Origin of the sequence: Shewanella sp. MR-4 (genome assembly GCF_000014685.1) — a bacterium.
In the GTDB taxonomy this organism is placed as follows: Bacteria; Pseudomonadota; Gammaproteobacteria; order Enterobacterales; family Shewanellaceae; genus Shewanella.
In genome coordinates, this window is the sequence record NC_008321.1 from 3,236,789 (window position 1) to 3,352,131 (window position 115,343).

Here is a 115,343-nt window from a genome sequence, read left to right on the forward strand (position 1 = left end):
AACAAGCCACAGTCGCTATGCTCAAGGGGCGTTATATCGGCCGTACCGAACAAAAATACCAAGAAGCCATCGCATTTTATAATGAGGCGCTGACACGGATTAACGACAGTTATGATGTGGAATCCATGCTGCTAAAGCACACCATTCATGAACATTTAGGCGGATTGCACCTCGTCATCCGCCAAGATGTGCCCGCATTAATGCATTTTCATACCTACCGCGATATCGCCTACAAGCTTAGAAACGACTACCTTATCGCGGCGGCCGAATCGAAACTTGGGCATTATTACAATAAAAATCAACAACTCACTAAGTCATTGCAACACTATAGTGAAGCGATTCGCCTGTCTAATCGCTCCAATTATCCTTCGATGAAAACCCACCTGCAGCTGCAACTGGCGAAGGTCTATCGTGATTTAAAACAATGGGATGAAGCCTTAAAGAATGCCCATGAGGCTGCCGCAGGCTTTAAAAAACTGGGCAACGACACTTATTTATCAAGCTGTATGACGGTCATCGCCATGGTGTATGGTGAACAAGGTGATTGGAACCGCGCCATCGATTACTACCTGAATGCCCAGCAGCTCGACGCCAAACGCGGTAACTACATCGCGCAAGGGCTGAATTTTCACAATCTCGGCCAAGCCTATTCGCACTTACATGATGAGGCGAATGCCCTCAAATATTTGTTGATGGCGAATCAGATATTTCAAGAAAAACAAAGCCATCACTATTTAGTCTATAACGAACTGCTTATCGGTGAGATTGCCCAATCGAAGGAAGATTGGCCGTTAATGATGAACCACGCCGAAAATGCCCTAGCCTTAGCAAGTGATTTACAACTGCAGGACGAGCAAAAATCGGCGCTGACGCAAATCGCCCTGTCAGCGGAAAAGCTCCACGATCAAGCCAAAGTGATTAGCACGCAAAAGCGCATTATCGAATTGAGCGAAGCACTCGAAAGCACCGCAAAAGATCCATCGGTTTCCGCCTCAGTGCTGGCCGAGCAACAACTCAAACTCGAACTCAGTATGTTACAGGGCAAACTGAACGATGCAGTTGAAACCACTAAAAACACCAATAAATTACTCGCCTTTAGTGGCCTGATTACCCTAGTGCTATTAGTCGGGATCATCATCCTTATCAATCAGCGCCGTAAGCACAAACGCCAAAACGCCATGCTGCAACAGTTAAGCCTCGAAGAGCCTTTTACTCACCATCAGGGATATGCCGCGCTATTAAAGGATCTCGCCCAAAACCCAGCGAATGCGCCCACAACCGCCCTCGCCTTAATTGAATTTCGCGAGCATGTCAGTACCGACCTGCATCACGGCCAATATTTTGCCAATGCCATTACGCGCCAATTAACTGGCCATATCACTAATGCATTGTCGATGCCCGTCTATGTGATCCGTCAAGGCTTGTTTGCCGTAAGATTTACCGAGGCAGAAGAACCGCAGCGGGTGTTACAAACACTGAGGGCGCTGCTGGATACCAAAGGCATGGGCTATCATTTTAATTTAGGCTTTATCAGTTTGCCGTTATTAACCAAAGCAGAAATCAAAATTGCCCCTAAATTGCTGTTTGAAACCCTCCAAATGGCCCTCGCAGGCGCGCGCAGTTTAACCAATGACACTTGCCATTATGTGAGCCTAAGAGCTTTAGATTTTGTGCCACCGACACTCTTTGCCGATCCGCTGTTTTTGCATCTCGAAAAAGGGATTGAACGCGGCCTGATAAGAGTCGACACAGATGCAAACAAGGAAGACATTATTTGGCCCTGTTGGGAAAATAACCAAGATCGACATTTATTGGAAAATATTTGATCAATATCGACAATTAATCACTTTGGTATAGGGAAAGCAATTTGCACTCTACCGCCATTGTTATAACATTAGAAGCATACGAGATTGACCGCTAATCTGGACAGAGGACGTCATGCTTTTTAGCCCTACAGAGTTAGGAAAATACTCCGGATGAAGGATTCCAACGCGACAGTGACACAGCTGGCATTGCTTCAGCAAAAACTTCACTCGGCAAAATTGGCCCTCGATGAAGTAAACGAAGATAGGAATGCTAAGTTACAGACACTACTCCAATTTATTGGCCATTTAAGTCTTGCCTGCAAAGGGCAAAATTTAGAACTGGATAATAAACTTGCTAAACTTCGCCATAATTTAAATACCTTTGAGCGAGTCGATGAAGCATTGCCGGAGTTGGTTGATGTTGAACGTCTATTAAAGGGTCAGTACAACCATGTAATGGTGCAACTTGAAGAAAGCCGGACAGGGCTTGCACAGGTGGTCCGCCAGATCCAACGGGTTAACTCGGCGCCCGAAAAACTCAAAAAAGAAGTTAATTACTTTAAGCAGGATCTCTCAAAACCTTTCCACACAGTGTGGGAATATATCCCTAAAGTTAAACAAATCATCGGCTTCTACGATATTATCCTGCAACAACAGTTCAATGAGACGGAAAAGTTAGATGTCTTGCCAAAACACAGACAACTTGCCCATGAACTCGCGCAGATGATTTCGGAAATTGAATTTCGTAAAGATCAACGCGACCAAGTGCTCGTGATTAAAGAGCTGCTGGCATCGGAAGTCGAAATCGACACCTTGCTCGAAGCCTATCAAACCATTTTATCCCTATTGCTCGACAACATCGCCCGCGAAAAATCGGCCTCACAAGAGTTTTTATACGCGCTAAACGATGCCTTAGCCGCTGTGCGTGAAGTGGTGAGTGAATCCTACAATCACAACCAGCGCAGTTTTCAGCTAAAAACCCAGCTCAACCGTGAAATCAATTCGCGTGTGGATAATGTGGGTGAAGCCATTATCGACACCGATGATATTGTCGATCTCAAGGCGCAATTGACCGAACAGCTCAACTCAATCCGCTCCGCCCTCGCCCGCAAAGAAGCCTTAGAGCAGCGTGAACAAGCCTTACTGCGCAAATCGATGGAGACCATGCGCAAAGAGCTTAACGAGCTAAGTAATGAGGCCAACACCTATAAAGAGCGACTCTTCGAGCAACAAAAACTCAATCTATTGGACAGCCTAACCCAATTACCTAACCGTGCCGCCCTCGAAGAGCGCATGGAACTTGAGTATCGTAATTATCAGCGCCACAAAACCCCGCTATGGATTGCGGTGGCAGATATCGACCACTTTAAGAGTATCAATGACAGCTTTGGCCACAGCACGGGCGATAAAACCCTGCAGGTCATCGCCATGGCATTAAAGAACTCTCTACGGGATACCGAGTTTGTCGCCCGCTACGGCGGCGAAGAGTTTGTGCTCATCCTGCCAGATATTGGCGGAGGCGACATTGCTCAACTTTTAAACAGAGTCCGTGAAAAAGTAAAAAATATTCCATTTAAATTTAAAAATCAGAGAATTACAGTTACAGTATCTATAGGGGCTGCGCAGGTTATGGGGAACGAGCTCATACATGAAACCTTCGAGCGCGCCGATGCAGCACTCTACAAAGCAAAACATGAAAGCAGAGACAGGGTTGTGATTGACGTATAACAAAGTCCGCCTATACGTCGCTAGTTATCACTCCTGTCGAGACGAAGGAGTGATAAATGATAGTAAAAGTCAGCCCAAAGGGCAGCATGGATCAGCTTTCACAACTTGAAGTTGATCGCCTCAAAAAAAGCGCCAAGAGCGCCCTATATCAACTGTATCGTAACTGCTCACTCGCCGTACTCGCCGCAGGCCTCAAGACCGACAACTCTAAAGCGCTATTCGAGCAATATCAGAACTTCGATATCAATGTGCTTCAACGTGAACGTGGGGTTAAACTAGAGCTTATCAATCCCCCCGAGCAAGCCTTTGTCGACGGCCAAATTATCACAGGGATCCAAGAACACTTGTTTTCGGTGCTACGGGATATCCTTTATATCAGCGACAAGTACGACACCCTTAAACATATCAATCTCACCAACGCGAGCCACATTACTAACGTAGTGTTCGATATTTTGCGTAATGCCCGCGCCATTGCACCGATGAAAGACCCCAATGTGGTCGTCTGTTGGGGTGGTCACAGTATCAACGCTGTCGAATACCAATACACCCGTGAAGTGGGCTATCAACTTGGTCTAAGGGAATTAGATATTTGCACCGGCTGCGGCCCTGGCGCGATGGAAGGTCCGATGAAGGGCGCCGCCATTGGTCATGCAAAACAACGGATTAAAAACGCCCGTTATATTGGTCTCACTGAGCCCAGTATTATTGCCGCCGAGCCGCCTAACCAAATTGTTAACGAGCTGGTGATTTTACCCGATATCGAAAAACGCCTCGAAGCCTTTGTGCGTCTAGGCCACGGGATTATTATCTTCCCCGGCGGTGCGGGTACCGCCGAAGAGCTACTGTATATTTTGGGTATTTTGCTCAATAAAGAAAATCAAGAAACCCCCTTCCCACTGGTGCTGACTGGCCCAAGTGAGAGTGCGGACTATTTTATTAAAATTGATGAGTTTATCGCAGCCACCTTAGGGCAAGAGGCGCGGCAAAAATATCAAATCATCATAGACAATCCCGCAGAAGTCGCTCGAGTGATGAAACAAGGTATGGAACAAGTGAAAACCCATCGCCGCGCCACAGGTGATGCCTATCAATATCAATGGGGACTGAAGATAGAACCCGAGTTCCAACTACCGTTTATTCCAAGCCATGAAGTAATGGCAAACTTGGATTTGCATTTTCAATCGAATAAAGCGGAGCTAGCCGCCAATTTGCGCAAAGCGTTTTCGGGTATAGTGGCGGGTAATGTAAAATCAGACACTATCAAACAGATAGAACAATTAGGCCCCTTCCACATTAAAGGGGACCCACACTTGATGGAATTGATGGACAATTTGCTGGGGGCCTTTGTCGCCCAACATAGGATGAAACTGCCGGGGAGTGCTTATGTTCCCTGCTATCAAATAGTGAAGTAAACCAATAACCGCCAATGAATAAGTTTTTAATTATCGATGGTCTCAACTTAGTTCGCCGCATTTATGCGGCGATCCCAGATGAGAACGATATGGACAGTTTAACGGACCGCGTGAGCGTTGCCTGTACTAAACTGCTGCGCATTCACCACCCTACCCATGTCGCCATTGTCTGGGATGGTGATGAGATCTCTTGGCGTAAACAGCTTTACCCTGACTATAAAAAGGGCAGAAAACCTATGCCTGAGCCACTGGCCGCGGGCTTGTCAGCACTACAGGAACACCTTAAGAGCTTACCAATCCAATCGATTTATGCCGCCGCCGAGGCCGATGATGTTATTGCCACCCTTGCGATGAAAACCGCCAAGGCTCAAGGTGAAGCCGTTATCGTGTCGACGGACAAGGGCTTTAGTCAGCTCAATCATCCGCGGATCAGCCAGTGGGACCACTTTAATCAGCAATATTTAAATATCGCAGAACTAGAGCAAAAACTGGGGGTTGATCGCAACCAATTTCTTGATTTAATGGCACTTGCTGGAGATAGCGGCAATAAAATCCCCGGTATTGCAGGCATTGGCCCCAAATCGGCCGCCGAATTACTCAGAACCTTCAGAACCTTAGCAACACTGTTTTCCTCTCTATCCAATCTCGGTGCGAAACAAGCCAAGAAACTGGCCGAAGGGCGAGATATGGCTCGCCTAAGCTATAAATTGGCACAGCTACAAACCGATTTACCCTTGAACATCAACCTAAGGGATTTTAGGGTCAACGGCCCCGCCAATACGCAGCAGGCAGAATAATCTATGTTGTTAACACTAAGTTGCAATAAAGCCGTTTACCTTAAGCCATCAAAGGCGTATTTTATTGACTTGCCAGATAACACATTGGATATGCAAAGGGATTAGATTCAATGAAATCAAAAACTTCGGTCATTATTGGTAGCATATTTGCAGCCTATGTCGCCTTCGTTGCTGTTGTGGTGCTCGTATACGAACCCACTCCAGATGAAATGGATTGGGAAGACAGGCAAGTCTATAACAGCCAAAAATTAAATGAGTTAACACTCGGACAGGATATTTCTACCGTTAAGACTTTATTTGGCAAAGCCGACTTTTCAGAGGCGAAATCCATTAAGGATGGCCAGCTACAAGTGCTCTTTTATCGTACTCACCATGAAAAATCCGATGGCGTGACCACCAAAGAAGAATGCACCCCACTGATTTTTAAAGACGATAAACTTGTGGCCTGGGGTGATGATACCTATAAACAGTATCTCGAAGCTGGCACCGATATCGTTAACCGCACCGCCAAAGAAGCTGAAAGCTCAAGCAAAAATTGATTTGGTTCTGATATCGCCATCATCCCTAAGCTAAATATCCAAAGCTTATTAAGCTATCTCCCAAAATGGCGATGCAATATTAATTCATTGCCTTTGATGTTCTATAACTGCTTGAAAGCAATATGACTTTATCGTCAAGAGTGTAGGATGCATTGTCATTTTCCCCTGTGAGACCTCTTGTTATTTCACAAGAAGCATTCATGAAGGCCCTACTAAAACCTAGATGTTTTAGAAAGTCACAATTGCAACAATGACAATCTTTACAACCATTGAACTGTTCATCTGGCTAAAAGCTTTTTTGCCCCAAAGCGAGATAAGTTTGTCGTCAGGTGTGTAGGATGAATTGTCATTGTTTCCCCAGTGACACGCCGTGAATATGTCCCTATAGGCTCGACGGCGACATCCATGTCGCCAACGGTCACAGTTGCAACAATGACAATCTTTACGACCATTGAACTGTTCATTTGGCTAAAAGCTTTTGCCCCATTCCTTGTTTCGGCTCTTTAGCTCAACCGAAAATTCCCACACATGCAGCCATAAATATTCTTATCTATTTGCCTATGTTTGGCCTTACCAGAAATCGACTAACAATGTATAGGTATACAGTCGTATTTAAATTTAGGTATTTTTGTATGATTTTCAGACAAAATCAGTGCACACTTATTCCATCCGAAATAAATAAAACTCTATAAAATCAGGTGAATATAGTAACTGAATTTTAGTTAATAGGTTTGGAAAACGCGCATGCGCGTTTTTCCAGATGGTGTATTTGGCAGAAAGCTGATAAGTTCTTTGCATACAGATAGTTAACTGTGCGCGTTTTTACTGGTCCAACGAGGTAAACGCGCATGCGCACGAATAAAATGTTAGCACGAATAAATTTAAGCACTGATGAAAATAAATAAGGATTATTATGGTAGTACTAGGTATAAATTTGGTAAAGGATGGGCTTCGTTATTGCGTTTTAGAGGGGAATAAAAATGCCCCTAATATCGTCCATTATGAGAAAGTCCAAACAAATAATTTTCCAAATACACAACAGTTAATGAATTGGTATGAGACTACATTTCAAAATTTGATTACTAGATTTACACCGGAAACTATAGGAATAAAAGTATCATTAAATGCAAAAAAAGCTGAAATAGCACCATGGTATTACCCACTTGGGATTTTGCATAATTTATCCTATCGAAATCAAATAAATACTTTTGAGTTTGTTTCCGGTAATTTTACAGCTACAAAATTTGGTATGGATAAAACTGTAAATATTTATGATTACATAGATCAATATTTTGGAGTATTTCAACCTAAATGGGATAAAAATCAAAAATATGCTCTCCTATCTGCGTGGATGTTATTATGAGTGTAGGTCAAGTTGGAAAATATCAACTGTTACGACATTTAGGTAATGGCGCATTTGGAGATGTTTATTTAGCTCACGATCTTGCTCTAGATGCACAGAAAGCAATCAAAATACTTAATGCTCCAGATGCTGCTGATGTAATGAAGAAGCTAGAAGAAGCCCAGATTCTTCATAAATGCATGCATAAAAATATCGTACATATAAATGAAGCAAATGTTTATGATATAAATTCGTCTTCACACGTAATTATTGATATGGAATATTTACCGCTTGGTAGCTTTGAAGATGCCATCAAGAGCAATAGCGTTTCAATTCATACCACATTGCGGCTAATCGTTGATTGTTTGTTCGCTTTGGAACATGCTCATATAAACGGGATACTTCATCGGGATGTAAAACCAGCGAATATTATGCTTTGCGATTTCGGTGCAAAATTGTCTGATTTTGGTCTAGCTACTGTTTTAGGATTGCAGATGGCTGGCTCTCCACGAGGATATACGACCCATTTACCTCCAGAGTATTTTATAAGCCGTCGCACAACGGAACTAACAGATATTTTTGCTGTTGGTGTTACATTGTTTCGCGCTTGTAATTATGTCAGTGATTGGGAAAGTGCTGTCAGAAGTTTTATAAATCCGACAGCTCTTATTCATGCTGGTCAGCTCGTAAGCTCCATTGGGTTCGCTCCGTTTATTCCTATAAAACTCAAGAGAATCATTAATAAAGCTTGCTCACCAAATCCCAGTCAACGATACCAAAGCGCGGCAGAATTTCGACAAGCAATTGAAAAATTATCCCCAAAAATTGATTGGGTACCCGTTGGTCAAAATTCGTTTCAAGGTGTGAGCTGTGGTACTCAAATACCTTTCTCTATATCGCTTGTACCAACAAGGACTGCATTTAATGTTGAAGTGAAAAAGAATAACAGAAAGTTAGGGGGGGATTGCCAGTCATTTAATGATATTGATACTGCCAATAAATACATATTTAATTACGTATCATCGTCTTTGTTTGTGCGATGAATTCGTGCTAACAAGTCGAATCAATTGACAAAAATATATGTCACGAATTTTGGTTCCCAAAATATAGCGCCATATATTTTTGCAACTGTTCTCAGCGTTACCCATAGATTTTTTTATCTGAAACAAACGCGTTTGAGTTAAGGCTTTAACTCGAAAATGTCCCTAAGCATACTTCGTATTTCTTTAAAACTTACAGACTACGCTAATGCTAAACAGGTGAGCCATGGTGATTAGCGAGACGACCATCCGCCCCATGGCCGCTCTTTGGCATCCATGCCACCGCGGCATTCGTGAATCCATTCACATCAGACGGGGCGGTCGAGCATCCAAGGAAGGACTTGAACAACATCCCTGTTTAACGGCCTGTTCGCCATCCATGGCTCTCGTTCATAAGCTTAGAAATCCTAGATTTCTATTCACCGTGTCGTTGAGCAAATACCATGGTTCGCCCTTAAATATGGTCTGCATTCAATAACCAAGCAATGATATTCGTCTTCCAATATTTAACGCTCTTCTTGTCCCAAAGCATGCTTTGTATTTCTTTAAAACTTACAGACTACGCTAATGCTAAACAGGTGAGCCATGGTAATTCCAAGAGTACAAAAGGACTATTTCAATGAGCTAGCTCGCGCCCTTATTGTCATAAAAAAACGCCACCTTTCGGTGGCGTTTTTATAGATAAACCTAAACCAGAGAGTTACTCATCATCGGCTTTATATTCGACATAGGCTTCGCCTTGGCTTAGCCAGGCTGGCGCGGGTTTACCTTTAAGATAATGGTCGAAGTATTCCATCATCCGAATGCTGTAATCGAGCTTATTAGGGTATTTCTTCAGATGATGGGGTTCATCTTCATATTGTAAAAACACCACATCTTTACCCGCACGGCGCATCGCCAGGTACATTTCAACACCTTGCTCCCAAGGTACCGCATCGTCTTTATCGCCAAACATGATCATCAACGGCGTTTGAATGCGATCGGCATAGAATACCGGCGAGTTCTCAATATACTTTTGCGGCGCAGCGAAGAGGCTTTCACCTATGCGGCTTTGGCCGGTTTCGTATTGGAATTGGCGCGCAAGCCCTGTGCCATGGCGAATACCGCTGTAGGCGCTGGTCATGTTGGCCACTGGTGCACCCGCCACCGCGGCTTTAAACATCTTGGTTTGAGTGATGGCAAACGCCGTTTGATAACCGCTCCAAGAGTGTCCTTGTAAACCAATGGCGTTAGCATCGGCAACGCCCATATCGATAAGCTTTTGCACGCCCGAGGTCAGGGCTTGAACCGAACTGGCGCCGGGATAACCGATATCGAAACGAATATCCGGCAAGAATACCGCATAACCGTTATTCACATACCAAGCGAAGTTTGGTCTGTGGTTGACCTTCATTTGCGGGAAGGCATGTAGTCTGTCGGTCATAAAGCGATAGTAGTAAACCAGCACAGGATAACGCTCGCCCGCTTGATAGTTCGTCGGCTTAATCAACACGCCATCGAGCGGCTTGCCATCACCATTGGTCCAATGCACTAATTCGGCTTGGCTCCAATTAAAGGCTTGGCGCTGCTTATCTAAATCGGTTTGCTTCACGGCATTTTGTGGCGCTTGATAGCTTGCGGTGTATAAATCGGGGAACAGATCGAAGCGCTCCTTAGAAAACACTAAGGTATCCGCATCTTTACTGCGACCAAGCACAGTTAATTTATACTCGCCTTCCATCAAGGTCTTAACGCCCGCTTCGCCTAAGGTCGCTTGATAAAAACCATCGGCCTTAGTCTTGTCGCTGTAACCATGCAGCAGCACAGTGGCATTGTAAGCCAGTGTGGTTGGCTCATCGGGATTATCGACTAAACCTTCAACACGATATTGGATTTTTTGAGCGCGTCCCTGCCCCGCGGTTAAGGCAAATCCGCTTTTCGATGCGGTATTAAACTGCCATACATCGTATTTGTCGTAGACGAGGAAACCTGCATCGTCCTTAAGCCAAGGGCCAAAACCATAACCCGGTGCATTGGAAGGATAATCATGGTCCTCGTCGGCAAAACTCACCTTTAAAGACTTGGTCAGATTGGTACGACGCCCTTCGGCAATATCGTATAAATACACATTACCTTGCTGATAATAGGCTACATATTTACCGTCGCCCGATAAGCTAGGATCAGAATCGCTTGGCTGCTGGGTTAACAATGGTAACTTGCGGCCCGTGTTGATATCCACCAAGTAATAATCCTGATAAAAACCCGCCCAAGTGATCATCTTGCGATAGGGTAAGTCAGAGCTTGCCAGCATATAACGTTTATGCTGCGACAGAGTCACATCCGGCACCGTTTTATCGCCAAGCTGCACCACATTATTTGAGCCTAAATGCAGCACGGCTAAGTAAGTACGCTTTTGCTCTTTATCATATTGTTTGATTTCATGGGGTTTAATCCGCGGATCGTCCCCATGCCAAACCTTAAGTCCACGTAGGCCTGTAACTATCTCTTTGTCGTAAAGATCTTTTTCTTCAGCTATTTTCTTCAGGCTGAGCTGCTGGCTCACTTCAGGCACGCGGCCAAAGAAGAGTCGCTCACTGTCTAGGGAGAAGTTTAAACTGGCGTAACGGTTTAACGTCCACTCTTTGGTATTTGGCACAGGGCGAATTTTGCCCGAAGCGATATCGACTAGGCTTAGCTGATAGCTGCGGCCATAGGGTAATTCACTCGCATCCCCTTGAGTAAAGGCCAGCCAGCGACCATTTTTCGACAGTGAAACCGCACCGATTTGCTGAGTTTGAGATTCAAATGCCGTTGATTTTTTGTAGTCTTTCAAATCAATCAGTTGCAGTTGATGTTGTTTCGCCTCGATATCATTGACCGCAACGGCCAAGCGGCGACTGTCTTTATCAAACTGATAGGCGGTCACATGTTCCAGATCCACCCGCTGCGATGGTGAAGACAAATTCACTAAACTCAAACGACGGCCTTGGTCGAACTTATCGACCTTCACCTTCTCGGCTTTGGGCTTATAATCGGCGCCTTCGGTCTTCTCTTTGGCGTCTTTCTTAGCCTCTTCGTCGGCTTCAAACCAAATGGCTAAATGCGCGCCATCGTCGCTAAAGACAAATTCTTTTACCCGTTCAAATTTGGTTTGCGTGCCCGTTTCAGTGTCGAGCAGCACCATATCGGCCTTAAGCTTTTTCTTCGCTTTAGCATCGCTGGTTTCAACGGTGAGTAAACTGGGTTTAACCGCCATCGCTACATAACGGCCTGTGTGACTCACAATAGGATCCGAGCCACCTTCAATTTGGAATGCGTTACCTGTCTGTAGATTCTTAATCAAACCATGGCTATCGCCACGATCCGGTGCCACCTCCACCGCGAGCACTTGACCATTGTCAGCGATAACGGGTTTTTCGAGGGACTCAAACTTCATTATGTCGGTCAGGGTAAGCGGTTTAGTGCTGGTTTCTGCATGGGCATTGGGCAGTATTCCGAGGGATAAAAGCACTAGCGATGTGATAGGTAATAACTTCAATGTCTTCCTCTTTTATGTAGTTGTTAGACTAAAGTAGACTTTTTTAACCATTGGTCCTCCATCATCGTTATAACCCAGTATTTTTACAAGTTATACCCGATAAAAAATCGTGATATTGCTCACTATTTCCTGTGAAGTTTGACCAAAGACGGTTAAAATAATGGGGAGAAAAAACACCAAATTCATAGTCATGTTACCCGGCTAATCCCGGGTCGGACAATTGCAGTAACGACGAACCGTGGAAGGACTTCTCCATGTCAAAAAGAACGATAACCGTAATTCCAGGTGATGGAATTGGCCCAAGTATTATTGATTCAGCCTTAAAAATTCTTGATAAAGCAGGTTGTGATTTTGAATATGAATTTGCCGATGCCGGCTTAACTGCTCTCGAGAAGCAGGGTGAACTACTTCCGCAGCGTACTTTAGAACTGATCGAAAAAAACCGCATCACCCTGAAAGGCCCGCTGACGACACCAGTAGGCGAAGGCTTCACCTCTATCAACGTGACATTACGTAAGAAATTCGGCCTGTACGCTAACGTGCGTCCAGTGTTGTCTTTCAAAGGCACTCAAGCCCGTTATGAAAACATTGATATCATCACAGTGCGTGAAAACACCGAAGGCATGTACTCAGGCCACGGTCAAAAAGTGTCTGAAGACGGCACCACAGCTGAAGCGACCAGTATCGTCACTCGCCAAGGCGCTGAGCAGATCGCGACATTCGCCTACGAACTGGCCCGCAAAGAAAACCGTAAGAAAGTCACTATCGTGCATAAAGCAAACATCATGAAGTCAACTTCAGGCCTGTTCCTGAAAGTGGCCCGTGAAGTGAGCCAACGCTACCCAGACATCAAAACCGAAGAAATGATCGTCGATGCGACTTGCATGAAGCTAGTGATGAACCCAGAAAACTTCGACGTTATCGTGACCACCAACCTGTTTGGTGACATTCTGTCGGATCTGTGTGCTGGTTTAGTTGGCGGTTTAGGTATGGCACCCGGCGCCAACATTGGCCGTGATGCAGCGATTTTCGAAGCGGTTCATGGCAGCGCGCCAGATATCGCTGGTAAAAACCTCGCAAACCCAACCTCTGTGATCTTAGCCTCTATCCAAATGCTGGAATACTTAGGCATGGCTGATAAAGCCGACATGATCCGTAAAGCCGTATCGGCAGTGATTGAAGAAGGCGACCGTACGACTCGCGATTTAGGCGGCACCCACGGCACGACTGACTTCACTCAAGCGGTGCTTGACCGTCTGTCATAATCGCTCTGCGCGAAACAAAAAACGCACCTAGGGGTGCGTTTTTTTATGGCCGCTATATAGTGGGACAGCCAAACAAAAAGCCCCAAACATCACTTGGGGCTTCACTCACGAAAAGAACGGTAAAAAACCGCTGATTAGTTCCAAGCCTGGCTCGGTCTAATCCACAGGTGAACAGTCACTTCATCACGGTCATGGTATAAGTGCTTACACTGCAACTGGAATTCGTTGATGCCGTTTTCCTTGAGGATTTCCTGCATGGTATTCAAAATCGCCATCACTTCTTTATAACGGCTCTTCATCGGCAGTTTGAGGTTGAAAATCGCTTCTTTAAACCAGCCATTGATGGCCCAAGCTTCAATCAACTCAGCCACGCGCGCGGGTTTTTCAACCATGTCACAGACTAACCAATAAATGTTTTTGCGCTGTGGTTCGAAGCGGAAACCATCCTCGCGGAAATGTTTCACTTGTCCGGTTTCCATCAGCTTTTCGTTCATTGGGCCATTATCGACAGCAGAGACCATCATGCCACGACGCACCAGTTGATAAGTCCAACCGCCAGGACAAGCACCTAAGTCCACCGCATTCATGCCGCTGCGAACCCGTTCTTCCTGCTCTTCTTTAGGCACAAACTGCGCGAATGCTTCATCGAGTTTCAGGCTTGAGCGGCTCGGCGCATCGGCAGCCATTTTCAGGCGCGGGATCCCCATAAAATAGGGTGAGCTATTGTTACTGAAGGAATAACCTGCGTAGGCGCGACCTGGACCGATAAAACAGACGTGAATAATCGGACGCTTAGGATTTTCCTGTGCCAGTAAACTGCCGGATTTTTTCAAATGCTGGCGCAAAGGCACGGTAAACTTACGGCAAAATGCCGACAGCTCTTTCGCTTCGTTGGTGTCTGGAGTTTCAACCCTCAGCTCACCCGCTTTACTGACGTCACTGAGCGCCGCCACAATCGGGCTGACACGATCAGACTCGGGTAAATCCGCCAACAGTTCGCTTGCGGCAAACATCTGACGGGCAAAAATCAGTGAATCCAACGGCAATTGCTTCACTAAGGTATCGCCGCCGTCTTCTTCAAAACATTGATATACCACGTAGGCATCGTTGTTGTTGGCCTTAACAAAGCCACCCACATTGAGCTCGGCGGCTCGCTGTTGGATTTCTGCTGCGCATTCTTTCTCATAGCCTGCACGGCAAAATAAAAATAGGTTTTTCATGGAGATCCTTAAGAAATCCAAGCCATAAACATGGCCGACTATCGATTTGGGCGCCAGTATAGCAATTTCAATACACAAAAGCCCGATTTGCTATCGGGCTTTTGTGTGATTGGCAGGGAGAACCAATGGCGCAATGGCTACGCCATACGAGCATTATGACTCGTTACCATCCACCACTTTATGGCGCCATACAGCCGCGGCCAGCAATAACCAACCTAAGAGGAAACAGCCACCGCCCATCGGCGTGATAGGGCCAAACCATTTGCTACCGACCAGCGCCAAACCGTAAAGCGAGCCAGAAAACAGCACAATACCGGCCATAAACAGGTACGCCGCCCAATCCAGCAAACGTGAGGTTAACCACTGCCCAGCAAAGGCCACGGCAATCAGCGCAAAGGTATGATAGAAGTGATATTGCACCCCCAGATTAAACACCTCAATCAGCTCAGGCGGTGCGACAGCCTTGAGTCCATGGGCGCCAAAGGCGCCTAGCGCGACCGCAAAAAATCCGCTTACTGCGGCGAGTAACAACAATCCTTTACGCATTTTTACCTCCAAAAACCAATAGGCTTTACGACAGACGACGCTCAGGCTGTAACGCCTGAGCGCTTTAGGCCACATTAAGAATAAGCATTAGCCAATAAATTTTGCTGATAAATCAACAGCCAATGCAAGGTTAGCCGCTTCGGTCGTGCCTGACGACTTTCTTGGGACAAAACTATGATCCCCATCGGCTAAGTATTCAATTTGAATATCGCGCTTAAGCGGCCAGCTAGGGATTTGCATCTTACCGCCAAACTTATCCCGCTCCCCTTGCAGCACTAATACGGGCACTTGGCAGTCGTTTAGGGGTTCTAACCTAGGTTCACCGCCCTTAAGCGGAATAAAGGGATAACCTAAACAAATGACGCTGTCGATACGGCTCGCTTGCACACTATCGCAGGCCAATAAAGCCGCCATGCGTCCGCCCATGGATTTGCCCATCAAGACCACACGCTTAACCATAGGCTGAGCGTGCGCCACATCGAGCATCTCGCTAAAACGGGCAAGCAACTTTGGCGCTCTGTCAGGGGGGCGCTTTTTACCATCCACGGCATTGGCCTGCATGTAGGGAAAGTTAAAGCGCATCACTTGAAACCCCTTGGCGACAAGACCTGCGGCCATTTGGCACATAAAGTCGGAGTCTCGATTCGCTCCCGCGCCGTGGGCAAATAAAATCAAGGTTTCTGATGGCTCGCCTTCTAACACATAGGCGTTTGAAGCAACATCCTCGTTGACCAAAGGATTATCCGGGCAACAACTCACTGCGTGACTCCTCGGCAAACATATCTAACATCCACTCACGAAACGCGACCACTTTACCGAGCTCGGCATGATTCTGTTGGCAGACGAGGTAATAAGCATCTTTACTCACTAACACTTCTTGGAATGGGCACACCAGTCGCCCCGCCTTAATATCGGGGCGAGCGAGTACGCTATAACCCAAGGCCACACCTTGGCCGTGGGCCGCCGCCTGCAAAACGAGGGAGGAATGACTGAAAATCGGCCCTTGGTTGACGTTGATATCGTGAATGCCACATTGTCTAAACCAAGCCTGCCAATCGTGGCGGCTCATATCGTGCAGCAGGGTGTGGTATTTTAAATCTTCCGGCTTTGATAACGGCTTAGGGCCGTTTAACAGCATGGGCGAACATACAGGGATCAGCACTTCATTGCGGAGTTTATCGGCGCGCAGTCCCGGCCAATTGCCTAAACCATAATAAATGGCGACGTCGACATCGTCGGTTAAGGAGCTGGCCTCTGTGTCAACCGCTTTAATTCGTACGTCAATGTCGGGATTTTTTTCACTAAACTTCGACAGGCGCGGCACCAGCCACTGAATCGCAAAACTGGGCGACATACTCACGGTCAACGAACCAATGGCGCTACGTGCGAGCAGCCTGTCGGTCGCATCCGCCAGTTGAGTGAAGATATCTTTAATATCGAGAAAATAGCTCTGACCTTCTTCGGTCAGCAGCAGCGAACGATTCTTTCGGCGAAATAATTTTAATCCGAGAAAATCTTCCAGCGCCTTAATTTGGTGACTCACCGCAGCCTGAGTCACAAACAATTCTTCAGCCGCTCGAGTAAAGCTCAAATGCCGTGCGGCGGCCTCAAATGCTTTAACCGCATTCAGTGGTGGTAAGCGTCTTGACATAGTGATCTCTATCTCAATTTTTAATTAGTTTTTCTAATCCGTATTGTTACATTTAATCGTTTGTAAAGGCCAGCGTTTTTGATTAAATTTTGCGCCAACGAAACACATGAGTTGGACAATCTCGAACGGGTGATGGGAATGTCTGACAGCAATACTTTGTCAGCCCGGAGGCGACTATGTTCAATTTAAAATCTGCTTTTGCATTAGTGTTAGTCAGCGCACTCAGTGCCAATGTCAGCGCAAATGTTATCGATGCAGAAATTATCATCGACACCAGTGATTTACAGGCCAGCATCAATGCCGAACTGACTGCGACGATGGAAAAAATGCATCAAGAAGCGCTGCAGGATCCTACCTTATTGCTTGCCGATGAAGTGTTACCGGCCCAGCAAGTGGTGAAGACCGAATAAATTGCACTGCTGAGCAGTAAAATAAAAGCCGCATTCCAATGCGGCTTTTTTGTATTCGTTTACCTGCTTATTGGCGCATTAAGGCCCCAATTCATGCGCATTAAGGCCAAAATTGACGTTTGGCCTTCGCACGAGCATTACTGGTTATCGCTTAAGGGCGGTAGACCTTAACATTATGATAACCTTGCTCAATCAGGTATAGCGCCTGTAATTTACTCATCACACCACGCTCACAGTACAACAGGTAAGTCTTCTGCTTATCGAGATCGGCAAACTGAGTCGCTAATTTGAAGAAAGGAATGCGCTTGATTTCCACGCCTTCAATCTCTAGCGGCTTGTTCTCTTCTTCCTCTGGGGCGCGAATATCAATCACCACTTCATTGGTGTCGATAGCAACAACGGTTTCAGTTTCAGTGATACGCGTATTCATTTGTTCTGCTATCTCCCTGATATCAATGACCACGGCCTGCTCAACGATACGGTCAATCAAGTCCTCAGAGAATTTAGTCTCCTCGGCCTCAACCTTGGCCAGTACCGCCTTCACGGTTGGCTTTTGCGAAATCACGCCGCAATATTCAGGCATAGATTTAGCAAAATCTTCGGTACCGATACGGCGACATTCGTTGATGATGTCCTGCTTGTCCATGGCGATCAGCGGGCGCAGGATCAGCATATCGGTGCAGCGGTCAATGACGTTTAAATTGGTTAAAGTTTGGCTCGATACTTGGCCTAAACTCTCACCTGTCACAATCGCCTGAATGCCCATACGCTCGGCAATACGCGCCGCGGTGCGCATCATCATACGCTTGAGCACCACGCCCATTTGACCGTTGTCGATTTTCTCTAAAATCTCGGCCACCACAGGCTCGAACGGCACAGATACAAACTTCACCTTGTGGGATTCACCATAGGTTTTCCACAAATGGTAAGCGACTTGTTTCACGCCAATTTCATGCTGCGCACCGCCGAGGTTGAAGAAACAGTAATGGGTACGAGCGCCCTTCTTAATAAATTGGTAGCTCGACACGCCTGAGTCAAAACCGCCCGAAATCAAAGACAACACATCTTCCTGTGTCGCCATTGGGAAGCCGCCTAAGCCTTCGATACGCTTAGTCACCATATACAGTTTATCGCCCTCGATTTCGAGGTTAACTGTCACTTCTGGGTTCTTTAAACGCACGCCAATCGCATCGGTAAACTGGTTTAAACCACCACCGACATAACGCTCGACTTCGATAGAGTTAAAATCGTGGGAGCCAGTACGTTTGACGCGCACACAGAAGGTTTTACCGGCAATTTGGTCACGGTAAACGGGTAAGACTTGCTGGTAGATATCGTCGACTGAGGTAAAGCTGTATTCATCCACTTGCACCACATGGGCGATCCCAGGAATACAGGCTAAACGCTCACCAAAGGCCTGAGCTAATTCAGGTTTATCATTTGGCACCTTTACCCAAATACGGTCCCATTGACGTTGCACTTTGGCATCTTCATCAACTTTTTTGAGCACGTTACGGATGTTGGTTTCAAGCATTTTGGTGAAGCGCATGCGCACGGGCTTGCTCTTCATCATGATTTCTGGGTACAGCTTTACAATAAACTTCATGGGATTTCCGCGGGCAATTTTGTAAACAGCAAAATTGGTTAAAAGAATAATCGCCGGATTATAACAAACTCACGGCGATTGGCGCACCTGTTTCAACACTCGGGCTGCTCGTGGCGTGCGCTTATGCACAGTTGAACTTATAGTCAAAAAATCACAAATAAAAAAGCCGTGAGCAAGTCACGGCGTTTTTATCGAATCACAGGTTTGGATTAAGAGCTATTTACCTACTTGAATTTCTTCGGATTCTTTGGCTTTACCCTGTTCAATGGCAATCTCAACACGACGATTTCGTGCGCGGTTTTCAGGTGAGTCATTAGGCACGATTGGATTATTCGACGCCATACCGACCACTTTCATCCGCTTAGGATCGAAGCCCTTCACTTGCAGCAGCACATCTGCCACCGCCACAGCGCGTTTGCTGGAGAGATCCCAGTTCGAGCTATAAAGCTCATCGCTTATCTGCATATCATCGGTGTAACCCGATACCGTGATGATCCCCGGCACATCTTTTAGCAATTCACCGACCGAGCGCACCACGGGTTTAAATCGCGGCTGCAGGAAGCCAGATCCTGAGGCAAATGAGCCCTTCTCACGGATACGGATAATGATTTGCTGCCCAAGTGACTCAATTTCGATCGCCCCATCGGTGATCTCATTATTGAGTTCCTGTGCCATTTTCTTCACTTGCTGATTGATTTTATCCTGCGCCGCTGCGGCTTCGGCTTTTACCGCATCCGCCGTTTCTTGCGCCGTCGCCGAGGCTTCACCGCCCCGCTGCGAACCATTTTGCTGCTGCACACCACCCGCGCTATCGTCTTCGCCCGCTTGATAATCCAAAACGGGTTCAGTCATTTCATTGGTTTGTTGGTTAATGATTTCAATCGGCGTGGGATCGGGGCGGCCAGGACGAAACTCCAAAGCAATCACAGACGTCCCCTTAGGAATATCTTTGACTTCGACCTTATTTTGCACCCCGAAGGCATACTTCATCGAGCCTGCAATCTGCTTAAACTTCATCACGTCCATTTCGGAGAATGACAGCAGCAGCACGAAGAAACACATCAAGAGGGACATCAAATCGGCAAATGTTGCCAACCAGAGCGGCGCTCCGGGCGGTGGACAGTTGCACTTAGCCATGGGCTACTCTCCGTCCGTTGTATCGATTTTCCGCTGTTTTTCAGCAAGATAATTCTTTAAGAAACCTTCAATTACCCGTGGGTTTTGGCCATCTTGAATGGCTAATACCGCATCCATAATCAGGTTGCGGTTAAGCATTTCTTCACCCATGCGAAGGGTGAGTTTGTCGGCGATAGGAATCGCTACCATGTTAGCCACCACGGCGCCATACAATGTGGTTAACAAGGCAACCGCCATAGAGGGACCAATCGATTTTGGATCTGACATGTTGGATAACATGGCCACCAAGCCCACAAGGGTACCAATCATCCCCATAGCTGGGCCAACGTCACCAAAGGCCCTAAAAATGGCAATCCCATTGCGGTGGCGCTCTTCGGTGAGGGCAATGTCTTTTTCCAGTGCGGCACGCACCACTTCGCCATCGTGACCATCGACCAACATATCGACGGCTTTTTGCATAAAACTGTTGGAAATTTGCGCTTCTTCGAGGGCTAGGAATCCGCCTTTACGGGCGGCGTCCGCCATAGTCACGGACTGCTCGATAAGATCTTCAGGCTTATCAATCTTAAACATAAAGGCTTTGATGGCGATTTTTACCGCACCGAAAAACTGTTTCAGATTGAATTTCATCATGACGACGAAGAAAGAACCACCAAATACGATGAAGATAGAGGGCACGTCGATAAAAATTGCAATGCCGCCGCTGGTCATCATAGCCCAAAGGATAAAACCAAAGCCCCCGACTAGTCCTATAACTGTAGCTAAATCCACAACGGCTCCTCAATATTCGGTATAAACGACATGATACTGACTCTATTCGCAAAATAATACAAAATGTCATCCGCATAGGGATTACACTTTGTGTTTTAACCTGAGCCTTACTCTATGATGTCAAAGGATGATTATAAGCATAATGCTATTATTGTCATTTATCGGACAAGCACTAAGCAAGTTTAGCGACAATTTCTATTTTCTGAAAAAAATTCAGCAACAAAGCGTGCTATTGAGCAAATATCCGTCGACTGAATTTGACCCTTGAGTCGCCCTGATATACCTTGTGTCCGCTCTTTCAAAGGAATTATTAACGTGGCGAAGAAACCCGAAAATCTCAGTTTTGAAGAATCCCTTGGTGAACTCGAGCGCATCGTTGCCGAATTAGAACAGGGCGATGTCTCTCTGGATGATGCGTTAAAACAATTTGAACGTGGCATCAATCTGGTGCGTAACAGCCAAGCAAAACTCGAGCAAGCTCAGCAAAAAGTGGCCATTTTACTCAAGCAGGATGAAAATGCGCCCCTCTCTCCCTATGCCGTTGAGGGCGAATAAGCGTGTTAGTCAATGCAATAAAAGAATATCAACTACGGGTTGATGACCAATTAAAACAACGTTTCAGCACACTCGAAGACACTGCGCCACAATTAAAGGCCGCCATGAGCCACGGCGCACTGTTAGGTGGCAAGCGTATTCGTCCCTTTTTGGTTTACAGTGTGGGGCAAATGTTTGGCGTGCCGCTCGAAAAGCTCGATGCCTGCGCCGCCGCCATTGAATGTATTCATGCTTATTCGTTAATCCATGACGATTTACCCGCCATGGACGATGACGACCTTCGTCGTGGTCAGCCCACAGTGCATATCGCCTTCGATGAGGCGACCGCCATCCTTGCTGGGGATGCTCTGCAAACCTTAGCCTTTGAAATTGTTACCGAAGCAGTAACTGGGATCAGCAGCGAGCAACATATCGCTATGGTGAGAGCGCTGGCCAAAGCCTCGGGTTACCGTGGTATGTGTGGCGGCCAAGCGATTGACTTAGCCTCAACCGATAAGCTCATTGACCTTAAGGCCCTAACTCAACTCCACAATATGAAAACGGGCGCCCTTATCAGCTGCGCCGTTGAGTTAGCCTTGATTGCCGCTAATGCGCCAAAAGATGAATATCAGACTATGATAGAATTTGCCCATGCGGTAGGACTTGCCTTCCAAGTGCAAGACGATATTCTGGACATCATTGCCACCACGGAAGAACTCGGCAAACCCCAAGGCTCAGACGCCGAGTCCAATAAGAGTACTTTTCCGCAACTACTTGGACTGCAAGGCGCCAAAGATACCGCCGCGCAACTGATCCAAGAGGCACTATCAGCGCTGGCTAAATTGCCATACAATAGCCAGTTAATCGCAGACTTCGCCCGCTATATCATTGAGCGAAGAATATAATAAGAGACGAAGTATCTCGCTATGAGTTTGGACATTTCACAGTTTCCCGTGTTGGCTCAGGCCAACACTCCTAATGAACTCCGCCAGCTTCCTCAGGCCCTGTTACCTCAATTGGCCGATGAGTTGCGGGAGTTTCTTCTTAAGTCCGTTGGCATGTCCAGCGGACATTTTGCCTCTGGACTCGGCACAGTCGAACTGACTGTTGCCCTGCATTATGTCTATAACACCCCGTTTGATCGTTTGATTTGGGACGTTGGCCACCAAGCCTATCCCCATAAAATCCTCACCGGTCGCCGCGACAGAATGCACACCATTAGGCAAAAGAACGGTTTACACCCTTTCCCTTGGCGGGAAGAAAGTGAATACGACACCTTTAGCGTCGGACACTCCGGAACATCCATCAGTGCCGCATTAGCCATGGCCGTTGCCGCCGAAAAAGAACAGGCTGGACGCAAAGTGGTCGCCGTCATTGGCGATGGCGCCATGACGGGCGGTATGGTGTTCGAGGCCATGAATCACGCGGGTGATTTGCACAACGATATGCTGATGGTGCTGAACGATAACGAAATGTCGATTTCAGAAAACGTCGGCGCGCTCAACAATCACTTAGCGCAGTTGATGTCGGGCCGCCTCTACACCACGATTCGTGAAAGCAGTAAGAAAGTGCTCAAGGGCATGCCGGTCATCAAAGAGATGGCCAAGCGCACCGAAGAACACCTTAAAGGCATGGTTGTACCTGGCACTCTGTTTGAAGAGTTAGGCTTTAACTATATCGGCCCGATCGATGGCCACGATGTCGATGCCTTAGTGGAAACCCTGCGTAATATGCGCTCTCTAAAGGGACCACAAGTGCTACACATCATGACCAAAAAAGGTCGTGGTTATGAACCGGCCGAAAAAGATCCTATCGGTTGGCACGCAGTACCTAAATTTGACCCGTCACAGTTTAAGAAGCCAGCCACTAAGCCGGGCCTGCCGACCTTCTCCCAAGTGTTTGGCAAATGGTTATGTGATATTGCCGAACAGGACGAAAAAGTCTTAGGCATTACCCCTGCCATGCGTGAAGGTTCTGGCATGGTGGAGTTTTCGCAGCGCTTCCCGAAACAATATTTCGATGCCGCCATTGCCGAGCAACATGCAGTGACCCTAGGGGCCGGATTTGCCTGTGAAGGCTTTAAGCCCGTGGTCGCCATTTACTCGACCTTCCTGCAACGGGGTTATGATCAACTGATCCACGATGTGGCACTGCAGCGCTTGCCTGTATTGTTCGCCATTGACCGTGGCGGTATCGTCGGTGCCGACGGCCCAACTCACCAAGGGGCATTCGATTTAAGCTTTATGCGCTGCATCCCGAATATGGTGATCATGGCGCCATCGGATGAAAATGAATGTCGCCAAATGCTCTATACCGGTTATTGCTATGATGCAGGTCCGAGCGCGGTGCGTTATCCAAGGGGCAGCGCCACTGGCGCGACTCAGGTAGAAGCCATGACGGCGCTGCCAATCGGTAAAGGCGTGATTAAGCGTTTAGGTAAACGTATCGCCATGCTGAACTTTGGTACCACCTTAGCCGCCGCCTTAACCGCCGCAGAAAGCTTAGACGCCACCGTCGTCGATATGCGCTTTGTGAAGCCATTAGATGTGGATTTGGTTAAAGAGATGGCGCAAACCCACGATGTGCTCGTGACAGTGGAAGAAAACGCCATTATGGGCGGCGCGGGCTCTGGTGTATTAGAACTGCTGCAAAAGCTTAAAATGCCCAAACCTGTGCTGCAAATCGGCCTACCCGATGAGTTTATTAAACATGGCTCTCCAGAAGAAGTGACCCATGATTTGCAACTCGATGCCGAAGGTATGTTAGCGCAAATTAATGCCTTTCTTGCCGATTGAGTGTTGATGGGAGCTTAGCTCCCAGCAATACTGCAAACGTGATAAACCACGATTAACGGCAAATAGAAAAGCAACAGACAAATAAAAAGGACTGCATCGGCAGTCCTTTTTATTAGTTAACGCTTAACGCTCAGCGCGTTAACTTAGGCTTCAATGTTGATTTCTTGGCTAGGGCCGCCCTGTGACACCATGACCATGGCTGGACGCAGTAAACGGCTGTTTAGCTCATAACCCTTTTGCATCACTAACATCACGGTATTGGCAGGGAATTCAGCACTTGGCTGCATACCAATAGCTTGATGTTGGTCAGGGTTGAAGGCTTGACCCTGTGGATCGATAGGTTTTACCCCAAACTTAGCCACGGCGGTTAACAAGCTCTTTTGCGTGAGCTCAACACCTTCGTAAATCGCCTTGGTGGTTTCATCCTGCGGATTGGTGCCTTGCAGTGCACGTTCCATATTGTCTAACACTGGCAGTAATTCGTTGGCGAATTTTTCCAATGCAAATTTGTTAGCCTTTTCCACATCCATCGCCGCGCGACGACGAATGTTGTCTACTTCAGCAGCAGCACGGATAACTGAATCTTTTTGCTCTTCAACTTTCGCCAAAGCGTCAGCGAGTAACTGTTCCAGCTCTTCAATACGGAAATTGGCTTGGGTAAGCTCGTCAATCAGACTCGCTTCTTCGGTAGAAACTTCAGACTCTACACCCTCTTGGATCAGATCCTGTTCTGCTTTAATCGACTCGTTGCTCATTTTCACTCCAGCTAAAAATGCTTTGTTTCTAAATACTCTGGGCATATTATGGGGATCAATTTTGACGTTTCAAGGCCTAAGGCCAGATCTAGCATAAATATGACCACAAAGTTCCACACCATTGGCCTGATTGGCAAGCCACACCACCCAGGGACAAATCAAACCCTCAAACGTCTGCACCACTGGCTGACTGTGCAAGGGTATGAAGTTCTCGTGGAAGAGCGTGTTGCCAGCGAGTTGGGAACCCATATAGTGGCGGTCGATTTATTAGAGATTGGCGCACGCTGCGATTTAGCCATAGTCGTGGGTGGTGATGGCAATATGCTCGGTGCCGCTAGAGTGCTGGCACGCTTCGATGTGGGCGTGATAGGTGTTAACCGTGGCAATCTCGGTTTTTTAACGGATTTACCGCCCGATGCCTTTGAAGAAGCCCTCGCCAAAGTGCTGGATGGGGAATTTGATACCGAACACCGCTTTTTACTCGAGGCCGAGGTCTATCGCCATGGCATGTTAAAAGCGAGCAATACCGCCGTCAATGAAGCGGTACTCCATCCGGGTAAAATCGCCCATATGATTGAGTTTGAAGTCTATATAGACAACCAATTCATGTACAGTCAGCGCGCGGATGGCATGATAGTCTCAACGCCAACAGGTTCTACCGCCTATGCCTTATCTGCGGGCGGTGCAATCCTCACACCCAATTTACAGGCATTAATCCTAGTGCCTATGTTTCCGCATACCTTGTCGTGCCGCCCCATTGTGGTCGATGCCTGCAGCACCATTAAGATGGTCGTTTCCCCTGAAAATGGCGAAAACTTAGAGGTAAGTTGCGATGGCCACGTACATTTAGCCGTATTGCCAGGCGATGAAATCATAGTGCGCCGCAGCTCTGAGCAACTCAGGCTTATTCATCCTAAAGGCCATAATTACTTCCATGTGTTACGGAGTAAACTCGGCTGGGGCAGTAAATTGTTTTAAGGTCTCCAGATTGAGGCCCATCCAACTCGAGCAAGGCTTCCAGGGTAAATCGCAAAAGATAATGGTTAACAGCTGTTGTTAACAGAATGGAGAGCTACAGCTGCATAGCTGTAAATGGCTTTGTTAACCGTTATTAAATTTCAGATTAAAACAAATTTCATTAAGTGACATTCATCACGCGAAATTTAGCCATCACTAAAACTTGATCTCGATCTCATTATTCCCAGCGGAATAAACTTCAATAAAAACCCATTTATTCATCACGTTACCATAATCAATTCGACAGAGTGATTTTCTAAGCAATACAAAAATGGGAGATGAGTCACATCTTAATATTGTCTTAAAAATCCATTAAACGCTCATTAATGAAATAAATGGATCAGTTAATTGCAATACTGATAGCTAATTTAGCGAATATATCGATTTTTATAACTTAAAAGAATAAATGTTAGATAAATGGCCAGATAAAGAAATATACAACACCAGCTTCGAGTGACATAGATCACAGTTAGGAAAATCCTATGAGAGAAGCCTCCCGCAGCACTGTAAATTAGCATTTTATACAGCAGTCAAAATGATCTAGATCATATTAGTTAAGCCCCGAATAGCGTCTAGTACACACCACAGAATGTTGTGACTCTCTGCATTGGCAGTGAAAACTGCTGAATTATCCGTCAGAGGGACAGACAGAAAAACACTAGTAAGATCCAAATATAAATAATAAAACAGACCACTTTATGTAGAGGCAAGCATGACAATACTTCAACTCCTCGCCAGCTTGACGCCAGTGATCAGTGTAATGATCTTTCTCGTATTACTGAGAATGCCCGCGTCCAAAGCTATGCCTATATCCATGATAGTCACGGCGCTCGCCGCCGTGTTTATTTGGCAGATGGACACTACCCTGTTAGCCGCATCGGTTCTCGAAGGCCTACTGTCAGCCATCACGCCATTAAGCATCATCTTCGGTGCGGTATTCCTACTCAACACCCTGAAATACTCAGGAGCGATGGATACCATCCGCGCGGGCTTCACTAACATCAGTGCCGATGCCCGTGTCCAAGTGATTATTATCTGTTGGTTATTCGGTGCCTTTATCGAAGGTAGTGCAGGCTTTGGTACCCCGGCTGCGATTGGTGCCCCTCTGCTGGTATTACTGGGGGTTCCACCCGTTGCCGCCGCCGTTGTGGCATTGATTGCCGACTCGGCCAGCGTGTCATTCGGTGCTATCGGTTTACCTGTGCTGTTTGGTATGGAACAAGGCTTAACTCAAGGTGGTGTGAGCATGGCTGCGGCACAAATTGCCGAGCATGGCGGTACTTACCCTGATTTTGCCCAGTTCATTGCAATGCATATGATCACTATCGACTTAATCACTGGTACCTTAATTCCACTGGTGATGGTATCGATTCTGACAGGCTTTTTCGGCCGTAATAAATCCTTTAAAGAAGGTCTAGCCATTTGGAAGTTTGCGATTTTCGCAGGTCTTGCCTTTACCGTGCCCGCTTGGATCATCAACTATGTTGCAGGCCCTGAATTCCCATCAGTGATCGGTTCATTGGTAGGCATGGCCTTAGTGATCCCCGTTGCCCGTAAGGGTTACTTACTGCCTAAAACCCCTTGGAATGACTTTGCCGAAAATGATAATCAGGAAGAAGGCGCTAAAATTGAGACGACCACTAAGTTCTCACAAATCGCCGCTTGGACTCCCTATATCATCATGGCTGCACTGTTAGTGTTATCACGCACAGTTGCCCCACTCAAAGCCTGGTTATCGAGTTTCAACATTAGCTGGACCGGCCTGATGGGCACTGAACTTAAAGCGAGCTTTGCAACACTTTATGCCCCTGGCGCCTTCTTCGTGGCCGTGTGTATCTTAGGTTTCTTCCTGTTCAAGATGAAAAGCCCTGCGATTAAGCAATCTATCGGCGTGTCATGCAAGTCGATGTTACCGACTATCATCTCATTAGGCGCATCCGTGCCTATGGTGAAAATCTTCTTAAACTCTGGTGCAAACGGTGCGGGCCTCGCGTCTATGCCTGTTGCCTTAGCCGACATGCTGGCCCATTCGATGGGCGCAGTGTGGGCATGGATGGCACCGATTGTGGGGATCTTCGGCGCCTTCCTTTCAGGTTCTGCGACCTTCTCCAACATGATGTTCTCCGGCCTGCAATACAGTGTTGCCGACAACATTGGCATGAACCACGCGCTAGTATTAGCACTGCAAGGTATAGGTGCTAACGCGGGTAATATGATGTGTGTAATGAACGTGGTGGCAGCGGCTACCGTTGTGGGTATGGCAGGTAGAGAATCTGAAATCATCCGTAAAACCATGCCTGTGGCGATTGGTTATGCGCTACTAGCTGGCACTATCGCAACTCTGTGGGGTGGCTTCTAAGCCAAATGAAACCTAAGGCCGCGCTGGCGGCCTTAGTCATTTTTAGCGTTGAGAGAGTAACTTATGTCTATTAATTATGACGCTGTTTATAAAGAGCTTATTCAACAACTCGGCGAATCTGCCGTCTCAAATGACCCTGTGCGCCGCTTTGCCTGGTCAACGGATGCCAGTTATTTCCGTATCGTACCTGAAATCGTGGTCCACGCAGATAGCCTCGAACAAGCGAAACAGACCTTAGCCATCGCCCGTGCCCATAAAGTGCCAGTGACATTCCGTGCGGCGGGGACCAGTTTATCTGGCCAAGCCATTGGCGAAGGGATTTTATTGATCTTGGGCCACGACGGTTTTAGAACCATAGAAATCAGTTCCGACAGCAATAAGATCACCTTAGGCGCGGCGGTGATTGGTGCCGATGCCAACGCGGCGCTCAAGCCTCTCAATAAGAAAATCGGTCCCGATCCGGCGACCCTTGCCTCAGCCATGGTCGGCGGTATTGTGTCTAACAACGCCTCGGGCATGTGCTGTGGTACGGCGCAAAACAGTTACCAGACCATCGCCTCGGCTAAGCTGCTATTTGCCGATGGTACCGAGCTCAACACAGGTTGCGATAAGTCTAAGGCCGCCTTTACCCAAAGCCACGGCGAGTTACTCGACTCACTGGCCTCACTGGCTAAATTAACCCGCAGCAATGAGGTGCTCGCGCAGCGTATTCGCAAAAAATACTCCATCAAAAACACCACGGGCTATAGCATTAATGCCCTAGTGGATTTTGAAGATCCGTTCGATCTGATTAACCATCTCATCGTCGGCGCCGAAGGTACCTTAGCCTTCGTCGAAGAAGTCACTTACCACACGGTCGATGAAGCCAAATTTAAAGCCTCGGCGATGGCGGTATTTTTCAACATGGTGGATGCGGCGAGTGCCATTCCACCGATTATTGGCGATAGCGTTGCCGCCGCCGAATTACTCGACTGGGCATCCATCAAGGCCGTCACCGGTAAAAAAGGCATGCCAGACTGGCTCAATGAGCTGCCAGAAGGCGCGGCCATCCTGTTGATTGAGTCCCGCGCTAACGATGCCCAAACCTTAGAAAGCTATACCCAAGATGTGATTGCCAAACTCGCGCACATCAAAACAGAGCGTCCGATTAGCTTCAGTAGCGATGCCAACGTGTACAGCAAATACTGGGCAATGCGCTCTGGCCTGTTCCCCATTATCGGTGGCGAGCGACCAAAGGGCAGCTCAGTCATCATCGAAGACGTGGCCTTTAACGTCGAACATTTAGCCGCGGCCGCCGCCGATTTAACCGAGCTATTCCATAAGCACGGCTATCCCGAAGGTGTAATATACGGCCATGCGCTGGCGGGTAACTTCCACTTTATTATCACCCCGACCTTCGCCTCCCAAGCCGACATCGAGCGCTTCCAAGGCTTTATGCAGGATGTGGCCGAGATGGTGATCCATAAATACGATGGTTCGATGAAGGCCGAGCATGGTACTGGCCGCGCCGTTGCGCCTTTCGTTGAAATGGAATGGGGCGCCGATGCTTACACCCTCATGAAACGCATCAAGCATATCTTCGACCCAGAAGGCCTGCTCAACCCCGGCGTTATCTTAAACGACGACAGCACAGTGCACGTGAAAAACATCAAGCCTTGCCCTGTGGTCGATGATTTTGTCGATAAGTGTATCGAGTGTGGTTTCTGCGAAAAGACCTGCCCGACTTCGGCGCTGAACTTCTCGCCACGTCAGCGGATCGCCACCCTGCGTGAAATCGAGCGCTTAGAGCAATCTGGCGATAAAGCCGCCGCCGATAAAATGCGTGCCGATGCCAAGTATGATGTGATTGATACCTGCGCGGCTTGCCAGCTCTGTACTATCGCCTGCCCAGTCGATAACAGCATGGGTCAGTTAGTTCGTAAACTACGCACGCCCTATATCAGCACCACTGAGCAAAAAGTGTTGGATTTCCAAGCCAAACACTTTGGCGCCGTCAACCAAGTGATCAGCACAGGCTTTGACGTGTTGGGAGTCATCCATAAGATCACCGGCGATGGTATCACCAACGCGCTGATGAAAACTGGCCGTTTACTCTCCAAAGAAGTGCCCTATTGGAATCCAGACTTTCCTAAAGGTGGCAAACTGCCTAAACCGTCCCCCGCAAAAGCGGGCCAAGAAACCGTGGTTTACTTCCCTGCCTGCGGTGGTCGCACCTTTGGGCCAACGCCAAAGGATCCCGATAATCGCACTTTGCCAGAGGTGGTTGTCACCCTGCTCGAGCGCGCGGGCTATAACGTTATTACCCCAGAGAAGACCCGCGATTTATGCTGCGGCCAGATGTGGGAATCTAAGGGCGACTTTAAAAACGCCGACGCCAAACGCCAAGAGCTTATCGATGTGGTCAGCAAGATGAGTCATGGCGGCAAAATCCCAGTATTAGTCGATGCTCTGTCTTGTACCTATCGTACCCTCACGGGTAACCCTCAGGTGCAAATCACTGACTTGGTTGAGTTTATGCACGACAAGCTGCTGGATAAGCTGAGCATCAACAAAAAGGTCAATGTAGCTCTGCACTTAGGTTGTAGCGCTCGTAAGATGAAGTTAGAGCCTAAGATGCAAGCCATTGCCGATGCTTGTTCGAGCCAAGTGCTCAAACCTGCGGGCATTGACTGCTGCGGTTACGCCGGTGAAAAAGGCCTGTATAAGCCAGAAATCAACGCCAGCGCCCTGCGTAATATCAAAAAGCTCATTCCAGTCGAGATTAAGGAAGGCTATTACGCCAACCGTATGTGTGAAGTCGGCTTAACGCAGCACAGTGGCATTTCCTACCGCCACTTAGCGTATTTGCTCGAAGAGTGCAGCCGCTAAAAAAATGCAAAACGGGGCTAGAAATAGCCCCGTTTTTCGTTAGAAGAAAACTATTCTCATTTATCGAGCAACACAACAAAAAGAGGATCGAAATCACAAAACAAAAACCTAGATAAACAATTAAAAATCAACACATTAAAATATTCTCATTTTTGAAAAAATCTACAAGATCATTTACTAAATTAGCGCTACTTATTTACTTAAGATAAGCCTATATTTGATCAACTACCTTAGCATTTGTGTGGTCATTGGGGTCACAGTGCAAGGCAATGTCGTTCACTAACAAGAAAGAGAAAACACAATGAAAATCGCTCTTTTCATCCCGTGTCTAGTTAACCAAATGATGCCAGATGTGGCGATTGCCACTCTGGAATTACTCGAAAAACTGGGACACCAAGTGATTCTACCCGCAGGCCAAACATGCTGTGGCCAACCTATGACCAACTCGGGTTGCTTCGATGCAGCACGCAGTACTACCTTGAAATTACTTAATGCTTTCAAGGGTGTGGAATGTGATGCCATTGTTTGCCCTGCCGCGTCTTGTTTAGTGGCCGCCAAAGAAAACTTCCACGAGTTTGACAGCAGCCCAGAAGCCCAAGCCGTTATCGACAAACTCTATGAGCTGACCGAGTTCCTCCACGATGTCGCCCCAATCCCTGCCTTCAACAAGCCTTTTGCCCATAAGATCAGCCTGCAACTAAGCTGTCACGGCATTCGTATGTTGAGCCTTGCCACGCCAAGTGAGCAAATGGGCCCACGATTCAACAAGGTAGAAGCTGTGCTCGCCAATATCGCCGGAATCGACATTGTCTATCCAGACCGTCGCGACGAATGCTGTGGCTTTGGTGGGACTTTTGCCGTTGACGAAGGCGCCGTATCGGCCAAGATGGGTAAAGACAAGGCCCAAGCCCACGCGGCAACGGGCGCGCAATATGTGGTTGGCTTCGACCCTTCTTGCCTATTGCACCTCGATGGCATGATCCGCAGACAACAATTGCCGATTGAAATTCGCCACATAGCGCAAGTGCTTAACGCCGCGCTCTAGGAGACACACTATGGCATATCAACATAATCACGAGGCAACGGGTTCACAGGTTCACGCCCACAAGGCCGATATTTTCTGCCGTGATGAAACCCGTGTTGACTGGCACTCTAAGGCCCTTTGGGTGCTGCGGGAAAAACGTGACCGCGCCGCAGGCAGCTTACCCGAGTGGGAACAACTGCGTCAGTTAGGCTCCGAAATCAAACTGCATACCTTAACTAATCTTGCGCAATATCTTGAAACCTTTGAGCAAAATTGCCTAACAAACGGTATCAAAGTCCACTGGGCAAAAGATGGCGCCGAGCACAACCGTATCGTACACGGCATCTTAGCCAGCCATCAGGTGAAGAAGTTAGTTAAGTCAAAATCCATGCTGACCGAGGAATGTCACCTCAATCCTTACTTAGAGCAACACGGGATTGAAGTTATCGACACCGACTTGGGCGAGCGGATTATTCAGCTCGCGAAAATGCCGCCTTCGCACATTGTGGTGCCTGCTATCCACATGAAAAAAGAAGAAGTCGGTGACCTCTTCCATGAGAAACTTGGCACTAAAGCGGGCGAGTCCGATCCACTTTATTTGACCCGCGCCGCCCGTGCTCACCTGCGTGAACAATTCCTCAGCGCCGATGCCGCCATGACAGGGGTAAACATGGCAATTGCCGATAAGGGCGCCGTGGTCGTTTGTACCAACGAAGGTAACGCCGACATGGGGGCGAACTTGCCCAAGTTGCAGTTGCATTCAATGGGTATCGACAAAATTGTCCCCGATATCGACAGCGCTGCCGTGTTACTGCGCACCCTCGCCCGTAACGCAACTGGTCAACCCGTCACCACCTATAGCGCCTTCTACCGTGGCCCACAGGTCGATGGTGAGATGCACGTCATCATCGTCGATAACGGCCGCACTGAGATGCTCAAGGATAAAATCCTTGCCGAATCTTTAAAATGTATTCGTTGTGGCGGTTGTCTAAATACTTGTCCTGTGTATCGCCGCTCCGGTGGTTACAGCTACAACTACACCATCCCCGGCCCGATTGGGATTGCCGTAGGTGCCAAGAGCGATGACACTAACTCCATCGCTTGGGCTTGTACCCTGTGTGGTAGCTGTACCTATGTCTGCCCGACTAAGGTGCCGCTTGATAAGATTATTTTCCACCACAGACGCCTAAAGGCCGAAGCCGGAAAACTCCCTTACGGCAAAAACAGTTATATGCCATTAGTGGGTAAATTTATGGCAAGCCCGACTATGCTCAATTGCTCAATGGGCGCGGCCCGTACCGCACTGCGCATTCTGCCGGGCAGTCTACTCAAGCCATTTAGCGGCGCTTGGGGTAAATACCGTGAACTACCCGTTGCCCCCAACTCCAGCTTCGAAGCTTGGTTTAAGAAACACAGGAGCCTATAAGATGTCCAGTAAGCACGAAATTCTCAATGCGCTCAAACTGTCGGCTTTAACAAACCATCCTATGCCAAGCATCGATGTCACCCCGCGGGTGGAAGATCTGGTAGGTCAGTTTGAAACCAATCTAAAAACCGTGGCCGGCACACTGCACCGCGAAGGCGGCCTAGCCGCACTGCAAGCCAAAGTGGATGAGCTTGTCGCCCAAGGCTTGCAGGTCATCTCACTGGTTGAAGGCGTCACGGCAAATCGTGAAGTACCACCAACGGCACACGAGCTCAGGGATATCGATTATGCAGTGATCCCAGGAGACGTTGGCGTTGCCGAAAATGGTGCCATTTGGGTCAACAACAAGAACTTAGGCCACAGAGTAACACCTTTTATCTGTGAAAACCTGATCTTAGCGCTACCTAGCACTAAGATTGTGCCGAACATGCATCAAGCAGCCAAGGACATTACCTTAGATGCGGGTGAGTTTGGCGTCTTTATCGCAGGCCCTTCAAAAACCGCCGATATCGAGCAAGCCCTCGTCGTCGGTGCCCACGGTGCCTGTAGCTTAAATGTGTATCTGGTTTAATTGCTAAGAGGTTAAACCTACAAAAGCCGCCTTTAATGGGCGGCTTTTTATTAGAATAAATCTTTGCATTACAAATACTTAGACAAAATAAAATAGTTCTGGTCGGTGGGTTTCGGATAAAAACCTATATGACTTAACACCACATTAGGTGCAAGTAACCCTGCCACCAAAGCTCAACCATTGCACCGTAAATATCAAATCCAACCTTGAACTAAAAATGCTAAGCGCAGGGAATCACACTTACATGCTTGTATAGCTATGTGCGCACTCACTATTTGTCCAAAATCACATCAAAACCGCCATAAATGATGCGCTTACCATCAAATGGCATGGGGTTATTTTCGGGGCTCATTCGAGGGTCATCCATTATGCGTTGCCAAGCAGAGTCACGGACTTCTTTTGAAGGCCAGATAATCCAAGAGAACACGACGGTTTCGTTGTCTTGAGCTTTAACTGCCATTGGAAATGATGTTACTTCACCATCTGGGACTTCACTTCCCCAAGTTTCCACAACCTTTAAGGCTCCAAAATCTTTGAACATTTCTGCTGCTATTTCAATGTGTGCCATGTACAGCTCTTTATTCGCTGTTGGTACTGCCACTACAAATCCATCGACATATGACATAACTAAACTCCTTTCAGTGAAGTTATAACCATAGCCCAAAGATGCAAGAGCACATAAGGTTGCGCAACCTACGGATGGTTAAGTGGCGCGTTGCAGTAAACTTCGCGCGGCAATGCTACTGACAATTCGTTAGGCGCAATGCCTTGTTAACTTGATTTGCATGTAGGCAATTCTTTAGGATTTACCATATTAATCGTTTGATTTGCAGAATATATACCTTTTACGGACAGGCCAATAAAGCAAGCCAAGGCAATAAATAAGAGTAGTGGCTTTAATTTTGCGCGAAAGCCATAAACGTATTTAGTTGGCTTAAATACTTTTTCACCGGGTAATGGACTTTGCCCATAACGTAGAATTTTTATGCAATTCGGGCCTTCGACTAAAAACACCAAGATTGCAGATAAAAGAGGCAGACCAACGAACAAACCGTAAAACACAACTTCGGTTCCCGTTATATTTCCGTACCTGTAGCAATGTGCATTTTCTGTGTACACTTCAAACCAAGGAAAAAACCAATATTTCGTAATTACTAACAAGGGAATAGCCCAAGCTGCATGCTTGAGCATGAGTATCATTTTTTCTTTTTTTGTGTACTCAGGTGCGAATTCATTCATGTTTTAGTTAACATCTTATTAGTGCGCATGCGCGTTTACCTCAGTCGACCAGTGAAAACACGCACAGTTAACTATCTGTATTAAAAACAACCTATCAACATTTAATCAAATACACCATAGGGAAAGCGTGCATGTGCGTTTTCCACACCGATTAATGAATCATCCGCCACATAAGTAATTAATTTAGATATGAAGTTGATTTAACGCACACCAAAGTGGAGTGACACACACTTTAAACGAATCAATTTAAATATGACGCGCGCCAGTTTGCGCACTAATCAGTTGAAGAGTTAAACAATGGGGCTGAGGTAAAAATGATGGATTTCCCCTAATGCTCGTCTTTCCATTTGCCTGATGTGATGCCTTTAATCATTTAGGGAGAAGAATGGCAAGGTTTACATCGAACATTAGCTTAGGACAACTCCGTTCTAGGCTAGGTCAATCCTTACAGCCTTCAGATTCCTTAAAACTTTCCGCCTGACATTTCCCTACGCCAAAGAGTTAGCTCCTCTGGGAAAAACACCAGCCGTATTTAACTCAGTTTTTTTGCATCAGACTCGCTGGCGAGATTAGCAAACTAAAATCTATCACCGGCATGTCAGCATGCTCAACTTAGTGAACGCTCTTATTAATGTTAGCCCCCTCACACTTTAATTATGAAACAAAGCCAACTTCTTTATAAACATGGACTAATATGTAACATACAAAAAGTTGATCGTTAGAGTGAGGATTCAAAACAGTAAAAGCATAACGTTTAACACATTAAATAGCGTTACGGCTGGTTTGTCGCTATTAGGTACCAATCGTCTTCACCAACACATTAACATCATGGATCTGCCGTTCTGTAGCAATACAGATGATTCAAGTTATAGGTTTATAACTCGTTGAGGTAACAACGGAATGGAAAACAACGAATTAATCGCGATTGAAAATCGTATCGTCACTAAGTTTTTGGACATGTTTATTAAGTTTGGCATGCTCCTAGCGCTAGCGTCCTTCTGCTACACCATCTTCTCCCCGTTTTTAAATATAATGCTCTGGGCTGTCATTTTAGCCGTGGTCATTTATCCCTTTCATCAACGTATCGCCAAGCGACTTAATGATAAGCAGGGCCGAGCCGCTACTTTATTGATTGTAGTAGGGTTAATGGTATTAGTTTTACCTACCATTACTATGGTTAGTTCCATGACCGATAATATGGGTAGCTTGGTTGAACGCGTCAATCAAAACACCCTTGAAGTCCCCGCACCAAAGGAAAGCATTGCCAATATTCCCTTTGTTGGAGCAAAAATTTATGACGTTTGGCAGAAAGCATCGACCGATTTACCCTCGTTAGTCAAAAGTTTACAACCGCACTTAGGCGAAGTAACAAAGCAAGTCATTCATGCATTGGCGAGCATCAGTGGCAGTTTATTGATGAGCATGTTTTCCTTCATCATCGCTGGCATCATGATGGCGTATGGCCGCGCTGGTGCACAAAGTTCTGCTCGTATCGCCACTCGGATTGCTGGCCCTGAGCGCGGTGCAAAACTGATCAACATATGTTCGACAACCATTCGCGCCGTGGCCCTTGGTGTCATAGGTGTTGCCTTTATTCAGGCATTGCTGGTCGGTATTGTTATGACCCTTGCTGGTATCCCTTTGGTGGGTATCTTCTTTATCTTGGTCTTGGTATTAGGGATTGCACAAGTTCCCGCGCTATTAGTGACTCTTCCAGCGATAGCTTATATCTGGATGACTGGCGACAACGGCACGGTAGGCAGCATTATCTATACAGTGTTGCTGATTCTTGCGGGTGCGGTGGATAACGTGCTCAAACCCATACTGTTGGGCCGCGGAGTCGATGCCCCCATGCCTGTCGTTCTGATAGGAGCCCTCGGTGGTATGGCTACCAGCGGGATCTTAGGGATGTTTATCGGCGCTACGCTCCTGTCTATCGGCTATCGCATCTTTATGGCTTGGGTGGACGAAGGTCTCGAAGAGCCGTTGAGAGAGCAAGATGATAATTGATCGTTTGGTTCCCCGCTTAGTGATTGGCGGGGCTTGCGCTCTGCTCAGCGGCTGTACCGTGCTAGGCCCAGACTATCAACAGCCAGAAGTGCCAGAGATCCAAACCTGGCAGAGCGCCAGTTCGCAGTTATTTAGCGCGGCGCCATCGGCCAGCGATTATCAGCAATGGTGGTCGCAACTTCAGGATCCTGTGCTCAGCAGCTTGATTGACGAGGCATTGCTGAAAAATCCGGATGTGCGGATTGCAGGCTTGCGGATACTCGAAGCGCAAGCACAATTAGGGATAGCCGAGAGTCTGCGCAATCCTCAGTTAACCCAAGCCACTGCCCAATGGCTTGGCGCAGGTCAAACCCAAAGCGGCAACAGCACCTCGGGCAGCAGTTACGGCGCAGCATTCAATCTTGGCTGGGAACTCGATTTTTGGGGTAAATTCCAGCGAGGTATCGAATCGGCCGATGCAAACTACTTTGCCACTATCGCCCAATATGATGATGTGCAAGTGTTGATGATTGCTCAAGTGGCACAGCTGTACGTCACCATTCGCACCCTAGAGGCGCGGCTGCAAATTGCCCATGATAATGCCCAAATCCAAAAACGTAGTTTAGAAATCACTCAGCACCAGTTTCACAGCGGCAACACCGCCGAGCTGGACGTGCAACAGGCTAAGACCCAGTATTTAGGCACTCTTTCGACGATTCCGACATTAGAGACGAATCTGCGCCACAGCCAAAATGCCCTCAGCACACTACTGGCCAGAGCGCCGGGGCCACTTCCCGAAATGGCGAGCAATACCGGCGTGATCCCACAGGGGCAATTGGCATTAGTCACTGAGATGCCTGCCGATTTATTACGACGGCGCCCTGATGTACGCACCGCCGAGCGCCAGCTCGCGACCCAATCAGGGCAGATTGGGATTGCCGAGAGCGATTTGTATCCCTCTATCACCTTGGCTGGCACGCTAGGATTAAATGCCACGGGCAGCGGCCACAGTATTTTCTCTTGGGGTGTGGGGCCATCGATTAGCTGGAATATCCTCGACAGCGGTCGGTTGACCAATCAAATCTTGGTGCAAGATGCACGCTTTGAGCAATTACACGAAGTCTACCGTGAGACAGTGTTTAAAGCGGCGCGGGAAGTCGATGATGCCGCCATTGCCTTTGCCAATAGCGCAACGGAAATTACTTTACTAACGCAAACAGGTGAAGCCGCGAGTCGCTCACTCGAGATTGCCAACACTCAATATCGTGAAGGCATGGCAGATTTCCAGCGTGTGCTCGATTCTCAACGCGCCCTCTTTAGCCAACAAGAACGGCTCGTAAACAGTCGCGGCGCCCATATTGGCAATCTCATCACCCTTTACAAAGCGCTCGGCGGTGGATGGGAGCAAGGGCGACAACGCCCATTAGTGAGTCCAGAGGTAGATAAAAAGCTTCGTAAGCGTGATGAATGGCTGCCGTTACTAGATGTAGTTAAGCCCAAAGCGGGTACTCCAGCAGATCCTCAGCCAACATCGACTATTCAAAAGGGAATTGTGAATGACTGACAGTACTCCAACGCCAGGAAAGGCCAGTAAATATGCCACCCTTGGTCTTCTGACAAGCATAGTAATCTTATTGATCTGGTATCTTTTGGCCGACAGAATGACCCCCTATAGCTCGCAGGCTAGGGTTCAAGCTTTTGTGGTGCCGATTGCGACTGAAGTCACAGGGCAGATCTTGAAAGTGTATGTACAAGATAATCAGGATGTTGCCGAGGGCGATCCCTTATTTGATATCGATCCTGAACCCTATGATATTGCGCTTGCTAAGGCAAAATCTGACTATGAGACAGTGCTAAATAGCGTTAAAGCCAATAACGAAGGTGTGAAAGCGGCAGAAGCAAAATTACAAGCCATGCGAGCCTCTTACAGTAATGCCGTTAAAGATGCAGAGCGGCAGGAGCGCCTCTATCGCCAAGACCCTGGCGCCATTTCGGTACGCCGACTCGAAATAGCACAGGCATCGCGAGAAACCGCCAGTAGCCAAGTTTCGGCAGCCGAAGCCGATGTCAGGCGTGCCATTGAGGCCGCGGGGGTCAATGGCGAAAACAACTCTCAACTATTAAGTGCCCGCTCGGCGGTGCACAAAGCCGAGCGCGATAGGCAAAATACCCATGTTGTCGCACCAAGTCGCGGCGTGATCACAGACTTAAATACCGATGTGGGGCAATTTATCAACGCTGGCGCGCCCGCAATGACCCTCATTGCCATTCACGATGTGTGGATTTCAGCAGAGTTAACCGAAAACAACCTAGGGAATATTCAAGTGGGTGACAGCGTCGCTATCTTGCTCGACAGCAGACCAGGACAGCTGTTTCGCGGACAAATACGCAGTATCGGCTATGGGGTAGACGATGGTAAAAAGCAGGCGGTGGGTTCACTGCCAACGGTCAGCAATAGCCGCGATTGGCTCAGGCAAGCACAACGATTCCCGGTAAAAGTGTCGTTCTCATCGGATGATATGCCGCCAGCGGCGAGCTTACGGGTTGGAGGTCAGGCGGATATTTTGGTGTATACCGAAGAACATAGCCTGATGAACCCACTCGGCGCCCTCTATATCCGGATCATGAGTCTCTTCTCATACCTGTATTGAGGCCAGACATGCATCACGCCGACAGCGCAGTACTCAGAATTAGCCTTGGCACCGCATTAACTGTGTTTGTGTGTTTTGGTTTAGGGCTACCTATGCCACATCTTGGTTGTATTATGGCATGGGTCATTTTATGCCGCCCCGGCGAGGCGCTGAGTTTAAAAAAGGGCATTATCGGTGGCGCGCTCTTGTCGCTCATCATGACTGCCGGCGTATTGCTAGTTCCCCTATTGAGCTATTACACCTTAGCCGCAGTGCTTTTAGTGGCGTTACTACTGTACTTTTTGATGCTCATGTCGGTCACTGGTAAAGGCGTGCTAGCCATGTTACTGACGATGGCCATTACGCTCATTCCTGTGGCAGGGTTAATAGAGCAAGCATTAGCACTCGCTATCGCACAGTTGATTGCTATCGGGGTATTAATTGGCACTTTAGTCAATGGCATCGCCCATGCCCTTTTCCCCCCCGCCCCCTTAACAGCCGCAAAACAGCCTGTACTATCGCCTCCAGAACACCCCAAAAGACTGGCGCTACGCGCCACGATTATTGTCATCCCAGTGTGGTTACTCGCACTCAGCGATCCGGCGTTTTATATCCCCGCGGTGATGAAGACTGTGATGCTGGCACAACAAAGTACCCTACTGAACGCAAAGCAAGCGGGTAAGGAGTTGGTGCTATCCACCCTGATGGGCGCCCTACTGGCATTCGCGTTGTGGATGGGATTAAGCATTTGGCCTTCGCTCTTAATGCTTGTTCTGCTACTTAGCCTGATGACGATATGGCTAGCACAACGGTTGATCCAATTAGTCCCTACGGGCTTTCCTCCTTCGTTTTGGAGTAATAGTTGGATCACCGCCCTCATCTTATTTGGGCCTGCGATCGCCGATAGCGCGAATGGTAAAGATGTGTGGTTGGCCGCCGCGATGCGCTGTGGTCTGTATTTGTTAGTCGCTGGTTATGGTTGGCTTTGCTTTATGGTACTCGAGCAGCGATGGCCCGCTGGCCGGCCCGCCGCAGAATCCCCTGTTGGAGAATAAAATGATATCAGCATTAGTGGTTGGCTTACCCATCATATTAATCAATATGTTACTGCAATCTCTTGCCACTATGTGGTGTATCCGTTTTTACAAAAAACGGGTACGGGACCACGAAAGCTTCACTGCCGGAGTATTAGGCTTGTTTGGCATCACCACGATTGTGATACTGGGCAATCTTTTACAGATTGTCGCTTGGGGTAGCTTGTTTCTGTTTTTAGGCGAGTTCGACACACTCCATGAAGCCATTTATCACTCTGGAGTCAACTTCGCGACATTGGGATATGGCGATATTGTGATGAGCGAAAAATGGAAGCTCCTTGGTCCAATTGAAGCCGTGAATGGTGCCCTGATGATAGGTTTATCGGGCGCCTCCACGTTGGCGGTTTTACAGCAATATGTGCAGAAAAATAATCCATAAGGTTGGATCGTAAGACTCAAATAAGGGCTAAAAATTGTTTCTCGCACTCAATTTTTAGCTAAATAGCGACCATAAAAAATGGCAGCGTATAGATACCCACGCTGCCATTTTCGATTGATACCTGCATAAATGATTTAACCGTTATTGCGTGAAAACAGAGTTTAATACCGCTCTTAACACCTTAACTATTGGCAATAAGCCAGTACAAATCTCCTCAACCGGTCGCTACATAAAGGCCTTAGTAAAGGCTTCCTTCGATTGACGAATATAGTTGCGTGCACTTTGGGCATGTTGTTCCCATACCGCCCTATCGCTGGGGTCGGTGAAGGGGTTTTGCTCGGCGGCAATCGAGCGCTCGAAGCGATCGTAGAAGGTTAACATCGCCGAAGTGATTTGATTGAAGCGCTCTTTAAACTCCTGAAACTCATCCATCTTTTCAGTGGTTTTAATCATGTACTGCACCAGCTCGGCATTGCTATTTGCGGCTAATAAGGCATCGGCCTTGGCGCTGATATTGGCATTCACGTCGGCCATAATCTGCGCCCGCGTTTGCTCATCTTTGCTCATCACCTTACTGTAATTTTCGGGGGTACGAGCAATGCTGGCATGTTGCAGGTAGCTACGCAGATGCTTATCTAAATCCTTACGGAACGTATCTAAGTTCTTCTGCATAGTGACTAAATCGTTATCGAGCGCCGTCACCTGTTGCAGCTCTTTCTCGATTTCGGCCATAAAACGCTCGGCCTGCTGATAAATCTTAAGGCCATTTTCCTCGGCAAACTTTTTATCACTGCGGCTTAGGTCGCTATTGTCATAGTTTGAGCGGTCAAAAGTGGCCGCAAGGAAGGATTTAAAGGGTTCGGCAAATGCCGAATAAGCGCCCGCACTCACCACATTTAAAGTGGCGGTGGCTAAGTCACCAAAGGGTTTGACCATAGAGCCTAAACGCGCCTGTTGGATCGGCGATGCTACACGCTTAGCATCGGTTAATACCGACCTAAAGGTGTTATAACCCAATGGGTTAGACATTTTATTACGTTCAGAGGTCGCCAAAACAAAGGTGATGCTCGAGTATATCGCATTGGAATATTCGAGGTACTGTCTTTGGCTTTCGAGCTGAGCGGCGTAGTTTTTACCTAGGGTTCTAAAGGATTCGGCCTGAACCTCGTAGTTTTTGTCTTCTTTAAGCTTATCTAAAATGCCGCCAATGATTTTTTGCTCGTTCTTTTGCAGCGCAATATCGAGGCGAATTTTATCTAGGGTTAAGTCATCCAAACTGATGGGGCCATTAATGGCTTCGATATCGAGGCGAATATATTGGCGGCTCGGATCGTCAATCGACACCCTGTGGGCTAAATATTCGGTTGTTGCTGGGGTGATATCAATAAGCGCCACATGCTGCCACTGGGCATCCAGTTTTAATACTGGCGATGTGAGTACATTGATCCGATATTGGGTTTGGATATTTTGGGTCTTGACCCAAAACTCCAACAGGCCCGCTTCGGAGACAGGGAATTTACTGACGATACTGCTATTGCCTTCGGCACATAATAATGCGCTCTCACCACTGTGGGGCTCCGCGCCCTCAAATTGGCAGCCCATGATCCAAGACCAAGGTTGGGATAAGCGGTTACCCTCAAAATCGCTAGCAAACACTAGCTCATTATCCTTGGCACTGGCATTAACACTGGTTAACACGCCAAACAACAGCATAGAGATGACTGCAGCGGTGCGCATAAGAGCCTCATAAAACATAAATAACAAACGACGAGCCTGAAAAGGCCCAGAATTCTATCCTATCCGCACGCTTTTACCGTCAGTCGGCAGCCGTATTTTAGTGATAAAAAACACGCTAAAAACTGCACTAAATTTAAGCTGGGATTAAACCAGCGAAATGTAACAGAGCGCATGCCGACATGCCAGTACTAAGTCGGTTTCGAAGGTAAAGATAATGCGTGAATAACATCAGACTTTAGCGTTCACTTGGAGCCGCCCCATCGCGATAAACATCCAAATCACCAGCATAGTGCTACAGGTCGCGAGCGACACCCACACGCCAATCACGCCAAAGGCCCAGGCAAAACAATAGATAATGGCGGCGATAAGCAGCAATTTCGCCCCAGTGAGTATCGATGCCTGCTTAGCACAGTTAATCGCCTGGAAGAAACTGGCGCCCACAAGAATCAAGCCTTCCATAGGTAAGCCCCAGAAATACCAACGCATTCCTTCAATCGCGACCGGCGTTAAGCTTGGGTTGTCACCGGCAAACAGGTACACCAACCATTCGGGGCGGGAATAAATCAACACTAAGCCAAGTGCAGCGGTGAGTAGTGTCATGCCAAAGGCGATATTGCGTGCCTGTTTAACCCTGTCGAAGCGCCCTGCCCCAGCATTAAAGCTGTAAATCGGTTGAGTACCGAGGGCAATGCCTTCAAAAATCAGATAGAAAAACGCTTCGGTGTAACTCACAACCCCGTATGCCGCCACATGCAGAGGGCCACCGACCCATAAAAATGCGGTGTTATGCAGGGTCAATACGATCGACAAATACAGGTTCATCAAAAAGCTTGGCAGGCCAACACGGGCAATATTGAGGCAGTTGTCGAGCTTTAGCTTCATCTGCTCAAGATTGATTTTGAGCTGAGTGCGCGCCCCAAAGAAATGCTGCAAACAGAGCAGCCCAGTCACGGCCTGCGACAACATGGTGGCAATCGCCGCCCCGGCCAAGCCGAAGGGAAACACCACAATAAACAGCCAATCTAAAAAGGTGTTCAGCACGCCACCTAAGATCAGCACAAAGGTCACCATAGATGGGCGACCATCGTTACGCAGCAAGGTGGTAAATGCCATTGAAATAATAGGGAAATGACATAAGGCAAAATACCAGAACAGGTATTCGTTAGCGTTTTCGAGTATCTCCCCCTCGGCGCCGAGGGCAATTAAAATATCCCGAGAAAAGATCCCGCCGACTAAGGCAAAAAATGCCCCCGCCAGTAAACACAAGCTAAAGGCATTGCCGAGCAACTTACGCGCCTTGGTGACATTACCTTGCCCTAAGTTAATCGAGACTAACGCCGCGCTGCCCATGCCTATCATGGCGCCGACAGCATAGAGAATCGCGCCCACGGGATAGGCCAACATCATGCCCGCCAATCCAGTTTCGCCGAGGTAATGGCCAACGAAGATACCATCAATGGTGACATACACCCCAGTCACCAGCATGGAGGCGATCGTTGGAATAGTGTAGCGCCAAAAAAGCTTTGAAATCGGCTCTTGCAGCAGGCGTTGGTCCGTTGCGGCAGCGGAAATAGCAGTCATAACCTAATCTCACAAAAATAAAGGCGGGCGCGCACTCAGCTTGTTCTGGTGGTATTACACAGAGAAATAAAGGATGAACAAAAATGCGGCAGTGGATTGTACCTAAATTTTACCTTAATACCAATCGCGTTTAACGGGATAAACTTGTAACAAAAACTAATCATCACAATACCTTACTGCTAGCACATATTTATTCCGTGATTGCAACAAGCAAGCATCACTTAATAACAGATGTGGTGAAAGTCATCATTTTTCACTACTTTTTTGGTATTTAACCCTTAATTAGGTAAAGTGTAGGCTTAAATTGCCCGAAATCGGTTAATTATTACGGCGTTATTTGCCCAAGCAATTGCGTTAACCATTTAATTAATAATGAATTAGTGGAATTAAATTCAATAACAATAATAAAGGGAAGGACATGAGTCACAGCAGTCCAAATGCAGAGAATGATCTGCGCGAAGTCAAGCAGTTAGGCATGTGGGCCTCGATCACTAGCCTAAGTTATATTTTTTGGTTAGTGGGCGGTATGGAGCTGGTCGAGCGTATCGCCTATTACGGTGTCAAAGCCAGTGCGGGCTTATACGCCAAAGCCCCCGAGTCGGCGGGCGGTCTGGGGATCAGCCTCAGCGACTATGGCATCATTATCTCGCTCTGGGCCATTATGCAGACCTTTGTGCCCGTGTTTACCGGCGGGATTTCAGATAGGGTCGGCTACAAGGAAACAATTTTCGGCTCTACCGTGATTAAAATCATGGGCTACCTCACCATGGCGTTTTTCCCCACCTTTTGGGGCTTCTTATCGGGGGCACTGTTACTCGCCATCGGCACTGGGATATTTAAACCCGGTATTCAAGGCACCTTAGTGCTCTCCACCAATCGCAATAACACTTCCATGGCTTGGGGGATATTTTACCAAGTCGTGAATATCGGTGGCTTCTTAGGGCCATTGGTTGCCGTGCATATGCGCCAGCTTTCTTGGGATAATGTGTTTTATGCCTGCGCCGCGATTATCTCGCTAAACTTCTTGTTCTTATTGACGTATACCGAGCCGGGTAAGGCCGAGCGCGTTGCACGCAATCAGCAAATTAAATCCGGCGAAATTAAGCAAGAAGCGCTTTGGCGCGACGCTTGGCATGAGCTTAAAAAACCTATCGTGATTTATTACATGCTAGTGTTTTCAGGCTTTTGGTTCCTCTTTAACGCCCTGTTTGACGTACTGCCGATCCACATCTCCGAGTGGGTCGATACCAGCGTGATCGTCACCAGTCTGTTTGGTAGCGAAGGCACCAGCAACGGCATTTTACAGTTCTGGCTCGGGTTAAATAACGAAGGCACTAAGGTGATGCCAGAAGGCATGCTGAACCTCAACGCCGGCCTGATTATGACCAGCTGCTTTTTAATTGCCGCGCTGACCGCCAAATACCGCATCACCACGGCGATGCTGATTGGCTGTTTACTCAGTATCTTGGCCTTTGTGTTTATCGGCGCCTTCCATGCCGCTTGGTTTATCGTGTTCGCCATTGCCATGTTCTCCATCGGCGAGATGATGATCAGCCCTAAGAAAAACGAGTTTATGGGTAACATTGCCCCCGAAGGTAAAAAAGCCATGTACCTTGGTTTTGTGATGCTGCCGCAAGGGATTGGTTGGGGCTTAGAAGGCTATTTTGGCCCTAAACTCTATGAGATTTTTGCCTCTAAAGAGTTGTTTTCACGCGAGTTATTACTCGAGCGTGGCATGAGCTCAGCGGATGTGAATGCCATTCCACAAGGGGAAGCCTTTACCACCTTGGTGAGCTATACCGGCGAAAACGCCCATGATCTGACTCAGCTGCTCTATCACAGCCATAATATCGGTATGGCTTGGTATATTATCGCCGCGATCGGCACCATTTCGGCTGTAGGGATTTATATCTATGGTAAGTGGTTACTGTCGCTGCAAAGGGCGCAGCAAGCCGCGCACTAATGGATTGAGGCCTTCAGGGGCGCAATATGAGGCATAAGATCTCGCTCCAATAGGCTTATGTAAAAAGTGAGTTCTAAAAAGTGAGTCCTAAAAAAGTGAGTGTACATGCACTCACTTTTTTATTGGATGTTTGACCGAAACCATTAAAAGCCAGCTAACAGTGTTACCTCAAACTGTTCTGCTGACAGAGTTAAACCCAAGGCATCACATTGTGCTTGCAGCTCAGTGAGTTCCTTATCGAGGGACGATAAAGTTAAAGTATTATCATCCAGCAGGTAAACCTGTCGTAAACTGGTGAAGTAAAACAGCATTGTAATCAGGGCGTTTATATCATTATTCGTCGCCGCAGCTCGGATTTTATTCAACTTTCGATAAATGCGATTTTGCAGTTGCTTTAACTGCCACACATAATAAATTTCCTTAAAAAAGGGCTGAGTCTTAAGCTGATACACTATGGCGCTACTGAGTAATACCGCCAAAATCACCCCGAGTAGATTCCAATGGAAATTCCCCGTTGGCTCACCGGGCACAGCCTCGACACCAAAGAGTGCGATAAGTCCAGCACCAAACCCGAGGGAGCTGATTATCAACCCCAAGACTAAAACCACCATAAACAGGTTCATATTACTTCGGTAAACCGTTTTATCGACTTGCTGTAACTTCATTTGCTCACTTCTTATCGAAAAATACCCATTGGCGGCGCAGCATACCTCAGATTGCTTGAGCCTGCCTGAATATCCGCGTTGTAGATCCATGTTTTGAATTGCCAAGATACAAATTGAAACAGGTAGAGCCAGATTAAAAAACTAGCAAAACACTAATTAATTTATTCGGTTATCTTCCATTTAAAGGAACACTCTTATCCCATAAGCTCTCTTTGCAAGCTGCGAATAAGAATAAAAATCGGTGTACAATTTGCCAAGATTGCGGAAAAAGAATGTTTAATAACTCACCGCCTCAAAATTGAACTAAATTCCTATAGTAGTCATAAAGGAACCGTCAATGGCATTTAAAAAAGTGCTTATTTGTTACAGCCTTTTTATCCTCATGAGCCTCTGCCCTTCGGCGAAGGCGGAGGAACTGCTTGCTGTAGGCACTACTTTTAGCCAGATTTTTGAACAAAAGGCCAATGGGGAATACAGCGGTTTAGGTGTGGATATTCTGAATCGTTTTGCCGAACAGCAAAAAGTAACCATTCACTATCAAATCGCGCCCTGGCGCCGCGCACAATCTATGGTCGAACGAGGGCAAGCGGAAATTCTGATTGGCCCCTATATTTCCGAGGCCCGGCAAAAGGTCTTAGCCTTTTCGTCCATCGCCTTTTACCGCGATGACATTGTCTTTTATGCCAGAACCAACAATCCCACGCCTTGGGATGGCAACTATGCCAGCATCCATGGACTACGAATTGGTAAGGTACAAGGATGGAGCTATGGTTATCTGTTTAACGAACGCACAAAAACATTCACTATCAATGAATTTACCGATCTAAAGAGTGGTATAGAGCGCCTATCCCGTGGCGATCTCGACCTACTCGCAAGCAATGTTCGTAACACTCAAGCGGTGCTTGCTCAAATCAAGATCCCACAGGCCATAGCACCAATTTTGCCAACAATTGATACCCTAGATGGTTTTATGGCTTTTCCCAAATACTCACAATTTCAACCGCTTCAGGAAAGTTTTGACCTCTTTCTACAGGACATGGTCAAGACGGGAGAACTGGCAAACCTAGCCAGAGTCCACGGGGTATCGATTCCCGACACTCAGCTCACCAACTAACGTCAGTTCTTGCCTAGGCCTCTTAACTTAAGATCTTAAATGATGTAGTGAGCTTGATGCTTAACCCATCACGTTAGACTAAGCCACTAAGCAGCCAATTAACCCCTGCTCAACCTCATCCCAATTTATCTCTTGGGTCGCAATCATTTCTAAGCGCGAGTCTAGGCTATCGTCTAGTTCTGTCAGCGCCATGTCACCATCGCTCCAATTGATCCCCGCAATACCATCGCTGGTGATCATCACAGCCTTTAACCGCAAAAGTGCAGAATGGCCTTGAGTCTGCGCCGAGATAAACTGCATGAGTTTATCAAAATCAAATTCTTGCATAGGCTCAAATACCCAACCACAGCTAAAGCAGCCTTCGCCCTGATTGTGTTTACGCACTAGGCCGCGCGCATCGAACCTAAATCCCTGCTCGCTCGCGCTCTCGGCAAAAATCCCCTGTAGGCCAAGAGTGTCGGCGGTATGACGCAAGAGACTCGAAGACGAGTTTACGGGCTTAAAAACTGCGGACTGACTGCCCGATGCCTTAGTGGCTTGACGCCTTGGAAGCTTGAGAGACTCGAGTAAGGATGTGGATATTCCCTGTAACGCACTATGCTCCATCACTGAGGTATCACTCAGCTGTAACTCATTGAGATATTGGGTTAACTCTTCAGCTAATTGTCCACCCTGCGCCGCTTCAAACTCAGGGTATAAATCGGTTTTGGTGGTGACTATCACATCGGCAACGTGCAACTGCTGGATAAAATTATCGTGCCCACGGTAACGTTCATCACGCAATTTTCGGGCATCGATAAGGCATAAAGTGCTCCGCAAACTAATCACATTTTGATAATGGGGCGCACTGAGTACTTTGATAATCTCGTTGGGATGCCCAAGCCCCGTCGGCTCAATCAGCAATCTGTCTGGCTTAGCACGGGCGATCAGTTGATTAATGGCGACTTGAGTCGGTACGCCCGCGGCGCAGCACATGCAGCCCCCCGCCACCTCACGAATTTGCACGCCGCTGTTGCTGGCATCCATCAACCCAGCATCAATCCCGACTTCGCCAAACTCATTCACTAATACTGCCCAGGTTTCGCCTTCAGGTTTGGTCTTAAGGAGCTGTTTAATGAGGCTGGTTTTACCTACGCCTAAAAAGCCTGTGATGATATTGGTGGGAATAGCTTTGACTATCATGGACGACACTCTCATGGCAACAAACAGAATTGAGGGCACTCGAGTGTAGGGATTATCCCTTTAAAGCTCAACAAAAAGCGCGCCTTAGGCGCGCTGATGAATGGATAAACCGATACAGAGGGATTATTTACCCTTTTGAGTATTCGGCTTATTTTTAGCGTATTTACCTTCACGGGCTGGCGATTTACGCGCCCGCGCTTGGCTTTCGCTCGATTGACCAAATCCGGCGTTGCCGCCAAAGCCGCTCTTGCCCCGCGCGCCATTAGCTTTAGTGCCATTGCCGCCCGCGCCTTTAGCCCCCGTATTGCGACTGCTCTTGTAATTCCACTTAGCGGTCTTAGTGGTTGCCGTCGGCGCCTCACGGTAACGCGCAGGCAGCGGCGTGCCTTCTTCATAACCAGGCTGCACTGTGACCGGCAAAGTTTGGCCGATTAAGGCTTCAATCTCGGCTAGCATCTCATCATCGGCGGGGGACACAAATGATATCGCGCGGCCCGAGAGTCCCGCGCGGCCAGTACGGCCAATACGGTGAACATAGTCTTCCGCAAGGAATGGCAATTCGAGGTTAATCACTAAGGGCAGCGCCTGAATATCTAAGCCGCGCGCCGCCACATCGGTCGCCACCAGCACTCGCAATTTGCCCGCTTTAAAATCATCGAGCACGCGATTACGCGCGCCTTGGGTTTTATCCCCGTGGAACACGCCCGCACTGATCCCATCGAGAGTGAGTTCCTGCAATAGATGCTCGGCGCATTCCTTAGTGCTGGCAAACACCAGCACCTGACGCCAATTGTTGCGCCCGACAAGCTCTGACAATAATTCGGCCTTGCGGCGTTTATCGACTCGATAGACCAACTGCTCAACGGTGGATGCAGTGGCATTTTCGGCCACGTTAACCCACTCGGGTTGATTGAGCATCTTATGGGAAAGTTGCTTGACCGCATCGCTGTAGGTGGCTGAAAACAACATGGTTTGATGTTCCGTCGCAATAAGACGCTTCACCTTTTCAATGTCGCGCACAAAGCCTAAATCGAGCATACGATCCGCTTCGTCGATCACTAAGGTGGTCACTGTGGACAGATCTAAATTGAACTGACCAATAATGTCGAAGAGTCGTCCCGGTGTCGCGACGAGGATATCAACGCCCTGCTCCACCCCTTTACGCTGGGGATTCATGTTCGCGCCGCCATAAACCGCTAAGGTTTTCAGGGGGAGGAACTGACTATATTTTTGAATATTAGCGCACACTTGAATCGCCAGTTCACGAGTAGGCGTCATCACTAAAGCACGCAACAAGGGTTTATCGCTAGGCTGCTTTGACAGTTGCTCGAGTACGGGTAATGCAAAAGAAGCGGTTTTACCCGTTCCCGTTTGGGCACAGGCCATAATGTCTTTCCCCTCGAGAGCTAAGGGGATCACTTGCTGCTGCACTTGCGTGAGTTGCTGATAGCCACACTCAGCTATCGCATTCAAAATGGGGGAAGATAAGCCGAGTGTGTCAAATTTCATAGGAACTCTTAGGTATTAGTCGATAGGATTTGCTAAATGTGCAGCAGAAAAGAGAAGAATCGAAGAGATGATTTACCATCTTCTTCAAGATTGTTGATTTCTGCATCATGCCCTTAAACTGGGCCGCGGAGTCTAGCAAAATTTGCGCTGCATTTATAGGCACAAACGAAAGACTGTTGCGAAACAGGTGATCAACTAAGCCTCTTTGAGCAAATACTGGCTTGTAAACTCAGCCGCACTCACAGGTTTAGAGAATAAATAGCCTTGGCCATAGTCACAGCCCGCATTAAGCAACACTTGGCGCTGCGCCTCGGTTTCAACCCCTTCGGCAATCACTTTCATTCCTAACTTATGGGCCATAACGATAATCGCCTCACACAGGGTTTGGTCGCTTTCATCCGTGTCGATATGACGGGTAAAAGATTGATCGATTTTCAAATAGTCGATATCGAATTTTTTCAAATACGCCAGTGATGAATAGCCAGTGCCAAAGTCGTCTAGAGAAACTTGTACGCCCGCATCCCGATAGGCAAGAAGCTTTTCGGTCACGCCCATACTGGCATCGAGTAAGAGTCCTTCGGTAATTTCGACGCACACGCCTGTGCCTGTCACATCCAATTCCTGCAGTAACTCCAGCCAATTGTGCAGCAGCGTGCCCTCATCGCGAAACTGAATAGGCGACTTGTTAACGCTGATCTGGATCTCGACCCCAAGGGTTTTACGCCATTGTGCGCTCTGGCGCGCCGCCTGCTCGAAAACCCAATTGCCAATCTCGACAATCAGCCCAGTATCTTCGGCAACGGGTATAAACTCAGCTGGAGAAACCTGCCCACGTTCGGGGTGGAACCAACGTAAAAGCGCTTCGGCCTTAAGGACCTCACCAGTCCCCATAGTCACTATAGGTTGATAATGCAACTCAAACTCTTTGTTAACAACGGCTTGGCGTAAATCTTGGATTAAGCGCATCCGATACTTTGCATATTCCTGCATCGAAGGCGTGAAGTAGTTGAAACGATTACGCCCCTGATCTTTAGCCGCATACATGGCCTGATCCGCATGTTTGAGCAAACCTTCAATGCTGGTTGCATCATCGGGATACAGAGTTATCCCGATACTGGCGCTGATATAGGCGGTCTCCTCACCCAGCACATAGGGCTCGGAAATGCGCCTTAAAATGTGCTCAGCTACCCGCTCAATACCCTTATGATCCGCCATAGCGCTGAGCACTACGGTAAATTCATCGCCGCCGAGCCGCGCCACCACATCGGCATCCCGCACACAGGACTTTAAGCGATTGGCGGTTTCTATCAGCAACAGGTCCCCCATGGCGTGGCCTAGGGTGTCATTCACCTCTTTAAAGTAATCCAAATCGAGGAACATCAAGGCAAAATGATTACGATTGCGGTCGGCGCTCCTGATTTCCGCCCCCAAATATTCGAGCAGCATCCGCCGATTCGGTAAACCAGTGAGCGTGTCATAGTTAGCCTGCTTCCAAATCAGATGCTCACTCTGCTTTTTATCTGTGATATCGGAAAACAGCGCCACGCGGCGATAGGGTTGGCCATCTTTATCGTTAATGGTGTTGATGGTCAGCCAAATAACGTACTCTTCATTGTTCTTACGTCGTTGGCGCATTTCCCCCTGCCACTCGCCTTTTTCGCGGATTTCATTATTCATCTCGGTATAAAAACCATGGCCGTTGAGATCGCAATAAAGCATGCGAATATGCTGGCCGCGAATTTCCGATTCACTATAACCAGTGATCTCGGTAAAGGCGGCGTTGACTGTGATAATAACGCCCGTTTCATCAAGCACACTCATGGCTTCAGAACTGTTGTCATAGACCAATGCTGAGAGCTTTAAGGATTCTTCAATCAGCTTAGCTTCGGTAATATCGGTATAGGTACCGCACATTCTCAAGGCATTGTTATTGGTATCGCGACTCACGACTTTGCCGGTATCTAAAATCCAACGAATATCACGGTTGAGGGTTTTTAACCGATATTCCATCTTATGTTGCGGCGTTTCCCCGCGAATATGGGCTTCGATAGAGTGCAGCACCTTGGGCCTGTCCTCGGGCACAATCGAGTCCATCCATTGGCGACTATTGGCGTTAAGCATATCGATGTCACAACCTAAAATATCGGCGCTTCGGGCGTTACGCTCGATATGATCATTGCGGATATCCCAGTCCCATACCCCCAGATCACTACTGCTCAATACCAGCTCAAGTTGTTCACGGCTGGCGAGCACTTCCCTATCGGCTAGGGTTTGCGCCGTGACATCCAAGTAGCCCGCAATCACCAATAACACCTGATGGTTCGCGCGCTTACAGGCCACCGTCATATGGGTATAAACAATGGCGCTATCCTTGGCGATAAAGCGTTTATCCATCTCATAGTTATCAATTTTACCCGCAAGCATAAGTTCAAATTTGACGATATCGGCCTCTATATCATCGGGATGGGTGAGCTGTTTCCAGGTCATATGCAGCAACTCATCCTCTGAGTACTTCAGCATTTGGCACAGCCTTGGATTTACCTTGATCCACTTTTGGTCGACGCCAGTAATGGCAATCCCAATGTTGCCAACATTAAATTGGCTGCGGAACAAAAAATCATCCTGTAAACGGATCTGCTCGTCACGCTCAAGTTCAAAACGGCGGGAGAGCAAACGGCTAAGTAGCCAAGTTGCAAGGGGGTAAATGGTTAACACGGGCAACATAATTTTTTGCAGCACGGGGATGGCAACATGGCTCGGCAGCAGGAAAAACCACAGCAACATCACTATGTGCACCACAAAGGCAAAACTGAAGATTTCTCTGCCCGAAATATTGGCAAGATAGGACTTACGGTATTGGCGCCATATCACCCCAATCAAGCCTGAGGAGATGATCACAGCCAGACCAACCCACATGGCGGCGCCACCAATGCTGTATCGATAAGCCCCTGTGATAATCACCGCCACCACAGTGGGCAAACCACCAAAAAAGAGGCCGGTAACACATAAGAGCACAGAGCGAGTGTCGAAGATAATGCCGGGCTCGTACATCCATGGGGTACTCATAATCGTGACGCCTATGCCACCTATGAGTAATCCTATTCCCAGCCGCCACAGCAGAAAATACTGCCGCTGATGCTTTTTAGGAATCGCATCGTATAAAAACACGAGAGCGAGCAATAACGCCGCATTTTGTACTAAGGGTAAAAAAATGCTTTTATCCATGAATGTGGAAGCAACTCCAAAAAATGAGGCAACGGTTTATCTTACGAAAACTATCCCTCACAAGTGTAGCAGAATTGCTTACAAATCATGCTCTAATTACAAGGGATAACTCACAAAATGTTATAGAATTGTTTCTTGTAATCGCGAGCTATACCATGCCAATCGAAGCACCGCGCCTTCGCCTCACGCTTTAATTGCATCCAGTCACTGCCGTCAAATTTTATTAGCGCTTCGGCCAGTTTTTCCAGCAAGGCCTCGCCCTGATGCCTGATATCTTCGCCATAAAAAACAAAGCCATCGACATTATCCTCGACCGTATCCTTTAGCCCACCAACGCCATGTACTAGGCAAGGCTGACCGCTACGCATAGCAAGCATTTGGCTAATACCACAGGGTTCGAAGGAGCTTGGCATCAGGAACAAGTCACCCTGTTGGTAAAGACTCTGAGAGAGCTCCTCATGGTATCCCTGCAGAAATACAAAATGGGCATACTTAGCCGCAAGGGTTTGAAAAAATTGCCCTATTTCAGGGTCGCCACTGCCAAGCAGTACAAACAGTGCCTTAGGCTGCGTTTGCTGCAGCTGTTGAAGCAATGTCTCTAATACCGATAAGCCAGAAGGCAAAATATGGCGCAGGATCAGCACCTTTTGATCGGTAAGCCGGCCAACCGAGGTCAACAGAAAGTCCGGAAACTCCCCCGCAGAGGCCTGACGCCACAAGGCTTGCAGCCGCGTAAAGGCAATCATATCGACGCCACTGACCTGACGTCGCCCGCCCAGCCACTGTACTAGGGCCGACTCGATGCAACTCAGTAGTTCCCTAAACTCGGTTAATCCCATACGTTCGAGGGAGGTTTGCGCTAAAGCCTCTGGGTATTCGCAACCATTTAAAATACCAAGCACCCGCCCCTGCTCGGCTTTGCGTTGTAAATCCGTCTCTAAGCCTTCACCACCGAAGAACCCCAGCTCGGGGCGAGACGGAAGCAACACCTCCTTGGCGTAGGTGGGTGAGACGAGATGCACCTTACCCGCCAGTGCAATCCCCATCCGCATCGGATTGATGCAATGGGGATAACGGGGGTCGATAATCAGGGCGCGTTGGCCCTCATCCAACTGGGCGAATAAGTGAGGAAACCAAGCCGCCAAGCTTGAGGTATCATGGCTCAGCGGCCTTATCCCCTGCAGCGCAAGATTATGAATCGAAAACACACATTCTATGCTTTGCAATGCTTGATACTCGGGCGCCAGCGCCCGCAGCATGGCTAAACATCCCGTGTGCCAGTCGTGCAGATGTAAAAGCTGAGGCATAGGCACAAGCCCCGCCACTAAGGCTTTGGCTACGCTTGCACACAACAGCGCAAACTTAGTCGCATCATCGGCAAAGGGGCGGTCACTCGAGCCTTGGCTATAAATCTGCCCGGGACTGGATTGCCACAGCCCATGCTCAAGCAAATAAATATTGGCGCCCTGCACCTTGGGGTGCGCCAGCCAATACAACTTAATCGGCTCCAGTCGCCCGGCAAAACTCACCTCAAACTCATGGATAAGTTTGGCCCCAAGGCTCGTTAAAAATCCGTAGCTTGGCATAATTACATCGGCTTGGATCTCAACACCCGCGAGGGCTTGGGGCAAGTCACGGATCACATCCGCCATCCCGCCGACTTTCGCCCCTTTCAGCGCCCCATTTTCCGCCGCGACCATTAATATGCGTTTCACCTAACTTCATACTCCAACAGGGTTAATATTCAAGCCAATTACCGGCTTGGCCTTACTCATAGCCCACGGGCAGCCCTAACATATCGCGGGTGACTAAGGTGATGCCCTTCTCGGACACCCTAAAGCCCTTTGCCCTGTCATGGTCGTGGTTATAACCAATCACTGTGCCTTCGGGGATGATGCAGCCCCTGTCGATGATGGCGTTTTTAATCTTACAGTGGCGTAGCACCACCACATCGGGCAGCACAACCGAATCCTCAACCACTGAGTAGGAACAAACCCGCACCTCGTTAAACAATACACTGCGGCGCACGGTCGCCCCCGAGATAATACAGCCGCCGGATATAATCGAATCCACCGCCATGCCGCGTCTATCGTCATCGTCGAACACAAACTTAGCGGGAGGTAATTGCTCCTGATAGGTCCAAATCGGCCACTTGGCATCGTAGAGGTTTAAGGCGGGCGTGGGCGATAGCAATTCCATATTGGCCTGCCAGAAGGAATCCAAGGTGCCCACATCGCGCCAGTAGGCTTGCTCGTTGGGGAAGGCGCTCTTAAAGGGATAGGCAAACACTTTATGTTTTTCGATGATCGAGGGAATAATATCTTTGCCAAAATCGCGATCGGAATTGGCGTTTTGCGCGTCTTTCTTCAACTGATCGAACAAAAATTCAGTGTTAAACACATAGTTGCCCATCGAGGCGAGGCACTTCTCAGGGTTGCCAGGGGAGTGTTTAGGATGCTTAGGTTTTTCTTCAAATCCTAGGATGCGCATCTCGTCATCGACTTCCATCACCCCAAATGCGCCCGCCGCTTCGGCCACGGGCACCTCGAGGCAGGAGACTGTCATATCGGCGCCGGATTCGGCATGGGCGGCGAGTAAGCCAGCGTAATCCATGCGATAAACATGGTCACCCGAGAGTACCATCACGTACTTAGGCAGCTCATGGCGGATGATGTCGATATTTTGGAATACCGCGTCGGCCGTGCCCTGATACCAATTCTCAGAGTAACGTTGTGAGGCGGGTAGAATTTCCACCGACTCACCTAATTCCTTTTTAAAGTGGCCCCAACCACGCATCACGTGGCGAATTAACGAGTGCGACTTATATTGGGTCACCACCCCAACACGGCGGATCCCCGAGTTAATGCAATTCGACAGCGGAAAATCGATGATCCTAAACTTGCCACCGAAATACAGCGCGGGTTTAGCGCGCCAGTCAGTGAGTTCATGTAAACGCGAGCCTCGGCCACCAGCCAGAATCAATGCATAGGTTTCACGAGTTAAATTACTGATATAACGTACATTAGACATAGGCTCTACTCCCCAAATAGCACATCAGTGCCGATTGCTTCACAACGACTCTTCCCTGCCGCCCTTAGGCCGCAGGATTGCATACAACAGCGCATTCCTTTGCTCATTAACCTCTCCGTTACAGTTTCCAAATATCATCTCTATAGCCAGCAATCGTCACATCACTGGAGAAGCGACCACTGGCCGCCGTGTTGCGAATACTCATTTGCGTCCACTTTTTCGGATCTTTATAGGCCTTAGCCACAGCCTCTTGGGCGAGGCGATAACTGTCGAAATCCGCCGCCGTCATCCACTGATCATCCGCGCTTTCAATCGAGGCAATAATGGGATCGAAAATCCCCGGTTCCAGCAGGTTAAAATGGCCGCTCTTGAGTAAGGCCATGACTTCGGATAAGGCGTGAGACTCGGCGATAATCCGCTGCGGTTGGTAATCACAGCGCATCTGGGTCACTTGCTCGGCGTTGAGGCCAAAGAGGAAAAAGTTATCCTCGCCCACCTCTTCGAGCATCTCGATATTGGCGCCATCCAAGGTGCCTATGGTGAGTGCGCCATTCATCATGAACTTCATATTGCCCGTACCCGAGGCCTCCTTACCCGCGGTGGAGATTTGTTCGGAGACGTCGGTGCCGGGGCAGATTTTTTCCATGGCACTGACGTTGTAATTCGGCAGAAACGCAAAGCGAAGATAAGGCGCCACCACAGGATCGCAATTGACCATATGGGCGACATTACTGGCGAGTTTGATGATGAGCTTCGCCATAAAATAACCGGGCGCCGCCTTACCACCGATCAGCACGCAGCGTGGCACTAGGTGCTCTGTGTGCCCCTGCTGGATTTGATGGTAGAGATGGATCACATGCAGAATATTAAGTAACTGACGCTTGTACTCGTGGATCCGTTTAACCTGCACATCAAACAGCATTGCAGGGTCAAACTCGACGCCACATTCCTTGGCGATCATCTTGGCGAGTTGCACCTTGTTGGCTTGTTTCACCTCACGCCACTTTTGAATAAAGCTAGCGTCCTGGGTTAAGGCATTGAGCGCCGTCAACTGGCTTAAATCCGTCACCCAGCCCTTGCCTAAATGGCTAGTTAACAGTTTGGCGAGAGCGGGATTGCAGTGGGCTAACCAACGTCTTGGGGTCACGCCATTGGTGCGATTGTTAAACTTCTCTGGCCACAGGCTATAAAAATCCTTAAACAGGCCCGACTTTAATAACTGGGTATGTAGCGCCGCCACACCGTTTACTGAAAAGCTCGCCACTATGGCTAGGTACGCCATGCGCACATGGGGATCGGGGCCATCTTGAATGATCGACATGCTGGCCAGTTTGGCGCCATCTCCCGGCCAGTGGTGGGCAACTAAATCTAGGTATCTGGCGTTGATTTCATAGATGATTTCTAAAATTCGCGGCAACATCAGCGCCATCATACGCACGGGCCAGCGCTCTAACGCCTCGGGCAACAATGTGTGATTGGTATAGGCCATAGTCTGGCTGGTAATCGCCCAGGCGGCGTCCCATTCGAGGCCATATTCATCCACCAGCAGCCGCATTAATTCGGGGACGGCAATGCTGGGGTGAGTGTCATTCAGTTGGATCACATTTTTCGCGGCAAAATCGCTGAAGTCATGACCGTGGTGATGCACCCAACGTTTTAAAATTGCCTGCAGGCTGGCGGAGGACAAAAAGTACTGCTGACGCAACCGCAGCTCTTTACCGTTTTCGCTAGCATCGTTGGGGTACAGCACCATAGTGATTTGTTCAGCGAGGTTCTTGCACGCCACCGCCTCTGTGTAATCCCCTTGGTTAAACTCTGCTAAATCAAAGTCATCCGTCGCTTCGGCTTTCCAGAGTCTGAGGCTATTCACCCGGCCATTGCGATAACCGGGCACGGGCATGTCATAGGCCACGGCGAGCACATCTTGAGTGTCGACCCAAATCATGTGTCTGCGCCCTTGTTTATCGACATAGGATTCGGTGTGACCGAAGAACTTTACCGTCACATTATGGTGCGGAACGCGTACCTCCCAGGGGTTGCCCTCCCGCAGCCAGCGATCTGGGCGCTCCACCTGATAGCCATCGACTATCTTCTGGGCGAACATGCCGTATTCGTAACGAATGCCATAACCCGTGACGGATAAATCCATGCTGGCGCAGCTATCGAGAAAACACGCGGCGAGTCGCCCAAGGCCACCATTGCCTAACCCTGCGTCGTGTTCGGCCTCTTCAAGCTCCTCAAGAGACACGGAATATTGGCTAAGCGCCTCGCGGCTGTCTTGCTCTAAATCTAAATTTAACAAGGCATTACCTAATGCCCTGCCCATGAGAAACTCCAGCGATAAGTAGGCCACTTGCTTGTTGTCATAGCAGCTATCTTTTATCCGCGTCTCACGCCACTCATCCAACATTTGTTCTTTAACGCTGAGTGCCAGCGCTTGAAATAACTCACCGTGAGCCACTTCGCCGCGGCTTAAACCGTAACGCACATGGCGATTAAAGGTCGCGGGCAGGGCATCACAGGGCTCGCAGGGGTCGAGTGTCGCTTTTGGCTGACTCGGCGCGGCCTTAGTGGCACGTTTTTTTGGGGGAACGCCGCTGGTATTTGGGCTCAGCTCACTGTTATGACTCATAGTTAATTCCTTATAAAATCAGCATGAAACAGCATAAGACTGCGATCCTGTAACAAGTACCGCGTCGGTGAGGACTGAGCATCCAGCGGCTCAGTGGGAGTTAAAAATTGGGGGTCTGTTTGGGTATGCAGCAGGCATTGCCACGGCCCTAAACCGTCAAAAACCGGCAGGGTAAAGGCTAAGGGATGCTCATCGGCATTCACCATCAACAGCAGTGCTTGAAGGTTGTCACCCTGAGTCTGTGGTTGAGTGGCGGTTAAATTGCCCGATAACACCACGCAGAGGCTGCGGCCCATGGACTCGCTCCACAGGCTTTTGCTCATCGGCTCACCTTGGCGGCTAAACCAATCCAACCTCGCCCCCGTTGGGGTTGAGGCAGGGCTTACAGCATGGCTTGAAGATGACTCGGACGACCAATCGAAGGCATTGGCCACTAGCTGCTCATGGATAAAACGTTTGGAACACAAGAGCGGGAAGCGTTTGCGTAAAGCAATCAACTGCGAGGTAAAACTCAGCAATGAACTATCCATGCCATCCGATGACCAATCAAACCAATTCAAGGGGTTATCTTGGCAATAGGCGTTATTATTCCCGCCTTGGGTACGGCCCGTTTCATCTCCGCTGAGTAACATAGGCACCCCTTGGGATAAGAATAATGTGGTCAATAGATTACGTTGCTGGCGGGCGCGCAGCGCGAGAATGGTGGCGTCATCAGTGTCGCCCTCGACCCCATAGTGATGACTGAAGTTCTCATGGTGGCCATCACGGTTTTCTTCACCGTTAGCCCAATTGTGCCGCTCGCAATAACTCACTAAATCTTTGAGGGTAAAACCATCGTGACTGGTTAAAAAGTTGATACTGGCGGCAGGAGGTCGGCCGCTATGCTCAAAGAAATCCCCCGAGCCATGAAATCGCCGCGCAAACTCGGGCAACATGCCGTGATCGCCCCGCCAGAAACGCCGCATGGTGTCGCGGTATCTGTCATTCCACTCACTAAAAGCCACCGGGAAATTACCCAACTGATACCCACCCGGGCCAATATCCCAAGGCTCGGCAATCAGCTTCACCCGGCACAACACAGGGTCTTGCAGCAGCGCATCAAAAAAACCACTTCCGGGATCAAATCCATAGGCTTCACGGCCAAGACAGGCGGCTAAATCGAAGCGAAAGCCATCGACGCCCATCACTTCGACCCAGTAACGCAGGGAATCTAGCACTAACTGCAACATGCGCGGATGGTTGAGGTTTAAGGTATTACCACAACCGGTATCGTTGATATAAAAGCGTTTATCGTTTGGATGCAGGCGGTAATAGCTCAGATTGTCGATACCGCGAAAGCTAAAGGTCGGCCCGAGGCGACTGCCCTCGGCGCTGTGGTTATAGACCACATCGAGAATGACTTCGATACCCGCACCGTGTAGCGCATCCACCATAGTGCGAAACTCACCAATATCTTCACTCGAGAGATAACTCGGCTCAGGCGCAAAAAAGCCTACGCTGTTATAACCCCAATAGTTAGAGAGCTGTTTTTCAAGTAGAAAGGGCTCGGAAAAAAATGCCTGAACCGGCAGTAACTCGACGCAATTTACGCCGAGATTAACTAAGTAATCTATCGCGGCATTCGATGCCAGCCCGGCAAAGGTGCCACGCAGCGGCGCATCTATCTCAGGGTGCAGCGCGGTAAATCCCTTTAAGTGCATCTCATAGATAATGCACTGCTCAAGTGGCAATGGCTCACGCTTGCTTGAGAGCGGCCGAATAGTATGGGCCTTAGCGGCATCAAAAAGGGGCCGAGTATCGACCACTTTGCACTTAGGTACAAAATCTGCGTTATCTAAGGTGCTGAAAGATAAGTCCTCGTTGGGATTATCAATCTCATAACCAAAATTGGCGATATGGTGGTGATAGCGTCCCACGAGCTGGCGAGCGTAGGGGTCTAACAGCAACTTATGCGGATTAAATCTGTGGCCTAATTGCGGCTCGTAGGGACCATAAACACGGTAGCCATAAAGCTGGCCGGCACTGAGCCCATGCACATACAAATGCCAGATCTGCTGGGTCTGCTCTGTCAAGGGGATGCGCTGAGTTTCCACCTCGCCTTGGGCATCAAACAGACATAACTCCACCCCAGTGGCATGGGCTGAAAACAGGGCGAAATTCACCCCACCATCATCGACCGTCGCCCCCAATGGGAAGGGCTGTCCCGCGCTTAGGTTATAGGCGGTTGAGCCATCAGCATTTACAGGCACAGGATTCGTCATAGGCTGGTATCTCTTGGCGCATCCGTCGCAGGCCCGAGGATTAAGCACCCCAGGGGCGGCACAGTGATCAACGCGCTCGATGCCATGCCCTGCCAAGGTAAATCTTCGGCAATCACCTTGCCCGCATTCCCCTGATTGCTGCCACCATAGAGATGGCTGTCGCTATTGAGGTACTCACAGAAATCCCCGCCTTGGGGCAAGCCGATACGAAATCCTTGGTGCAGAGTGGGCGTCATATTCACCACAAACACTAAGGGCACATCACTGCCCTCGCCATAGCGAACAAAGCTAAAAATACTGTCGCGGCCATTGTCACAATCGAGCCAGCGAAAACCTTGTGACTCATAGTCGAGCACGGATAAGGCGGGGAATTGGCGATAAAGCTGATTCAGATCGCGAAGCCAGCGCTGCACGCCTTGGTGAGGCTCGAAGGCGAGCAAATGCCAATCGAGGCTATGGTTATGGTTCCATTCGTCGCGCTGGGCGAACTCACTGCCCATAAACAGCAGTTTTTTGCCTGGATGCCCCCACATAAAGCCGTAATAGGCCTTGAGGGTGGCAAATTTTTGCCAATCATCGCCGGGAATTTTATGCAACAAAGAGCCCTTGCCGTGCACCACTTCATCGTGGCTTATCGACAGCATAAATTGCTCCGAATAGGCATACATCAAACTAAAGGTCAGCTGGTTATGGTGATACTGGCGATAGATGGGATCGCGGCCTAAGTAGCTTAGGCTGTCGTTCATCCAGCCCATATTCCACTTAAAACCAAACCCCAGCCCGCCGCTATCCGTCGGCTTAGTCACCCCCGCAAAGGCGGTCGACTCTTCAGCTATCATGCAAATGCCTGGGAAGGCTTGATACAAACGTTGATTCAACATTTGCAGAAAATGAATCGCCTCTAAATTCTCCCGTCCGCCATAGGCATTGGGCAGCCACTGTCCAGGTTCACGGCTGTAGTCGAGGTACAACATGGATGACACCGCATCGAGCCTTAGCCCATCGAGGTGAAATTCCCGCAGCCAATAGCAGGCATTGCTGAGCAGAAAGCTTCGCACCTCACCGCGGTCGTAGTTATAGATCAACGTATCCCAATCGGGGTGCGTGCCTTTGCGCGGGTCTTCATGTTCGTAGAGACAAGTGCCATCGAAACGCACAAGGCCGTGGGGATCCTTAGGGAAATGCGCCGCGACCCAATCGAGTAACACGCCAATCTCGGCCTGATGGCAGGCATCGATAAAGGCCTTTAAGCCATTGGCATCGCCAAAACGATGGGTCGGCGCGTACAGGCCAACGGGTTGATACCCCCAAGAGCCGTCGAAGGGATACTCACTGACTGGCATCAACTCGATATGGGTAAAACCTTGCTCCTTCACATAGGGGATCAATTGCTCAATTAAGTCTTGATAATCAAAATATTGCTCACCAAACTCACCTTTTCGGCGCCAAGAGCCTAGCTGCACTTCGTAGATAGACATAGCGGCGCGATGCCAAGCTGTGGTCGCCCGTTTGTGCATCCATTGTGTATCTGCCCAAGGATGTTGGTGTTTTTTCGGCACTATGGAGGCATTGTGCGGTGCACATTCCATTTGGGTCGCCATAGGGTCGGATTTGGCGTGGCGCTCGCCATTTTGATAAACCAAATCAAATTTATAGTGCGTGCCTTCGGCAACATCAGGCAGAAAAATCTCCCATAAGCCGTTGGCCATATGTTGGCGCATCACATGGCGAGTATCGTCCCAGTGGTTAAAATCCCCCACCACAGAAACCCGCTTAGCATTGGGTGCCCATACGCAAAAATGCACGCCTTCGACGCTATCGACTTGGCGCCAGTTCGCACCTAAAAAGCGATAGGCCTGCTCAGAGCTTCCTTCGCCAAAGAGGTATAAGTCCTGACTATCGAGGAGGGAGCCAAACTGATAGGGATCGATAATATCCAGCTCGCAGAGGGGATAAACCACCCGTAGCGCATACAAAAAGGGCTTAACCCGTCTGCCAAGCGTGCCCGCAAACAGCCCCGCCTCATTGACGCGCTCAAGGCTCGCTACCTTACGGCCATCCTTAAGACTTATCACATCAACCTTTTGGGCGTTGCGTAAAAAACAGCGCACCACCAAGGCCTTACCCTCGTTGATGCTGTGCATACCAAGCAGGGAAAACACATCCGTATATTGACCGTTTAACAGCGCGACATCGCTACCGTCATAGAAGTAAGTCTGGGCTTGAGTCATCATTTGGCTTCCATTTTTAGTCAAAGGGTATCTATATGCGCAGCCGTTTCTGGCAAATGTCTTGCCGCAGCAATGCGTTGCAAACGCTCAGCCAGCGCAGGCCTAGCTGCAGCTTCGCTTAGGCTGATGGGCAATCGCCGCTGCCAATTGGGGTACTCGAGCCAAGTGCCAGGGATATTCACCGCATGGCGGTCCCCGAGCAGATCGCACCACTGCACACTGTAAAGTGCGCTGTTGCCCGAGGCGCCAAAGGGCATCCACGCCGTTAATAAATCTTCAATATCAATCTGTTGAATATCCGTCTCCGGCAATAAGCCCTGGGAGATTAAGCACTGCGCGAGCTGGTGTTTTTCCTGCTCACGTCCGGCTAAGGCCTCACCTAATTGCTCGTCGGTATTGAATAGTTCGAGTTGTCGCCTCAGGTGCAAATCGCTGCCCGTCCACCAGGCGACTAATGTCGGCACATCGTGGTTTGCCAGCATCATCAAACTCTGGAACTTATAGTGGCTCGGCGGCTTAAAGCCTTGATGGTCTTTGCAGAAGTAGAACAACTCGTTGGAGTAAACCCCCGCCTGATACAGGCGATGAATAATATCGGGCGGCACTAGGCCTAAATCTTCACCAATCACCACGCAGCGGGCGCGTTGACTCTCAAGACAGAGAATCGCCAACAGAGTTTCGACCGGGTAATACACATAGGCGCCATGGCCGAGGCGCTTATCCAGAGGCCACCACCAGAGTCGCAGCAGCCCCATCACATGGTCGATTCGCAGCGCACCGCAGTGGGTCATGTTGGCGCGAGTCAGCTCAATAAAATGGCGATATTGATGCTGTTTTAGCTTGACGGGATCGAGGGGCGTAAGTCCCCAGTTTTGTCCCTGCAGCGCGAAGGGATCTGGCGGTGCGCCAATACTGGCGTTTAAGCAAAACTGCTGCGAATTAGCTTGAACCTCAACGCCTTGCAACGCGGCGCCCACGGCCAAATCACGAATAAGCCCAATGCCCATTCCCGCTTCTTTGGCTTTGAGTTGGCACAATTGCAGTTGATCTTCAGCCACAAACTGCAGGTATAAATAAAAGCCTTCATCCTGCGCTATGGTCCGTGGGCTGCGTAGCGATTCGGCTTGGGCAAATTCCCTGAGCGGCGCGCCCTGCTCTGCCACAAAATCCTCAAATCGCTGCGCCCTGAGTGTGTTTGACTGTAAATGGTGTTCGCAAAAGACAGTGTATAAACGTGCAAAGGCGCGGTACTTAAGCTCGCTCACTTTGGGGTAATCGAGCCAATTCTCTGCGTTGAGTAGGGCAATGGCTTCTTGCCACTCCTTCGCCGCAAACTCCGTTTTTAATGGCTCAAATTCAGGCACGCTAGGTAAATGAATATACATCGGATTCAGCCTTCGACGATCGCAGGGACTATAGGGACTCGGATGTTCCGGCGCGGCAATATCTAAGGCATGCAATGGATTAAGCTGAATGAAATCGGCGCCATATTCGGCCACTAACCCGATAAGTTGCTCTAAATCGCCAAAGTCGCCCATGCCCCATTGGCTTTCGCTGCGCAGACTATAGAGCTGAAGACTCACGCCCCAAGGTTTATGGCGCTTTCCTTGAGCCACAGCGCTCATCACCCCTTGATAGGCGGTTCTCGGTGCCACCATAAAAGTGCCATGGAACTCAGTCGCCTTACTTGCGGCAGAAATGCTTGCTGCTGAGGTGCTTGCCGATGCTACAGCTTGATGATCATCTGCCAGCCCAAGCAAACTGACGCTCAGAGTGTGGTAGCCCAGCCCCAAGCAAGATAGATCACTTAAGTTGTCTTTATTGTTAGATGTGTTTAGCGCGACGCTGACATTTTCCCATGAACGGCGCGGCTCAGCCTTGCTATCTTGCTCAGCGGCATCGCCCGCATCCCGGCAATAAAATTCATGGCCTAAAAGGTCGAGGCGGTATTGAATAAACTGGCATTCATCGGCAAAGGGGCTATTGCCAAACTGTGCCAACTCCTGCGCCTGAATACGATAATCCCCAATCGGTTTTAGCGCCGAAAACGGCACCTCGAGGATAACCCTCTCCCCTTGCTCACAGGTAAAGGTGAGCAGCAGATCGCCACGGTAAGATTGAGGTAAATACAGACAGACCCAAGGTTCGTCGACATAGCACCAATGAAACGCCGGCAACACTTGTGTCCAATGATGTGCATCGAGTTGATACACCTGAGCGTCAAGCTCGTCGCCACTGGGTAAACTCGTTAATGGTTCATCCTTTGCCTCGCAGGCCTGAGTATTTTTCTCCTGCAACATACAGGTCAAAATCCCTTGCCTATCAGCCTCGGGAATGCGGATGTACTGGCCAAAGCAGTCGGTAAAGTCTGCTCCCACGCCCCGCAAATACAGCAACTTCTCCAGCCCCATATTTGTCGCCCCCGCGACTGCTCATCCATAGCCTTAGATAGGCAGTAACCATGCCAGCGCAAAATAACAGCATGAAGACAGATTTATGTCAGCCAAGTGACAACAAAGAAAACTTATAAATCAGCATCTTGAATAAAGTACCTCCCTGTACAATCCAACGCCTAGCTAGCGCAATGTTCTATTTAACGCACTGCTTTGATGCAATGTGCGGTTAAAAAAGGTGCAACGCGCTTAAATGGCGCAGGCAAAACAACATCTTATCTTTGAGCGCATTGGCGAAATTAATTCCTTGGGTTGTATGTCTCCCAAGAGCAGGAAGGATTAGAGGGGGGATTAACTGCAACACTTTGTATCAATTACATTTTTCACCTTGAACTCTCCTTCGTCACTCTGTCACTATGCGCGCTCAAAACAAAAATAACACTTAGTTGCAACATTTAACCATATCACCTTACATCGTCATCCAAGATGGTATGGGGGCGCGGCGAAGTACACAAAAATAAGGAAATTGATATGAAAAGCATCACGGGACTTTTACTCGCCAGCAGTTTGAGTTTAGCCCTTGGCGCCTGCGGCGGCAGTGGCGACGATGAATTAACACCAACGATCCCGACTCCCGATCCAACCCCACCGAGCTTAAGCGCCGATGTCTGTTATTTAATGAGCACCACAAAGGGGGATTTGACCTTAGCCATCGACCTCACCCATATGCCGATCACGGGCAAGAACTTTAAACAATATGTCGATAAGTCATTCTATAACGGCACTTTATTCCACAGAACCATCAATAACTTTGTGATCCAAGGCGGCGGTTTCACCACGGGATTACAAAGCAAGCCGACCAGCGCGCCGATTAAAAACGAGGCCGCTGTCGGCATCAGTAACAAACGGGGCACGATCGCTATGGCGCGTACCACAGTGCCAGACTCAGCGACATCACAGTTCTTTATCAATGTGTTAGATAATCCACAGCTCGATGCTTCGGCGAGCAGCTATGGTTATGCCGTGTTTGGTAAAGTCGTTGAAGGAATGGATGTGGTCGATCAGATAAGCATTGTGCCCACCAAAACCAGCGACGGCTTTAACGACACCCCTGTGAATGAAATTTTGATCAATAGCGTGATGGAAACGAACTGCCCCGCTGCCTAGGATAACTCTCTAGCTAAAACTGAAAAGCACTGAATATTCAGTGCTTTTTAGGTATTAATTAGCATTAGTGAATTATTCGTCCCCTTGAATTTTACCCACTAACAGCATAGGCGCCGCATCGATTTTATCGGCGTCCATCATGGCGGCAATCCGCTCCACCGATGAGAGTAACTGGCTCTGTTCCCACTCTTCAAGATTTTGATATTGCTTGATAAAGTGCTCTTGAAGCGGTTTAGGCGATTCTTGCAATAACGCCCGCCCCGCCTCACTTAAATGCAGATGCACTTTGCGCTTATCGGACTCGCTGCGTTTGCGGATCACTAATCCCCGCCCTTCGAGCCTATCAATAATTGTCGTCACAGTGGCTGGACTGAGGGTGATTTCTTCGGCCACCTGCTTGGCTAAGGGAGCGCCGAGTTGGGCAATTTTCTGCATTACCATCAGCTGCGGCCCCGTCAGGCCTGAATGTTTATTGAGTTGCCGGGAATGAATGTCGATAGCGCGGATCACCCTGCGCAGTGAAATCAGCAGTTGTTCGTATTTTTCCATCGTGCTTCGCGTGCTCCTCATCAACCCAACGGCCGCACCTTACCAGAAACTCAGCCACAACTCACCTCGGCGGGCAATTTTATCGCACATTCGTCCTAGGATAACTAAACAAGTAAAAGCTGAAAAAAACCTTAAAAAACATAGCGTATATCAAGCCTGATCCCTGTCATAAAAGTTCATTATTTAGTTATCTAGTTCCAACTTTAGTGGGAATTTCACCTCAATAAACTGCCTAAGCCGATCTAGATCACATCTTGCATACCCCTTAATTGGTAGCTTGGTCACCAGAAAGAAACAAATTTAATTTACAAGCAAATAGGTGGACTTATGGCTGCTAAATTTTTTATCCCTTCCGTCAACGTATTAGGCAAAGGCGCCGTCGATGATGCTATCGGAGATATCAAAACCTTAGGCTTTAAACGCGCATTAATCGTAACGGATAAACCTCTCGTCAAGATTGGTCTGGTCGGTGAAGTGGCCGAAAAACTCGGTCAAAATGGCATTACTTCAACCGTGTTCGATGGCGTACAACCTAACCCAACCGTCGGTAACGTCGAAGCGGGTCTTGCGCTATTAAAAGCTAACCAATGTGATTTTGTGATTTCATTAGGCGGTGGCTCACCCCACGATTGCGCTAAGGGTATTGCCCTAGTTGCCACCAACGGCGGCAGCATCAAAGACTATGAAGGGTTAGACCAATCTGCTAAGCCACAACTGCCATTAGTGGCCATTAACACTACTGCTGGCACTGCCAGTGAAATGACCCGTTTTTGTATTATCACTGACGAAGCTCGCCATATCAAAATGGCGATTGTCGACAAACATACCACCCCATTACTCTCTGTGAATGACCCTGAGCTGATGCTGAAAAAACCAGCTAGCCTCACAGCTGCAACAGGTATGGACGCGCTGACCCACGCGGTTGAAGCCTATGTGTCTATCGCTGCGAACCCTATTACCGATGCCTGCGCCATTAAAGCCATTGAACTTATCCAAGGCAACTTAGTGAATGCGGTAAAACAAGGCCAAGACATTGAAGCCCGTGAGCAAATGGCCTATGCGCAATTCTTAGCGGGTATGGCCTTTAACAACGCCAGCTTAGGTTATGTGCATGCGATGGCGCACCAATTAGGCGGTTTCTACGATCTGCCCCACGGTGTGTGTAACGCCCTGTTATTACCCCATGTGCAAGAATACAACGCTAAAGTGGTACCAGATCGCTTAAAAGATATTGCCAAGGCGATGGGTGTCGATGTGGCCAATATGACGGATGAACAAGGTGCTGCGGCGGCAATCACCGCGATTAAGGCCCTATCCGTTGCGGTAAACATTCCAGAAAACCTGACATTACTCGGGGTTAAAGCGGAAGATATTCCAACGTTGGCCGAAAACGCCTTAAAGGATGCCTGTGGTTTCACTAACCCTAAACAGGCAACCCATGAAGAGATCTGCCAAATCTTCACTAACGCGTTATAAACCCGCGTTATAGAGCATTCGCATTAACGCCGTCTGTCGCGCGCCAATTGACAGGATGTTGTTCGGCTAGCGCAAGCTAACGACATGAGAATCGGCCCAAACAAGGGAGCTTGTTTGGGCCTTTCTTTTGGGCTGAACCAGCCAATTTTGCACTACGCCATAATGTAAAAAACCGCCGTAGCGCCTTAATCTTCGGCAGTTGGGATCCCATAGATCGAAAAATCGTCCCAATAGCGTAAAAACGTGATCTTGGTGGGTTACATGCTGTTACAAATCCGCTAGACTGGCTCCAGTTCGCTTTTTCCCTGCAAAAGATGAAGCCAGCTCAGAGGCCCATTCTAAGGAATGGGCCTCTGTCCCTTTTAGCGCCCGTCCCTACACCTCCCTAATAATTTGCTACTGTTTAATGGCTCACAGCACCATGTAGATCCTGTCGCTTATTTGCTGCTTTATTGCGCAGTAATTAAGCAAAAACGAATTTGAGTGCAAAACTGAGAGATAGCACATAGATATTCGTTAAAAACTCATGCTAAATAACACTGAATAGAAATGAATTAACCGACTCATTTTTATATAAAAACACTTGTAAAAACTGTGATTTAACTCGGACGATATCAGCGCAATTAATGATTGACCGAATTCAAAAACGATGCCTATGATGGCAGCAACATCCTCAACAGGTAGGTACGCTATGACAGCAATTACTCATGTATATAACTACACAGTTAGATGTCCGCATTACAAAGATCCCGAACATCCAGTGAGTTGGTTAAACCACATCGAATTAAATCAATCCAGTGAAATTGCCTTAAACCGTATCACCAAATGGCACGAACTCTCAGGCAGTAAATCCTTCGAAACCAATAAGTTTGTCGTCCGCAAAGCCGACAATGAAGAAGCCTACTTTTCGATGCAGAGCGATAGGCTGAAAAATGATGGGCACGCGTTAGTCACCTTTAAGATCTTCCTCGATACCTGCTGCGACGATGCTGCCCCCGAAGAAATCATGCAGCACCTAATCGACGACTATCAGCAACGTTTAGCGAAACTCGACCAAGCCTCATAATGTTTTGCTTGGGAGTGACTGTCACATAAGCGCTTAATCGCTAAGTGAAATAGCAACAATGCCAGAGTTAATACTCTGGCATTTTGTTTTACTGACCTTGCTAATCAATTCATTCTAAACCGTCACTCATCCGCCACTGAACCACACCCCGTTAACTTGGATGAAGACATTTCATCTTCACTCAAGCAAACTGATGCATTATCCCTAATCTAACAAAGATTGGAGCTCAGATGATTGGATTTTCAGATTATTAAGGCGCGGTACAGCAGTATTTGGTATCTTGCCTAACAAACGTGCGTTATCAGGATGAGTACAATGAAAAAAGCGATGCTGTTAATACTACCACTGCTACTGGCCACCACTGCCTGCGCCGATTTAAAGGATGCGGGTCGCGCCATTGGCACCACCACTAAAGATGTGACGAAAGAGATTGGTCACGCCACCCGCGACACCACCAAAGCCATTGGTCATGCCTCACGGGATGCGGTGAAATCGGTCAAAGAAGAACTGACTGAAGATTCAGAGTGACGCCCATGCGTCACTCTGCTTTATCGGGGCTCAATCCTTAGGCCGCATTGGCACGAATACCATGGGGCACGGGTAATCCCTGGGCATTCACGTTCACAAACACCATCTTATCGATACTAACCACAGGCGCTTGGGTCATCTTATTACGCACTTGGCAACTGACCGTAATGGAACTGTGGCCAAGGCTGACAAGCTCCAAACCAAATTCCAACACATCCCCCTGCCGCGCCGGCGTCATAAAATTGATTTCAGAAATCAGCTTAGTCACATGGCTGGAGCTCTTCATCTGGCACGCAGCAAAGATGGCTGCCTCCTCGTCAATCCAACTCAATAACTGGCCGCCAAATAGGGTATTTGCAGGATTTAAATGTTCAGGTTTGACTAAACGACGACTGTAATATTTCATGACGGTGACCTCACTGTGAATACCAAGTTTTACAGCCAATTCACAGCATTATTTAGGCCAAGATAAATAGCCATTGAATAACAATGAGATAGAATTAAGTTATTGTAAAACGGTTAAAAAATTGCACCAACTCGAGTCAGAGCTGCACCAGAATAATCAATTAGATAAAAAAATAGCGACTCAGAGAGTCGCCAAGCTCAGGCAAGCAATGTATTGACTGGGTAGGAAGTTAAGTCACAAGGTTTGACTTAAAAACCCGTGCAGCACATGTAGGCGAACTGCACGGGGGACAACAGCTGCAATGCAGCTAAACACAGGGTTTACGGGTACAACATCTTACGGGTAGAACCTATTCGCGATACAACAGACTTCGCTTAAAACTGCTCTTCTTCGGTCGAGCCTGTCAGTGCAGTCACAGAAGACTGACCGCCTTGGATCACTGTGGTAACTTGGTCGAAGTAACCTGTGCCCACTTCCTGTTGATGCGCGACGAAGGTGTAGCCTTTCTTCGCTGCTGCAAACTCAACTTCTTGAACTTTCTCAACATAATGCTTCATACCTTCACCACGAGCGTAGTCGTAAGCCAGGTCAAACATGTTGTACCACATGTTATGAATACCCGCTAAAGTGATGAACTGGTACTTGTAGCCCATGTCCGACAGCTCTTGTTGGAAGCGCGCAATCGTCGCATCGTCCAAGTTTTTCTTCCAGTTGAACGAAGGTGAACAGTTATAGGCCAGTAATTGGTCTGGGTACTGAGCATGAATTGCCTCAGCAAAGCGGCGTGCTTCTTCTAAGTCAGGCTTAGCGGTTTCACACCAAATTAAATCCGCATACGGTGCGTAGGCTAGACCGCGAGAAATTGCTTGGTCCAGACCCGCTTTTACGCGGTAGAAACCTTCACTGGTGCGCTCGCCAGTCACGAAGTCACGATCGTATGGGTCGCAATCAGAGGTCAATAAATCCGCCGCGTTCGCATCGGTACGAGCGATAACTAAGGTTTCAACACCGCTCACGTCGGCTGCAAGGCGAGCCGCAACTAACTTTTGTACCGCTTCTTGGGTCGGCACTAATACTTTACCGCCCATATGGCCACACTTTTTCACAGAGGCTAATTGGTCTTCAAAGTGCACACCGGCGGCGCCTGCATCGATCATCGACTTCATCAACTCGAACGCATTCAGTACGCCACCAAAACCCGCTTCCGCATCGGCAATAATCGGCAGAAAGTAATCGACAAAGTTTTCTTCTTCCGGATTAACCCCATTGCTCCACTGAATTTGGTCAGCACGGCGGAAGGAGTTGTTAATACGGGCTACGACAGCAGGCACTGAGTTTGCTGGGTATAAAGATTGGTCTGGGTACATAGTGCCCGCTAAGTTCGCGTCGGCCGCTACTTGCCAACCAGACAGGTAAATCGCTTCGATACCGGCTTTAGCCTGTTGTACCGCTTGGCCGCCAGTCAGTGCACCTAACGAGTTCACATAACCTTTTTTTGCGCCACCGTTGACTAAATCCCACAGTTTAGCGGCACCGCGTTTGGCAATGGTGTTTTCGGGTACGATAGAACCACGAAGTGCCACAACTTCCTCTGCAGTGTATGGGCGACGGACGTTTTTCCAACGTGGATTCTCAGCCCAATCTTTTTTGATCGCGTCAATCTGTGCCTGACGTGAAGTCTGTGTTGCCTTAGTCATAGTGTCACTCCTTTCTCTGTGATGTTGTAGCAAGTGAAGCTGCCCCACAGCCTCACCCTGCCCATTGGTTTAATTGGCGGCTTGGCCGCCATAACGCATTCCATGTAAACGCATTCAGTGTTACAGCATTAAAACGCTAATCATTAAGCCGTTAGCATCTCGTAACCGGGTAAGGTTAAGAAATCGACCAATTCATCCGAAGTGGTAATATCCTCAAGCAATACAGCCGCTTGGGTAAATTTGCCGTGGGTGAATCTGTCACCGCCCACTTCTTTTTTCACATTTGCTAACTCTTCCACCAGCATGTCCTTAAACAATTGTTTAGTGACGGGTTTGCCGTTTGAGAGTGACTTGCCATGTTGGATCCATTGCCAAATCGAGGCGCGGGAGATTTCCGCCGTTGCCGCATCTTCCATTAATCCGTAAATCGGCACACAACCGTTGCCACTGATCCACGCCTCAAGGTATTGCAGAGCGATGCGAATATTCAGGCGCATCCCTTGCTCAGTTCGCTCACCATCACAGGGTTTTAATAACTCTGCGGCAAGGATCGGTGCATCCACATCACGGGTGATATGCAATTGATTTTGATGATCTTGGCCTATGTATTCGTTAAAGATCCCCATTGCCGTGTCCGCAAGACCTGGGTGAGCGACCCAAGTCCCATCGTGACCATTGCGAGCCTCAAGCTCTTTGTCCTTACGTACCCGTTGCAACACGGTTTCGTTTTGAGCGGGATCCTTCGCTGGAATAAAGGCCGCCATGCCGCCCATCGCCAGTGCGCCACGTTTATGGCAGGTTTTGATCAGCAGTCTTGAATAGGCGCTTAAGAAAGGCGTATCCATGGTCACCGCTTGGCGATCCGGTAATACACGGTCGCTATGACGCTTTAATGTTTTGATATAGCTGAAGATATAGTCCCAACGACCACAGTTCAGCGCGACAATGTTTGAGCGTAATTCATAGAGAATTTCGTCCATTTCAAACACCGCGGGTAAGGTCTCAATCAAACAGGTACATTTGATTGTCCCAGGCTGAAGGCAAAATCTTTCTTCAACAAAAGCAAACACTTTTGCCCACCAACGCGCTTCAATATGGCTCTCAAGTTTAGGAATATAGAAGTAAGGACCACTGCCCTTCGCCAGCAATTGGCGATAGTTATGGTAGAAGAACATCGCAAAGTCGAATAACGCGCCGGGAATGGACTGCTGGTTAAATTCAACGTGCTTCTCTTTTAAGTGCAGGCCACGCACACGGCAAATTAATACCGCAGGATTTTGGCCTAACTTGTAGTGTTTACCGGTTTCAGGCGCTGTGTACTCAATCTCACCGCGCACGGCATCACGTAGGTTAATCTGACCTTCCACGACTTTCTGCCAGCTCGGTGCTAAGGAGTCTTCAAAATCCGCCATAAACACTTTGGCATTTGCATTAAGCGCATTGATCACCATCTTACGTTCGACGGGACCGGTAATTTCGACACGGCGATCGAGTAAGTCATTCGGAATACCACGGATCTTCCATGCCCCGTCACGAATTGCGCGAGTCTCGGGTAAAAAGTCAGGCAAAGCCCCTTTATCGATACGCGCCTGTCTATCTTTACGTTTGGCGAGTAATGTGGGCACTTCTGTCGCAAATTCACGGCAAAGTGACTCAAGCAACGCCAGCGCGCCTTCGGTAAAAATCACCTCCTGCCCCGGGATGGTATTTCCCACTAAGGCCAGAGTGCCATTCGCAGTGGCCTTATTCTGTGTCGAATTCAATTGCTGTTCACTTAAAGTGTGTTCCGTCATCTTCTCGCCCTCCCAAGAGGCTAACCTTTTGCTCGTTTACGACCCGTTACCAGCAAAGACATGAGTAACATGTACAAACATTCACCACAAAACATTCAAATGTTCGTTTAGAACCAAAACTTACAGACAAACATTTGTATTTGCAACTATCCAAAAGTGCCATAACCGCTAAAAAATTTGACCAAAAAACCTCTCAGAATTGGTCTGACCAAGACGCAAAATGCACGCTAAATAGCTGATAAAAAACAATTTTAAAATTATTAGCTAAATAAGATTTTTCTTATCGTGAAATTTGTCAGACAACTTTACCACTACAAGTGCAATGTAATTTTATACGTAATTTAATTACCAATTGAAAATTTAACTATACAGCATTTTTAGCCTATTCGACCTAAGTAGAAAGCAGTGCGCGTTTTGAACTCCACCTTAAGGAAAGTCACTAAAATCAATAAAAACAATGAGTTAACAAAATTTAAACATGACGCAAGTTTAAACACTCGTTTAACTATTACGTTTACGTAAACAGTCGAGCGGGTAAGCGGAGAGTGACAGGGATCACGGGTTATGTTTCTCGATCAAAAACCCGAGTCGATATGGTTAACCCAAAAAATAAATCACTTTTTTATAAAAAAAATGAAACAAATTAGAAATCTGACCCAGCATTGCTTCAAATGAGGGCAGCAAGTAATAGTGAAGGTCTTTATCCCCAACGCAGTTAACCGTATTTCATATGTAAAGATAGCCAAGCTTCATGGTCTTTTAAGGGCCAAACAAGGGGTTGCAATCTAGATGAAAATCATTATCATTCGCGACCTTTCTGATTGGGGGACTTTCAATGCCAGTTTTACAGCCTGTATTTCGCTTATCGCTTATTGCACTCGCCTGCCTCAGTGCTTTACCACACACAGCCTACGCCGATGACACACCTTCAGCTCGCGATGAAAACGTCGAGCGTATAACGGTATATGGCAGACAAAACTCTGTGGTGAAAAACTCAGGACTTGCGACTAAGTCAGATATGTCCTTAATGGAAACCCCTGCGGCGGTTGTTATCGTTGACCAGGAGCTGATTAACAGCCAAGGAGTCGATAATCTGCAGGACTTAATTCGCAATATCAGCGGGGTGACTCAAGCAGGCAATAACTACGGCATTGGGGATAACTTAGTGATTCGCGGCCTCGGCGCAAACTACACCTATGACGGCATGTATGGCGGTGCCGGCCTTGGCAATACCTTTAACCCCACTCGCTCCCTAACCAATGTGGAATCCGTGGAGGTTTTAAAAGGGCCTGCGACTGGACTCTATGGCATGGGCAGCGCGGGCGGCGTGATCAACCTGATTGAAAAGAAACCGCAATTTGAATCCAAACACAAAATCACCACAGAAGTTGACCAGTGGGATACCTACTCGCTCGCCATCGATAGCACGGGTGGGATCGCAGATGATCTTGCGTACCGCTTAGTCGCCAAAACCGCCCGCAGTGAAGGCTACCGTGATTTAGGCGCCGACCGTGATGAAGTGTTCGGCTCCCTCAAATGGGTATTAAGTGATAGCCAAGATCTGATGCTATCCGGCGCGTATATCAAAGACGCCATTGCCGTTGACTCCATCGGCCATCCAATCCGTATCTACAATGCCGATTCTGTCGGCGGCAAAACCGCGGGCGAAGTCACTTGGCAAGATTTGATAAACGATCCAAAGGGTCTAGGCATCCAACTGACCGACGAGCAGCGTCAGCAATTAGCGGCGTCACTCGCCAGTGGTGATGGTTTAACTCCCTACTCCTTCGGTGACGCGGGATTAATTTCTCCCATGGCAAAAGATAATGAAGGTGAAGAATTAAGGTTCAAGCTAACCCACAATATCTACTTTACCGATAATCTGTTCCTCAACCAGCAGTTACAATATCGCGACTACACTACAGGTTTTGCCCGTCAAACAGGGGCTTACAACTATGTGTATTGGAAGCGCAAAATCAAGGTTGGCGGCGTACCGACTGATGTGATTAACGAAGATCCCCGCGCGCCACTGGTTGAAAATGGCGTGCTCTATCCCTTTGCCGCCAGACGTCAGGAATACCGCCAGCTCGATGCCGAAGAAACCTCATGGCAGTATTTTGCCGATCTACGTTACGACTTCAAAATCGGCAATATCGACAACGAATTACTGGTGAACGCTAACTACGAAGATCGCAACATTCGCCTCGAGCAATTCTCGATTTACGATGCGGATCAAGTCATTAAAAACAAACAAGGCGAAGTGATTTACCGTGGTTCACTACCGTACATTTACGATATCCGCAATCCAAATTGGGGAACGGGTAAATTTGCTGACTACGATCCACTCAAAACCGCCAACTACAACAAAAAAGTCAGCGCTTGGGGTCTAGGCGTGCAGCATGTGGGTTATTTAGGTTATGGCTTTACCACCCGTGTTGGCGTGGCCTTTAACGAAATCAAACAGAGCTATGAGCACTTAGGTTTGGATGAGCGCTACAGCGCGAGTCAAGCGAGCCCCACTCCTGAGGAAGATAGCAAAGATAACGGTGTCACCTATAACTTGGGCTTAACCTATATGCCCATTGATGATTTATCATTTTTCGTCAATCACTCAAAGGGCCGCACCGCCTATAGCATCTTAGGTTCTATCACTGGGGAAAATACCGACCGCGAAGACTCAGAATCCGTTAGTAACGATCTCGGCATGCGCTTTAAAGCCTTTGACGATCAGATGCTAGCATCGCTGGTGTTCTTTAAAAGCTCACGCACTAATGTGCCTTACAACAACCCAGACTATAACGCTGGTGTGTCAGGTGCCGAGGTGCCGGTGTACTTTTACGATGGCAGCGAAGATACCCAAGGGGTCGAGTTGGATCTCAATGCCCACTTAAACGATAACTGGCGCATCAACCTTAACGGCATGTATCAAGACGCTAGGGATAAACAAAACCCGAATGACAAAGCCAACTACGACAGCCGTCAAAAAGGTGTGCCCTATGTGACCGCCAGTGCTTGGGTAACCTATGGTGCAGACTGGTTTGCCTTAACAAGCCCTATTGAGCTGAGTTTAGGCGCCAAGTATGTGGATGATAGAAGCACACACTCAAGCTCATTTGGCATCCCAGATGGTTATGTACCGAGCTACACCTTAGTGGATTCTGCCATCAGCTACGCCACCGACTCTTGGAAGTTACAATTGAATATCAACAACCTATTCAATAAAGACTATTACAGCAAGGCGATGTTCCTCGGTGGCATGCCAGGCGAAGAGCGTAATGTGAAACTGCAATATAGCTACAGTTTCTAAGATGTTTTCTTAAGTCCATAAACAACAAGAGAGCCCATCGGCTCTCTTGTTTGTTATAGTTGGCAGACTTAACTGACGTTTTCCCGGTCACCACGCATCAGCGACTCCAACTCGGCTTTCCCCTTAGTGGATAAATCAATCAGCTTGGCTAAATCATGCTGATGGGCAGCACTAGCGATCACCAGCTTTTTATCGTGCTCGGCAAAAATCTTCACCCTTTCATTGGCTTGTACCTGTGATAAGCCTAAGCCCTGCAAAATCTTCTCACTGGCAGACAAAGCAGAACCAAAGGTTTCACGGAACACATCGGTCACCCCAAGGCTCATTAATCGATACGCGTGGTTACGGTCACGTGCCCGAGCGACAATATTGATATGGGGGAAATGGGTTTTCACCTGCTGGGCAATTTCAATCGAATCCTCAACATTATCAACGGCCAGCAGCAACAGGCGCGAGCGCGCAATCCCCGCCGACATCAACATATCTAAACGTCTGGCATCGCCAAAATAGACCTCACCGCCGTATTTGCGGATCACATCCACATGGCTGGCATCCTTATCTAAGGCCACAAACGGAATGCCCGATGACGCTAAAATCCGCCCAGTGATCTGCCCTACTCGCCCAAATCCGGCGATCACCACCTCAGATTCAGTCACATTAATGGTATCGGGCGAGCGCGTATCCACCACCTTAGGTTTAGTGGCTCTAAATAGTGTGAAAATCATCGGTGTGACTGCCATGGATAAACCAATGGCGAGCACTAAGATTTGGGCGATTTTATCATCCACTATGCTGGATAATTGCGCCTGCGACAGCAGCACAAAGGCAAACTCACCGCCCTCAGCCAAGATAAGACCTAGGGCAATACTCGGGCGCCATGTATGGTGCCGTAAACGGCCAAGGAGCATCAGCACTGTGGTCTTAATCAGCAGCATGCCCAGCAAAATCGCGAGGATAAGTAAGGGATCGGTTAAAAACAGCTTGAGATCCATACTCATGCCCACCGCCATAAAAAACAGCCCAAGCAGTAAGCCCTTAAAAGGTTCGATATCGGTTTCGAGCTGATGTCGGTAGCTGGAGTTCGCCAGCATAATTCCGGCTAAAAACGCCCCCATACCCGCCGATAGCCCCAGCCACTCCATCAATTCGGCGCTGCCCATCACCAGCAATAATGCAAAGGCGGTTAACACCTCACGAACCCCGCTACTGGCAACGAGTTTAAGTAACCGCGGCAACAGATATTTGCCTACCAACACAAAGCCCACTAATGCCACACAGGTCCAATACCAAGGCACCGCATGGTGCTCAATCTGGGCCGAATTAGGCGCAAGGTAAGCGGTTAATAGCAACATGGGGATCACTGCGAGATCTTGCATCAACAACACCCCAAAAGCATCGCGGCCAAGCGGAGTGGTCAGCAATCGATGTTCGCTCATCAACTGCACCGCAAAAGCCGTCGATGACAAGGATAACGCCGCGCCAACCACTAATGCTGCCTCAATGGATAAGCCAAATCCCCAAGCTAAACCGCCAATGGCCGCCCAAGAAAGGAGTAACTGACCACTGCCAAGACCAAAGATGGCGCTGCGCAGCTCCCATAACTTGCTCGGATTGAGTTCAAGCCCGAGGACAAACAGCATCAATACCACACCCAGCTCGGCAAAATGCAGCACGGCAGCGGGATCAGACACCAGCGCCATACCGCCAGGCCCTAAAATCCCCCCAGCAGCCAGATAAGACAGAATCGGTCCTGCGCCAAAACGTTTGCCCAAGGGCACAAAAATCACCGCGGCCAATAAAAATAACAGTACAGAAGTGAGCAGACTCGACTCTTCCATTAGGGCTCCACAACGTTAGCGAAAGGCAAAAATAGGGGTATGACCTTAAGCGAAAAAAGCTTCGGCTACCGCTGGCAATCATACTCTAGTTAGGCAGGAAAAAGTGTGAAAAATTGACCTAAAAATCATCGAGCAAACGCAAGAAATAAGCGAAAAAGCGAAAGAAGAAAACCGCGTTACATTAACCTAAACAGTCAGTTACACAGACAATACAACTCGTATCCTACTGCCTTGCCAACTGGCTGGTAATATTGGTGGCGCGTTTATCGGAGGCTAAAGCGTCCTCATAACAAAATACACTGTTACGACCATTCGATTTTGCAGCATACAGTGCCATATCGGCACGGTGTAGCAGAGGATCCAGGCTTAAGTCTTCTTTTGTCATACCGCTGACCCCAAAGCTCGCGGTGATAGTAAATTTATGCCCTGAGAGATGCGTATCAATGGCTTCAATTCGGCTTCGGCATTGTTCGGCAACTTCCATCCCCTTAGATTCATTGGCGTATGGCAAGAACAACGCAAATTCTTCACCGCCAATCCGAGCAAATACATCGCCATTGCGCACATGGGGTTTTAACGCCTCAACGACTTTTTTCAGCGCCCAGTCACCCGTACCATGGCCGTAGGAATCATTAATCCGTTTAAAATAGTCTAAGTCGAATAAAATCACGCAAAAATCGCCCCCTCGGGCAGCGGCTTGCACAAACAGATTTTCCCCCAGATCTTGCCCAGCACCACGGTTAAGCACGCCCGTCAATGCATCCATTCTGGCCATACGCATAAAACGCCGTTTTTGCAAATTGCCCACGACTAACAAAATCGCGAGGAAAAACAGCCCGCCAACTAATATCGTGATAAACATCAGCATATTAGTGTACTCACGTTCTTTTACCGTTTGCTGAGCGATGTAAAGTTCACGCTCTTTATTCAGCAAGTTGATTTCACGCGCCTGCTCATCGGCATTAAACTTAGCCGCTTGATAAGCAAGGGTTTTCATCTTAGATTGGTCAAAAATCAGTTGATTATAATGCTGCTCTTTTCTGGAGTATTCATAGGCTTGTTCAAATTGTTTATCCGAGGCCATCAACTCGGCAAACACTCTGTAGGCAATATGCTTATGTTCGATATAACTATTATCATCGGGAAACGTGAGCACTTTAACAGCGTGACTTTTGGCTTGCACCGGCTCACCCGTTGCAAAGTAATTCTCGGCAAGAAGTGCATGCACATGGCTGATTTCTAATTGAAATTGAAAAGCTTCATACCCTTTTAACGCTAATAGCAAAATCGCTCTCGCGCCTAAATTGTCACCCCGCTCCTGCAAAACCATCCCTTTGCCTTTCATCGACATCGTTGCTAAAAGGGGAAATTGCTTCGCATCACAATATTGACGGCTATCTTCGAAGGCGTCCAAGGCATCGGGACTTTTCACTCCGAGCAAGTAAATAGCCCGCAACAATTTGGCATGACAAATATCGCGGACATCGGTTTCCTGAGCAAGTTGTAACACTTTATTGGCATAGAGGCCCATATCGCTATAAGCGTCCATTTCAGAATAAATATTGGCAATTCTTAGATAGGAGTGACGTTTAATCGTAACATCATCGATATTCACCACTAAGGCTAATGCTTTGGCAACAGCCGACAAGGCTTTGTCATAGTCGCGCATCCCTATATAGACCGTGGCTTGATAACTATAAATCGACGCTAATAATTCAGGACTTGTGATTAAGGTTTCGGCCTGACGCAGATCGTCTAACGCTTTGGCATATTCACTGACAAAAATATAACTAATGGCTCTGTCAATTCTTAGTCTGCCTTTTTGTGTTGGGGTTAATCCGCTAAATGCGGTCTCATATTCGGCCAGTTTTTTCTGTGCGGCGCTAAAATCAGATTGCAGTAATACATCAAGCTCATTGAGTGCCTGATCAAAATCGAGAGAGTTAGCCATCAACGCTGTCGAACACAAAGCAAAGATGGCTAATAGGGCACAACGTAACCGTTTCAAGATAAGTTAATTATTACCATGATTCACTAATAAGAAGGCTTGAAAGTCTTGGTCGCCACTTAACGTTTTGAGCTTTTCCATATCCCCTGTCATTACAGCGTTAATTTCTTCATCAGTTAATCCATGGGCACGCATCACCGCCTCGGGATCCTGCTTATAGTCTTCCATTAACTGCGCATCTTGGCCTAACTGGGTAAAAAAATCCGATAATGCAGACATGTTTTTTCCTTATAGTTAATAATGACTCAATATCACACTTCAATTTAGCCCAAATCTTCGGGACTGATCCCTAACTTAGCCAAAATAGCATAGTTGTACTCCAGCTTTTTTGCTGGCGGAATTAACAACGTACTAATCGGTGTTAAGTGTGCTTGGGGTAAATTCGCTAAGGGTAAACGCTCGATACGCGGGGCTTGAATTGGCAAATTGGCCGCTTCGTATATGACCACCTCATGGTCGAGGGGATACCATTGATTCAACTGCTCCACGAGGATCTGCAACCTATCACTAGAGGTATGAAATTGGGTTAGGGTATGTTCGCCCGCTATCGCGATTTGCCAGAGTAATAAGTGAGTGGTGGGATCCGGCACATGGTTGAAAAACATAAACTGGCTGGCTTCAAAGCTTTGATGCCCTGAGTTGCCAGGATCAATTCCTAAGTCGGCCCACAGGCAAGCTTCAGCCGAAATCCCCGGCTCCATCTTGGCCGAAAACCCTTCGGCCTTGGCGCGAGTTATCGCCATATGGGATACACAGGCAAACACGCCCGGATGACCATAGAGTGCACACACGGTTTTTTTACCCGCTCTCACCGCATCTAGAATGGCATTGACCATTTGCTCGTAGGTGTATCGACGATTTTTAACTTCTCCATTTTGCGCATAAAACTGCTGCAAATTGATGACATTGGAGTTGAGCTTCGTCAACCAACGCTGCGAGAAACCGTCGGGTAAGAGTGAAAATACAATATCGGCATGTTCAATATAGCTGCGGCTTAATACGCTAATCTGCCCCGCGAGCTGTAACCCCGTACCCACACAAACGAGTGATCCCAATAGCCTCTCCTAAAATGCTCTACCGCGGGCTTATTACTAAATAAATTGAAGTCGTAAACTTAATAGTGATCGCTAAATTCCATGCTACTCCCTAAAATAGCGAAAAAATGCTAACACCATCAAAGTAAAACGTTTTAACAACTTTACCCGCGTTTTTACAACATTGCTACATCACCCTCTCGGCTTTGCTTAACTTTACGGTTTTTCAACGTAATTTATCGCGGTTTAACTCCTTTAGACTCAATAGCCAGCATAAAAATCTTCACTCACAGCGAACTAAAACCCGCCGCTTAGGTCGAAAACTCACACAATTGCAACGATAAGCGCCGCAACGCCCAATTACCCTTGTCATAAGGGGGAGTGCTTGGGTATGATGGCCGCCAGATTTTCAGAAGTAGCGCATACAATGATCAATAAAAAGCAAAGTCTTACCCTGCTGAGCGCCATTGCGCTCTCAGTTTCGCTCAGTGCCTGTAGCGTGTTTGATTGGCTGATCTATAAGCCCGATATTCCGCAAGGCAACTACATGGAGCCGCAACAGGTTGAAAAGTTGCGTATCGACATGACCAAAGAGCAGGCCGAATACATTCTTGGTCGCCCAGTATTGCGTGACAGCTTTGCCGATGACACTTGGTATTATGTGTACCACTATAAGAGTGGCCGTGATGCGAGCATTACCCACAAAGAACTGATCCTGCACTTTACTGGTAACAAATTAAGCTTAGTGAAGGGCGATTATGAATTAAGCCCAGAGTTTAATACGCCGCTTGAGCAGAGTAAGTTACCTATGACCAACACTGCTGAGTCTGCCCCGCTTGTGCCAGCACAGCGTCCAGATGAAAAGCCATTAGTGAAAGAAAATCAAACAGAAGCGCAAGTTCAAAAACCAATCAAGTAAGCACACTGGTTTTACACTGCCTTAAAAACAAAAAGCGCCAATGGCGCTTTTTTTGTGTGCTGGTATTGCAGACAGATTAAGACACCCGTCCACCGGTCACTTTATTGGCACGACCTTCATCTTTGGCCTTATCGGCACGGCGACGGCGCACATCCTTAGGATCGGCAATCAGCGGGCGATAAATCTCCACTCGCTGTCCCGGTAAAATCACTTGGTCATGCTTAACCACATTGCTAAACACCCCAAGCTTTACTGTTTCTAAATCAATCTCAGGGAAAAAACTCACCATATTGCTCTGACGCACTATGTCAATCGCGCTCGTGCCGGGCAATACGCTAACCGAAATCACCTTTTGCTGAGTCGGCAGCGCGTAAATAACATCGACGACGAACTTATCTGCTTCATTTGTCACTGTAAATTACCTTAGCGCGGCTGGTAAATGCCGTCACCATAGACACCATAAGATCATTAAACACTTTACCAAAAGCCATATCGACCAATGAGCTGGAAAACTCGAAATTTAAGTCAAACTCCACCTTACAGGCATCTTCCGTCAACTCGGTAAAACGCCACTGACCGAATAAGTGTTTAAAAGGCCCATTTTCAAGTCTTAACTCGATACTCTTTCCCGGCACCACCTGATTGCGCGTAGTGAAGGTCTTACGGATACCCGCCTTACTCACATCGACCGAGGCCACCATGGTTTTACCATCAAACTCAAGCACTTTACCGCCAACACAACCGGGTAAAAACTCTTTGTACGACTCAACATCATTGACTAAATCATACATTTGCATCGCACTAAAACGAACTAACACACTTCGAGAAATTTGCGGCATAGGGCTTGGCACTCTCAATCTAAGTAAACACGCTGTCTCAAGCGAACTCCGCGCGCCCTACTCTCTAGGGAAGCTAACAAAATTGGTTTGGATTCTACCACGATACTTAAAAAACGCACCCCTCACATATCCCTATGATGACTAAGCAAAACCGCATAAAAAAACAGCAATAAATTGATGAGGGCTTGAAATAGCTCAAATAAACCCTTATATCCATTTCAAATTGATTCACCGTGCGTATAATGGCGCCACTATGGTAAAGAAAAACTCAAAAAAAGCCGCGCCTGCGACGATCGCACGCAATAAGCGCGCAACCTTCGAATACCGTTTCGAAGAAAAAATGGAAGCTGGCATTTCCCTCATGGGATGGGAAGTGAAGTCTATCCGCATGGGTAAAGTAAACCTATCGGACTGCTACGTCTTCTTAAAAAATGGCGAAGCCTTTATGCACGGCTGTACCATTATTCCGCTTAATACCGCATCGACCCATGTGGTGTGCGACCCGATTCGACTGAAGAAATTGCTCTTAAGTCGTAAAGAGTTAGATAAATTAGCTGGTCTTGTTGAGCGCCAAGGCTACTCGATTATCCCTATCTCCATGTACTGGCGTAAAGGGGCTTGGGTCAAAGTAGAAATCGGCCTAGGTAAAGGTAAAAAAGACCACGACAAGCGTGAAGATACCAAAGCACGCGAGTGGGAAGTGGAAAAAGCCCGCGTAATGAAAAAGGAAAAAACGCGCGGATAATGAACAAACGATTGAACTTGCAGCAAATGATACTAGGTTATCGCCACGCTACGAGTTACAATCAACTTTCTTGGGGGCGATTCTGGATTCGACAGGATTCACGAAACCCTGGGAGCATGCCGAGGGGCGGTTGGCCTCGTTAAAAGCCGCAAAGTTATAGTTGCAAACGACGATAACTACGCTCTAGCCGCTTAATGCCGCTAGCCATCTACCACACGTTTCGCACATGGGCAGTGGATTTGATGGTCATCTCACATCGTGCTAGCGAGGGAACCCTGTCCGGGGGTGAACCGCGAAACAGTACCGGACTCACCGTGTGAGATCCTGTCTTTCGGAGTTCAAACGGTTAAACAATAGAAAGACTAAGCATGTAGCGCCTTGGATGTAGGTTTTCTGGACGCGGGTTCAAGTCCCGCCGCCTCCACCAATTTAAGTAACTAAGACGTCTCTGGACGTCTTTTTTATTGCCTTCAACAACGTAAAATCAATGACTTACGATGTATTAACGTCTTTTTACGTCCTACTACAGCTTTGATTTTTGGGTACACATGAGGGTACACTGCTTTTACTTCGATACCATGGTGTACCCATAATGGCCATTATCACTACTCGCCTAACAGATAAAGAAATCAAAACAGCCAAGCCAAGGGATAAAGAATATAACCTATTTGACGGTGACGGACTCCGCTTAAGAATTAAACCAAACGGCTCCAAACAATGGATTCTGAACTATTACAAACCCACCAATCGTAAGAGGGCAAATCTCAGCTTAGGCAAGTATCCCGATCTATCGCTAGCAAATGCCCGTAAGCTGTCACTAGAAGCAAGAGAATTAATCGCTCAAAATATCGATCCCCAAGATGCTCGAAAAGAGCGTCAGCAAGAAGTTGATGCAATCCACCTGCATACTTTTTATAACGTAGCTAAAGAATGGTTTGATATGAAAAAAGACTCGGTATCGGCAGACCATGCAGTCGATACTTGGCGCTCTTTGGAGCTTCACATTTTTCCTAGCCTATCTAACACGCCCGTAAAAGATATAACGGCTCCATTTGTCATAGAGCTTCTAAGACCAATTGAAGCTAAAGGCAGCCTTGAAACAGTCAAACGTCTATCGCAACGTTTGAATGAAGTCATGAACTTTGCCACCAATTGTGGATTGATTAAGGCTAACCCATTAGCAAATATTAAGGCTGCATTCAAAAAGCCTAAAAAAGAGAATATGGCTTCCCTTGCCCCCGCCGAACTCCCTGAACTAATGCGCTCACTTTCCTACGCAAGCATTAAGTTGACGACACGATGTTTGATCGAGTGGCAGCTTCATACAATGACTCGCCCTAGTGAAGCCGCTGGTGCTAGATGGGATGAAATTGACTTGGATAGCAGAGTTTGGACAATCCCAGCTGAACGTATGAAGAAAAAGCGCGAACACCGTATCCCATTAACAGAGCAGATGCTGGTGCTATTGGATTTAATCAAGCCTATTAGCGGTCATCGTGAGTACGTTTTCCCCTCCGATCGTGAACCAACTAAGCCATGTAATAGCCAAACCGCAAATATGGCACTAAAACGCATGGGTTTTGCGGGACGATTAGTTAGTCACGGTCTACGTTCACTAGCCAGCACTACATTGAATGAACAAGGTTTCGATAGAGATTTAGTTGAAGCAGCACTATCACACGTTGAAGAAAATCAGGTTCGTAGCGCTTATAACCGCACCGATTACTTAGAACGTCGTCGGCCGATGATGAGCTGGTGGAGCGGTCACATTGAGGAAGCAGCAAGAGGCGGTTCGGCATTAACAAGAACTAAAACGTTGAAAGTTGCGGCTGAATAATAATTAGTCAACAGGAGAGGCCACCAAAAGCATGGCCTCCCTGTTAACATGTATTAGTTAGTCACGAGCTCAGGCACGATTTCCTGTGACCAACTGTCTTCCATCAGCATTCTGAACGACATACCACCCGACGCTGCTTCCAACTTAAGTTCGCCAGCATCTACTGCCGTCTTGACGTGCTCAGTAAACAGCTCAAACAATCGGCGCTTGTACTCAGTGTCATCGTTTCCTTTTAAATGCTCACCCTTGGTTTCCAGTACAGAGAAGCGGTAACTACCAGAGTTTGGCTTTTCGACGCACACCAACAAGTCAGGGTAAACCTTTTGCTTTTGCCAGCCTTGCAGGCTGTACTCGCGTTGATTCACTGCAATACGATGCCACCAATACACAGACTCTTGCTTATCCAAATACCAGGCTGTGTCGCGCTCTAAATTGTTCAGCCCATTTTGATAGACCTTTTCGAACAGGCTTTTTTCGAGTTCAGAACTATCCTTGCGGCGAAGCACCTGATCATGCTCACTGACATTAACCTCTAAGGTTTGCGCCAGTTCCCAATTTAGCTTTTCGTTATCTGAAGCTAGTAGGCGCAGGGAAATATCACCCTTGTCCAACTTAGATCTGAAGATTTGCTCCGATAATTGCGCGACCTGTTGTTTAATGTCGCGTTTCATCTCTTTGAGTAGCTCAAGGCGGTTATTAAACAAAGCCTCCTCAGAAACGCCATTACCACGCAAGATGTCTAACGTGTGCGTTAATACCCGCATGGCTTGCCATGGGTTTGGAATAACATCGGTGAGCTGCCTTACCATAAACGAGATATCCAGGCCTGCATTGGGGTCAAACTCGATATTTTCGTGAACCGGATCGGCCAAGTCCAATTCGCCTTGGTTATCCTTAGACATTTTGTAGTCGATACGGGCAATCGTGCGCTTTAACTTATCGTCCACTAACTGGAAATTCCCTGCATTCAAATAAGACAGCGACTCCCAATCTAGGTCACCCAACACATCACGTTCATAGTCAAACAAGCGGAAGCCGTCTTTGTACCCAGCATCGCGATGTAAAACCCGAGGCAAGAATATTTTAGGTAGGTTACGAAAACGCTCTCTACGCAATAAGGTTTCTTTGCTTGCCACTGCGGCGGGCTTATTGGCTTCTGAGGCTTTAACCTGATTCGCCACATCACCCATTCCTTCTTCTTCTAAACCTTGCTTAACACCGGCGACGGCTTCCATCACATCCTGATCAAAGGTGTAGACATAACACTCATCTAAACTTGGTTTTTGCGTCAATCGCGCATGTGGTTGACGTAGTACCCGGCCAATCATTTGGGTGATTGCCGTTTTTGCGGTCATTTTAGACAACACGGTTAACACATAAGCAAAGGGGCAATCCCAACCTTCACGCAGCGCATCCTTTGTGATGATGTATTTAACGGGGCACATTTCGCTGAGCAAATCATCATCACCCAACTCGTCTTTATCAGACGTTTTCAGGCGAATTTCATTTTCATTCACGCCCAGTTTTTCCATCAAATACTCACGGGCGTCTTCCGCATGTACAAAGGCTGAATCTCGTTGGTCTTTACCTGTGCGCTCAACACGGATCAGCATAATGGGCCGAATATAGCGACCGGTTTCGTTTTGTAGCAGCCCGGCATCCTGTTCAAGCTCTGCCAATTTAGCGTGCGCAAGCGACAAGCTATGCTTCCAGTCACTTTTGTCTTCGTTGATTAAGTTGATGGGCAACTTAATCATTTGTTCATCTTTCAACGCTTGCCCTGACACATTCACCAACACATTTGAGTGATGCTTACCGTTAGCGTTAGGCGTGGCCGAGAGCTCAAGAATAAACTTAGGGTTAAAGCCACACAGGGTTTCTCTTGCGGTTTCGCTATAGGCTTTATGCCCCTCATCCACAATAATCACTGGGCGAACCATGCGTAACACATTGCCTAAGCTTTGTTTGACTGACACTGAGCCTGGGATTATGCCTTCTTGCCAACCGTAATCGGAAAGATCGTTGCAATCTAAATTGCGAATACTGCTCAAGAGCGCTTCATTGGCTATGGTGTCATCTTCAATCGGGAAGAAGGTAGTAAATCGCCCGCTATCGCGGAACATGCGCAGGGTTTCTTTGGATTGGCGCGCACTGGATTGCAGCATCAACAGCATAACGCACAGGTTTTCGTCGGTATCTCGCTTGGTAAAGGCATCGTTCTTTTCAAGCATTTTGACGCGCCCACCCGAAGCTCGCTCTAACATTTGACGATACGGATGCTCACGATTTGCCAACTGTTTCCAGGTTTGTTTGTAAATGGCATCCGACGGCACTACCCAGAGCACCATACCTGTCTGTTGCGTAAACAAATCCGTTTGCAGGCGCTCAACCGCAGCAACACCAAGTAAGGTTTTACCACCACCTGTCGGTACTTTCAGGCACACGTTAGGGATTGGCCTCTCTAAGCCGTCAAATCTTGTGACATAAGGAGCAGGCACCAAGTGACCGCTTTTGTCTTTAAGTAGGTCAATACGGCGCTCCTGTACCAGAGCTTCCCACGTATCTTTGGCGTAATCGGTTAAGCGAGCCTCTTTGCCTTTCATTTTCTGAAAAGCAACAAAGTCTTCCGCCTCTTCCTTGGTGTCGGCCAGCTTTTTCAGGTAATAGTCCAGTTTATCCAGCACACCATTTTGGTAGTCTTTTAACTCCATGTTACGCCCCCATAATGCGATGGATAGCGTAAGGCAACTGGCAAAACTCAATGCGTTTTTCAGTTAAGTCCTTCTGACTCATAAATTTCGCGACAGCAAAGACAATGGTGCGCTTCTTCGTAGCATTGTTGTTAGCAATCGCCACTACTTTATCCGCGTTTAATGCCGCTTCATTTGAACGCAGCCATTCACTATCTGGGCGATAGAACAAATGAATACGGAATAAGTCTGTTTCACCGATAAAACCATCGGCAGAAGCTTTAGCAACAGTTTCTAATGACTGCCCAGTTGCGGTATAAAACACATAACGTGCGAGCGCGTCGAACGATGGCATCGCTTCGCCAGTAAGTAAACTTTCAATTTGAATCGGTTCACCCAAAGTACAATAAGTGAAACTACCACCAATGCCTGGCGCAAAATCATCCACTTTACGCTCACCAGTTACAGTAAGTACACCGTCTTTGAGCTCTTTCTTGATTTTGTCAAAATCCTTGCTGTGTTTTTCTTCAACTTTGGCTATTTTTTCAAGCAACTCAGCGTGTTTTTTCTCAAAGACCGACCACGTGATTTTTTCAGAAAGCAGTTCTTGCTTCTGGTTGCCTTTAAAGGGGTAACCGTTAATAACACGACGAACACGTTCAGCAGTTAATGTATCGGCGTAGTCTTCACACTCGACTAAGATAAACTTACGGCTGCCATTGTCTTTTTTATTAGCTTCAAGAACTGCATGAGCGGTAGTTCCAGAGCCAGCAAATGAATCGAGTACGATGCCTTCTCTACCAATAGACAATTCAATACAGCGCTGAACATGCGCTAAAGTTTTGGGAGCGTGACCAAGTGGGTTTTGCCCTGCAAAAATATTTTTAAGTAACGTTGTTCCTAAATCGGTGGCAAATTCAGTTCCCTGCCAAAACGATTTTGATTTTTTCCCATCAGTCTCATCTAGATAAACCCTGTAGGACACATCAAACCGTCCTTTACTAGATTCTCTAGCTTCCAAATTCTTTAAGTTTTGAAATGCTCGCGCCTTTCCCCATCGCCAACGCCCATGAGTTCCATCTCCTCTCATTGGCAATATTTCAATGTCATTGTTTGATGACCTTTCAAGAGACAAAGTATTAGCACTTTTATTCCAAAAAATCGGATAGAACATTTTAGGCCGATCTTCTCTTCTGTCTTCACTCCCTCTCTTACGAAGATCACGTAATGAATAAAGACAACCACTTTCATCTTTTAACGTGAAGTCTTTTAGCTGTTCTTCTGTCAGATCCAAACCTTTCGAGACAAATTCATCTCCTGAGTAGACTAAAATATACTCATGCGTGATCGCTATATGCTCTTTATCATTTCGTCCTTTTAAGTTATTGACGACAACAAATAAACCAACAAACTTATCATCACCAAAGACTTCATCCATCAATAACTTTGCGCTATTAACTTCATTGTCATCCAACGTTAACCAAATACTTCCATCGTTTGACAGCAGTTCTTTCAACAACATAAGTCTCGGCCACATCATGCAAAGCCATTTGTCATGACGTTCCAAGTCTTCTTTATCAACAGGATTAGCTGACTTTTTCAACCACTCCTGCATCAATGGTGAGCGAACGTTGTCGTTGTAACACCATCCTTCATTACCAGTGTTGTACGGCGGATCGATAAAAATGCAGTCTACTTTACCGGCATGAGTTGGCAGTAAGGCCTTAAGAGCTTCGAGGTTATCGCCATGGATGATGAGGTTGTCATCCAGCGATGCTGACTTGCCTTCCAGTGGTAAAGATTTATCCGCAACCACTTTTAGTTCACGAAACGGCACACTCAGGTGATGTGAATATACAAACTGCTTACCTTTAAAATCCAACGTTGGCATAGGTATTCCTTAAATTCTTAATTAATTCTGTATCTTGGATGTAACACTTCGACGCTAATTGCGCTTTGCGTGCTCTATCCACTTTTCTAAGTCGTCTTTTTTAAAGCGCCAAGAGCCGCCAACCTTAAAGCCTGGTAGTTTGCCTTCGCTTGCAAGTCTATAAGCCGTTTTTTCAGCCACCTTTAGATAAGTGGCAACCTCTTTCAAGGTTAAAATTTGTTCAGTCATTTCAGTGTGTTAGCAATATCTGAATTGGAAGAAAAGTTTGATGATGAGAGAATAAGGGAAAATTGGGGAGTGAGCAATGAGCTGAGCATAGATATGCGATAGCCCTAGGCAGACTCATTCCAATGCCTTTTAACGGTTGCAATACCCAAACCGAGCACTTCCGCTGTTTTACGCTGTGATAACCCTTCTGCCTTTTTGGTCTGAACTGCGCTGGTGGTCCCGTAAGCTTTGGGTCTGCCCAGTTTCTTGCCTTGAGCTTGTGCTCGCATGAGCCCTTCTTTCGTGCGCTCTCTGATCCGGTTTCGCTCAAACTCTGCGAAAGCTGAAAACATCTGCAGCATCAACTTGCCCTCTGCACTAGAGAGGTCAGCCACCGGTAAATCCAGACAAACAACCTTGATGCCTTTGTCTGTCAGCAGATTAATGGTGTTTTGTACGTCAATGTTGTCTCGACCTAACCGGTCTAGCTTTAAGACCACCAGCATATCTCCGCTTTCCATCTGGTGGTTGATAAGCATCTTAAACTTTTCACGCTTCATCGCTTCAACAGAACCTGAAACCGTTTCGCTGATAACACGAGAATCACTCACCTCATACCCTTTTTGCCGAATAGCGAGGATTTGGTTTTCGGTGGTTTGCTCTGTTGTTGATACACGGCAGTAAGAAAAGGTACGCATAGATCATTCACTTTATAGAAGGTATCAAATATAGGGGTATCATATAGATAAAGCATCATCAAAGCAAAACCCTATCTTTATGATACCCATATTAAATTGGAAAGTCTGGTATCAATATACGAATGTTTATTGATACCAGATAATCAGGTTAATTTGACGGTTTTAGTTCTTCGCCATCATTTGTTGAAACTTCATAAATTGCTTAAATTGCTCTTCCATATCTGGTGAAGTATTTTCAGCAGGCAGCGCTAACTTACGCAATAACTCGGCTTGTTTATAATCAGGCACATCGCCATAACTATAAAAAGTGGTCAGCACACTTTCATGTCCTAGATTTTGGCTCCATGCTTTAAACTCTTCTGGTGTTCGGCACAGATTTTCACCAAGCCTAACTAACGTGTTACGGAAGCTATGAGGGTTAAAATAAGGCATACCCGCAGCCTTGAAGGCTTGTTTAAATATTTTTCGGATTGGGCCTGCTGTACTCCAATGCTCTTTAAGTAAATCAACAGCTTCAAATTGTTGGTTTTTGTTGTGTGCCAGCTTAGTTTTTGGAAAAAGTGGATCACCTTGCTCATATCCAAGCTCGTTAATCAAATACTCAATCCATTCAGTCAATATCTTCGATGGCAACTCTCCCACAGGAAAAAAGTAAGTGGCAAAGGTTTTACTAAACTTTGTATTTACCTCCCTTGCATCCTGATAAAAGCATTGCTCTGCAATATCAACATGTTTAATTTTTACTGAAGCAACAGCACCATCTCTTGCACCAGTTAAGAGAATAAAGGCTATTAATGCTCTATCTCGTATTTCCATCGATGTTGAGCATGGCATAATCTCTAAGAGTTGAATGAGCTGTTCAAGCTTCGCTATATTTTTCTTACGCTTAGCATAAGCAATGCGAGTATCTTTTTCAGACAAGTTAAAATATTCAATATCGCTGTAGTTAATTTTTGCTCGATAGCCTTTTTGAGTAACTAAATATTGAAAAAACATCTTCAAATGGCGAGTTGCAGTATGCACGGTAGCCTTACTTAATCTATCACCAGTCACCTTTGATTTTTGAGCAAGAAGTTGCTTTTTAAACTCAATGGCATGCTTTGCCTTAAACTTGCTGAAATCAAGATAATTCGTACATTCTTCAAAGCGATTAATGGACTTCATAGCGCCATCAATTGTCGAGTCATCTTGGCGTTTTGCATCTCTCAAATACTTGATGTAATCATGAAGAATTCGCGCATTATTCGTACTACTTTTTTTCATCATCAAATTCCTTAGCGAAAGGACAATTTAAGAGAGCATTTCCTCTCAGGATTAAGTGTTTTTCAGCTATCGGTAATTTCCCTCCCAGTTCAATCCAAATTTGGTTCACATTACGCCAAGAAACGTACTTATTAGCTTGGCATCCGCACTCATGGCAATACCCCGTCATTTGAGCCATTCCCGCAGGCTTAGCGATAAACTCAAGAGATTTGATATCAGGCATTTTTGGTTGCTTGCATTTAAAACAGTACATTTCGTTTGCTTCACACTTGAACATGTCTGCTTTACGCCTCCTTTTTAAATGAATTTTCAAGTCAACCCCATGTATTAAAAGAGGACGTTTTTCATCCACAACAGGCAGGCCAGCATGAATCCAATTACGTACGGTTTTTGGATGAACCCCCAATGTTTCACTAATTTCAATAACGGTATAGAAGCGGTGAATTTTGATGCGATTAGGATTATTACGACTACCCATTGTTAGCCGCCTTAGATGCAGCAATGCGCTCATCAAGCCACTGCTCAATATCTGCTTCAAGCCAACCAACTGCACGGTCACCTAATGAGATGCTTGCAGGGAATTCCCCTTTAGAAATACGTAAATAGATACTGCTACGAGATAGACCTGTTCGGCTCTTAACCTCAGGTAATCGCATGATTTTATTGGACATAAAAAAACCTTTTAGTCGTTTATAGAACGACGAAAAGGTTATTAGAATTGATGCTTTCAAAAACCGAATTCGGTTTTACGATTCCGAATTCGGTTTTTCGTTATCAGCTTCGAGCGTCGATTGCTGGGCCTATTTGCTTTAACACTTTACGGACAGTATCGTCAGTTACTGGCGCACCAATCAAGTCTGTCATCGCAACCAATGATGCACTGATGCCTCTTTGATTCCAATCCACGTTAGCTTCTTTACACAACGCACCGATTAGAACCAAGAGTGTATTCCTCTCTATATTATTCAATGGTTTAGATGTTGACTCATCCTCTAGCGATTGAATAAACCTTGTCACTTCAGCCGTCCTAACAACCAAAACAGCATCAAGCTCATCTAAATTAGTTGCGGGGTAAAACGATGGTAACCTTCTTGATCTCCTCAGCCTTAGTTCATCAGTTTGCTCATCTACCTCATCAATAGCAGACACTTCAGAAGTGGCATCATATTCACTTTCAGCTAAGTTTTTTTCTTTAACATGCAACTGATACGCGGTATCCCCCAGCTCCACATAGTGCCCAACTGCGATAGGTATTTTGACTGAAAGACCTGAGACTTCTTGCTGATATCTGTTCGATATGTCGGCTCTTTCAGCGCCTTTCATCGCCAAATCCCACACACCTCTCATCAAAATAACCTCGGGTTCTGTTTGTTCAACCCAGTAATTTTTTGATATTGGTATACTGCCGTTAATTGGAACGGAAATGCATTGACATTCAGGAAAGTTTGGCAATCCAACTGGCACAACCTTTCTATATTTCAAATTCTCAGTTTTAACAAATCTCGTCTTTTTAGCATACACGCCGTTCACAAAATAAGCGGACAGCTTTAAATTCCCGTCAAGCGCTAGTCTATAAATATCTGCTAATGTAATTGGTTCTCCAAGAACATTTGCAATATGCTTTACCACTTCATCCAGCGTTAACCATTCCTTTAACTTAAACAACTTGCTCATTATTTACTCTGCCGCCCAAGGTTAATACAGATTGCTTTCCTATGGATGCTCTGTTCATTCAATTGTGTCCAACAAGACACTTTAACCACTAAGGACGTCTATCCGACAGCAAATTGAGAAAAGGCTATTCTGTCAGGCTAAAAATGAAGCAAAGCAGATTCGGATAACAAGAAAATCTAACTTGAGGAAAAAAATTCAGGGATAGAATAATTTATGGGTACACAGCAGGGTACATGAACAAAACCCAATTAGATATTATAACCTTATTTATCAATAACTTAAAAGCGAAATTCAGATGACGCCGCCCCACCAAATAAAACAAGGACTTAGCAGAAATGCTAAGTCCTTTTTTCTTTTGAGTGGCGGCAAAATGGCGACAGCGAGATATTTCTGATTTGGTTTTTTGTCGTTCCCTGCTGCCGCTTTAACACTTAAGCCTGCTAAAATTCATTTCATTTTTTGATCTAGCTAAGGTGTTGATTTTACTTAACTAGATCTTTTTATTATTTTTCACAGCCAATTCAAAAACCTCACGAAATCCACGCAATAACTAATTAAATCAATAGTTAAGTTTTCCCGCGCACGTTTAAACGCGCTGTATAGAACTGTAAAACAGTGAAATAAACCGCGATCATTTCAGATCTTTGATCTTCTAAAAGCCCTAGGAATGGCGCTGGTTGCGCCTATGAACTGCAATAAACCAAAACTGAAAAAAAATTAAGATGCAAACCGCGCAGGAGGGTGAGGAAGAGTGCGGATTTCGTGGCTTAGTTTCTCTATTGCGCAGGTCTATGTACCTTACTGTGCTTGAGCAGTGTTTTGTCTGTGTGGTTTTTTATGGACACGGGTTCAATTCCTCATTATTGGAATTAAACACGCATTGATTTAGATGTGGTCACATAGCCGCACATGGGACTACTCAAGAGAGATATTTCGATTGGAAGGCGGTTTAGGCAGAAAGAGTGTAGCTCAAATCCAAACTGACTGCGGCCCCTAAAAATGGGCTCGGCCAGTTTAGAGCTGAGCGAGTACCTACATTATTGGCCCACATCGACACCATTTTGATAATGGTATTCGGATGAGGCTTCGCCGTTGAAGTAGTAAACCAACTTGCCGTGTAACTGGTTATCGACATACTCTTCGCTTCGCAGTAGGCTGCCGTCTTCATTGAAGCTGTAGCTTTTCCCTTGCAAAAGGCCCTTGTTATCGTACTGCATCGTCCCCAATAAGTGGCCGTTAGCGGACATGGCTCGCCACGGGCCCACTTCGTGCCCCGCTTGGTATTGGCCGTGCCATAACTTCACCTCACTGTAACTGCTCTCGTCTTGTACTAACCATTTACCTTCACGCTGGCCGTTAACATACTGGCCTTGGGCTTGCAGTTGTTTATCGAAGCCTCGCTGTACAAAAGCGCCATGCAACTTATCGTTTTTATAAAACGCTCGATACATTACCGTGCCGTCGGCGGCGATATCGCTCTGTTCGCCGTTGAGCTGCCCTTGCGAATTAAACTGTTCGATACGCGTCGAATCGGGATTTTGGCTCACCCACTTTCCGACCTTTACATCCGATTGATATTGCCCAGTGACAAAACTGCCATTTTCAGCGTTATCTTCACGATATGCGCCGTGCATTTTGCCTTTACGGTAATTTATCCGCCTGATAGAGCTATTCCAGCCTGCGTCAACATATACCCCTTCGTAGCTCCCCTTAACTCGCTCTTCTCGTTCAAGCAGCGAACCCGCCGCATTAAAACGCTGACGCAGACTCCAATCTTTTACGGTATCGCGCTGATATTGATAAGTTAACTTTCCACTCTCATCGAACCGCTGCTCGTTGGTAATATGGCCTTTAGCGAGATATTGGGTGTCTATTTGGGAGGTCACATGGCCCGCACTCGCATAGGTTATATCCTGAATTTCACGGCCATGAGTGTCGTATTTCTGCTGCTGCGTTAATCGCCCTTGCTGATCAAATCGTTGTTGGATACCCACCTGCTTATCATGCTGATAATGTTTAATCTCTCGAGGCACATCAGGAGCATGATAAACCAACACTTCACCATGTAATTTCCCCTTAAGATAAAACTCTTTAGTGAATAACCAGCCTTCTTTTGTCCAATACAGGCGCTCGCCTTCTCTTTTCCCCGCCACCATATTCACGGTTTGCTCTGGCTGACCATTGCTGTGGAAGCTTTCATATAAGCCTTCCATCCCCTTAGCGCCATAGGTTACCCGTGTTTGCAGCTGGCCATTGTCGAAATAACTTTGCGCTAATCCGGACTCCACACCATTCGCATAATATTGATGGTCGCGTAATTGGCCATTGGTGTGATAACGTTTTTGCTCACCATGGAGCCTGCCATTCAGATATTGGTACTCACCCGAGCGTGTTCCATCTTCCCAGTAATACAGATGCGTTCCCTGATAACGCCCTTGTGCATCGCTACGTCCCTTGCGAGAGAGTTGACCATTGGGGTGATAAAATTCGAAATCACCGACAATAGCACTCTCCGCTAAATTGGGGCCGTTGACTGTCCCTTTAAAAACGGGTTTATCTGTCTCTACATAAAAAAGCGCGACTGGCCACGCGCCCTCTTGCTCGGTCGCTAGCTGTTTCTGGTAGTAAATTGCTTCACTAGGCACCTCGCTAGGCTGCCATTGTTCGTCGAGTAAGATGCGATCAGCCAGCACATTACATGACAGAAATAGTGCAGATAATAGTAATAAGGCTCTCATATCAGTTCCTTAAGGCAAGGCAGGGAATGTAGTAACCCACTGTTTATTGACGGGCTCACCACTAACCTTCAGGTATTCAATCGCCTGCACTCGCCCTTGCAGCTCAAACCAACGGTCTTGATGAAGCACTTGCTGTAACGGCCGTTGATAAAAATAGTCGCGATCCCCTGGCATAAAAGGCGCGAGAGGAATGTTCTGCGCATTTAAAAAACGATAACGACGCATCACCTCGCCCACGGTTTGCGCGGTATCGAGTTCTGGCAATTGAGTGGTATCAATCAACCAACCTTGCTTAGGTTGATACGCAAGGGATTGCCATTCGGGTGTACCGCTACAGCTCAAGGCACTGCTGACTTTAATATCGTAAAAATTACGACGGATCCCATCGGCACTGGTGAGTTGATATAGAACAGTCCTATCAAGATGTTCCGCCATACTGTTTTCGGATTTGATCTGCGTCCATTGCAAGCTGTGGCCGTCAACTTGGGGCGCATCCACAACAGTTAACGAACACACGGCGGCTTGCTCGGCGCTTAACTGTAGGCTTATGCCATACTTAGCCACCATTTGGGGTTCGAGTAAGGCGGGAGCCGCAGCTAATGTCTCTTGCGGCGCTTCATTGTAGCGCGCATACATATCATCACGGTAAAGCGTGCGCTGATCCACTGGGGGATAAGCGACGTTCTTCATATAATCCATCATCGGAATAAAACGAACATTTTTAGTCAGCTCGCTACTCTCATCCGGTGTATTCACATAGATGGTTAGCGCCTGTGGCTCGGCCGGAAAACTAAAGAAGGTAGTGGGTTCAAATTGCATCGATGCAGCTAACCCCAACATATTCCGTTCGGCTGCGGTTAACCAAGCAGGCCCTTCTACCGACGGTGATTGGTACTTCATCATGGCACCTTCGGCACCGTCAAATCGACCCGCTAACCAAGATTTATGGGTTGGATCGCGTGATGTCAGCACATACGAAAAAGGCTTATCGGGGATGGGGGCAAATTCCAGCTGTAAATCTTTATACTGCAAAGACACCGTTTTGTTTGGATCGGGTGTTAATGCCAGTTTAACCAGCTTAGCACCCTGATAGTGGGCCTTAGCACGAAACTCAACAACTTGGGATAGCAGCTCTGAGGGTTCATTCCAACCGACGAGTAAATGTTGCTCTACGGATTTATAAAAACCATCCTTTTCAGCGAAATTAAAGCGATAAATTTTACTGAGTTGTAGCGGTAAAACGCTGCCATCGGCACTGTGCGCCGTAATATCGGTTAAACGAAACTCTCCCGATGCTTTTAAACCTGAAAAATCATGCTGATAGGTAAGGCTGAGTTGGTCATCAATAAAGTCAAAGTAACCCGCATCGTAGGCAAAAACCGCCTCTTGGGTTAAGGGTTTATTGGCCTCTTCTAATGATAATTCTGGCTGTTTTTCATACTCGCCCGGTGGGAAATCGTAATCAAAAGCCACTCGCTGCGACAGATCGCCCAGCTCACGCTCCTTAGGCACCATAATCACATTACTGCGCATCGTTCCCTTAAAGCCGTAACGCTCAAAGGGCACCTCAGCCACTAGCCCCATCTGCACAAGCCACCCGCGGTCGCGCTCAAGCATCAGTTGGCCATATATTTTGGCTTGCTCACCTTCGCTTTCCACTTGAGCTAGAACATGGGTGTCAGTGACCTTTAACACGGTAAGCTTTGAATTAGCATGGCCTTGATAGGCCGGAAGCATCACCACAGCCCCCACTTCAGCGGGGATCGAATTAATAAAAACCGATGAGCTAAAGAGCTTTTTAAGTTCCTGCTCAAGCTCAAGGCCGCGCTCTGCCAGCATGGCTTGCCAGGCGGGTTTATTTAATGCGCTAAATTCTTTAACGCTGCCATCGTCTAAATTTAATGAAAATTCAAAGCCCTGAGAGAAAATGGCATGCATTTCGGGATTTCGCTCAGCCCGTTCGCCGCTGCTCACGCCACTCCCTTGGCCATCTTGCATTTTCATATAATCGACGCGCACTTCGAAGCGGCTATTTTTACCCGTCTCGAGCACCTTATAACGCAGTAATTGATGGGATGTGGTGTTCACCGTTTCGGTACGCCCACCCGCTTCGACCGAGACGCGGGCAGTGCTATAGACTTGATACGCACGCTCATCGCCTTTTTGTGGCTTAAACTCCACATCGGCATCACCAAATGAGCAGGCTGATAATAGAAAACATGTAACTACGCTAACCAAATACTTCATGGTTATTCCCTGTAACTGAATATTAAAACGCCGCATTATGCCCGTTAATTTGGCATAAATACATTTTTGAGGCGATTTTTATCGGGGTCTCTATTTGAGCGAAGCATATTATTGATGGAAAGTGAGCACGATTTCGAATTCAATTTGCTCAGTGCTGCGGTAGGAATTCGACAGTAAAAATAGCTATACCAAGCATCCCAAAATAGGATTGCATCAACTTACGGATAATATTCGATTACGATGCTAGCAACTAAAACGATTGAACAAGGTAATAGAAAGGTTGCAAAAAAGAGAATGGCATATATTTTCTGAAATAATTTAAATACCAACCACAAGATCAATCTGCAGCCAATAATGGTAAAAACCATATAAAATCAAAATCATGTAAATCAATCTAAAATATTCATCTTGTAAGTATGCTTTTAGATTCCTTCCTTATCCAAGCATATTTACTAAGCAGTATCGATAAGCCTCTGGCTCTACATAATGAAATGCTGTTTATCGGTACCAATAATAGGCCATGGACGATATCGTATATGATTGCTGGCAGTAAAATAGCCACATTGATAACCAGAAATCTTATTCAGTCAAAAGTATTAACTTAATTAATATTAACCATGACTGTATGATTGAGCGAAAAACTCAATATTAATATTATTCCGCTTGATAGAACCCAGCCCTGATAGCCGCTAATAAAAAAGCACAACCCAATTAAGTTGTGCCTTTTAGATTAAATACTGAAGCGATATTGAGCCAATATCAGCTCTGCTTTTCGACCTTATTGATGCTGCCTTTGTAGCCTGTGGCATCGACGGCGGTAATCAACTTATCGAAGTTAAAATCATCGGCGACTGTGACCACAGCCTGCTCGGTTTTCAGGTTCGCCTTGGCTTTGAGCACCCCATCGGTTTTGCGCAGCGCCTGATTAACGACGGTAACGCACAGTGGGCAGGTCATGCCTTTAACATCGAGTGTCACCTGCACGTTATCCGCCCAAGTGAATGGCGTAAACCCCAGTGATGTGATGAGCAGAAGTCGTGCAATACGTGATAATGGCTTCATTCGAACACCTCAAGTAGCCAAGGTAAAACAAAGGGATACAGTTGGAACGCCAGCACAATAGGTACAGTTAACCAATAGGCTAATAACATTTGTCCTCGGCTAAATGTACCGGTACAAAGCGGCTTTTTAGCAAAGTACAAGCGCCAAAAACCCAGCAAAATTAGCCCAGTTGATAAGAGCAACATGGGCACTTGTAACCAAGCTAAGCTTGATAATCCCGACAGCCCCGCCGCAGACACGCCAAACACTAAATAGATTAAGGGCGCGATACAGCAAAGGCTAGAGGCAACCGCCGCAACAACGGCAGCGGTCATGGTCGCAAACAGCGGTTTAGCGCTGCTCGCTTGACTTGTAGTCATAGGCAAAGACTTTTGGCTCATAGTAATTGACAGGGTCGCCGTCCACTTCGGCATAGGGATAACCAAAATTGTTCAGTGGAGTCTGCTCCGCCACGGGGAATAAGTCAAAGTCGCGGCCATAATTAAAGCCAACCCAATTCATTTCCCAGTTACCAAACAGGTAATCATTCACCGCTTGCACCGCTGGGTCGCTATGCTCCTTCTTCTCGGTGAGGCGCATCTTAGTCACATCCGCAGGATCAGCGGGTAACCAGCCATAGCCAGCAAGGTAGAACATGGCACGGCAATGTTGACCACCCGTCACATCGGCAAAGCCCTTATCGTCGGCGCTGCCAAAGGCTTTTTTGGAATAATGGCCCATCTTGATGGCTTGACCTAAGCGAATACCAAACATTTCACGGGCAGGCACACCCACTGCGCGCATCAGTGCCACAAATACTGAGTTAATATCGGTACACTTGCCGCCGAGTTTGCCACTTTCAAGAATCGTGGCCACATCGCCGCTGCCACAACCTATGACATCGTTATCACGATACATGTTGGCGCTCACCCAGTTATAAATAAGCTGCGCTTGCTTAAGCGGCTCGGTTTCTTTACCCACAATCTTATCCGCCGTTTGCTTCACAATGCCATCAACCGGCATATGCTTGGTTGGCTTAAGGTAGATGGCGACGTCGGCAGGATACTCAGGCTTAGCTGGTGCACGGTAATGAGCTAACTCGCCACTTTTAACGGGTTCCCAATCCTGGGTTTCAATCACCAACTCTAGCGTTAGAGTCATCTTGCCCTTGGCATCGGGCCAAGTGGCAAACAGGGTTTTAGCGCCATAGTGGTTATTGGCAGTGATATAGGCATCTTGATAAGTGCCGCTAAAGTTAAGTTTTTCAACCTGTTGAAAGGAAGTGTTTTCGGGGAGCGGTACCCATAACTTCACCACGCCTGCAGAGCCTTCAGGCGCGACGAGCTGATAGGTATTGGTTAAGGTAAAACGGCGGCGACCACAGGTTTTATCGGCCATCGCATGGGCTTGGGTTGACGCCGCCAATACTGGCATCACGGTCCCCGCCGCCGACAGAATCGCTGCACTCTTCAAAAAATCACGTCTTTGCATTAGGCATTCCTTAGGTTGATAAGCATTAGAAAAAAAGATACCACTAAAGTAGTTGCCAAGGATTATAGGAACTTATCGATCAGGCACAATCACCAAATTTCATCCAGCGCGAACAGCATGACAAAAACCACTACCAGCGCACAGAGTACTCCATTGCCAAGGGGACGACTAAGACAATTTGTCCCAGCATAAGACAAAAAACAGGTACAACATGTATGCCATACCTGTTTTGCGTCAACGAGGATGAGGGACTAACTAAAGGCAAGCAGAGGAGAGATGCATAACAGTAAGCCAGTGATGATAATGATATACAGCGACACCCCTTTATATTTGTGCAGCGCAGGCACTCGATAGACCAAATAGGCAGGGATCAAGCATCCCACTAAACCAAAGATTGGACTGCAGATAGAGGTAAAACTCAGCACAGGGGCATTTAATACAATCGCGCCCCACGACAGCAAAATGGTAAAGATCATGATGCCGTAACCCACTAACGACTTATTGATCCGCTCCTCTGGCATCACCCGGCGCAGCATATTCATGGTCAATCCCTGACACGCCTCTCTAAACCCTAAATACACACCAAAATACGCCGTCATCACCGCAAAGATATTTAAGGTCAGACTAAGCAGTTTTAAGGTTTGTCCTGGCATGCCCTGGGCCACCATGGCTAAAGCAGAGATATTTTCATGGGAAGCGCGCACCGCCTGCTCATGCCCCATGGCGAGGGTAAAAGACACAGCGTAGAAAAACACCACCACAAACAACACCCCAAAGGCAATGTTCATCGCACGCATCGCCTTAAAGCGGGCAACGGCAAGGGATTTTTCCCGCGAGCGGTAAGAGATCACCATAGGGCTTAAACTTTGGATAAATAGAATAGATGTGAGCGTAAAAGGCAACATCACAATCGCATCCTTTAGCCAATCGCCCGTGCTGGGTACGCTACCGATATTATTGATATCCCACTTATCGACCATCATCAGCCCGAGTACCGCCACTACCCCAAGCTTAGTCAGCACCATAAAGGTGGAGATCTTAAATAACAGGTTTTCACCACGGGAGGCCAATGCGACTAAGCCACAGATCAATGCTAAGCCATAGAAGGGATTTTCAGACAACAATGATGTGGTCGCGCCAAAGCTTTGTAAAAAGGAGGCACTATCATTGGTGATAGCCGTGGAATACACAAACACCCAAATCACCAACATAATGAAATATAAGCCGCCGAGTAAGATGCCCCAGTTTTTGCCCAGATATCCCGAAATCACACTCGGATAATCCTTACACTCGGGTGACTCGGCCAAGGTATTAATAAACAAGCGTTGAAACAAATACATGGCAGGATAACCAATCACGCTTGAAAGCAAGAATACCCACAAGCCCATCAACCCCACCTGCACTGGCAAAAATACGATCCCGGCGCCAATCGCCATGCCAATACTCATAATGATCCAGCCCCAATCCGTACTGTCGAAGCGGGTATCCTCTTTCCATTGTGCTGCCGTTATGGTTGCATCCATATCTCATCCTAACCGAGTTGATGTTATTTTTTGCAAATATATTTGAACAAAACAAACTCAGCAAACAAAAAATTCAACTTTTGTTGAACAAAGTGTCGCCGCTCACAATTCAGTCTAAAACCCGTCAAAATACGCAAAAACTCGTCTATACGGCATGGTTCATTAAAAAATAATTGCAACTAAACAAAAATATGCAAATAATATTGCACATAGAAATTCGATAGCATTCAATTTTATTTGCAAGATTGGAGAGATAATGAAAAGCATCATTCATGCGGAACGTGCCCCAGCCGCTATTGGCCCTTATTCCCACGGTACTAGCTATGGCAACCTGATTTTTACCTCTGGACAACTTCCAGTTTGCAAAGAAAATGGTGGCGTTGTCGATGGCGGGATCAGCGAACAATCAGTGCAATGCCTTGAGAATCTGAAATACGTTATCGAAGCCGGCGGCGGTAGCCTAGAAACCGTGCTTAAAACCACTTGTTACTTAAGTGAGATCAGCGACTTTGCCGCCTTTAATGAAGTCTATAAAAGCTATTTCAAAACCGACTGCCCTGCGCGCAGCTGCTTTGCGGTAAAAGATCTTCCACTGGGTGTCAAAGTCGAAGTCGAAGCTATCGCCCACATTCACGCATAAATATTGGTAAGGTTGTAGCCCGATGAAACCTCAATGGCAGCAATACATTCAGATTATTAACCAAGTGGTTAAACCCGCCCTAGGCTGTACCGAGCCGATTGCCGCCGCCTATGCGGCGGCCGTGGCCCGTACATTATTGCCCGTAGAGCCAGAGTCAATTGCAGTACAAGTTTCAGATAATCTGTATAAAAACTCGATGGGCGTCTATGTCCCCGGCACAGGCAAAATCGGCCTTGCTATCGCTGCGGCTGCGGGCGCGCTTGCGGGCGATGCCGAAGCGGGACTCGAAGTCCTTGCCAACGTTACTCCGGAGCAAGTCACCAAGGCGCAAACCCTAATCGATGCGGGAAAAGTGAAGGTAGAGCGAACCGAGACTGACGAATTTATTTATTGCTGCGTGAGCTTAACCGCTGGTGAGCAAGAGGCCATGGTGAAAATCTGTGGCGGCCATACCTTAATTGCCGAGAAGCGTTTAAACGGTGAACTGGTGTTTACCGCAGATAACGCCCAAGCCAAGGCCACAGGCTCAATCTGCGATGGTATAGATATCAATATTGAGTCGATTTACCGCTTCGCCCAGGAAGTACCCTTCGAAGAAATCCAATTTATCCTTAAAGCCTCTGAATTAAATAGTAAATTATCCGATGAAGGCATGTCCAAACCCTATGGTTTGGAAGTTGGCCGTACCATGAAAAACGGCATTGCCGCTGGGATCATCGGTGAGGACTTACTCAATAAGATTGTGATGCTCACCGCGGCGGCTTCGGATGCGCGTATGGGCGGCGCTAATCTGCCCGCCATGAGCAATTTAGGCAGTGGTAACCAAGGGATTGCGGCGACGATTCCTGTGGTGATCACCGCCCAATGTTATAAGGTCAGCGAAGAGAAACTGGCTCGCGCGCTGATCATGAGCCACCTCGGGGCGATTTATATCAAATCCCACTACCCGCCGTTATCGGCATTCTGTGGCAATACGGTCACCAGTGCCGCAGCCTCTATGGCCATGGTGTATTTAGCGGGCGGCAGCTTCGAGCAATCCTGCTATGCGATTCAAAACGTCATCAGTGACAGCTCGGGCATGGTCTGTGACGGTGCCAAAGCCTCCTGCGCTATGAAGGTCAGTACCTCTTCGAGTGCGGCGGTACGTTCATTCTTAATGGCGCTAAGTAGCCAAAACGTGTCAGGCCAAGGCATCATAGCCAAAGATGTAGAGAAAACCATTAAGAACATAGGCAAAATGGTACTTAACGGCATGTCATCTACGGATGTCACCATCATTAATATCATGTCAGAATAAGACGATTATTCCTGATAAGCAGCTGAAAAAGGGTCAAAAGAGTGAAATTGCAAGACTTAACTCAAAGCGATCTGGATATACTCAAGTCCATCGAAAATATCGTCGATGGGATTGCTGCCATGTATGGCCAACACACTGAAGTGGTGCTGCACAGTTTGGATGCTAAGCACCCTTCGGTGATCAAAATTGCCAATGGCCATGTTACTGGCCGCGAGGTCGGTGCGCCCATTACCAACCTTGCCTTGCTCAAGCTTAAAACGGGTCAGGATATTTCCAACTCTTACCTGACTAAGTGCGCCAACGGTAAAACTTTACGCTCGATCACCACAGTGATCCGCAATCCCAAAAACCTGCCGATTGGGTTGCTGTGCATTAATAGCGATATGGATGCACCGCTGCAATCTGTGCTGCGCACTATGATGCCGGAGCAACTCCTTGGCAGCGAACTGACCAGTTCGCCCGAGGTGTTTGCGCGCAATATTGATGAGGCGCTGCACAGCACTATCGATAGTGTCAACCACGAGGTACGTGCGAATCCCGCGATTTCCCCTTCACAAAAGAGTCGCGAAATTGTCAATCAACTCCATGAGTTAGGGATTTTCGAACTCAAGGATAGCGCCCAAGTGGCCGCCGCTCGTTTGGGGATATCAGTGCATTCGATCTATCGCTATCTGCGTGAAATCAAAGCCAATCAAACCGAAAGCGAGAAAAGCCTCGCTTAAAAACAAAGGGCTAAGATGTTCATCTTAGCCCTTTGTTTTTTATTAGCTTGCTAGCTTCAAATGGGATTGCTCATTGGCTTAGAGCACATTGCTCGTTCTACCTGTTACATCCCAAGCCTGTACCGTGCCATCGTCCATTAGGGCAATCACATCCAGTAAATTACTGCGAATATCCCGCATGTGACTCAAATCAACGGCTTGCTTATCTAGCGTCACCGCGGGATCTTCCCGCATCCATACTGCAATCGAGCCATCTTGGCGTTTAACCGTAAAGCCTAACCCCGTAGGGAATATATCCGTTGCTTGACTAATGTCAGTTTTGGGGCCAAAGCGGCCATCAACCACAGTGCCATCTTGCTTTAAAAAGGCAAATTCACGTTCATAGGTCACCACTTTACTTACCTGAGTGACCTCTTGATAACGCGGCTGGTTTTCTGCCAATTCCCATCCTTCCCAAGCGATAGCCGTATTATCCCTACGTAGCGCGACAAATCCTTCATCAAAGGGATAAACCTTATGCACGCTTTGTAACTTATCCTTAAGGACTGACGTATCAGCACCATTGAATTTACTACCCCAAACGATAAGTTGACGACCTATGGTTAAGGCGGCAAACGCGTCATTATTGGCAAAAATATCAATCACTTTATTGGCGCGACTTGGACGAGATAAGCGGGCAGGAAATGGCACATCATACTCAGTTAACTCCCCTTCCCCCCACGCATAAACACTACCGTCAGCCAGTAACGCCGCAAAGCCATTTTTGGAAGCAACAACTTTCACGGCAGGCGCAAGCTGGCTAAGCTTTGCCACTTGCTCACGGCCTTTTTGATCCTCTCTTACCTTACCCCATGACACCAATCTGCCCGTCGCTGTCATCGCGGTAAAAGCATCATCATTAGCATAGAGTAGTTTCACATTGTTAAGCGCTGAGGCGACTTCGCGACTATCGCCACCATAATTAGCCTGCCCCCATGTCACTACTGTTCCATCCCGTTTTAAGGCGGCAAAAGCCCGATAGTTAACAGATACAGACACGACGTTAGTCATCGCAGGCGCGGCGTGCTTACCAGAGCTTAGCTCGGCAGTTGATGCATCTTCAAAAGACCAACTGACGACACTTCCATCTTGCTTAATGGCGGCATAGAGCCCCTTAGCCACCACAAAATCGCGCACATCATGCAGTACAGGTCTCACTCCTCGAGTCCAAGGCATAGTTTCATCGCCCATTCCCCAAGGGATCAGTTTGTGGTCATGGGTTAACGCGGCAAAGCCGCAGGTATCCTCTGCCGCATACAGCTGTTTTACATTAAGTAGAGGCTCGGCGGCGTTATTGCTATCGCCACCACACTCGCCATCACCCCATGTGACTACAGTACCGTCTCGTTTGAGCGCCGCAAATGCATTGAGATTGCTGTAGATTTGACTCACATCGGCTAATTCTGCAGGCATAGGGATTTTGGACGAAGTCTCAGCAATCTCAGGGGTGTTTGGCTCATGAATCAAGACATTATTCGCGAAAGCGGGTGTTCTGTGAGCCTGAATAGTGTCAGAAATTTGCTGCTTTAACTCTGGGGATATTTCAGAATCTTGCTTATCTATGATTAAGTTAACCACATGACCTAAGGCAAAAATGGCTAGCGCCACGCCAACCCAGGGGACCTGTTTTTTTTCCACAACTATATCCTTATCGTAACTGCAAACTCTCACTGAGTTTAAACGGATGCACAACATCGACTGCGTGCACTCTGAGGCGCGATTGTAACTTAACGGACCAGCAAAATAACATTGCCCAAAAGTCGAGTACATTCCATCGGCCTTAAAACATAAAAGCAGCGAATATCGCTGCTTTTATTTATATCATCCACAGGATTGTCTTAATCCCGTTTGCCGACCTTCTCTAAACCCCAAACTAAGGCGATGGCCGCCAACATACACACAACAGCTAACATCAGCTGTGAAGGTTGGCCCGTCACTTGTTCAAAATTCAGCGGCGAAATATTTTGCTCCAATAACGGCACTTGTTCACCGTGGGAGTTAGTACGCCAGGTTAAGGTTTGTTTCCAAGGCCAAATTTTACCTAAGGTGCCGAGCATCAAGCCCGTGAGAAATACTACGGTCGCATCATGGTATTTACGCAGCAAGGCCGAGAGTAAATGGCTAAAGCTTAAAATTCCCAGTAAAGCGCCAACGGCAAAACAGGCCAAGATATCGATTTGGATATTTTTTGCCGCCGCGAGTACCACTGGATATAAGCCGAGCAGTAATAAGATAAAACTGCCCGAAATCCCCGGTAATACCATGGCACAAATGGCAATCGCACCGCCGAAGAAAATATTTAAATAGCTGGCCTCGACCGATACAGGGTTCAGTACAGTGATCACCCAAGCAGCCAGAACCCCTAAGGCAAATAATCCCAAACGCGCCAGCGTAAAACCACTCACCTGTTTAAGCATGTGCACCACAGAGATGATGATGAGGCCAAAGAAGAATGACCAAATCGGAATGGGATGTGCCGCCAGCAACCAAGAAATCAGTTTAGCGAAGGTAAAAATACTGGTCAGGATGCCCGCTAATAGGCTCAGTAAAAATCCACCATTAATATGTTCAAACGCGCCTTTAATCCCCTGCGACTTAATCACGCCCCAAAGCGAAGGATTGATACGTTTAACGCTTTCGAGCAAGGTATCGAGAATACCGGTGATAAAGGCGATAGTGCCACCCGAAACCCCAGGCACCACATCGGCGGCCCCCATGGCCATTCCCTTAAAATAGGTCAGCAAATATTTCACTGTGAGTCCTTGTAGTTAAATCATTATGACGTGTCATTGATGACAAATTTGTCGTGATTATACGGTGTTAGCGTAAAAACCGCGAAATGAAGTTTACTTAATTCGGCCGACTGGCATTTAATGTTATCCCAATGTTACACTCATCCGACCAGAAAGAAACAGGCACGCCGCTAAGCATTAAAAATATCAGCGGCCCAAGACTAACACCTTAAGTTTGCACTCCGATGAAGGATAACCATGAGCCCTAACGCACAAACCCCAAACGCTAAGCCCAATAAGGTTCTCGCGCTCTACCATAAAACCCAAGGCTTACCCTTTGGCCAAAAAATCTTTTCCATCATGGTATCACGCATGGCGCCTTATTTTGGCACCATCAAACCACTGATCACTGAATTACGCCTTAACCGCTGCGCTTGCCTGATTAAAAAACGTCATGCCGTTCATAACCATATAAAAACCGTGCATGTTATCGCCATCTGTAACGGCTTAGAAATGGCGATGGGCGTGATGGCCGAAGCATCGATTCCAGCCCATCTGCGTTGGATCCCTAAGGGCATGAGCCTCGATTACACCGCCAAGGCGGGCAGTGATCTTTTATGTGTTGCCGAAGTCACGCCAGAGCAGTGGACGCCCGGCGATATGTTGGTGCCTGTAACCGCCTACGACACCCAAGGTGTTGTGGTCGTGAAGGGACATATCAAGTTATGGATTTCAGAAAAGCCACAGAAGTAAACCAAGCTTAATCATCAATCGAAATCACCACTTAGGTTGTCTTGCTCAACGCTTGCAGGCTGCTATGCTAAGCCAAACAACCTAAGATAGGGGATCGAAATGGATGAATTTTTACAGGCCGCCATTGATGAGGCAAAACAAGGATTAGCTGAAGGCGGGATCCCCATTGGCTCAGTATTAGTGATCGACGGAAAAATTGTCGCCCGCGGCCATAACAAACGCGTGCAACAAGGCAGCGCCGTGCTGCACGCCGAAATGGATTGCCTCGAAAATGCCGGCAGACTAACCGCCGCCGATTATCAAAAGGCCACACTTTATTCGACTCTCTCCCCCTGCGATATGTGTAGTGGGGCAATATTACTCTACGGCATCCCTAAGGTGGTGGTCGGTGAAAATGTCACCTTTCAAGGGCCTGAAGCCTATGTGCAGTCCCGCGGAGTTGAGGTGACAGTGGTAGACAATCACGAGTGCAAACAGTTAATGCGCGATTTTATCGCCGCCAAGCCACAGCTGTGGAACGAAGATATTGGCGAATAGCCAATATCTTTCAAAGCGGTTCACGCACCCAACGCTTTATGTCGTTGAGTGTTCTTTGGTTTGAGTGCCTGTTAAGCTAGCGCCTTGTATTATCAACTCAATCTCACCGAGCTGACTCGGTTAATTATCCCCAATAGCAAAAGGATGCCTGCTATCAAACCTATCACTCAAGCTGCCAAGGATCCTTGGGGAAATCCCGTCGATGCGACTCACACGCCCCATCAGCCTATCCCAACTGAACGTAATGCCAACCTCGATGCCATACGTGGGCTAGCGGTATTGGGGATATTTTTTATGAATATCTATTTTATGGGGATAAGCTTTTATGGCTATGCGCCCCATCAAATCCAATTACTCTCAGACCAAGTGCTCGAAGCCTTCAGCAATTTCTTTATTGAAGGGCGCTTTATCAGCTTGTTTTCCATCTTATTTGGCGTTGGGCTTTATATTCAGTACCAACGATTTAGCGATAAAGGCTTTGCGGCCTATTCGCTGCTGCGCTCACGCTTGAAATGGTTGATTGTCTTTGGCCTGATCCACGGCATCATTATATGGCCCGGTGATATTTTACTGACCTATGGGATCAGCGGCTTTTTAGCGCTCTGCTATCGAGATGCCAGCATCGCCGAGTTAAAACGTAAGGCCAATATTTTTATTTTCAGCTCGTTAGTGGTTATCTGCTTAATCAGCATCATGGGCAGTGACGAACTCTTTACCCGCGAATCGCCCTTATTCGCCGAGCAATACAGCGTTTGGACAGCAAGTTACCCTAACCAACTGCTGCTGCATGTCATGCAGGTCGGCTACATGGCGCTGGTCATTCCCTTCACGCTAATGTGGTTCACGGGTGGCTTGATGCTGCTCGGTATGGCGCTCTATCGCCAAGGTAGCTTCGAGCAGGGGTTTGAGCGAAACACCTTAATCAAGCTGGTTTTAGCCAGCTTAGTGCTCTCCGCCCTAGATACCCTGCTGGGATTAACTCAAAACCCGACATTGGTGATGTTTTCGGACATCATAGTCATGCTAAGTGCAATCCCGACTGCACTGATTTACATCCATATATTGGTTAAAATCTGCCAAAATCGCTCGACAGTGCTAAGGCCTTTGCAAAATGTCGGCAAACTCGCCTTTAGCCTGTATATATTGCAATCCATTGTCGGGGTGTTTATCTTTCGCCACTTTGCCCCCGAGTTACTATTAACGCTCGACAGGGGCGGTTATATGGCGATGGCGCTGGGTTACTCGCTGCTACAATTGCTACTGGCAAGCTTGTATTTACGCTACTTTCACCAAGGGCCACTCGAAAAACTCTGGCGCCAGCTCGCCTTTAAGTCCATCAACGCTAGTAGCCATTTGAACTCGAACAATGAACAACAAAAGAGCCAATAAAACGCCGTCCGCTCCAGTACATGAACGAAAAGCGACTCAAAGAAGAGTGACTCAATCTAGAACCACAAAATCAAGAGCCGCGCGATCACGTCAGAGTTCGATGCCTTTATTATTAGCACTGGTTTTTCTGGCGATGTTAATCGGCGCCGCTTGGTGGCATATGCTGCCCCTCGCGATTGTGGGTTTATATCTGCTGCTGAGTTTATCCACCTTTATCGCCTACGCCTTCGACAAATCGGCGGCGCGTAAAGGCCGCTGGCGCACCAAGGAAAGCACCCTGCATCTAATGTCTCTCCTCGGTGGTTGGCCCGGCGCACTGTTTGCCCAGCAGCTACTACGGCATAAATCGGTCAAAGCCGCCTTTCGCCAACTGTTTTGGCTCACGGTCGTGACCAACTTAGCCCTGCTGGGTTATGGGATCCAAACGGGCTTCATGGATAGATTGATTTAACCGTCACGCTAATTCGTTTCTATTTCAATCAATTGCTCGATAGCTTTTAACGCTTGCATGGCAGCACCTGTGTCGCCGCGCAGCTGCGCCGACACTATGGCGCCTTCCTTCAATAGGCATAGGGTATCGACAAGATAAGCCGCTTTTGCCTCGGACAAGCCCAAGGCCGCCACTTGCTGACCCATTAAATCTGCCACCCGCTGTTTATGCTCGGCGCACAAACGATGCACGGGATGGCTGGCATCGGTAAATTCGGCACTCGCATTGATAAAAAAACAGCCCCGAAACTCACACAGCTGCGGCACTCTTTGATTAAACCAGTCATCGAGCGCCATAAATAACGCGCGGATCCCCGCCTTACCCGTCTCGGCCGCCTGCACTCGCTCGCTTAACCATTGATAAAACACGTGGTCGCGGTACAGCACCACTGCTTCGACCAACTCATCCTTACTGGCAAAATGATGGTACAAGGTTTTTTTGGCAATCGCCGACTCCTGCAAAATCTGGTTAATGCCTACCCCATGTACGCTCTGAAAATAAAACAGTTTAAATGCCGTGCTGATGAGCTGTTGACGTTTATCTAAGGGCATATCTGACAACACTTCGGGTTGCGGCATATCGCCTTCCTCTGCAATTAGGATTTAAACGTATCTTCTCACAGGTAGACAACTCAGTCTACTCATGCAATGATACTAGGTAGACAGACTGGTCTACCCATTAAAGATTCAACACAATTAAGTGCAACGCGGCCACTGGGATAGAGTCAACGGGCAACTCAACACTGCCCTCCCAAAGCCGCAGCCATTGATATTCACCATATAAACCATAGCCCTTGCGCGATAGCCAAGTTGGGTTCAAAGGACAGATAATGAAAGTGATAAGCCAACAGCAATTAAAACCGGCACTGCTCGCAGGCATAGGTGCAATGTTATGTATCAGTGCCTTAGCAAGCTTAGAGCAAATGAGTTCGCACCTGTTGTGGCTGATGGCACCCTTTGGCGCCACTATGGTGATTTTATTTGCCCTTCCCGATAGCCCATTGGCGCAGCCAAGAAACATTGTCTGCGGCCACCTACTCACTAGTCTGATGGGACTTATCATCCTCCACAGTGTGGGCGTCAC

General features: G+C 47.5%; 91 protein-coding genes and 1 other RNA gene (2 of these 92 running past the window's edge). 42 read left to right on the forward strand and 50 right to left on the reverse strand.

Translation table 11 applies throughout. From position 1 onward, the window contains the following. The 7 genes from SHEWMR4_RS14250 to SHEWMR4_RS14285 form a co-directional block, all read left to right on the forward strand. On the forward strand, positions 1-1,826 hold the 3' portion of the coding sequence (locus SHEWMR4_RS14250; RefSeq protein ID WP_011623464.1) for a tetratricopeptide repeat protein. It extends 337 nt beyond the left edge of the window; 1,826 of the gene's 2,163 nt are visible here — the last part of the coding sequence; its start codon lies off the left edge, out of view; its stop codon occupies positions 1,824-1,826. Positions 1,827-1,976: 150 nt separating this feature from the next. Continuing rightward, positions 1,977-3,533, forward strand: coding sequence for a GGDEF domain-containing protein (locus tag SHEWMR4_RS14255; RefSeq protein WP_011623465.1), 1,557 nt, complete (start codon positions 1,977-1,979; stop codon positions 3,531-3,533). 56 nt (positions 3,534-3,589) lie between these two features. Continuing rightward, the gene (ppnN, locus tag SHEWMR4_RS14260) at positions 3,590-4,945 is read left to right on the forward strand and encodes a nucleotide 5'-monophosphate nucleosidase PpnN (protein WP_011623466.1); all 1,356 of its coding nucleotides are present in this window, start codon (positions 3,590-3,592) and stop codon (positions 4,943-4,945) included. Between the two features lie 14 nt (positions 4,946-4,959). Next, a complete protein-coding gene (xni, locus tag SHEWMR4_RS14265) occupies positions 4,960-5,742 on the forward strand; it encodes a flap endonuclease Xni (RefSeq protein WP_011623467.1) in 783 nt (260 codons plus the stop codon). Between the two features lie 110 nt (positions 5,743-5,852). Then, a complete protein-coding gene (locus SHEWMR4_RS14270) occupies positions 5,853-6,281 on the forward strand; it encodes a DUF3192 domain-containing protein (RefSeq protein WP_011623468.1) in 429 nt (142 codons plus the stop codon). 913 nt (positions 6,282-7,194) lie between these two features. Beyond that, positions 7,195-7,644, forward strand: a complete 450-nt coding sequence (locus SHEWMR4_RS14280; protein WP_041408823.1) for a hypothetical protein — start codon at positions 7,195-7,197, stop codon at positions 7,642-7,644. After that, positions 7,641-8,666 carry a serine/threonine protein kinase gene (locus tag SHEWMR4_RS14285; protein ID WP_041408825.1) on the forward strand — a complete coding sequence of 342 codons (1,026 nt, stop codon included), beginning with the start codon at positions 7,641-7,643 and terminating at the stop codon, positions 8,664-8,666. The genes SHEWMR4_RS14280 and SHEWMR4_RS14285 overlap by 4 nt, the downstream gene beginning before the upstream one ends. A 697-nt stretch (positions 8,667-9,363) precedes the next feature. On the opposite strand, the gene SHEWMR4_RS14290 is transcribed toward SHEWMR4_RS14285, so the two are convergent. Further along, entirely contained in the window at positions 9,364-12,180 is a 2,817-nt protein-coding gene (locus tag SHEWMR4_RS14290) for a prolyl oligopeptidase family serine peptidase (RefSeq protein WP_011623470.1), read from the reverse strand. A 254-nt stretch (positions 12,181-12,434) separates the two neighbouring features. Between SHEWMR4_RS14290 and SHEWMR4_RS14295 the strand changes: the two genes are divergently transcribed. Beyond that, positions 12,435-13,445, forward strand: coding sequence for an isocitrate dehydrogenase (locus SHEWMR4_RS14295; RefSeq protein ID WP_011623471.1), 1,011 nt, complete (start codon positions 12,435-12,437; stop codon positions 13,443-13,445). A 134-nt stretch (positions 13,446-13,579) separates the two neighbouring features. Here SHEWMR4_RS14295 and rlmM read toward each other — a convergent pair whose 3' ends face one another. The 4 genes from rlmM to SHEWMR4_RS14315 form a co-directional block, all read right to left on the reverse strand. Continuing rightward, positions 13,580-14,665 (reverse strand): 23S rRNA (cytidine(2498)-2'-O)-methyltransferase RlmM, encoded by a 1,086-nt coding sequence (gene rlmM, locus SHEWMR4_RS14300; RefSeq protein WP_011623472.1) that lies wholly within the window; start codon positions 14,663-14,665, stop codon positions 13,580-13,582. Positions 14,666-14,818: 153 nt separating this feature from the next. Further along, positions 14,819-15,211, reverse strand: a complete 393-nt coding sequence (locus SHEWMR4_RS14305; protein WP_011623473.1) for a DUF423 domain-containing protein — start codon at positions 15,209-15,211, stop codon at positions 14,819-14,821. Positions 15,212-15,298: 87 nt separating this feature from the next. Further along, on the reverse strand, positions 15,299-15,970 hold the full coding sequence (locus tag SHEWMR4_RS14310; RefSeq protein WP_011623474.1) for an alpha/beta fold hydrolase: 672 nt from the start codon (positions 15,968-15,970) through the stop codon (positions 15,299-15,301). Then, a complete protein-coding gene (locus SHEWMR4_RS14315) occupies positions 15,951-16,862 on the reverse strand; it encodes a transcriptional regulator GcvA (protein WP_011623475.1) in 912 nt (303 codons plus the stop codon). Before SHEWMR4_RS14315 ends, SHEWMR4_RS14310 begins: the two co-directional genes overlap by 20 nt. Before the next feature lie 176 nt (positions 16,863-17,038). Between SHEWMR4_RS14315 and SHEWMR4_RS14320 the strand changes: the two genes are divergently transcribed. Further along, on the forward strand, positions 17,039-17,272 hold the full coding sequence (locus SHEWMR4_RS14320; protein ID WP_011623476.1) for a hypothetical protein: 234 nt from the start codon (positions 17,039-17,041) through the stop codon (positions 17,270-17,272). A gap of 151 nt (positions 17,273-17,423) precedes the next feature. Here SHEWMR4_RS14320 and thiI read toward each other — a convergent pair whose 3' ends face one another. The 3 genes from thiI to pomA all read right to left on the reverse strand — a co-directional run bounded on the left by thiI (position 17,424) and on the right by pomA (position 20,786). Next, the gene (thiI, locus tag SHEWMR4_RS14325) at positions 17,424-18,878 is read right to left on the reverse strand and encodes a tRNA uracil 4-sulfurtransferase ThiI (protein ID WP_011623477.1); all 1,455 of its coding nucleotides are present in this window, start codon (positions 18,876-18,878) and stop codon (positions 17,424-17,426) included. Positions 18,879-19,094: 216 nt separating this feature from the next. Further along, on the reverse strand, positions 19,095-20,015 hold the full coding sequence (locus SHEWMR4_RS14330) for a flagellar motor protein MotB (protein ID WP_011623478.1): 921 nt from the start codon (positions 20,013-20,015) through the stop codon (positions 19,095-19,097). Positions 20,016-20,018: 3 nt separating this feature from the next. Next, on the reverse strand, positions 20,019-20,786 hold the full coding sequence (gene pomA, locus SHEWMR4_RS14335; RefSeq protein ID WP_011623479.1) for a flagellar motor protein PomA: 768 nt from the start codon (positions 20,784-20,786) through the stop codon (positions 20,019-20,021). A 315-nt stretch (positions 20,787-21,101) separates the two neighbouring features. Here pomA and xseB point away from each other — a divergent pair, with 315 nt between their 5' ends. Genes xseB through dxs form a run of 3 tightly spaced genes read left to right on the forward strand, consistent with a single transcriptional unit; the run spans position 21,102 to position 24,115 of the window. Then, a complete protein-coding gene (gene xseB, locus SHEWMR4_RS14340) occupies positions 21,102-21,341 on the forward strand; it encodes an exodeoxyribonuclease VII small subunit (RefSeq protein ID WP_011623480.1) in 240 nt (79 codons plus the stop codon). 2 nt (positions 21,342-21,343) lie between these two features. Continuing rightward, a complete protein-coding gene (gene ispA, locus SHEWMR4_RS14345) occupies positions 21,344-22,225 on the forward strand; it encodes a (2E,6E)-farnesyl diphosphate synthase (protein ID WP_011623481.1) in 882 nt (293 codons plus the stop codon). A 21-nt stretch (positions 22,226-22,246) separates the two neighbouring features. Continuing rightward, positions 22,247-24,115 (forward strand): 1-deoxy-D-xylulose-5-phosphate synthase, encoded by a 1,869-nt coding sequence (dxs, locus tag SHEWMR4_RS14350; RefSeq protein ID WP_011623482.1) that lies wholly within the window; start codon positions 22,247-22,249, stop codon positions 24,113-24,115. 143 nt (positions 24,116-24,258) lie between these two features. Here dxs and grpE read toward each other — a convergent pair whose 3' ends face one another. After that, positions 24,259-24,870, reverse strand: a complete 612-nt coding sequence (gene grpE, locus SHEWMR4_RS14355) for a nucleotide exchange factor GrpE (protein WP_011623483.1) — start codon at positions 24,868-24,870, stop codon at positions 24,259-24,261. A gap of 99 nt (positions 24,871-24,969) precedes the next feature. On the opposite strand from grpE, the gene nadK reads away from it, so the two are divergent. The 6 genes from nadK (at position 24,970) to SHEWMR4_RS14385 (ending at position 34,135) form a co-directional block, all read left to right on the forward strand. Beyond that, the gene (gene nadK / locus SHEWMR4_RS14360; RefSeq protein ID WP_083757924.1) at positions 24,970-25,848 is read left to right on the forward strand and encodes an NAD(+) kinase; all 879 of its coding nucleotides are present in this window, start codon (positions 24,970-24,972) and stop codon (positions 25,846-25,848) included. A gap of 751 nt (positions 25,849-26,599) precedes the next feature. After that, positions 26,600-28,246 (forward strand): L-lactate permease, encoded by a 1,647-nt coding sequence (locus SHEWMR4_RS14365; protein ID WP_011623485.1) that lies wholly within the window; start codon positions 26,600-26,602, stop codon positions 28,244-28,246. Between the two features lie 63 nt (positions 28,247-28,309). Further along, the gene (locus SHEWMR4_RS14370; RefSeq protein WP_011623486.1) at positions 28,310-31,114 is read left to right on the forward strand and encodes an FAD-binding and (Fe-S)-binding domain-containing protein; all 2,805 of its coding nucleotides are present in this window, start codon (positions 28,310-28,312) and stop codon (positions 31,112-31,114) included. A 301-nt stretch (positions 31,115-31,415) separates the two neighbouring features. Further along, entirely contained in the window at positions 31,416-32,159 is a 744-nt protein-coding gene (locus tag SHEWMR4_RS14375) for a (Fe-S)-binding protein (RefSeq protein ID WP_011623487.1), read from the forward strand. 10 nt (positions 32,160-32,169) lie between these two features. Next, positions 32,170-33,564 (forward strand): lactate utilization protein B, encoded by a 1,395-nt coding sequence (locus SHEWMR4_RS14380; protein WP_011623488.1) that lies wholly within the window; start codon positions 32,170-32,172, stop codon positions 33,562-33,564. Position 33,565: 1 nt separating this feature from the next. Next, complete coding sequence (locus SHEWMR4_RS14385; RefSeq protein WP_011623489.1) at positions 33,566-34,135, forward strand: LutC/YkgG family protein; 570 nt, start codon at positions 33,566-33,568, stop codon at positions 34,133-34,135. 271 nt (positions 34,136-34,406) lie between these two features. On the opposite strand, the gene SHEWMR4_RS14390 is transcribed toward SHEWMR4_RS14385, so the two are convergent. Both SHEWMR4_RS14390 and SHEWMR4_RS14395 read right to left on the reverse strand, forming a co-directional pair. Then, positions 34,407-34,760: a DUF1428 domain-containing protein gene (locus tag SHEWMR4_RS14390; protein ID WP_011623490.1), complete on the reverse strand. Its 354-nt coding sequence runs from the start codon at positions 34,758-34,760 to the stop codon at positions 34,407-34,409. A gap of 146 nt (positions 34,761-34,906) precedes the next feature. Continuing rightward, positions 34,907-35,374 (reverse strand): hypothetical protein, encoded by a 468-nt coding sequence (locus SHEWMR4_RS14395; RefSeq protein WP_011623491.1) that lies wholly within the window; start codon positions 35,372-35,374, stop codon positions 34,907-34,909. 900 nt (positions 35,375-36,274) lie between these two features. On the opposite strand from SHEWMR4_RS14395, the gene SHEWMR4_RS14400 reads away from it, so the two are divergent. From SHEWMR4_RS14400 to SHEWMR4_RS14420, 5 genes are read left to right on the forward strand one after another with little or no spacing between them, the layout of a single operon-like run. After that, entirely contained in the window at positions 36,275-37,384 is a 1,110-nt protein-coding gene (locus SHEWMR4_RS14400; RefSeq protein ID WP_011623492.1) for an AI-2E family transporter, read from the forward strand. Continuing rightward, entirely contained in the window at positions 37,374-38,927 is a 1,554-nt protein-coding gene (locus tag SHEWMR4_RS14405) for an efflux transporter outer membrane subunit (protein ID WP_011623493.1), read from the forward strand. The genes SHEWMR4_RS14400 and SHEWMR4_RS14405 overlap by 11 nt, the downstream gene beginning before the upstream one ends. Next, entirely contained in the window at positions 38,920-40,014 is a 1,095-nt protein-coding gene (locus tag SHEWMR4_RS14410) for an HlyD family secretion protein (RefSeq protein ID WP_011623494.1), read from the forward strand. The genes SHEWMR4_RS14405 and SHEWMR4_RS14410 overlap by 8 nt, the downstream gene beginning before the upstream one ends. Before the next feature lie 8 nt (positions 40,015-40,022). Then, on the forward strand, positions 40,023-41,048 hold the full coding sequence (locus tag SHEWMR4_RS14415) for a DUF2955 domain-containing protein (RefSeq protein ID WP_011623495.1): 1,026 nt from the start codon (positions 40,023-40,025) through the stop codon (positions 41,046-41,048). Position 41,049: 1 nt separating this feature from the next. Further along, positions 41,050-41,466, forward strand: a complete 417-nt coding sequence (locus SHEWMR4_RS14420; RefSeq protein WP_011623496.1) for an ion channel — start codon at positions 41,050-41,052, stop codon at positions 41,464-41,466. A gap of 225 nt (positions 41,467-41,691) precedes the next feature. On the opposite strand, the gene SHEWMR4_RS14425 is transcribed toward SHEWMR4_RS14420, so the two are convergent. Beyond that, positions 41,692-43,203 (reverse strand): hypothetical protein, encoded by a 1,512-nt coding sequence (locus SHEWMR4_RS14425; RefSeq protein ID WP_011623497.1) that lies wholly within the window; start codon positions 43,201-43,203, stop codon positions 41,692-41,694. Positions 43,204-43,431: 228 nt separating this feature from the next. After that, the gene (locus tag SHEWMR4_RS14430) at positions 43,432-44,784 is read right to left on the reverse strand and encodes an MATE family efflux transporter (protein ID WP_011623498.1); all 1,353 of its coding nucleotides are present in this window, start codon (positions 44,782-44,784) and stop codon (positions 43,432-43,434) included. 418 nt (positions 44,785-45,202) lie between these two features. On the opposite strand from SHEWMR4_RS14430, the gene SHEWMR4_RS14435 reads away from it, so the two are divergent. Then, a complete protein-coding gene (locus tag SHEWMR4_RS14435; protein WP_011623499.1) occupies positions 45,203-46,747 on the forward strand; it encodes an MFS transporter in 1,545 nt (514 codons plus the stop codon). Positions 46,748-46,890: 143 nt separating this feature from the next. Here the strand turns inward: SHEWMR4_RS14435 and SHEWMR4_RS14440 are convergent, their stop codons facing one another. Then, a complete protein-coding gene (locus tag SHEWMR4_RS14440) occupies positions 46,891-47,412 on the reverse strand; it encodes a DUF3087 domain-containing protein (protein ID WP_011623500.1) in 522 nt (173 codons plus the stop codon). Positions 47,413-47,749: 337 nt separating this feature from the next. On the opposite strand from SHEWMR4_RS14440, the gene SHEWMR4_RS14445 reads away from it, so the two are divergent. Next, on the forward strand, positions 47,750-48,526 hold the full coding sequence (locus tag SHEWMR4_RS14445) for a substrate-binding periplasmic protein (RefSeq protein ID WP_011623501.1): 777 nt from the start codon (positions 47,750-47,752) through the stop codon (positions 48,524-48,526). Positions 48,527-48,604: 78 nt separating this feature from the next. Here the strand turns inward: SHEWMR4_RS14445 and SHEWMR4_RS14450 are convergent, their stop codons facing one another. The 9 genes from SHEWMR4_RS14450 to malQ form a co-directional block, all read right to left on the reverse strand. Then, complete coding sequence (locus tag SHEWMR4_RS14450; RefSeq protein WP_011626804.1) at positions 48,605-49,708, reverse strand: CobW family GTP-binding protein; 1,104 nt, start codon at positions 49,706-49,708, stop codon at positions 48,605-48,607. Positions 49,709-49,831: 123 nt separating this feature from the next. Beyond that, positions 49,832-51,217, reverse strand: a complete 1,386-nt coding sequence (locus SHEWMR4_RS14455) for a DEAD/DEAH box helicase (protein ID WP_011623503.1) — start codon at positions 51,215-51,217, stop codon at positions 49,832-49,834. A gap of 195 nt (positions 51,218-51,412) precedes the next feature. Beyond that, on the reverse strand, positions 51,413-54,442 hold the full coding sequence (locus tag SHEWMR4_RS14460; RefSeq protein ID WP_011623504.1) for an EAL domain-containing protein: 3,030 nt from the start codon (positions 54,440-54,442) through the stop codon (positions 51,413-51,415). 110 nt (positions 54,443-54,552) lie between these two features. Next, positions 54,553-56,142: a glycogen/starch synthase gene (locus SHEWMR4_RS14465; RefSeq protein WP_011623505.1), complete on the reverse strand. Its 1,590-nt coding sequence runs from the start codon at positions 56,140-56,142 to the stop codon at positions 54,553-54,555. Between the two features lie 67 nt (positions 56,143-56,209). Next, complete coding sequence (glgC, locus tag SHEWMR4_RS14470) at positions 56,210-57,472, reverse strand: glucose-1-phosphate adenylyltransferase (protein WP_011623506.1); 1,263 nt, start codon at positions 57,470-57,472, stop codon at positions 56,210-56,212. Between the two features lie 118 nt (positions 57,473-57,590). Further along, positions 57,591-60,104, reverse strand: a complete 2,514-nt coding sequence (locus SHEWMR4_RS14475; protein ID WP_011623507.1) for a glycogen/starch/alpha-glucan phosphorylase — start codon at positions 60,102-60,104, stop codon at positions 57,591-57,593. 2 nt (positions 60,105-60,106) lie between these two features. Then, positions 60,107-62,365: a glycogen debranching protein GlgX gene (glgX, locus tag SHEWMR4_RS14480; protein ID WP_011623508.1), complete on the reverse strand. Its 2,259-nt coding sequence runs from the start codon at positions 62,363-62,365 to the stop codon at positions 60,107-60,109. Beyond that, the gene (gene glgB, locus SHEWMR4_RS14485) at positions 62,362-64,599 is read right to left on the reverse strand and encodes a 1,4-alpha-glucan branching protein GlgB (RefSeq protein WP_011623509.1); all 2,238 of its coding nucleotides are present in this window, start codon (positions 64,597-64,599) and stop codon (positions 62,362-62,364) included. The genes glgX and glgB overlap by 4 nt, the downstream gene beginning before the upstream one ends. 17 nt (positions 64,600-64,616) lie before the next feature. Then, positions 64,617-67,007, reverse strand: coding sequence for a 4-alpha-glucanotransferase (gene malQ, locus SHEWMR4_RS14490; protein WP_011623510.1), 2,391 nt, complete (start codon positions 67,005-67,007; stop codon positions 64,617-64,619). Positions 67,008-67,520: 513 nt separating this feature from the next. On the opposite strand from malQ, the gene SHEWMR4_RS14495 reads away from it, so the two are divergent. Beyond that, positions 67,521-68,156, forward strand: a complete 636-nt coding sequence (locus tag SHEWMR4_RS14495; RefSeq protein WP_011623511.1) for a peptidylprolyl isomerase — start codon at positions 67,521-67,523, stop codon at positions 68,154-68,156. Positions 68,157-68,228: 72 nt separating this feature from the next. Here the strand turns inward: SHEWMR4_RS14495 and SHEWMR4_RS14500 are convergent, their stop codons facing one another. Beyond that, positions 68,229-68,705, reverse strand: coding sequence for a MarR family winged helix-turn-helix transcriptional regulator (locus tag SHEWMR4_RS14500; protein WP_041408827.1), 477 nt, complete (start codon positions 68,703-68,705; stop codon positions 68,229-68,231). Between the two features lie 327 nt (positions 68,706-69,032). Between SHEWMR4_RS14500 and yiaY the strand changes: the two genes are divergently transcribed. From yiaY to SHEWMR4_RS14515, 3 genes are all read left to right on the forward strand, one after another. Beyond that, positions 69,033-70,181, forward strand: coding sequence for an L-threonine dehydrogenase (gene yiaY, locus SHEWMR4_RS14505; protein ID WP_011623513.1), 1,149 nt, complete (start codon positions 69,033-69,035; stop codon positions 70,179-70,181). Between the two features lie 691 nt (positions 70,182-70,872). Next, on the forward strand, positions 70,873-71,247 hold the full coding sequence (locus SHEWMR4_RS14510; protein ID WP_011623514.1) for a hypothetical protein: 375 nt from the start codon (positions 70,873-70,875) through the stop codon (positions 71,245-71,247). A 315-nt stretch (positions 71,248-71,562) separates the two neighbouring features. Next, complete coding sequence (locus tag SHEWMR4_RS14515; protein ID WP_011623515.1) at positions 71,563-71,775, forward strand: hypothetical protein; 213 nt, start codon at positions 71,563-71,565, stop codon at positions 71,773-71,775. 37 nt (positions 71,776-71,812) lie between these two features. Here the strand turns inward: SHEWMR4_RS14515 and SHEWMR4_RS14520 are convergent, their stop codons facing one another. From SHEWMR4_RS14520 to aceB, 3 genes are all read right to left on the reverse strand, one after another. Next, the gene (locus SHEWMR4_RS14520; protein ID WP_011623516.1) at positions 71,813-72,181 is read right to left on the reverse strand and encodes an acyl-CoA thioesterase; all 369 of its coding nucleotides are present in this window, start codon (positions 72,179-72,181) and stop codon (positions 71,813-71,815) included. Between the two features lie 374 nt (positions 72,182-72,555). Continuing rightward, positions 72,556-73,878 (reverse strand): isocitrate lyase, encoded by a 1,323-nt coding sequence (aceA, locus tag SHEWMR4_RS14525; RefSeq protein ID WP_011623517.1) that lies wholly within the window; start codon positions 73,876-73,878, stop codon positions 72,556-72,558. Between the two features lie 143 nt (positions 73,879-74,021). Next, complete coding sequence (gene aceB / locus SHEWMR4_RS14530) at positions 74,022-75,671, reverse strand: malate synthase A (RefSeq protein WP_011623518.1); 1,650 nt, start codon at positions 75,669-75,671, stop codon at positions 74,022-74,024. Positions 75,672-76,506: 835 nt separating this feature from the next. Between aceB and SHEWMR4_RS14535 the strand changes: the two genes are divergently transcribed. Next, positions 76,507-78,978: a TonB-dependent receptor gene (locus SHEWMR4_RS14535; protein WP_011623519.1), complete on the forward strand. Its 2,472-nt coding sequence runs from the start codon at positions 76,507-76,509 to the stop codon at positions 78,976-78,978. A gap of 68 nt (positions 78,979-79,046) precedes the next feature. Here the strand turns inward: SHEWMR4_RS14535 and SHEWMR4_RS14540 are convergent, their stop codons facing one another. The 4 genes from SHEWMR4_RS14540 to SHEWMR4_RS14555 form a co-directional block, all read right to left on the reverse strand. Beyond that, complete coding sequence (locus SHEWMR4_RS14540) at positions 79,047-80,816, reverse strand: monovalent cation:proton antiporter-2 (CPA2) family protein (protein WP_011623520.1); 1,770 nt, start codon at positions 80,814-80,816, stop codon at positions 79,047-79,049. Positions 80,817-81,039: 223 nt separating this feature from the next. Further along, positions 81,040-82,767, reverse strand: a complete 1,728-nt coding sequence (locus tag SHEWMR4_RS14545) for a GGDEF domain-containing protein (protein WP_011623521.1) — start codon at positions 82,765-82,767, stop codon at positions 81,040-81,042. A gap of 63 nt (positions 82,768-82,830) precedes the next feature. Beyond that, complete coding sequence (locus SHEWMR4_RS14550) at positions 82,831-83,043, reverse strand: hypothetical protein (RefSeq protein WP_011623522.1); 213 nt, start codon at positions 83,041-83,043, stop codon at positions 82,831-82,833. Positions 83,044-83,087: 44 nt separating this feature from the next. Beyond that, positions 83,088-83,879, reverse strand: a complete 792-nt coding sequence (locus SHEWMR4_RS14555) for an SAM-dependent methyltransferase (RefSeq protein ID WP_011623523.1) — start codon at positions 83,877-83,879, stop codon at positions 83,088-83,090. Positions 83,880-84,285: 406 nt separating this feature from the next. Here SHEWMR4_RS14555 and SHEWMR4_RS14560 point away from each other — a divergent pair, with 406 nt between their 5' ends. Continuing rightward, the gene (locus SHEWMR4_RS14560) at positions 84,286-84,777 is read left to right on the forward strand and encodes an outer membrane protein assembly factor BamE (protein ID WP_041409108.1); all 492 of its coding nucleotides are present in this window, start codon (positions 84,286-84,288) and stop codon (positions 84,775-84,777) included. Positions 84,778-84,853: 76 nt separating this feature from the next. Here SHEWMR4_RS14560 and SHEWMR4_RS14565 read toward each other — a convergent pair whose 3' ends face one another. Further along, positions 84,854-85,189, reverse strand: coding sequence for an RnfH family protein (locus tag SHEWMR4_RS14565; protein ID WP_011623525.1), 336 nt, complete (start codon positions 85,187-85,189; stop codon positions 84,854-84,856). Beyond that, complete coding sequence (locus SHEWMR4_RS14570) at positions 85,179-85,616, reverse strand: type II toxin-antitoxin system RatA family toxin (protein WP_011623526.1); 438 nt, start codon at positions 85,614-85,616, stop codon at positions 85,179-85,181. Before SHEWMR4_RS14570 ends, SHEWMR4_RS14565 begins: the two co-directional genes overlap by 11 nt. Before the next feature lie 253 nt (positions 85,617-85,869). On the opposite strand from SHEWMR4_RS14570, the gene smpB reads away from it, so the two are divergent. The 3 genes from smpB (at position 85,870) to SHEWMR4_RS14580 (ending at position 88,198) form a co-directional block, all read left to right on the forward strand. Then, the gene (smpB, locus tag SHEWMR4_RS14575; protein ID WP_011623527.1) at positions 85,870-86,361 is read left to right on the forward strand and encodes an SsrA-binding protein SmpB; all 492 of its coding nucleotides are present in this window, start codon (positions 85,870-85,872) and stop codon (positions 86,359-86,361) included. Positions 86,362-86,433: 72 nt separating this feature from the next. Next, positions 86,434-86,788, forward strand: a transfer-messenger RNA (tmRNA) gene (gene ssrA, locus SHEWMR4_RS20825). 165 nt (positions 86,789-86,953) lie between these two features. Beyond that, a complete protein-coding gene (locus SHEWMR4_RS14580; protein WP_011623528.1) occupies positions 86,954-88,198 on the forward strand; it encodes an integrase domain-containing protein in 1,245 nt (414 codons plus the stop codon). A gap of 53 nt (positions 88,199-88,251) precedes the next feature. On the opposite strand, the gene SHEWMR4_RS14585 is transcribed toward SHEWMR4_RS14580, so the two are convergent. The 14 genes from SHEWMR4_RS14585 to SHEWMR4_RS14650 all read right to left on the reverse strand — a co-directional run bounded on the left by SHEWMR4_RS14585 (position 88,252) and on the right by SHEWMR4_RS14650 (position 105,661). After that, positions 88,252-90,909, reverse strand: coding sequence for a DEAD/DEAH box helicase (locus SHEWMR4_RS14585; protein ID WP_011623529.1), 2,658 nt, complete (start codon positions 90,907-90,909; stop codon positions 88,252-88,254). 1 nt (position 90,910) lies between these two features. Next, positions 90,911-92,779, reverse strand: coding sequence for a site-specific DNA-methyltransferase (locus SHEWMR4_RS14590; RefSeq protein WP_011623530.1), 1,869 nt, complete (start codon positions 92,777-92,779; stop codon positions 90,911-90,913). Between the two features lie 54 nt (positions 92,780-92,833). Further along, positions 92,834-93,007: a methylation-associated defense system helix-turn-helix domain-containing protein MAD1 gene (gene mads1, locus SHEWMR4_RS14595; RefSeq protein ID WP_011623531.1), complete on the reverse strand. Its 174-nt coding sequence runs from the start codon at positions 93,005-93,007 to the stop codon at positions 92,834-92,836. Positions 93,008-93,111: 104 nt separating this feature from the next. Continuing rightward, complete coding sequence (locus SHEWMR4_RS14600) at positions 93,112-93,684, reverse strand: recombinase family protein (RefSeq protein ID WP_011623532.1); 573 nt, start codon at positions 93,682-93,684, stop codon at positions 93,112-93,114. A 162-nt stretch (positions 93,685-93,846) separates the two neighbouring features. Continuing rightward, positions 93,847-94,947 carry a tyrosine-type recombinase/integrase gene (locus tag SHEWMR4_RS14605; RefSeq protein ID WP_041408828.1) on the reverse strand — a complete coding sequence of 367 codons (1,101 nt, stop codon included), beginning with the start codon at positions 94,945-94,947 and terminating at the stop codon, positions 93,847-93,849. Next, positions 94,934-95,425, reverse strand: coding sequence for a helix-turn-helix domain-containing protein (locus tag SHEWMR4_RS14610; protein WP_011623534.1), 492 nt, complete (start codon positions 95,423-95,425; stop codon positions 94,934-94,936). Before SHEWMR4_RS14610 ends, SHEWMR4_RS14605 begins: the two co-directional genes overlap by 14 nt. After that, positions 95,418-95,618 carry a helix-turn-helix transcriptional regulator gene (locus tag SHEWMR4_RS14615; protein WP_011623535.1) on the reverse strand — a complete coding sequence of 67 codons (201 nt, stop codon included), beginning with the start codon at positions 95,616-95,618 and terminating at the stop codon, positions 95,418-95,420. The genes SHEWMR4_RS14610 and SHEWMR4_RS14615 overlap by 8 nt, the downstream gene beginning before the upstream one ends. 103 nt (positions 95,619-95,721) lie before the next feature. Next, on the reverse strand, positions 95,722-96,621 hold the full coding sequence (locus SHEWMR4_RS14620) for a hypothetical protein (RefSeq protein ID WP_011623536.1): 900 nt from the start codon (positions 96,619-96,621) through the stop codon (positions 95,722-95,724). A gap of 1,037 nt (positions 96,622-97,658) precedes the next feature. Continuing rightward, positions 97,659-99,359, reverse strand: a complete 1,701-nt coding sequence (locus SHEWMR4_RS14625; RefSeq protein WP_011623537.1) for a toxin-antitoxin system YwqK family antitoxin — start codon at positions 99,357-99,359, stop codon at positions 97,659-97,661. Positions 99,360-99,368: 9 nt separating this feature from the next. Beyond that, positions 99,369-101,606 (reverse strand): hypothetical protein, encoded by a 2,238-nt coding sequence (locus SHEWMR4_RS14630; protein WP_011623538.1) that lies wholly within the window; start codon positions 101,604-101,606, stop codon positions 99,369-99,371. Between the two features lie 759 nt (positions 101,607-102,365). After that, on the reverse strand, positions 102,366-102,668 hold the full coding sequence (locus tag SHEWMR4_RS14635) for a heavy-metal-associated domain-containing protein (RefSeq protein WP_011623539.1): 303 nt from the start codon (positions 102,666-102,668) through the stop codon (positions 102,366-102,368). Beyond that, a complete protein-coding gene (locus SHEWMR4_RS14640) occupies positions 102,665-102,982 on the reverse strand; it encodes a membrane protein (RefSeq protein ID WP_011623540.1) in 318 nt (105 codons plus the stop codon). The genes SHEWMR4_RS14635 and SHEWMR4_RS14640 overlap by 4 nt, the downstream gene beginning before the upstream one ends. Positions 102,983-102,998: 16 nt before the next feature. Beyond that, the gene (locus SHEWMR4_RS14645; protein WP_011623541.1) at positions 102,999-104,138 is read right to left on the reverse strand and encodes a transglutaminase-like domain-containing protein; all 1,140 of its coding nucleotides are present in this window, start codon (positions 104,136-104,138) and stop codon (positions 102,999-103,001) included. A 251-nt stretch (positions 104,139-104,389) separates the two neighbouring features. Continuing rightward, on the reverse strand, positions 104,390-105,661 hold the full coding sequence (locus SHEWMR4_RS14650; RefSeq protein ID WP_011623542.1) for an amino acid permease: 1,272 nt from the start codon (positions 105,659-105,661) through the stop codon (positions 104,390-104,392). A gap of 256 nt (positions 105,662-105,917) precedes the next feature. On the opposite strand from SHEWMR4_RS14650, the gene SHEWMR4_RS14655 reads away from it, so the two are divergent. From SHEWMR4_RS14655 to SHEWMR4_RS14665, 3 genes are read left to right on the forward strand one after another with little or no spacing between them, the layout of a single operon-like run. Continuing rightward, positions 105,918-106,301, forward strand: a complete 384-nt coding sequence (locus SHEWMR4_RS14655) for a RidA family protein (protein ID WP_011623543.1) — start codon at positions 105,918-105,920, stop codon at positions 106,299-106,301. Between the two features lie 22 nt (positions 106,302-106,323). After that, complete coding sequence (locus SHEWMR4_RS14660) at positions 106,324-107,598, forward strand: serine dehydratase subunit alpha family protein (protein ID WP_011623544.1); 1,275 nt, start codon at positions 106,324-106,326, stop codon at positions 107,596-107,598. A gap of 41 nt (positions 107,599-107,639) precedes the next feature. Next, positions 107,640-108,320, forward strand: coding sequence for a transcriptional regulator (locus tag SHEWMR4_RS14665; RefSeq protein ID WP_011623545.1), 681 nt, complete (start codon positions 107,640-107,642; stop codon positions 108,318-108,320). Between the two features lie 78 nt (positions 108,321-108,398). On the opposite strand, the gene SHEWMR4_RS14670 is transcribed toward SHEWMR4_RS14665, so the two are convergent. Both SHEWMR4_RS14670 and SHEWMR4_RS14675 read right to left on the reverse strand, forming a co-directional pair. Further along, positions 108,399-109,997, reverse strand: coding sequence for an RCC1 domain-containing protein (locus SHEWMR4_RS14670; protein WP_041408829.1), 1,599 nt, complete (start codon positions 109,995-109,997; stop codon positions 108,399-108,401). A 200-nt stretch (positions 109,998-110,197) separates the two neighbouring features. Continuing rightward, on the reverse strand, positions 110,198-111,112 hold the full coding sequence (locus SHEWMR4_RS14675) for a DUF368 domain-containing protein (protein ID WP_011623547.1): 915 nt from the start codon (positions 111,110-111,112) through the stop codon (positions 110,198-110,200). Between the two features lie 237 nt (positions 111,113-111,349). Here SHEWMR4_RS14675 and SHEWMR4_RS14680 point away from each other — a divergent pair, with 237 nt between their 5' ends. From SHEWMR4_RS14680 to SHEWMR4_RS14695, 4 genes are all read left to right on the forward strand, one after another. Next, the gene (locus SHEWMR4_RS14680) at positions 111,350-111,844 is read left to right on the forward strand and encodes a hotdog fold domain-containing protein (RefSeq protein ID WP_011623548.1); all 495 of its coding nucleotides are present in this window, start codon (positions 111,350-111,352) and stop codon (positions 111,842-111,844) included. Positions 111,845-111,943: 99 nt separating this feature from the next. Then, complete coding sequence (locus SHEWMR4_RS14685; RefSeq protein WP_011623549.1) at positions 111,944-112,381, forward strand: nucleoside deaminase; 438 nt, start codon at positions 111,944-111,946, stop codon at positions 112,379-112,381. A 144-nt stretch (positions 112,382-112,525) separates the two neighbouring features. Further along, complete coding sequence (locus SHEWMR4_RS14690; RefSeq protein WP_011623550.1) at positions 112,526-113,770, forward strand: DUF418 domain-containing protein; 1,245 nt, start codon at positions 112,526-112,528, stop codon at positions 113,768-113,770. A 100-nt stretch (positions 113,771-113,870) separates the two neighbouring features. Next, positions 113,871-114,221: a DUF1294 domain-containing protein gene (locus SHEWMR4_RS14695; RefSeq protein WP_041408830.1), complete on the forward strand. Its 351-nt coding sequence runs from the start codon at positions 113,871-113,873 to the stop codon at positions 114,219-114,221. An 8-nt stretch (positions 114,222-114,229) separates the two neighbouring features. Here SHEWMR4_RS14695 and SHEWMR4_RS14700 read toward each other — a convergent pair whose 3' ends face one another. Continuing rightward, entirely contained in the window at positions 114,230-114,838 is a 609-nt protein-coding gene (locus SHEWMR4_RS14700; RefSeq protein ID WP_011623552.1) for a TetR/AcrR family transcriptional regulator, read from the reverse strand. Positions 114,839-115,089: 251 nt separating this feature from the next. On the opposite strand from SHEWMR4_RS14700, the gene SHEWMR4_RS14705 reads away from it, so the two are divergent. After that, positions 115,090-115,343, forward strand: the 5' portion of a protein-coding gene (locus SHEWMR4_RS14705; protein ID WP_011623553.1) for an HPP family protein. Its footprint extends 226 nt past the window's final position; 254 of the gene's 480 nt are visible here — the first part of the coding sequence; it begins with the start codon at positions 115,090-115,092; the stop codon falls past the right edge of the window.

Bases quoted from the DNA above. Each gene is read 5' to 3' on its own strand.
- SHEWMR4_RS14285 (WP_041408825.1), top strand. From the start codon at position 7,641: ATGAGTGTAGGTCAAGTTGGAAAATATCAACTGTTACGACATTTAGGT.
- SHEWMR4_RS14605 (WP_041408828.1), bottom strand. From the start codon at position 94,947: ATGAAAAAAAGTAGTACGAATAATGCGCGAATTCTTCATGATTACATC.
- SHEWMR4_RS14255 (WP_011623465.1), top strand. From the start codon at position 1,977: ATGAAGGATTCCAACGCGACAGTGACACAGCTGGCATTGCTTCAGCAA.
- SHEWMR4_RS14430 (WP_011623498.1), bottom strand. From the start codon at position 44,784: ATGACTGCTATTTCCGCTGCCGCAACGGACCAACGCCTGCTGCAAGAG.
- SHEWMR4_RS14395 (WP_011623491.1), bottom strand. From the start codon at position 35,374: ATGAATGAATTCGCACCTGAGTACACAAAAAAAGAAAAAATGATACTC.
- SHEWMR4_RS14405 (WP_011623493.1), top strand. From the start codon at position 37,374: ATGATAATTGATCGTTTGGTTCCCCGCTTAGTGATTGGCGGGGCTTGC.
- SHEWMR4_RS14610 (WP_011623534.1), bottom strand. From the start codon at position 95,425: ATGGGTAGTCGTAATAATCCTAATCGCATCAAAATTCACCGCTTCTAT.
- SHEWMR4_RS14435 (WP_011623499.1), top strand. From the start codon at position 45,203: ATGAGTCACAGCAGTCCAAATGCAGAGAATGATCTGCGCGAAGTCAAG.
- SHEWMR4_RS14370 (WP_011623486.1), top strand. From the start codon at position 28,310: ATGTCTATTAATTATGACGCTGTTTATAAAGAGCTTATTCAACAACTC.
- SHEWMR4_RS14680 (WP_011623548.1), top strand. From the start codon at position 111,350: ATGAGCCCTAACGCACAAACCCCAAACGCTAAGCCCAATAAGGTTCTC.
- SHEWMR4_RS14385 (WP_011623489.1), top strand. From the start codon at position 33,566: ATGTCCAGTAAGCACGAAATTCTCAATGCGCTCAAACTGTCGGCTTTA.
- SHEWMR4_RS14615 (WP_011623535.1), bottom strand. From the start codon at position 95,618: ATGTCCAATAAAATCATGCGATTACCTGAGGTTAAGAGCCGAACAGGT.
- SHEWMR4_RS14660 (WP_011623544.1), top strand. From the start codon at position 106,324: ATGAAACCTCAATGGCAGCAATACATTCAGATTATTAACCAAGTGGTT.
- glgB (WP_011623509.1), bottom strand. From the start codon at position 64,599: ATGATGACTCAAGCCCAGACTTACTTCTATGACGGTAGCGATGTCGCG.
- SHEWMR4_RS14650 (WP_011623542.1), bottom strand. From the start codon at position 105,661: ATGGATGCAACCATAACGGCAGCACAATGGAAAGAGGATACCCGCTTC.
- ppnN (WP_011623466.1), top strand. From the start codon at position 3,590: ATGATAGTAAAAGTCAGCCCAAAGGGCAGCATGGATCAGCTTTCACAA.
- SHEWMR4_RS14410 (WP_011623494.1), top strand. From the start codon at position 38,920: ATGACTGACAGTACTCCAACGCCAGGAAAGGCCAGTAAATATGCCACC.
- SHEWMR4_RS14515 (WP_011623515.1), top strand. From the start codon at position 71,563: ATGAAAAAAGCGATGCTGTTAATACTACCACTGCTACTGGCCACCACT.
- SHEWMR4_RS14590 (WP_011623530.1), bottom strand. From the start codon at position 92,779: ATGCCAACGTTGGATTTTAAAGGTAAGCAGTTTGTATATTCACATCAC.
- SHEWMR4_RS14620 (WP_011623536.1), bottom strand. From the start codon at position 96,621: ATGAGCAAGTTGTTTAAGTTAAAGGAATGGTTAACGCTGGATGAAGTG.
- SHEWMR4_RS14695 (WP_041408830.1), top strand. From the start codon at position 113,871: ATGCCTTTATTATTAGCACTGGTTTTTCTGGCGATGTTAATCGGCGCC.
- smpB (WP_011623527.1), top strand. From the start codon at position 85,870: ATGGTAAAGAAAAACTCAAAAAAAGCCGCGCCTGCGACGATCGCACGC.
- SHEWMR4_RS14460 (WP_011623504.1), bottom strand. From the start codon at position 54,442: ATGGATAAAAGCATTTTTTTACCCTTAGTACAAAATGCGGCGTTATTG.
- grpE (WP_011623483.1), bottom strand. From the start codon at position 24,870: ATGAGCAACGAGTCGATTAAAGCAGAACAGGATCTGATCCAAGAGGGT.
- SHEWMR4_RS14550 (WP_011623522.1), bottom strand. From the start codon at position 83,043: ATGTCTGCATTATCGGATTTTTTTACCCAGTTAGGCCAAGATGCGCAG.
- SHEWMR4_RS14655 (WP_011623543.1), top strand. From the start codon at position 105,918: ATGAAAAGCATCATTCATGCGGAACGTGCCCCAGCCGCTATTGGCCCT.
- SHEWMR4_RS14400 (WP_011623492.1), top strand. From the start codon at position 36,275: ATGGAAAACAACGAATTAATCGCGATTGAAAATCGTATCGTCACTAAG.
- SHEWMR4_RS14375 (WP_011623487.1), top strand. From the start codon at position 31,416: ATGAAAATCGCTCTTTTCATCCCGTGTCTAGTTAACCAAATGATGCCA.
- SHEWMR4_RS14545 (WP_011623521.1), bottom strand. From the start codon at position 82,767: ATGGCTAACTCTCTCGATTTTGATCAGGCACTCAATGAGCTTGATGTA.
- SHEWMR4_RS14475 (WP_011623507.1), bottom strand. From the start codon at position 60,104: ATGAGTCATAACAGTGAGCTGAGCCCAAATACCAGCGGCGTTCCCCCA.
- glgX (WP_011623508.1), bottom strand. From the start codon at position 62,365: ATGACGAATCCTGTGCCTGTAAATGCTGATGGCTCAACCGCCTATAAC.
- SHEWMR4_RS14685 (WP_011623549.1), top strand. From the start codon at position 111,944: ATGGATGAATTTTTACAGGCCGCCATTGATGAGGCAAAACAAGGATTA.
- SHEWMR4_RS14450 (WP_011626804.1), bottom strand. From the start codon at position 49,708: ATGATAGTCAAAGCTATTCCCACCAATATCATCACAGGCTTTTTAGGC.
- SHEWMR4_RS14625 (WP_011623537.1), bottom strand. From the start codon at position 99,359: ATGAGAGCCTTATTACTATTATCTGCACTATTTCTGTCATGTAATGTG.
- SHEWMR4_RS14305 (WP_011623473.1), bottom strand. From the start codon at position 15,211: ATGCGTAAAGGATTGTTGTTACTCGCCGCAGTAAGCGGATTTTTTGCG.
- SHEWMR4_RS14645 (WP_011623541.1), bottom strand. From the start codon at position 104,138: ATGCAAAGACGTGATTTTTTGAAGAGTGCAGCGATTCTGTCGGCGGCG.
- SHEWMR4_RS14415 (WP_011623495.1), top strand. From the start codon at position 40,023: ATGCATCACGCCGACAGCGCAGTACTCAGAATTAGCCTTGGCACCGCA.
- SHEWMR4_RS14570 (WP_011623526.1), bottom strand. From the start codon at position 85,616: ATGCCGCAAATTTCTCGAAGTGTGTTAGTTCGTTTTAGTGCGATGCAA.
- SHEWMR4_RS14510 (WP_011623514.1), top strand. From the start codon at position 70,873: ATGACAGCAATTACTCATGTATATAACTACACAGTTAGATGTCCGCAT.
- SHEWMR4_RS14320 (WP_011623476.1), top strand. From the start codon at position 17,039: ATGTTCAATTTAAAATCTGCTTTTGCATTAGTGTTAGTCAGCGCACTC.
- aceB (WP_011623518.1), bottom strand. From the start codon at position 75,671: ATGACGGAACACACTTTAAGTGAACAGCAATTGAATTCGACACAGAAT.
- SHEWMR4_RS14495 (WP_011623511.1), top strand. From the start codon at position 67,521: ATGAAAAGCATCACGGGACTTTTACTCGCCAGCAGTTTGAGTTTAGCC.
- SHEWMR4_RS14630 (WP_011623538.1), bottom strand. From the start codon at position 101,606: ATGAAGTATTTGGTTAGCGTAGTTACATGTTTTCTATTATCAGCCTGC.
- SHEWMR4_RS14600 (WP_011623532.1), bottom strand. From the start codon at position 93,684: ATGCGTACCTTTTCTTACTGCCGTGTATCAACAACAGAGCAAACCACC.
- rlmM (WP_011623472.1), bottom strand. From the start codon at position 14,665: ATGAAAAACCTATTTTTATTTTGCCGTGCAGGCTATGAGAAAGAATGC.
- aceA (WP_011623517.1), bottom strand. From the start codon at position 73,878: ATGACTAAGGCAACACAGACTTCACGTCAGGCACAGATTGACGCGATC.
- SHEWMR4_RS14535 (WP_011623519.1), top strand. From the start codon at position 76,507: ATGCCAGTTTTACAGCCTGTATTTCGCTTATCGCTTATTGCACTCGCC.
- SHEWMR4_RS14465 (WP_011623505.1), bottom strand. From the start codon at position 56,142: ATGGTCGCGGCGGAAAATGGGGCGCTGAAAGGGGCGAAAGTCGGCGGG.
- SHEWMR4_RS14315 (WP_011623475.1), bottom strand. From the start codon at position 16,862: ATGTCAAGACGCTTACCACCACTGAATGCGGTTAAAGCATTTGAGGCC.
- mads1 (WP_011623531.1), bottom strand. From the start codon at position 93,007: ATGACTGAACAAATTTTAACCTTGAAAGAGGTTGCCACTTATCTAAAG.
- SHEWMR4_RS14270 (WP_011623468.1), top strand. From the start codon at position 5,853: ATGAAATCAAAAACTTCGGTCATTATTGGTAGCATATTTGCAGCCTAT.
- SHEWMR4_RS14700 (WP_011623552.1), bottom strand. From the start codon at position 114,838: ATGCCGCAACCCGAAGTGTTGTCAGATATGCCCTTAGATAAACGTCAA.
- dxs (WP_011623482.1), top strand. From the start codon at position 22,247: ATGAGTTTGGACATTTCACAGTTTCCCGTGTTGGCTCAGGCCAACACT.
- glgC (WP_011623506.1), bottom strand. From the start codon at position 57,472: ATGTCTAATGTACGTTATATCAGTAATTTAACTCGTGAAACCTATGCA.
- SHEWMR4_RS14500 (WP_041408827.1), bottom strand. From the start codon at position 68,705: ATGGAAAAATACGAACAACTGCTGATTTCACTGCGCAGGGTGATCCGC.
- SHEWMR4_RS14520 (WP_011623516.1), bottom strand. From the start codon at position 72,181: ATGAAATATTACAGTCGTCGTTTAGTCAAACCTGAACATTTAAATCCT.
- SHEWMR4_RS14540 (WP_011623520.1), bottom strand. From the start codon at position 80,816: ATGGAAGAGTCGAGTCTGCTCACTTCTGTACTGTTATTTTTATTGGCC.
- SHEWMR4_RS14295 (WP_011623471.1), top strand. From the start codon at position 12,435: ATGTCAAAAAGAACGATAACCGTAATTCCAGGTGATGGAATTGGCCCA.
- SHEWMR4_RS14390 (WP_011623490.1), bottom strand. From the start codon at position 34,760: ATGTCATATGTCGATGGATTTGTAGTGGCAGTACCAACAGCGAATAAA.
- SHEWMR4_RS14440 (WP_011623500.1), bottom strand. From the start codon at position 47,412: ATGAAGTTACAGCAAGTCGATAAAACGGTTTACCGAAGTAATATGAAC.
- nadK (WP_083757924.1), top strand. From the start codon at position 24,970: ATGACCACAAAGTTCCACACCATTGGCCTGATTGGCAAGCCACACCAC.
- yiaY (WP_011623513.1), top strand. From the start codon at position 69,033: ATGGCTGCTAAATTTTTTATCCCTTCCGTCAACGTATTAGGCAAAGGC.
- SHEWMR4_RS14690 (WP_011623550.1), top strand. From the start codon at position 112,526: ATGCCTGCTATCAAACCTATCACTCAAGCTGCCAAGGATCCTTGGGGA.
- xni (WP_011623467.1), top strand. From the start codon at position 4,960: ATGAATAAGTTTTTAATTATCGATGGTCTCAACTTAGTTCGCCGCATT.
- SHEWMR4_RS14425 (WP_011623497.1), bottom strand. From the start codon at position 43,203: ATGCGCACCGCTGCAGTCATCTCTATGCTGTTGTTTGGCGTGTTAACC.
- SHEWMR4_RS14420 (WP_011623496.1), top strand. From the start codon at position 41,050: ATGATATCAGCATTAGTGGTTGGCTTACCCATCATATTAATCAATATG.
- SHEWMR4_RS14455 (WP_011623503.1), bottom strand. From the start codon at position 51,217: ATGAAATTTGACACACTCGGCTTATCTTCCCCCATTTTGAATGCGATA.
- SHEWMR4_RS14635 (WP_011623539.1), bottom strand. From the start codon at position 102,668: ATGAAGCCATTATCACGTATTGCACGACTTCTGCTCATCACATCACTG.
- SHEWMR4_RS14445 (WP_011623501.1), top strand. From the start codon at position 47,750: ATGGCATTTAAAAAAGTGCTTATTTGTTACAGCCTTTTTATCCTCATG.
- SHEWMR4_RS14365 (WP_011623485.1), top strand. From the start codon at position 26,600: ATGACAATACTTCAACTCCTCGCCAGCTTGACGCCAGTGATCAGTGTA.
- SHEWMR4_RS14330 (WP_011623478.1), bottom strand. From the start codon at position 20,015: ATGGCTAAGTGCAACTGTCCACCGCCCGGAGCGCCGCTCTGGTTGGCA.
- SHEWMR4_RS14580 (WP_011623528.1), top strand. From the start codon at position 86,954: ATGGCCATTATCACTACTCGCCTAACAGATAAAGAAATCAAAACAGCC.
- thiI (WP_011623477.1), bottom strand. From the start codon at position 18,878: ATGAAGTTTATTGTAAAGCTGTACCCAGAAATCATGATGAAGAGCAAG.
- malQ (WP_011623510.1), bottom strand. From the start codon at position 67,007: ATGGGGCTGGAGAAGTTGCTGTATTTGCGGGGCGTGGGAGCAGACTTT.
- SHEWMR4_RS14380 (WP_011623488.1), top strand. From the start codon at position 32,170: ATGGCATATCAACATAATCACGAGGCAACGGGTTCACAGGTTCACGCC.
- SHEWMR4_RS14640 (WP_011623540.1), bottom strand. From the start codon at position 102,982: ATGACCGCTGCCGTTGTTGCGGCGGTTGCCTCTAGCCTTTGCTGTATC.
- SHEWMR4_RS14560 (WP_041409108.1), top strand. From the start codon at position 84,286: ATGATCAATAAAAAGCAAAGTCTTACCCTGCTGAGCGCCATTGCGCTC.
- SHEWMR4_RS14585 (WP_011623529.1), bottom strand. From the start codon at position 90,909: ATGGAGTTAAAAGACTACCAAAATGGTGTGCTGGATAAACTGGACTAT.
- SHEWMR4_RS14280 (WP_041408823.1), top strand. From the start codon at position 7,195: ATGGTAGTACTAGGTATAAATTTGGTAAAGGATGGGCTTCGTTATTGC.